The organism is Desulfobaculum sp. SPO524, from assembly GCF_044987625.1.
Classification (GTDB): Bacteria; Desulfobacterota; Desulfovibrionia; order Desulfovibrionales; family Desulfovibrionaceae; genus Desulfobaculum.
In genome coordinates, this window is sequence record NZ_JBJDSB010000005.1 from 114,078 (window position 1) to 229,420 (window position 115,343).

Consider the following 115,343-nt stretch of genomic DNA (forward strand, 5'->3'; position numbering starts at 1 on the left):
CCGGAGTGAAAACGTCAGAACCTTCGTCCTTGGACGGGTTCTGGCGTTTTTCATTTTCCGCCACAGGGCCTACTTGCCGTCACCGTGGTGCAGCCACGTCCCCATGCCGCAGGCATTGCACCGTTCACATTCCACCTTGCCACAGAGCGCCGTTCCTTTCACGGTTTTGTAGCGCTCCCACTCGCGGTACAGGTATTCCCTGTCCACGCCAATGTCCACACACTCCCACGGCAGGGGTTCATCCTTGCCGCGCTCGCGGTCAAGGTAGGCGCTCATGTCGCCGTCCCACTGCCTCAGCGCCTTGCGCCAGTTCATGCCCGGACGGGCGGCAATCTCAATGAGGTCAAAAATTTTCTCGTCCCCGCGCGCCAAAAGCCCCTGTAGCCGCGCCGGTGCGGGCTTGTCCACGCGTACCTGAAAGCCCTTCACAGGCTTCACCACCTTCTTGAGGCGCTTCATCACGTCATTGAGGTGCGCCTCACCCGCCATGGGCGCCCACTGAAACGGGGTCCACGGCTTAGGCACAAGGCTGCTGACACCGAGGGTCACGTGACCAACACCGGTCTTCTTCTTGCCGCGCCCGGCGTCGATGGCCTCGCGAATGCGCTGAAGGAATTCACCAAGCTCGCGGTAGTCCTCTTCCGTCTCATCCGGCCAGCCCGCAATGATGTACAGCTTCAGGTGATTAAACTGCAGCCGGCTGATGCGCGACACCGCCTCGAGGAACTTTTCCTCGTCCAGGCGCTTGTTGATGGCCTCGCGGATGCGGTGACTGGCGCCCTCCAGCGCAAGGGTCACGCTGCGGGTGCCGGTACGGCGCAAAAAGGTCAGGAAGTCGTCGGTCAAACCGTCATAGCGTAGCGAGGCAAGGGAAAATTTCGTCCCGCGCTCATGGAGCCATGTCAGGAAGGGATGCAGGTCCGGCCAGTCCGTGAGCGCCGTGCCCACAAGGCCAACCTTGCCGGGGTTCACGCGTTCGACAATGTCCTTGAGAACTTCAACGCGTGCATGACGGGGCGGCCGGTAGATGTAGCCAGCGGCGCAAAAGCGGCACCCGTAGGGGCAGCCCCGGTTCACTTCCAGCAGGAACATGTCGCGGAATTCGGATTCTTGCGTCACAAAGCAGGAATGCCCCGGATGCGAAAGCTCATTGCCGTGCCCGGCAAGGACGCGCCGGGTAGGCGCTGTGGCGAGGGCCGGAATGTAGACGCCATCGCGCCCGGCAACGGCGCGCAGATAGTCCATGGTGCTTGCGCCGTCAAAGGCGTAGGACGCGCACTCGGCCAGCAGGTCCGCAAAGCCCGCCTCGGCCTCGCCAACCCAAAACAGGTCCACCGCCGGGGCCACGGGCGCAGGATTCATAAAGGATAACGGCCCGCCAGCAGTAATCAGCGGCCACGCCCCGTCACGGTCCTCACTTCGCAGGGGAATGCCCGCCCGGTCCAACATCTGGGCCATGGCGCGGTACTCTTCCTCAAAGTTGAGGCTAAAGGAAATGACAGGAAAGTCCGACAACGGCCGCCCGGAGTCATACGCCCGAGGCTCCTCATCTCCCCCCTCCCAGAAGAACCGCTCCGCAATAATGCCGGGGCACTCCTCCAGCAGCTTCCACACCACCTGCCACCCAAGGGTAGACAATCCAAGGCGCGCGGAACCGGGAAACACCAAAGCCACAGGAAGCCGCCCCCCCCACTCGGGAACAGACGGCCTGTCCAAACCATAAAACACGCCGGACTCCGGCGGATACAACGTCGCTTCGCTCATGCGGCGGTTATATACACATTGCCGCGAAAGGCAAATTCTGGGGAGGAAGTGCGGGAGGGTGCTTGTAAATAAAAATCCCCCTCGCAGCTTTCGCTGCAAAGGGGGATACATCGTCTTCTTCCGCGCGGCACTTCAAGGGCGTTTCAATACTCAGCGACCTTCAAGAACCTCTTCATAAATTTCAAGAAGCCGCCGCGCATGATTCTGGATGCTCAACTCTTCTGCAACAGCCTTTGCCTCACTGCTCATCGCTTCCCAACGCGAACGGTCTGACAAAATGGACATTGCATGCTGCGCAACTTCTTGTGGCTCAAGGCCACACACAACGGCCGCATCGCGCGCTACTTCCTGAAGCGGAACAAAGGGACTAATCAGCGCAGGAATTCCGTAGTGGAAGGCCTCCAGCGGAGCAATGCCAAAGCCCTCATAATCAGAGGGCATAACAAACAGGCTTTGCCGTTTGCCCACGGCTTTCAAAATTCCAGCGACATCAGGCCGGAATCCCGCGAGGTGACAGCTTTCAGCCACTCCAAGTGATTCCGCCAATTCCTCAAGACTCTGCCGGCGTGGTCCTTCACCAAGAATAAGCAGTTCAGCGTCCGGGATGGATGCCTTCACCTCTGCGAAAGCCTTGATAAGCACATCCATATTCTTCTGCTTCACCAAACGGCACACAGAAAGAAGCACTGGTCCGTCCCCGTGGAGTACACCAAAAAGGTCAACTTCCGGAAAGGCATCCAGGCGCTCAAGGCTGATGGCATTGTACAAGGCCCGGCTTGGCCTGCGCGCCATATTAAACGGCGTAATAGCCTGATCAACAACGGCTTGAGCAACACCAATATACATATCCGTCGCAAAGGAAAGCAGTCTGTTGGCAAGGCGGCGAGTAAAATGAGGTTCTATCTTAATATTTCGCAAATGGGTTACCACAGGCTTACCAAGGCCAATGGAGGCCAATCGGCCATGATAGTCCGCAGAAAAATGAGCCGTATGGATAATGTCCGGATCAATTTCCTTCAGCAAGGCTCGTAGCTTTCTGGTGGTATCGAAGCGCGTAGTCTTCAGCACTTTTGTACTGTTCCCAACGTGATGAGGAGTAATACCCGCCTTAAGGTACTCTTCCTCAAAAATGCCCGTTCCGGAAATATTGATTACAACGGGCTCATGCCCACGGCTGGTCAATTCCTTGTGCAGCGTCAAGAGCCATGTCTCAACTCCACCAAAGGGAAGTCCACCAACAATATATGCTATTTTCATTGCTTTCTCATATTCATAGTGCACAGCAGTAAACGCCAAGCGCTCCTGCCACAAGGACTCCCCGCCCCTAATTCACCACCACATCCCCAGCGTCCTCTGCTGCGGCGTGGAGGGTGTCGAGGCTGTCGAGTTTGGCGGCGAGGGGGGTGATGGTTTCTTGGAATTGGGCCATCAGCGCCTCCGAGACCGGGTTTGCCGGTGGGGATTTGACGTGGCGCGGGTTGACGTAGGCGCCGTTTTTCTTGATGCGGAAATCAAGGTGCGGCCCTGTGGCGTAGCCGGTGGCGCCAACGTAGCCGATGACCTGCCCCTGCTTCACGCGGGAGCCACGGCGGGTGCCTTTGGCGTAGCGGCTCATGTGCATATACACGGACTCGTACACGCTGTTGTGACGAATCTTGATGTAATTGCCCGCGCCCTTGCCACGGGCACGCTTGATGATGACGCCATCGCCAATGGCCTTGATGGGCGTGCCGCGCGGGGCGGCGTAGTCGATGCCCTGGTGTGGGCGGCGAATCTTGAGGATGGGGTGCAGGCGGCTCATGGAATAGCCCGACGAGATACGCGTAAAGGACAGTGGCGCCTTGAGAAAGGCCTTGCGCAGGGACTTGCCCGTTTCGTCGTAATAGTGCTCGACACCGTTTTTGTCCGCAAACAGGTACCCACGGAATCTGTCGCCGCGGTTGACGAACTCGGCGGCCTCAATGCGGCCATAGCCCGTAAACTCGCCCTCGCGGTAGCGCTTTTCCACGATGGCGCGGAAGGAGTCGCCCTCGCGGATGTCGCGGATGAAGTCCACGTCCCACGCAAAGATATCGGCAAGGCGCACCGCTAGGGCGGGATGTTCGCCAGCGTTTTGCACCGCGCCGTACAGCGAGGATTCAATGGCGCCGTCCACCACGCAGGTTTTCACATCGTAGGGGATGTCCTCCACGCGGACGTCAAACCCATCGTCGGTGCGGTCGATAACGAGCTTTTCCTCGTTGTCGATTTCGTATTCAAAGCGCCTGAGCGCCTTGTCTTCGGTGGTGATGGCGTACGGACGCCCTACGCGCATGCGGGACAGGGGGAAGGCCTTGTCGCACAGGGCGGAGAGATTGTGGATATCGAGCGGGGAGAGCCAATCCCCGAGGAGCGCCGTCGCGGTCTGGCCGCTTTTGACGGTGGCCTTGATAACCTCGCACACCGGCGCCGGGTCGGGAGCGGGCGCGTCCGCCACGGGCGGGGGAGTGGCGGCATCATGTTTGGCGGAGCATCCACCTGCGGTGGTTTCCGCGGTTTCGGTGCTGCCGTCAGTGTGCGCCGTTTGCGCCGCACGTTCGGGGGAACCGCCGCTTTGCGGGGAAAGGGCTACGGTCACCAGCACAAAGCAGGCGGCCACAGCAAGGAAGGCGGCGGCGAAGATACGCTTTTTCCGAACGCGCGTCGGATCGGCAAAGATGTTCTTGCGAGGTTTCCGTCTCAAATCCGTTCAATCTCCATATGACGCAGAATGCCCCCGTCCCCCGCCGCAGCGGGGGTGTGAAGCCCGGAGGCCGGAAAACACTGCGGGGAATACACACAGCTTCCGGGCCTCACCGGGGAGGATACCCATAGTTGCTTAGTCGGCCTGAGCCCTCAGGAATGCGGGAGTTTCGAAGTCATCTTCGTCAAAGACGAAATCCTCCGTTCCCTGCGATCCCACCTGCGGGTTGGTGCCAGCGCCCTGCCCCCGCTTGCCACGGCGGAGGTACGTCGGCGTCTGGAGGTCCGGGTCGTTCTTGGCAAACTGTTCCGCGCGGCGGAGCCTGTCCTCGCGGGACAGGGTCTTGGGCGTGGTCATGTTCTGCTGCTGGGGCTGGGCCGGCTGGGGCGCGCTCTGCCCGTGGTGGGCGCCTGCCGCGCCGCTCCCACCGCTGCCGGTGCGCATGCTCTTGGCCGAACCGCCCTGCATGCCCTTGAGCATGGACAGCGCGTCGCCGTTGCCGGAAACAGGCACCTGCTGCTTGGTCTCGATGCCCGTGGCAATGACGGTGATGCGCATCTCGTCGCTGGCTTCCTGCTCGAAGACGGTACCGAAGTAAATGCGGGCGTCCTCGTGCGCGGCCTCGGAGATGGTGCTTGCGGCCTCGGCCACTTCGTCAATGGCAAGGTCCGGTCCGCAGGTGATGTTCATCAGCACGCCGCGGGCGCCGTCGATGGAGACGTCCTCAAGCAGCGGGCTGGTGATGGCCTTCATGGCGGCCTCGCGGGCGCGGGACTCGCCGCGCGCAATGCCGGTACCCATCATGGCAAGGCCGGACTCGGCCATGACGGCCTTCACGTCGGCAAAGTCCAGGTTGATGAGGCCGGGCACCATGATGAGATCGGAAATACCCTTCACGGCGTAGTAGAGCACCTCGTCAGCCTTCTTGAGCATGTCGAGGAAGGTGGCCTTCTTGGACGCCAGCGACAGCAGCCTGTCGTTGGGGATGGTGATGAGGCTGTCCACGTTGTCCGAGAGGTTCTTAATCCCCCGTTCGGCGCTTTCCAGACGGCGCTTGCCCTCGAAGTAGAAGGGCTTGGTCACCACGCCCACGGTCAGGGCGCCCATTTCCTTGGCCACCTCGGCAATGACGGGAGCGGCACCAGTACCGGTGCCGCCGCCCATACCGGCGGTGACGAAGACCATGTCCGCGCCCATGAGGCTCTCGCGAATCTGGTCGATGCTCTCTGTGGCGGCTTCGCGGCCCACTTCGGGGTCCGCACCTGCGCCAAGGCCCTTGGTCAGCTTTTCGCCGAGTTGAATCTTGAACTCGGCGCGGGACTTGTTCAGGGCCTGAACGTCCGTGTTTGCGGCAATGAAGGTGACGCCCTTCAAGGCCGAATTGATCATGTTGTTGACAGCGTTACCGCCGCCGCCACCCGCGCCGACGACTTTTATTTTCGCCGCGCTTTCGTTTTCAAGTTCCAAATAATCCATGCGTATCCTCCTTCCTTCCCCAAGGGTGAACCCGCCTTTGGCATGACGGGCGCAAATTCCCCGCTATTTCACATCTATGAACCATTTCCGCATCTTCCCCAAGATGCGGTTGAACATCCCTTCATCCCGCATGCTGAAGTTCTGCCCCGTGCCTTCCTTTTCGGCTCCGTACTGGAGCAGGCCGGCTGCGGTGGCGTACATGGGGCTGTTGACCACATCGCGCAGGCCGCCGATTTCACGGGGGTAGCCGATGCGTGTGGGCATGTTGAATATCTGCTCGCCCAGTTCCTGAACGCCTTCGATGAGGGCTGTGCCGCCCGTAAGGACGACGCCAGCGCCAAGCTTGTCCTTGAAGCCGGAGCGGGCCAGTTCCTGCTCCACGAGGGCGAGGATTTCCTCCACGCGCGGCTCGCAGATGTCGGCCAGCACCTGCCGCGATAGGCGGCGCGGTTCGCGGTCGCCAACGCTTGGCACTTCGATGAACTCATCGCCGGGCACCAGTTCGGCCAGCGCGCAGCCGTAGCGGATTTTAATCTGTTCCGCTGCGGCCATGGGGGTACGCAGGCCAAAGGCAATATCATTGGTCAGGTTCGCCCCGCCAAGGGCAAGAACCGACGTGTGTTTAATGGAATCCTCGGAGATGATGGCCACATCCGTGGTCCCTCCGCCAATATCCACAAGGGCGACGCCAATCTCGCGCTCCTCTTCGGTGAGCACGGACTTGGACGACGCCAAAGCTTCCAGCACGATGTCCGCCACATCCAGCCCCGACCGATGGCAGGAGCGCACGATGTTCTGGGCGGATGTTGCCGCGCCGGTGACGATGTGCACCTTCACTTCCAGCCGCACACCAGCCATACCCAGCGGGTCGTGAATGCCGCGCTGGTCATCCACGATGTATTGTTGCGGCAGGATATGCAGCACTTCGCGGTCAAGGGGGATGGCAACGGCCTTGGCTGCGTCGATGACGCGTTCGACATCGCGCTGGGCGACTTCGCCTCCCTTGACGGCGATGACGCCGTGGCTGTTGAAGCCCTTGATGTGACTTCCCGCGATGCCCGCATACACCGAGCGGATGTCGCATCCAGCCATCAGTTCGGCCTCTTCAAGGGCCTTTTTGATGGACTGGACGGTCTGCTCGATGTTCACGACGACACCCTTGCGCAGTCCATGGGACGGGCTGGTGCCGATACCAACGACATCGACACCATCGGGGGTCAGCTCGCCGACCACCGCGCAAATCTTGGTGGTGCCGACATCCAGACCGACTATGAGTTCTGACTTGGCCATGCCGTTCTCCTTCCGTATGTCTCCCGCACATGGCGGGACAGGCTCTAGGCCCGGACGAAAACCTTGCCGCCGACGACGCGTATGACGTCAACGTTCGGCGCTTCACCGCGCCGCACAAGGTCGTTCCAGACCAGGCCCAACCTGTGCATATTCCTTTTCCAGCCTTCGCGTTCCACAACCAGCGTGAGCGAAGGGTCGTCAAAAATCATTTTCACGGAGCGCGTGCCCACGTGGATGAAGCTGGCTGCCTGCGCAGTCACCGGCACCCCCGTGTGCACCACCGCCTGCAGAAACTCGGGCAGGATGTCCACGTCCTCCTCGGCTCCCTCGGCGATGTCCAAAAGCGGCAGCGGCACCAACCGGTCCGCGCCCACTTTGTCGATGACCTCGCCCTGCGCGTCCACATACGCCAGCCCTTCCACGGTACGAATCCAGTAGGCCGGATGGCGCTCCTCAATGGTGATGCGCAGTTGTCCGGGCAAAATGCGCCGGACCATTACCACCTTGGTCCACGGGTGGGCAAAGACGCGTTCCTCGATGTCCGGCAGCTTCAGTTCAAGGACGTTGTCCCCAAGTTCGGCCCCGGACAGGTCCACCACTTCCTCGGGCGTCAGGCGCGTGCACCCCACCACTTCGATGGACCGCAGGGCAAAGAAGGGACTGGTGGTCACCCACCGAAAGCCCACAAGCAGCCCAAGGCTGATGGTGCCGACAAGCACCGCTCCCATCAGTATGACAAAGAACCAGATAACGGCCTTTCCCGGACGTATCCGGGTTCCCCCTGTCCGCCGGGGACGATTTCTGCCGTTTCTGCCCGCTGCGCGCCTCGTGTGGACAGCGCGCGCAGCGCTCATGGGATGACCTTCACTTCCAGCTCAAGGTCTATCCCGTGTGTGCGGGATACGGCGCTCTGCGCCTCCGCAATGAGGGCAAGGGCGTCGGCGCTGGTCCCGCCACCCGTGTTCACCAAAAAGTTCGCGTGCCGCTCGGAGAAGGCCATGCCGCCAAGTTGCCGTCCGCGGAATCCCGCTTCATCCAGCAGCCGCCCGGCGGAGTTCGCCTGCGGGTTCTTGAACACGCATCCGGCGCTCCATGCCTCCAGCGGCTGGGACGCCCGTTTGGTGTTCATGGTCTCCGCCATGCGGGACTTGATGGCCTCGCGGCTGTCTTCCTTCAGGTCCACCTCCACGCCCATGACGAGGAACCACTCGTCCACGGTACGCGGGGCAAAATGGCGATAGCCGGTAAGCACATCCTCGCGGTCCGCCCAGCGCAGGCCGCAGCAGGGGGAAAACAGCAGAACCCGCCGCATAACGCGGCTCATGTCCGTGCCGTAGGACCCGGCGTTCATGGCCACTGCGCCGCCGATGGTGCCGGGGATGCCCGAAAGCCCTTCCATACCGGCAAGGCCCTTGGACGCCACCCATGACAGGAAGGCGGGCAGACCCATGCCTGCGTCGGCGCGCACGGTGACGCGGTCGCCGGAAAAGCCAACGATTTCCGGCTTTGCCGGCTCGGGCACACGGACAAGAGCAAGGGGGAGCTCGCCGTCGCGGGCAAGCAGGTTGGAGCCTTTGCCCAACATGAGCGGCGGCACACCCAGCTTTTCCAGCGCTCCGGGCAGCTCATCCAGATCGTTGACATGCCCAACAACGATTTCTGCCGTGGCGGTGCCGCCAAGGCGAAGCGTGGTGCGCTGCTGCATGCTCGGTCCCGGAAGAACCTTGAGTCCCATTGTTCCCTCTCGTCTGCTATCCTTTACGGCCGTCAAGCCACTGCGTGCCGATGGTCCAGATATTCCCAGCGCCCAGCGTCAGCAGTACATCGCCGGGACGGAGCGTCTCCGGCAATGCGCCCGACAGGGCGTCGAAATCCTCAAAGAACTGCACATCCGTCTCCGATACCTGCCGGATGCCCTGCGCAAGACTCTGCCCGCTCACGCCGGGAATCGGCTTCTCGCTTGCGGGGTATATCTCGGTGAGCATCAATGTGTCTACCTGACTGAATGCCTTGCAGAATTCTCCAAACAGGGCCTGCGTGCGTGTGAAGCGGTGCGGCTGAAAGGCCACAACCAGCCTGCGGTCCGGGTAGCACTGGCGCGCGGTGTCGAGGGTGGCCATGATTTCCGTGGGATGATGCCCGTAGTCGTCCACCACCAGCACGCCGTCGCGTTCGCCCTTGCGCTCGAACCGGCGGCCAACACCGCCAAAGTTGGCAAGGCCGCGGATGATGGCGTCCTTGGACAGGCCAGCCTCAATAGACACGCCAATGGCGCCAAGGGCGTTCAGCACGTTGTGGTGGCCGGGCTGACCAAGCACCACCTCGCCCCAGTATTCGCCCTCAAAGTAGACGTCGAAGCAGCTTTCGGCCTCGCACTCCTTGATGACGCCGCGCAGCTGGCAGTCCTCGCCAAGGCCATAGACCATCACCGGACGCTTGATGCGGGGCAGAATCTCGCGCACCACCGGATTGTCGCCGCAGACCACGTTCATGCCGTAGAACGGCACCTTGTTCATGAAGCTGACAAAGCTCTCGCGGATGGCGTCCATGTCCTCGTAAAAGTCCATGTGGTCCATGTCGATATTGGTGACCACGGTGACGATGGGGGCAAGGCACAGGAACGAGCCGTCGGACTCGTCGGCCTCGGCCACAAGGTATTCGCCCTCGCCCAGCAGCGCGTTGGAGCCGAAAGTGTTGAGCCTGCCGCCGATGATGACGGTGGGGTCCAGCTTCGCTTCGGTAAAGATGGTGGCCAGCAGCGATGTGGTAGTGGTCTTGCCATGGGTACCAGCCACGGCGATGCCCTGCTTCAGGCGCATCAGTTCCGCCAGCATCTCCGCGCGGGGGATGACGGCAATGCCCTGACGGCGCGCTTCCACAACCTCGGGGTTGTCCTCGCTGACGGCGGTGGACTTCACCAGCACATCGGCGTCGCCGAGGTTCTCTGCGGCGTGGCCCTGATGCACGGTTGCGCCAAGGCTTTTCAGGCGCTGCGTTACGGCGTTGTCCGCAAGGTCAGAGCCTGCGACCTCATAGCCGAGGTTGATGAGCACTTCGGCGATGCCGTTCATGCCGGACCCGCCGATGCCGACCATATGGATTTTCTTAATCTTGTTCTTCATGCGGCCACTTGTATCGTTTCCGGGGTGGTCCCCGTTATGCATGCTTTATGCGTTGATCATTGCCTCGATCTCGTCGACCAGTTTCCCGGCCGCCTGCGGCGCGCCAAGGGCGCGTGCCGCCTCGGACATGCGGGCCAGTCGGCCCGGCTCCTGAAAAATGTCGTCCAGCCGCGCGGCAAGGTCGGTCCCTTCCAGCTCGGCCTGCGGCAGCAGCACCGCCGCGCCGGCCTTATCCAGAAACCCCGCGTTCACGGTCTGGTGGTCGTGCGTGGCGTGCGGGAACGGCACCAGAATGCTGGGCTTGCCCGCCACCGCCAGTTCCGCAACCGTGGTTGCGCCGGAGCGGCACAGGACGATGTCCGCCCAGTCATAGGCCTCACGCATGTCACGGATAAACGGCTCCACGCGAAAAAGGCCCGCGCCGTCGCCCTCAAGGGCGCTTTTTACGCGTTCGTAGTCTGCGTCGCCCGTCTGGTGCCACAGCTCAATGCCTTTCTCACGCAGGTGCGGCAGGCTGGCGATAACGGCGTCGTTCAGCGCCCGCGCGCCAAGGCTGCCGCCCACCACCAAAACGCGGCGCGTTCCGGCTTCCTCCACGGTTTTGTCCGCGAGGCCGCGGATGACTTCGCGCACGGGGTTGCCCGTCTCCACGGTTTTGTCCGAGGCAAAGGCGCCCCGCTCGTCCGGGAAGCTCACAAACACCCGCTTGGTAAAGCGCGAGAGGAACCTGTTGGCCGCACCGGGCACGCTGTTTTGTTCGTGCACGGCGCAGGGCACCCCGCGCAGGCGCGCGGCCAGCACCGGGGCAAAGCAGGCGTACCCGCCAAAGCCGATAACGGCCTGCGGGCCAAAGCGCCCAAGGATGCCAAGGGCGCGCAGCACAGCGCCGCCCATGACGGCCAGCGCGCCCACAGCTTTGATGCCGCGCCCGAGGATGCCCCGGACAGGCAGGCCGATGAAGTCCAGTCCCGCATCCTGCGCAAACTGGGACTCGCGGCCATAGCGCCCGCCGACAAAGAGGATGCGCACGTCCGGATTGCGGCGGCGCAGCTCCTCGGCCACGGCGAGGGCTGGAAATATATGTCCACCGGTTCCTCCGGTGGTCAGGATGACGCGTTCAATCATCAATTCTTTCTCCGCGACAGATTCAGCAGCATGCCGACGCAGATGCAGGTCACAAACAGGCTGGAGCCGCCGTAGCTGATAAAGGGCATGGGCACGCCCTTGGGCGGCGCTGCGCCAAGGACCACGGCCATATTCATCACCGCGCCCATGGCGAGGATGAGCACCATGCCAAGGGCGGTGAACCTATCCTGGGCATCCTCCTGCGCGCAGGCTACGGCAAAGCCGCGCCAAAGCAGCGTCCCCATGATGACGAAGACCAGCGAGACGCCGAGAAAGCCCAGTTCCTCGCCCACCACGGCCATGATGAAGTCGTTGTGCGCCTCGGGCAGGAAGAGGAGCTTCTGCTTGCCCGCGCCAAGGCCAACGCCCGTCCAGCCGCCGGAGCCAAAGGCATAGAGCGACTGCACAAGCTGATACCCTGAATCCTGTGCATTCTCAAAGGGGTGCAAAAAGGCCGTCAATCGCTTGACGCGGTACGGCTCGCGGATGACCAGCATCCACGCACACCCCGCCGCCAGCAGGACGGAGGACCCGAGGTACACGAGGCTTGTCCCGCCCACAAGGCTCATAAGGAAAAGAATTCCGCACAGAAACACGGCCCCGCCGAAATCCGGCTGCAGCAGAAGCAGCAGACACAACGTGCCCGTCACAAAAACCGGGGGCACAAACCCCACGCTGAAGGTTTTGACGAGGTCCTGCTTGTGGCTGAAAAAATAGGCCAGATAGAACACAAGGGCGATTTTGCTGAACTCCAGCGGCTGCAGGGACAGCCCGCCAAAGCGCAGCCAGCGCCGCGCGCCACCCGCCTCCACGCCAAGGGGCGTGAGCGTCAGCAGAATAAGGGCCATGGCGCCAAACAGCCACAGGTAGGTCAGCTTGTAGAACACCTTGCGCGAGGTGAAAAAGCACACCGTCATCACCCCAAGGCCCGCCAACGTAAACAGCGCCTGCTTGCGGAAAAAGATGTAGGGGTCGCCCAACTGCCGCCCGGCCATCACGCCCGAAGCGCTCATGACCATGACCATGCCCGTGCACAGCAGCATAAGCGCGGCGGAAAGCAGCACATAATCAAAGCGCTGTCCCTGCCCCTTCTCCCGCTGGTTGCCGGGTGCGGTCTTTGCGGCGGCTTTCGCCATGTTCTACAGCTCCTCTTCCAACAGGTTGAATATACGGCGGAAGTCGTCGCCGCGTTCACAGTAGTTGTTGTACAGGTCATAGCTGGCCGTGGCCGGAGACAGCAGCATCACGTCGCCGGATTCCGCCCATGTCATCAGGCGGCGCACCGCGCCCTCCATGTCGCGCTCCCATGCCAGCGGCACATTGCCCGCCCATGCCTGCTCAAAAATGTGGCGGCTGTCGCCAAACAGGCACACCGCGCGGACCTTGCGCCGCAACAGCGGAGCCAGCGCCTTAAGGTCGCCGCCCTTGTACTTGCCGCCGGCCAGCAGCAACACAGGCTGTTCAAAGGCCTCCAGCGCGGCCTTGAGGGACGCCACGGTAGTCGCCTTGGAATCATTCACAAAGGTCACGCCCGCATGCTCACCAACCCGCTCAAGGCGGTGGGGATGCGGCTCAAAGGTCGCCAGGGCCTCGCGCATGTCGCGCTCGTTGACGCCAAAGCGTCGCAGCGCCTGATACGCGGCCTCCATGTTCGCCTGATTGTGCGCGCCGGGGAGCCTGTCGCACTCAAAGCGGTCCGTGGACTCGAAGAACCGCACCCGCGCGGCGGTGAAGCTGTATTCCTCCAGCTTTTCGCGCATGTCCGCAGGCACGATGGCGAGGTCCTCGTCGGTCATGAAGGCGAACAGATTCAGCTTGGCGCGCAGGTATTCGTCCATGTCCGCGTGGTAGTCCTGATGGTCCTCGGTAAGGTTCAGGAGCACCGCCACTTCGGGGCGGAAGGACGTACAGTTCTGCGCCTGAAAACTGGAGACTTCCAACACCAGCGCGTCGGCGCTGCGTCCGGAGAGCACATGCTCGGACAGGGGCGTGCCAATGTTGCCGCCCTCGAAGACCGACAGGCCCATATGGCGCAGCACGTGGGCGCACAGGGCGGTGGTTGTGGTCTTGCCGTTGGTGCCCGTAATGGCCAAAACGCGGCCGCTGGCGTAGCGCCCGGCCAGTTCCAGCTCGGACATGATCTCCGGGGCAACATCCATGGGGAACAGCGCGCGGATTTTCCGTGCGGGCACGCCCGGAGACAGCACCACCGTGTCCGCGCCGTCAAAATAGTCCGGCTTGTGGGGGCCAAAGCGCAGGACAATACCCTCGCCTTCCAGCTGCGCACGCAGGGTGTCGTCCAGCGCGTTTTCGTTGGCGTCCAGAAGCGTCACGTCCGCGCCAAGGGCGCGCACAAGGCGCGCCGCACTGCGGCCGGAGGTGCCCGCGCCCACCACCACGGTCCGTTTGCCAGTCATTGTCTGCTCAAGCTGCGTCTGCATGACCGGCTACCTCAGCTTCAGGGTTGAAAGGGCAAAAAGGCCCAGCAGGATGGACAGAATCCAGAACCGGGTGATGATCTTGGACTCCGGGATGCCCTTCAGCTCAAAATGGTGATGCAGCGGCGCCATGCGGAAAATGCGCTTGCCGCCCGTGAACTTGAAGTACCCCACCTGCAGGATGACCGAGAACGTCTCAATGACGAACAGCCCGCCAACGATGACCAGCACCAGCTCGTGCTTGCACAGCACGGCGATGAAACCGAGGGTCGCGCCGATGGACAACGAGCCCACATCGCCCATAAAGACCTGCGCCGGATAGGCGTTGAACCACAAAAAACCAAGCCCCGCGCCAACCAGCGCGCCGCAGAACACCGTCACTTCGCCCATCCCAGCCATGTAGGGAATCTGTAAATATTTGGCGATTTCCGAGTGGCCAGACACGTAGACGAACACCACAAAGCACGCGCCCGCCACAATGCTGGGACCAATGGCAAGGCCATCAAGGCCGTCGGTCAGGTTCACGGCGTTGGACGAGCCAACAATGACCAGCACGGCAAAGGGCAGGTAGAACCACCCAAGGTCAGGCCGCAGGCCCTTAAAGAAGGGAAACGCGAGGTGCGTGTCATAGGCAGGCTGCTGGATGAGAAAGAACATGGCAATGCCCGCAACAAGCAGCTGCAGGGACATTTTACCAAGGGCGGAGAGGCCTTTATTCTGTTTTTTCACCACCTTGAGGTAATCATCAATAAAGCCGATGGCCCCAAAGCCCGTAAACACAAACACCGCCAGCCACACGTACACATTGGTCAGGTCCGCCCACAAAAACACTGCCGTGAGCAGGGAAAAGCCAAGGAGCAGGCCGCCCATGGTGGGCGTTCCTTCCTTGCACATGTGCGCGGACACATCCTCATGGATATGCTGGCCGCACTTGATTCGCTTGAGCAGGCGGATAAAGGCAGGGCCGATGACGATGGTCAGCAGCAGCGCCGTCAGCAGCGCCCAGACGCTCCGGAACGTGATGTACCGGAACACGTTGAACAGGCTTATATCGCTGGAAAGCGGGTAAAGCAGATTATAGATCATGCTGTGCTCTCTTTACTGAGCCAGTCCGACAGGGACTGGACATAACGTTCCATTTGCGTAGAGCGCGAGCCCTTGAACAGGACCACGCCGCCGTCAAGGCCGAGGGCGCCAAAGGCTTCGGGAAAGGCCTCCGGCGAGGACAGGCGGACAAACTGGCCCGGCCACTCGCCATTGCCAAGGCCCGCGGCCACATCTTCGGCGTGTTCGCCTTCGTAGAACACCGCCTGCGCCGGGGTCGCCGCAATGGCGCGCCCAAGCTCGCGGTGCAGGTCCGCCGCGGTGTCGCCCAGCTCGCGCATCGCCCCAAGGACGAGAACGAGGGGGGCACGCCCGGCCATATCCGCCGCACTGTCAACGGCGCGGTGCATGGCCAGCGGATTGGCGTTGTAGGCGTCGTCCACAAGGGTCCACCCGCCAACGGGCAGGCAGGCGCTGCGGTGCTCGGGCAGGGCCGCCTTGCGCAGGCCGCGCGCAATGTGCTCCGGGCCCGCGCCAAGGTCATGGGCAGCGGTTGCCGCCGCAAGCATGTTTTCGGCCTGATACGCACCGCACAGCGGCATGGTGATGTCCACACGCTCGCCGTCCAGCACCAGTTCGTACTGCCCGCCCTCCTCGTTATGGCCGAGGTAGCGCGCGCTGAACCGGTCCGACCGGCCCGTGGTGGAAAACCCAACCGTCAAGGCAAAGCGCGATGTCGCGGCCTGCCACAGCTGGGGATAGTCCATGCTCACATAGGCGCGCCCGCCATCCGCCACAAAGTCGAGGAGGTCGGTCTTGCACCGGGCCACGCCGTCAAGGTCGCCCAGCCCTTCCAAATGCGCGGGACCGATATTGCCGATAACCGCGCGGTCCGGGCGGACAATGGCGCCAAGCTCGTTCATGTCGTGCGGCTGGCTAATGCCAAGCTCCAGCACCCAGAACCGCTCGTCGCCGGTAAAGTCCAGCATGCACATGGGCACGCCGAGTTGATTATTGAAATTCTTGTAGTTGCGCGCCGTCTCGCCCACTTCCGCAAGGATGGATGCCAGCATCTCCTTGACGGTGGTCTTGCCGGCAGAACCGGTCACAGCCACCACGGTAGCGCTGGTCCGGCTGCGCCAGTACGCGCCAAGGCGGCCCAGCGCGGCAAGGGAATCCGTAACCATCAGCACAGGCACCCGGTCCATGATCTCGGGCAGGGGCCGCTCGGCCAGCACGGCAATGGCGCCGCTGGCCACGGCCTGCTCCACAAAGTTATGACCATCGAACTTGGCGCCCGGCAGGCAGACAAACAGGTCTCCGGGCCGAACGGCCCGGCTGTCCGTACGCACCGCCGCAATGTGGCGCTCCTGCAGTGCAGGGTCGATGTCGCCACACGCGTTCATGGCGGCTGCGGCCTGAGCGAGGGTCATGTTCACGACGTGATCTCCCTGACCACCTGCGCGTCGCTAAAGGGCAGACGCGTTCCGCGGATTTCCTGATACGTCTCGTGCCCCTTGCCCGCAATGACCAGCACATCGCCGGAGCGCATCTCGCCAAGGGCGGCGGTGATGGCGCCGCGGCGGTCGGGGTTCTCGATGACGTACTTGCACTTCGACAAACCGGGGCGCACATCATTCATAATGGCGACGGAATTCTCGCTGCGCGGATTGTCCGAGGTCAGCACCGCCACATCGGCGTAGTGGCTGACGGCCTCGCCCATGAGCGGACGCTTGGCGCGGTCGCGGTCGCCGCCGCAGCCAAACACCACAAACAGACGCTTGAAATCGAGTTCCTTCACGCTGGAGAGAACATTCTCCAAAGCGTCCGGCGTGTGCGCATAGTCCACGAACACATTCAGCCCGCGGCGGTTGTCGATGCGCTCAAGGCGTCCGGGAACGCCGCAGAACTTCTCCAGCGCCTTCAGGCGGCGGGGCTTCACGCCAAGGGCAAGGGCCGCGCCCTGCACTGCCAGCAGGTTGGACGCGTTGTGCTTGCCGATAAGCGGGGACTGGAGTTCCCAGCGCTCCTCGCCGAACTTCATGGACAGGTGCACCCCGCGCGAATCGCAGGACACAATGTCGCCCCACAGCCCGCGCGCCTCGCCCGTCGCCGGGTAGTACAGGCCGTAGCCGATGGCGTCGGGACAGCGGTCCAGCAGGATGCGGCCATAGGGGTCGTCCACGTTGATGACCGTGGTCTTGCCCGCCTTCGGCACGTCGGTGAATAGGCGCGCCTTGGCGTTAAAGTAGGCGTCCATGGTCTTGTGGTAGTCCAGATGGTCCTGCGTCACGTTGGTCAGCACGGCCACGTCGTAGCCAAGGCCCGCCACACGGTCCTGATCAAGGGCGTGGGACGAAACTTCCATGATGACGGTGTCCACACCTGCGGCGGCCATATTGGCCATGATTTCATGCAGTTGCCAGCAGTCCGGCGTGGTCATGGCCGCGTCCAGCGCAAAGCCGGGCCAGCGGTAGTTCACAGTGCCAATAACGCCAACCTTGCGGCCAGCGGCGGCAAGGACGTGTTCCAACATGTATGTGACGGTGGTCTTGCCGTTGGTGCCCGTGATGCCGATAACGGTCTGCCCGTGCTCGGCGGTTTTAAAGTAGGCGGCGGCCAGCTCGCCAAGGGCCTTTCGCGGCTCCTCGTGCTCCACCAGTGTGGCGTCTGCGCCGTCTGGCAGCGTGGTGCCCGGGCGGGCCACAATCCACTTGGCCCCGCGCTCAAGGGCGCTGGGGATAAACGCGGCGCCATCAACACTGGCGCCCGGGGCAGCAACAAAGACCTCGCCAGGGTTCACCTGACGGGAGTCCGACCGTACCATCAGCCCGTCCGAGACAGCCTGGACAAGCGTATTCCATATATTCTTCATGCTCGCATCAACTCCGCCCCTGCGCGTCGGACAGCCACAGGACTGCCCGCCGTGCGTCTTTCCACGGCGTTCCCGGCGCGGGGCTCTGCTTGCCGATGATGTATCCTTTACCGCGGAGGTCCGGCATAACCCCTGCGTTTGCGAAAACTGCGATGCCCTGCCTGAGGGGCATTCCGACAACGTCGGGCACGGCGTGTGCGCCCGCGGCGTCTGTGATGGGAACAGCCTTGCGATGCACTCTACGAGGAAGCGTCCGACCATATGCTGACCCTCCTTTGCCGGCGGCAAAGGCATTCTTGGCGGCCACGTCGGGCAACTCGCCAAGGTACGCCATGGCGCCGAGCGCAATGTCCCTCACGGCAGGAGCGGCAACCACGCCGCCGTAATGCTGAGGATGCGGTTCGTCAACCATTACCATCACCAGATACCGCGGCGTTTCGGCAGGAAACAGCCCCACGAACGAGGCCAGATACTTGTTGCCGTAGCCGCCGGAGGCCGAAGCCTTCTGCGCGGTGCCGGTCTTGCCGCCCACATCCATGCCGTCGATGCGTGCGCGGCGTCCCGTGCCGTCTGCCTCCACGACGTCGCGGAGCATACGCAGCACCTGCGACGTCACAGTCGAATCAAAAACTTTTTGGCTTGGGGCCTGCGGCGCGGCGTTTTCCACGATGCGCAGCGGCCTCAGAACGCCCCCGTCGGCAATGCACAGATAGCCTTGCGCCATTTGCAGCGCCGTGGTGGCAATGCCCTGCCCAAAGGCGATGGACGCGGTGTCCACCCGCTGCCAGCGCCCCGGATCGCGCAGGATGCCCCGGCTCTGCCCGGCAAGAGGCATATCAAGGCGCTCGCCAAAGCCAAGGCGGCGCAGATACGTGTAGAACCGCTCCGCGCCAAGCTCCAAGGCAATCTTGGACATGCCGATGTTGGAGGACTTCTTGAGAATGGTAGAGACGGTCAGGTCGTCATAGTCGTGGGTATCGCGGATGGTGACGCCGTCAAGGCGATAGCGTCCGCCCTCGCAATCCAGCTTGGTGTCCGGCGCCACAACGCCTTCCTGCAGCGCAGCGGCAATGACAAAGGGCTTGAAGGTGGACCCGGGCTCCAGCGCATCAAGGGCGATGCGGTTGCGCCAGATGTCCGGCCCGTACTGACCGTAGATATTGGGATTGAAATACGGGTACTGCGCCCAGGCGAGGATGGAGCCGGAATCGACATCCACCACAAGGCAGGTTCCAGACTTGCCGCTGTAGCGGGTGACGGAGCGCTCAAGGGCGCGTTCGGCCACGGCCTGAATGTCCGCGTCGATGGTAAGGTGCACGTCCTGCCCACGCCCGGAGTCCTCCATGTCGCCATTGAGGTAGAGCATGCGCCCGCGCGCGTCGCGCTGGACGATGGTCTTGGAGCTTTGGCCCGTCAGCGCATCGTTCAGGGACAGTTCAAGGCCCTCCAGCCCGGTGCCGTCCAGGCCGCAAAAGCCCAGAAGCTGACCGGCCAGATGGCCGTTGGGGTAGAGTCTCTTATACTCGGTGACGAGGTGCACGCCGGGAAAGTCCAGCTTGTCCACCTCCGCGGCTTCGCGGTCGCTCACCTGCCGCTCCAGCCACACAAAGGGCCGGTGGGCGGTGAGGTCCTCGTACAACTGCCGCGAGGAGATGCCAAGCACGCGCGAAAGTTCGCGCGCGGCACGCTGCGGGTCCTCTACATCAAGAGGCCGCGCAAAAACGGAACGGCACTGGACGCTCTGCGCCAGTACACGCCCGCGGCTGTCAAAGATCCGCCCCCGTTCCCCACTTGTGAATTCACTGGCCAGATGCTGCCTGTTGGCCCGCTTGGCGAGGCGCTCGCCATCAAGAATCTGCACCGAGAAGGCGCGCCCCCACAGCCCAAGCCAAAAAAGGCCAAACGCCACCCCAACCACGACGAGCCGGATTCGGCACCAGTCGCGCGTTTTGGCATGACGGGGCGAGTAGGCAGCCATCAGGGACGCTCTCCATGTTGCGGTTCATCATGCGCCAGTCCATCGTGCATGCGTCTGATGCGACCGGGCGCGCCCGGCCCAAGGCCAAGTTCGCGCGCCTTACGCCGCAACCTGTGCGGCGAGAGCAGATTATCTCGCTCCACCTCCAGCTTGGAGACCAAGGCCAGCCTCTCGTCCAGCGCATCCTGCTGCTCCTTGAGGCTGTAGGCGAGGTCCATCCGCTCGATGTTGCACCAGACCATCGCAAGGCCAAGAAGCAGGGACGTCAACAGCAGTGTTGCTGCGGCGGCGCTCCGCCAGTCCCTGAATCCCCTCATCTTCCCGGCTCTTGTTCCTGAAGTTTTTCCGCCACGCGCAGTTTGGCGCTGCGCGAGCGCGAATTCACGGCCAGTTCCTCATCCTTGGCCGTCACGGGTTTGCGGGTCAGAATCTTCACCTGCGGCGAGTGGCCGCATATGCACATGACCTGCTCCCTCGGGCACAGGCATCCCTTGGCCTCGCGCTGGAAGAAGCGCTTGACGATCCTGTCCTCAAGGGAATGGAACGAGATGACCTGAAGCCGGGCACCCGGCTTCAGGTACGGCACCACGCGCTCCAAAAAGTCCTCAAGCTCCCGCAGCTCCTGATTGACCTCCATACGCAGGGCCTGAAAGGTCCTGGTGGCGGGATGCAGGCGCGACTTGGCGCGCATCTTGGCCGGGTAGGCCCCTTCCACGATGGCGGCCAGCTCAAGGGTGGTTTCGATGGGTTTCTTGGCCCGCGCTTCCTCAATAGCGCGGGCAATGCGCCCGCCCATGGGCTCCTCGCCGTAGCGGCCGATGATTTGCTTCAATCGGTCCACGTGGGCGCGGTTGACGATGGCGGATGCGGTTTCGCTGTCCCCCAGCGTGCCCATACGCATATCCAGCGGCCCGTCCTCCAGAAAGCTGAATCCCCGTTCGGGGTCGTCAATCTGCAGGGACGAGACGCCAATGTCGACAAGCGCGCCGTCGAGTTCGTTCCAGCCGAACTCATCCAGCGCGCGCTCAAACTGACTAAAGCGGCAGTGCGCAAAGTGGACCTTGTCGCCAAAGCGGTCCAGCCGCTCCTGCGCAAGGGCAAGTGCCTGTGCGTCGCGGTCGCAGCCGACAACTTCGGCTTTGCCGCCCGCCGCGTCGAGTATGGCCTCGGTATGGCCCCCCATTCCGAGGGTGCCGTCCAGATAGCGGCCACCGGGACGCGGCGCAAGGTGCTCTATCACCTCGTCCCTCAGGACGGGGATGTGCACCTTTGCGGGGTCGTGCTGTTGCTGACCCATAATCATTCTCCCCGCGCGCCTCTACAGCCGCAGTTCGAACCCCTTTTCCGCCAGCGCGGACATGTCGTCGTCAAAGCTCGACTCCATCTCGCGGCGCTTGGCCTCAAAGGTGTCCGTGTTCCATATTTCAAACTTTCTCCCGACTCCGGCGATGACCACGTCCTTCTCCAGCCCCGCGTAGTGTCTGAGATGCGGGGGGATGAGGATGCGCCCCTGCTTGTCCAGCTTCACCTCCATAGCGCCGGAGATGAAAAAGCGCTGAAAATTGCGCAGGCGCGAGTCGAGCATATTAATCCGGTTAAAACTCTCTTCGATGCGTTCCCACTCGGGGAGGGGGTAGCCGACGGCGCAGCCGTCAAAATTCGTGAGCATAAGACATTCGCCGGACTCCATATCAGCCGCAGCTGACCGGAATTCCGGTGGAAGCATAAGCCGCCCCTTGGGGTCGAGGCTTCTATAGGAATGTCCTCTAAACATGCTCATGGCATACACCCATACCCACCTTTTACCACAAATTACCACCAAACAAGGTGAGCATGTCAAGGGGAAATGCCAGCCATTCACGCCTTTTCGGGAAATGGCCCCGCCTTGCCACACTCCCCGGAGAATCACCCCCAACTGCAACTCGCAGTGAAAAGACACCAAACGCCGTGCAGAAAATGAGCAAGAACAGGACACTACAGCGATGAAGCGTCACCAGATGCGGCGGCGGCCACGCCACACCGGCCATGAAAGAGACCATTCACACGCAGGGGCGCGCCCACAGCGGCCGCATTCCTACCGCTTCGCAAGGATTGACTTCCCCCGCCCCATGCAGGACACTTTCCTACTGCCCGCAAAGTGCGGCGGCAAAGCGGCCCCACGCCGCGCCCCCGCGCAAAAGGGGCTTTTCGCAGACTTCCTCACACAGGCAAAGTGTGTTATCCACGTGACTTGAGGCCGCTTGAACCTCGACATTCTTGCGGCAAACGTTTCCTACAATCCTGCTTACGAGGTACTGACGCACATGGCTTCACCAAAATCAGGCATTTTGGATAATCTGGACGAGGAATACTACCAGATCACTCCTGAAATCCTGTCCAGCTTTCCCAAGTTTCGTCCGCCGCTCAATATCTACATCCTCAAGGAGGATGTGGCCCAAATCCTCATCTTTAAAAAGACCGGGGAACGCGTGGGCAAAGACGAGCAGGAGAAACTTGCAGAACTTTGCGCGGAGGGCAACATCTTCCTTGCCCGCAGTGACCACCACATCTACTCCAAGCACATCAGTAAACAGCTGGACCTCGTGCTGCAGGACGAGCACCTCAAGGAAGCGGAAATCGCGGAAATTTTCCGCCATGCCCTGACGGACCGCATCAATGAATTCCTTGAGCAGCCGGTGCAGGCCGTGTTCGACAAGCTCTACGGCGACCTGATGGTGCTTACCGAGTACCTGTGGGGCGACCTGAACCGCATCAAGGCCTTTACCCGCCGCCTGCACAAGGAGCACACCCTCGCCCACCACAGCTTCAGCTCCGGCAGTCTGGGACTTTGGCTGTTTGGCAAGGTCTACCCCGGCGGCTTTAACCGCCGAGTGTACGACAAGGTCACCGTTGCCCTGTTCCTGCACGATATGGGCATGTCCAAAATTCCCGCCTTCATCCGCGAGAAGACCAAATCCCTGACGCAGGACGAGCGCAACAAGGTGAACATGCACCCCCTCGTCGGCTCCAAGATGGCCCTCAAGTTGGGGCTGAAATACGACGAGATGCAGCAGTGCATCATGGAACATCACGAGCGCCTTGACGGCTCCGGCTACCCGAACAAAAAATCGGACATTTCGCCCCTTGGCCGCATCTGCGCCATTGCGGACTCCTACTGCGCCATGATTTCCAAGCGTCCCTACGCCGAAGCCATGGAGCCTAAGGACGCCGTGGCCCAGCTCAAGGCCCAAAGCGGCAAGTACGACCAAAAGATCGTCACCTTCCTGCACAGCGCCATCACCATCGGCAAGTGGTAACAGGTGGGAGTGGGAGACGGTGGGAGCGGTCTACGCCCCTCCCTGTGTCCAATTCTGTCGGCGTAGCGTGAACGGACGCCACGGACGCCGGGGCTCCGCTCCGGCCTGCTGACCTCACGCAGAATACGCCAACCGTGGTCAAGGACGCACCGCCTTACTCCGGAGTGACCGGGACTGCGCTTGACAACGCCGCCCATCAGGCGGGGCCTCAGGCCACCGGGAAGCAGCGGGCAAATCCCGCAAACACCCTGCCACAGGCCATGTTTTCAAAGATCGGCAACGCCGCGCCACGATACGGCAATTCCCCAAAACTGCAAGCGCCCTGACAGTCCACCTGTCCGGGCGCTTTTCTTTGTATCCGGCCCGCTCACTGGCGCGCCAGCGCTCCGTTCTTCTCCAGAGGAGCTTGCCGCAGGCCGCATAAGAAAGGCACCCCGGCGGAGACACTCTCCGCCGGGGCGTGGTTGCTGTCACCCTGTGGGGTGATTCACTCTCTGTGTGAAGGCTGTTTTGGGCCGCAGCGCGGCGCAGTCCACGGCGGACGACGCCGCGTAGGGACGAAGCGCCGCCCGTGGCCGAAGAAGGCAAGGTCGGGGTCCCGTGAGGGCTTCCCACAAGCCAAGCCGCGCAGTTGTCGCCTTTGCGGGGCGTACAGACCATACGGACCGGATGCGCTGCCCGTCACCGCGCTAACTGATGCGCAGTCCGCCTTCGGCGGCGTCCACCACCACGTCCTGTCCCTCGCCCACCGTGTTGCCGATGATGGCCTTGGCAAGGGGCGTCTCCACGTGGGCCTGCAGATAACGGCGCAGGGGCCGCGCGCCAAAGGCAGGCTCGTAGGCCGCGTCGGCGATGAGCGCCTTGGCCGCATCGGTGAGCGTCAGCGTCATCTTGCGCTCGGCAAGGCGTTGGCGCAGGCCGGTCAGCATCAGCTCAATGATAGCCTTCAACTGCTCGGCCAGCAGCGGCTTGAAGTTCACCACCTCGTCCACGCGGTTCAGGAATTCCGGACGGAAGTGGCCACGCAGGGTATCCATAACGCGCTCCTCCACGCCGTCGGCCAGCGAACCATCCTTCTGGATGCCCTCCAAGAGGTACTGGGAGCCGAGGTTGGACGTCATAATGATAATGGTGTTCTTGAAGTCCACCGTGCGGCCGTGGCTGTCCGTCAGGCGGCCGTCGTCCAGAATCTGGAGCAGCGTGTTGAACACGTCGGGGTGCGCCTTTTCGATTTCGTCAAAGAGCACCACGGAGTACGGCTTGCGGCGCACGGCTTCGGTCAGCTGGCCGCCCTCGTCGTAGCCGATGTATCCGGGAGGCGCTCCAATAAGGCGCGCCACGGTGTGCTTTTCCATATATTCGGACATATCCAGCCGGACCATGTTTTCCTCGGTGTCAAAGAGCGCCTGCGCAAGGGTTTTGCACAGTTCGGTCTTGCCCACGCCCGTGGGGCCAAGGAAGATGAACGAGCCAATGGGGCGGCTGGGGTCCTTGAGTCCGGCGCGGGCGCGCAGCACGGCATCCGCCACGGCAGTGACGGCTTGGTCCTGCCCCACCACGCGTTCATGAAGCTGGTCCTCCAGCCGCAGGAGCTTTTCGCGCTCGCCTTCCAAGAGGCGCGCCACGGGGATGCCCGTCCAGCGCGAGATAACCTGCGCCACATCATCAGGACCGACTTCCTCGCGCAACAGGCGCGGGGTTTCGTCGCCGTGTTCGCCCTCGTAGGTGGCCAGGCGCTTTTCAAGGTCCGGCAGCGTGGAATATTTCAACTCCGCCGCGCGGTTGTAGTCCAGCGAACGTTCCGCCTCCTCAATGGCAAGGCGGGTTTTCTCGATGTCCTCCTTGATTTTGCGCACGTCCTCAATGGAACCTTTTTCGCTCTCCCACTGCGCGGTGAGCGAAGCCTGTTCCTCGCGCAGGTCGGCCAGTTCCTTTTCCAGCTTGCGCAGGCGCTCGCGGGATTTTTCGTCCGTCTCGCGGTTCAGGGCCTCGCGCTCAATCTCCAACTGCATGACCTTGCGGTTGATATGGTCAAGGTCCGCCGGCAGGGAGTCGATTTCCGTACGAATCATGGCCGCGGCTTCGTCAATGAGGTCAATGGCCTTGTCCGGCAGTTGGCGGTCGGTGATGTAGCGGTTGGACAGGGTCGCCGCCTCCACAATAGCGCCGTCGGCAATGCGCACGCCGTGGTGCACCTCGAAGCGCTCCTTTAGGCCGCGCAGGATGGAGATGGTGTCCTCCATGGTCGGCTCATCGACCACCACGGGCTGGAAGCGGCGCTCCAGCGCGGGGTCCTTTTCGATGTACTTGCGGTACTCATCAAGGGTGGTTGCGCCGATGCAGTGCAGCTCGCCGCGCGCCAGCATGGGCTTAAGCAGGTTGCCCGCATCCATGGAGCCTTCGGTCTTGCCCGCGCCGACGATGGTGTGAATCTCGTCGATGAAGAGCAGAATCTGCCCGGCGGACTTTTCCACCTCGGCCAGTACAGCCTTGAGGCGCTCCTCAAATTCGCCGCGGTACTTGGCACCGGCAATGAGCGCGCCCATATCCAGCGCAAAGACCGTCTTGTCCTTGAGGCCTTCGGGCACGTCCTGCTTCAGGATGCGCTGGGCCAGCCCCTCAACAATGGCGGTTTTGCCAACGCCCGCCTCACCAATGAGCACGGGGTTGTTCTTGGTGCGGCGCGACAGGATGCGGATGCAGCGGCGGATTTCCTCGTCACGGCCGATGACGGGGTCCAGCTTGCCCTGCCTTGCGGCCTCCACAAGGTCTCGGCCGTACTTTTTCAGCGCCTCGTAGGTCTCCTCCGGGTTGGCGGAGGTGACGCGCTGGCTGCCGCGCACGTCGGTAAGCACGGCCAGAATCTTGTCGCGGTTCAGGCCGAAGTCGCGGTTCACGCGGCCCGCGCCGGTAGAGGCGGGTTCGTCCGCCAGCACAAGGAATATGTGCTCCACGCTGACGTACTCGTCCTTCATGCGGCCGGCGAGTTCCTGCGCTTTGACGAGGGTCTCGTTCAGGCGCTGGGTAACGTATATCTGTCCCGGACCGGAGCCGGGGCCGGAGACCTTCGGCAGCTTTTTTAGCTCCGCACGCACGGCCTTGGCATAGGCCGACGGATCGTAGCCCGCCTTTTCGATAAGGCGGCCCACAAGGCCGTCCTTCTGCTCCACGAGGGCCAGCAGAAGATGCTCGGCATCCACCTGCTGGTGGCCAAGGGTAACGGCCTTGTCCTGCGCCTCGTTCAGGGCGGTCTGGGATTTTTGCGTAAACTTGTTCATATCCATAATGGCATTCCCTCCAGAGGTTCCGGATGTGGTCCGGTGGAATGGCCGCGCCCGTCCCACGGACCGGCGCGGCGGATGCGTCACAGCAGACGCTGGAGATTCTGAACCCTGTTTTCAAGTTCCTCAATGCGGGCCAAGAGGTCGACAATGATGCTGCCGCCGACAACGCCGAGTTCAAGGTCCGTGCACAGGCGCACCAGCTTGCGGACCCGGTAGATGTCGTGCGGGCGGAAGAAGGTGCCGCGTTCGGACACCTCCATGGGTTCCACCCAGCCAATGTCGATGAGTTCGCCAAGCCGCGAGGGGTGCACCGCCGTCAGCTCCACAAACACCGCCCACGAAACAAGCTGAGATGGAATCGGCATATTTTCGCCGCGGATATCATCCTTATGCATGCGTCACTCTCCTGCTTTGCCATCACCCGGCCCACATGGAGGAACCGGGCGTCAGAAATCCCGAGGGGTGAAGGTGGACGTCTCGGCCAGCTTCTGCCACAGGGCGCGCTCTTCGTCCGAAAGGTCGCGCGGGGTCTTAATGACCACGCGGACATACTGGTCGCCCTTCTTGGCGCCGCTGCCCAGTCCGCGGCCACGGATGCGCATCTTCTGCCCGCTGGAGATGCCCGCAGGCACGTTCAGCTCCACGGATTTATCCAGCGTGGGCACCTGCACCGTGGTGCCGAGGGCGGCTTCCCATGGGGCAAGGGGCAGGTCCAGCGTCACGTTGGCTTCGTCCAGCTTAAAGCGGGCATGGGGCAGAATCTTCACCCGCAGGTACAAATCGCCTGCGGGGCCGCCCTGCCGACCGGGGGAACCCTGACCGGACAGCCGGATGCGTGCGCCGTTCTTCACACCGGCGGGGATGTTCACCTCAAGGTTCTTGGTGTGCAGCGACGACATGCCCGACGGGTCGGGGGCGCGGTCCTGAAAGGCCACGTTCTTGCGGCCACCGGCGTAGGCTTCCTCAAGGGTCAGCTCCAGCGTGGTTTCAATGTCGCGTCCCTTGGACGGGCCGGGCCTGAACCCCGCGCCGCCAAAGCCGCCAAACGGGTCCTGATGGTATCCACCACCCTGCCCGCCGAAACCGCCGCCTCCGAAGCCACCGCCAAAGATGGTTTCGAAGAAGTCGCTAAATCCGGAGCCGCCAAAGCCGCCCGCAAAATTTTCATAGCCCGGCGGCGGCTCAAAGTTTTGCCCGTTTTGCCAGTTGGGACCAAGCTGGTCGTACATCCGGCGCTTTTCCGGGTCCTTGAGCACCTCGTAGGCTTCGTTAATTTCCTTAAATTTGGCCTCTGCCTCAGCATTATCCGGGTTGAGGTCGGGGTGGTATTTTCGTGCAAGGCGTTTGAATGCCTTGGCGATATCCTCCTTGGAGGACCCGCGGCTCACGCCCAGAATTTCATAGTAGTCCTTGAATTCAACGCTCATCTCGATTAGCACTCCTTGCTACCGCAGAATGTCTCTGTTCGGCATATTTCTCTAGATAAGCCGCTTCAGCCGACAGTCAAGTATCCAAGCTCGTTAGGGGAATCCGACACCAATGCTCAAAAGCCTGCCAGTCATGATGTATCATTACATCAGCTCCTGGCCCAATTCCATCGCCGTGGCGCCCGAACTTTTCGAAAGCCACCTGAAAGCCATGACCAAAGCCGGCTACCGCGGTGTGGGCCTCGACGAAGCCGTCGCCTACCTGCGCGAAGGCCGCGCCCTGCCGAAAAAATCCGTCCTCATCACATTTGATGACGGTTTTTTGGACAACTACGTCTACGCGTGGCCGCTGCTGCGCGAGCACGGCCACAAAGGCGTCGTCTTTGCCGTCACCAATAAAATTGTGGACGAGGAGCGCCCCCGCCCCACGCTGTCGGACGTGTGGGACGGCTACGTGGGCATGGACGACCTGCCGCAGGTGGACAGCCCCATCCGGACCTCGCGCGAGGGATTGCGCATCCGCACGGACCTGTTCTTTTCGTGGAAGGAAGCCCGCCTGATGCAGGACGACGGCACCATGGCCGTTGCCGGGCACACCCACAACCACCGCTCCGTGTTCACCGGGCCCAATTTCCGCATGCTGTGCGAGCCGCAGGGCAAGCGCCGCACCTTTGACCAAATCGAGGGCGACGTCCCCTACGGCCTGCCGCGCTTTGAGGAAGGCCCCGCCATGCAGCACCGGGCCTTCAAGCCCTCGAACGAGGTGTACGACATTGTCACCTCCACCGTGCCGCAGGACTTCCGCACCGCCTACGATTACTTCAAGGACCAGCGCCATAGGCAGGACCTGATGCAGCGCCTGCGCGAGATTCCCACCGAACGCCTTGGCACCTACGAATCACAGGCCGAGTTTGAAGAGCGCGTCTACGAGGAACTGCGCACCAGCCGCGACCAGCTGACCACCGGCCTTGGCCGCGCGCCCGAGGTCATGGCGTGGCCGTGGGGCGCATCCAGCGACACCAGCCGCCGCATTGCCAAGGAGCTGGGCTTCACCGTCCTGTTCACCACCGATGTTGGCCCCAACCCGCCGGGGCTGGTGGCGGACAGCGCCCACCGCTTCAAGGCGCGGGCCAGAAGCTCGGCGTGGCTGCTCTCCCGCCTTGTGCTCTACTCCCACCCGCTTATCGCCAAAACCTACGGCCTGATCCACAAAAAATAAAAGACGCCCCCGGAAGTCACTTCCGGGGGCGTTTTTGTACTCAAATCATTACGGCATCAGCCGCGCTGGAGCAGCATCAGCTTTTCGCGCACGTCCTCCACCAGTTCCTCAAGAGGCTCCTGGGCAGGCAGCACAAAGTGCGAGGTCTCCATGTACAGCGCCTCGCGCTCGGCAAGGGTGGCGCTCAGTTCATCCACCAATCCGCCGCCGGTCAAGGCGGGACGCTGGTCGTGCTTGGGGTCGGCCCCAAGGCGCCCGGCCAGCAGGGCAACGTCGGCCATCAAGTAAAACACCGGGCCGCTGCTGCGCAAAAAGGCGCGGGTGCTCTGGTCCAAAATCACACCGCCACCAGTGGCAACCACCGCGCCGGCCTTGGGGTCAATGCCCTGCACAATATCGCGCTCAATGTCGCGAAAAGCCTGCCAGCCGCCGTCTTCAACAATGGCAGCCACAGCGCGGCCCGCATGGTTCACCACGAGGTCGTCGGTATCGATAAACGGGCGGCGCATGCGCTTTGCCAGCTCACGCCCGAGGGTGGACTTGCCGCAGGCCCGAAGCCCCACAAGGTACACGTTCACGTCCGGACCGAAGCGCGTCGGGCGCTCCGCCTTCTTGAAAGTCATGGTCTGGTCGCTCTCGGCAACGTCCACCTTCTTCTTCATGGCATTTTCGGGCCGTATATTCCGGGGCATGATAATCTCCCATCATCGCATGTGGCTGGACCACGTGAACCCGCGCGCGCCCTCCGCCGGGGCTGTCCAGCTCGGTGAAACGTGGACACAGTGCAATAAAACGCTGGCAGCGTCTACGCCTTTCCCTGCCCCGCCCCGCCCTCACCCGCATGCAGACACAGCTTTTTCCCGGTGTGCCGCATGCAACCGCCTAGTGTCTCTATCAAAAAAACTGTGCATCAATGCTGACATATTGCCCAAAACAGGGTATTGCTCCGGTAAGGTCAGAACTCGGCCCGTTTGTCACCACAGCGGGCGAGCCTCACCCCTGCAAGGGAGACGACATGCAGCACAGACCGTTGCGCGTACTTGTCATGGGGCGGCGGCACGGAACCACGGACGACTTGTCACGCATGCTCTCGCTCGGCGGCTACAACGCCGACTTCCGCTTAGCGACGGACGTAGACGACGCCCGTCCCGCCGTCAGCCGAAACGGCATTGACCTCATCATCGGCGAAGACCAGACAAGCCTGCGTCAGTTCATACGCAATCTGCCTCCCGGGGTGCCCTTCATTGCCGTGGATGCAGACATCAGCCACGAGCGGGGCCGCGCCCTCATCGAGGCCGGTGCGCACGACTATATGGCCCGCCGCGAGATGGAGCGCCTGCCCGCCTCGGTCACGCGAGCCATGCGCGACGTGCGGCCAAAGCGCGTGCCGGCTCCGGTAACGGACGGCAACGCGCCACAGCCTGCGGCGCACACCCTGCCCCACGGGGCTGAGAATCCGGCCCAGCCCTCGGCCCCCAGCGCAGGCGACCACTCCCCCGAGCCCCAGCACTGCGAGCACAGCGCCAACACCTTTGCCGAACTCTACCGGCACTCGCTGGACGCGGTGGTCATCCTGAATCTGGACGAGCACGTCCTCGACATCAACGCCGCCTTTACCAAGACCTTTGGCTACAGCGCGGACGAAGTGCGCGGACGCCACCTCGGGGACTGCATCCTGCCCGAGGGCGCGGACGAGGAGTTTCTGTCCCTCACCAGCCGCGTGCGGGAGGGACACATGGTGCGCAAGCGCACAACACGCCTGCGCAAGGACGGCAGCAGTGTGGACGTTATCGCCGTTGGCATTCCGGTGGAGCTTGAAGACGGCGCGCGCGGCATCTGCGCCATCTACAGCGACATATCACCGCGGGAGAAGGCCATACGCACGCTGCGGCAGGCGGAATCGCGCTACCGCAATTTCTTCATGAAGGCTGTGGAGGGGATGTTTGTGTCCACCCCGTCGGGGCGGTTTATGCTGGCCAACCCCGCGCTGGCCGAGATGCTGGGCTATGAAAGCATCAGCGAGGTGACGGATGAAATTCGCAGCCTGTCGCGCGAGGTCTACGCCGAGCCATCCGAGCGGGACAAGCTGCTTGACGCGCTGCGCGAGCACGGCTCTGTGATGAACCTGCGCACCCGCATGCGCCGCGCGGACGGCTCCACGCTCACCGTACGCCAAAACGTGCGCGAAATCCGCGATGACGACGGCGAGCTACTCTACTTCCAAGGCACCATGACGCCGGAACCAGACCCCGGCGACATCTAACCCCAGAAGCCCCCGTCCCCAAAAGGACCAATCGCCACACACGGCGCAAACGCGAGGCGGCCTTGCGCCGCCCCGCTTCTGCGCCGTGAGGACGACAAGTCCGCCGTTAATACTCGCCGCGGTTCTCGCTGTGGCAGGAGCGGCAGGCCTTTTTGACGCGGTTCAAATGCTGGTCGGCCTTTTTGAGGTCGTTATCCGAGGCGATGCGCAAAAACTTCTGGGCCTGCGCATTCAGGTACTCGGCCGCGGCCTGAAACTTCGCCGGGTCCGCGCCCTTGAAAAACTTGTCCGACCCTTCCACCGGATAGACATTTTCGTAGCGGTGCTCAAACACCAGCGGCAGCATCTGGGCCTTGGCCGCAATGGACAGCGTGGGGCTGACCACACGGATAACGTCGCCCTTTTCCAGCTTCAGCCGAATATCGCGCAGGTCCGCATTCATGGACCGCATGGCGAACTTCCGCGTGAGCACCACTTCCTGCGGGGAGCTTTTGCCCGGCAACAGCGCCGTCTGCGCCCACGCCGCGCTCACCGCAAATATCACGCCCAGACACAGGGCACAGATGACACCCGTTTTCCTCCTCATGCCGTCCCCTCCCGGTCACGAATCCTGCCGTGCGCCGCACGCTCCGGACGGGCCGGCTGCGCGCCACCATTTGACGCCAGCCCCCGCCACAGGCGGATTTTTACCATACTGACAATAGCAGAACCACGCGCGCTGGCGCAACACGATTCCCACCCGCGCCTACTCTCCGTTCAGCAGCCGCGACACCACGTTGGCCACGCCCTGCCTATTGCGCGCGGTTTGGGCCGATTCCCCCTTAAGGCTCGCGGCGTTGGCGTCGATAAGCCCACGGGCAATGTTCTGGACAAACTCGCCATACGACGCATCCCCGGCGGCGCGCGGACCAGCCTGCGCGGCGGGCGCTCCCTGCGGGCGCGGCGGCTGCTGCGCCGTCCCCGGCACCAACGGCGATAGCGGCGGCGCGGCCGGAGCAATCGCGGGGCGCGGCTCCGTGGCGTCAGCCTTTCCAGAATCACTGCCAACAACATCAACGGGACGTTTCTTCATGGCGTCCTCCTTCGCGCCGCCGCAGGCCGCCTGCAAACGCCGTCAATGACGGCCCCTTGCTTGACGCTCCCCCGGCATACGCATACATATGAAGATTGCATAACCTGGTCTCTTTTTCCTGGCGTTGCACGCTGCATCCGCGCCGGCCACCATGAAGGGCTCAGGCTGACGCACCACAACGGCGCAGCAAAAAGCACCCCAAAACACATGGCCAGACCATCAATGATAAAACATACTTATGACGACCAAAAACTCCACGCAGAATAAATTCATCGACCGCATCGGCGCGCTGTATCTCAAGCTGCTTGACGAAAAGCAGGACGAGCGCGAAGCGGCGCAAAGCATCAACGCCTTCGTGAGCAAGGCGCTGAAGAAGTTCGGCTTCAACCTCGCCGCCGACAAAATGGAGGAGCGCACCAAAAAAATCGCTCAGGTCGCCATCGCCCGCGCCAAAAAATCCCAGCGCGAAATGGAGCGCCACATCTGGCTCATGGACGTCAAAGTCGGGGCCGCGGGCAGTGGCTACACCATATCCTTTCTGCCCGACATCCGCATCCGCAACACGCCCGAGGCGCGCGACATGTGGGAGGGCTTTTTGGATACCCTTGCGCCCAAAACGCGCATCGGCCCGGACCCCAAAACCGGCACCATCGCCATCCTGTACCGCGACGGCGAATGGCTGGGAAACCTCATGCTGGCCGACGATGTGCGCTCGCTCTACATCATTCCAGAAATCCACACCGTGCAAGGGGACTTCATCGCCCGTGGCGCGCGCGTCGTCAACTCGCAGTTTTCCCATACCCTGACGATCCAAGGCGCGCTGTGCATCAATTACGAGCTGCTGCGCCAAACGCCGCCCGCCCTTGAGCTGGAAAACGGCATCAGCCTCTACGGCGTCAAATCGCCCCTCGGCACCCCCTTCACCCCGGACCAACTGCGCGCATGGGGCCTGAAAAAAGGCCACCGCGTCAAAATCCGCAGCGATGTGTTCGTCTTCAACGAGCATCAGGGCGCGACCCTATCGTGGGAACTCACGGGCGAAAACGTGCTCACCTCCTACGTGTGGAAAACCGGCAAGTGGCAGCTTGTCCGGCGCGAGCGCATCGACCCCGCCGTGTTCGAGCAGGTGGCCGGCCGCCTGAGCCGCATCAGCCTGATGCTGGGCCTTGGCGCGGACTTTATCGCCAAGAGCGTCTCGCGTACGCAGGAGAATATCGATAAAATCTGCCTTTACCTTGACCTTGCGCGTCTGAACCAGTCCAAGCCCCCGGCCAAGGACGACCCGGAGCTTGCCGCGCTGGAGCGGCTCATCCTTGCCTTTGGCGCCCTGCGCGCGCCCTTTTCCGCCGCGCAGGTCAACTCCGACGCCGTGCTGGACGCCCTTGACGGCATCTCGGACGACGACGTCACCCTTGCCGGGCAGTTCGCCAAACGCCCCCGCTACAAGGTGAGTGAAAAGCTCATCCGCCACGACCTTGACGACATTACCCGCTTTATTGATGAGGACACGGACTCCGACGAACTCTTGGCTGACGGCCTCACCACCGCGCGCTTTCTGCATGTGACGTTTAAATCCGACGACGCGCGGGGCAACCTTGCCAGCGCCGCAGGGGACGTGCCCGGACACTTCAACGACATTGTCCAACAGCTCCCCGAGGAAGCCCGCCTCAGCTTCGATCGTTTTCTTGAGGACCCGGCGCATACCCTCAAGGTCCTGCGCAAGCGCCTCTCAGATGAAGACCACCTGAAGCAGCTTGCCGCCATTGAGGCCGAAATACGCGTGCTGCAACAGATGCGGCCCAAGGAACTTATCCGCAAAATCGTCAGCGTGCCCTTCAATTCCGAGGACGCCGACTTCCAGCAGGACAAGGCCCTGCTGAACCAGCTCTTCGCCATGCAAAAGGCCGAGCTGAAAGACCTGCCCTTTGACGCGGAGCGCCTTGTGGACCTGCTTATCCCCCGCCTCAAGAGCTTTGTCCGCTACCGGTTGGACCTCATCCGCTCCGTGTGGAAAAACGGCCCGGAAGAGCGCCGCCCCATCACGGCGGCCATTGCGGAACAATTGCGCCCCCTCTCCGCCGAGGAGCTTATCAAGGCCCTGCGCCGCATTATCATCATGGTTCTGGACGTGGTGCGCGCCTACAACGCCCTGTCCACCACGCCGGCCGGAGAGGGGCAGGATGCCAAGCGCGAGGTCCGCGCCGCCCTGCCTGCCGACGCCGTAATGGCCATCCGCTCGCGCCTGAGCCGCACGTGCCTGTCCATCGGCGTCGGGCGCGCCTTTATTGACGACTACGCCGACGCGCTGGTGGGGAACCTGCACAAGATTGAATACTATCTGGAGTTGGCCCTCGGTGAGGCGGGCGTTGGGAACCACTCCCTGCTGGAGGGCGACGACCGCGAACTTATCGAAAGCATTTTGGCCAGCTTCCGCGACATCCGCGACGCGGCGGAGCGCGGGCAGGTCACCGAGGAATGCGCCGCCGCCCTCAAATACCTCAAGGACGACAGGCTGGACACCGTGGGCAGCGTCCTGTCCAAGCCCCGCCCCCTCATCGACGTAGCGTCCATCAAAAACGACGTGGCCGCCCTCAAAACCCTTCAGGGCAGCGCGCTGGATGTGGACTCCGTCTTTGGCTCGCCGGGGCGCTTTCTGCTCTTTCTGAACTCGTCGCTGGAATCCAAGCAAATGAAACGCACGGTCTCGACCTTTCTCAAGCCCGTGTACTTTGCCATCACCAAGCTGGCCAAGAGCGATGACAGCCTTGCGGGCCTCTCCCTCAACGACGTGCTCAAAACCCACTGCACCCCGGATGCCGTCAAGACCGCCTTTGACGGCAAGGGCGATCCCGAGGCGCTGGCCGAGCTTGCGGCGGGTATGAAACAGATTTGCGACAAGGGCGCGGCGGACATCATCACCCACATGCGCAAAACGCGTGAGGAAAACCCGCCGCCGGAGCTGGAGCGCGATCAAGAGTTAGTGGCGCGCCTTCTGGCCTTTGAGCGCAAGCCCCTCGGCGCGCTGGAGCTCCAGCCCCGGCAGACCTCGCTACTGCTGCTTCTGCGCCTTGAGTCCTTCATCACCGAGAGCGTCAAAGCCCTTTTCGAGGACGGCGCCATGGAGGATCAGGACGCCAAAACCATCATCAAGCGCCTGCTGACGGACCTCAAGTGGCGCTATGAGGTCATCCGCACCTACAACAAGCTCACCACCCCGGCCAAACCCAAAGCCACGGGCTAACATCGCGGCCCCATGCGGGGCCACATCCCACCACGATTTGCATTCCGTGGGTTTTTCCCTTGTCATTGCCCGGTATGTTCTGCATATTCTTGAATGAATCCTCCCCGTCACATGCAGGATGGAGGCGGCATGACCCTGATTCGCGACATCGCAACGATCATTCAGTCCATGACAGATGCTCTGCGGCGCACCGAGCCTGACGAGCCGCCACGTTCTCCCGATTCCGGGTGGTGGGTTCTGGTGTGCGGCGCGCATCTGGATGCCGAAGACTTCGACCAGCGCGAAGCGGCGCGGGAGGCCCTGCGCCTGACGCTGAGCGACTACGGCATCAGCCTGCGTGAACATATCTGGGTCTGGGACGAGACGGACCGGGCTCAAGTCGTGGTGGGTCAGCACGCCTCCATCCGCAGGGCGAAACGCCATGCTGACGACCTTGTCCGCTTTGGGCTGGAGGTCCGCATCATTTCGCGGTGCCCGGATTCGTAATCACGGGCTGGCACACTCTTTCTCCGCGTCCGAACCTCGAAACCGGAGGTCCGAAATCCCGTGCGGCTCCCCAACTCCTGTCGTGAAATAAGCTCCGGATTCCGGCGCTTTTGCATTGAACAGCGCATCTTCAACCTCTTCATCGCCATTTTCATTGGTGCCCTGTCCGGGTACGGCGCTATACTCTTCCACCACGTTCTTGTTGGGTCGCAGTTCGCCTTTTATCAGGAGACGGGCGACATTCTCGACTTTGTCGGGCGGCTGTCGCCCTGGCAGTTGGTGCTTTTGCCCGCCATTGGCGGGCTTATTGTTGGCCTTATCGTGCGCTTTGGCGCGTCCGAGGCCAAGGGGCACGGCGTGCCCGAGGTCATGTCCGCCCTCGCTCTCAAGGGTGGGCGCATCCGCAAACGCGTTGCCATTGTCAAAATTATCGCCTCCGCCGTATGCATCGGCTCCGGCGGCTCCTCCGGGCGCGAAGGGCCTATGGTGCAGATTGGCTCCAGCATCGGGTCCACCATCGGGCAGTACTTCAAGGTGCCGGTTATGGAGCAGCGCACGCTGGTGGGCTGCGGCGCGGCGGCGGGCATTGCCGCGACCTTCAACGCGCCTGTGGCGGGCGTGCTGTTCGCCCTTGAGGTGCTGGTGGGCGACTTTGGGTTGGCGTCGTTCTCGCCGGTGGTGCTCTCGTCCGTGTCGGCGACGGCGGTGTCGCGCTACTACTGGGGCGACCTGCCGACCTTTGACCTGCCGCTGTACACCATCCGCTCCATGTGGGAATTCGGCATCTACCCGTTTCTTGGCATTCTTGCGGCGCTGGCGGCGGCGGGATTCATCATCGTGCTCTACAAGGCCGAGGACATTTTTGAAAACCTGCCCATCCCGGAGTGGCTCAAGCCCGCCATTGGCGGCCTGATTCTCGGCGTTATTCTGCTGCAATGGCCGCATGCCTTTGGCGTCGGCTACGGGGCCATGAACCGCGCCTTGCACGGGCAACTGGCGGGGATGCTGCTGCTCACCCTTGTTGCCGTAAAAATACTCGCCACTTCGGCCACCCTTGGCTCCGGCGGGTCGGGCGGCATCTTTGCGCCATCGCTCTTCATCGGCGCGATGACCGGGGGCTTTTTCGGCTGGGTGGCGGGGCTGGTGTTTCCCAGCATCACGGCGCCCATCGGCGCGTACGCCCTTGTGGGCATGGGCGCGGTTGTCGCAGGCACCACGCAGGCGCCCATCACCGCCATTCTCATCCTCTTTGAAATGACGGGCGACTACAAAATCATTCTGCCCATGATGATTACCTGCATCATTTCCACGCTCATCACCTCCGCCATCTGCAAAGGCTCCATCTACACCATCAAGCTCCAGCGGCGCGGCATCGACATCGCGGGCGGGCTGGAGCAGAACATTCTGCGCTCGCTCAAGGTGGGGCGCTTCATGCAAGGTTCGCCCTACACCATCCCGGAATCCCTGCCGCTGCTGGATATTATCAAGACCTTCAAACACGCCGACGTCTCCTACCTGCACACAGTGGACGACAACGGCGCGCTGCGGGGCATCATCTCCTTCCGCGACATCCGCCCCCTGATGCACGAGGACAGCCTGCACTATCTCGTCATCGCCCGTGATGTGGCGACCTCACACGTCGTCACCGTCACCCCGGACGACACCATCAAGACCGCCCTGCGCCTTATGAGTTCGCAGGGCGTCTCCCAACTGCCGGTGGTCCAGCCCGGCAACGGCAACACCCTTCTCGGCACCCTGCGGCAAAAGGACGTCCTCCACGCCTACAATAAGGCCATTATCCGCCGCGAAATCGACGTGCTGTAGCGCTGTAATGCCGTAGCGTTCCCGCCCTGCGCATCGCCATGAGCTGGCCGGCCTCTCCTGGCCCCCAGCATTCTGCCATGCGCCGGTGTCCCCACAGTGTCCCGTCCCGTCTTTCCCCTGCAACACTTGGCACCACCCGCTGCCGCACCATGCGTCGCCCTCTTGCGGCTGCTCCGAAGAAGCGGGGCCAAGTCGGGGCGAAACGTCAACCACGCGCCGCGCACCCGCGCCTTTGCCCCATCCCCAGCCCAACCAGCCGTCCTCACCGCATCCTCTCGGCCCCCAAGCCCCACCCTGCGCCTCGCGCCCTGCCCCTTGCATCAACCAACGCCTTCCCGCCCTGTTCCTGCCATACCCAAAGCCCTTTGCGCCGCCTTGTGACATTTATGTAAAACACACTTCAACAAGCAACTTTTAAACCCCTCAATTCCGAAGCCTCTTGACAAAAGAGTCAAATTAGACAAGTACAGAACTGCCTTGAGGGATAACGGTAATTTTTCAGTGGCGTCAAAATTCCCACGCACAAGGGCAATCCGGCCGCCTTCGCAACATGGGCACAGGCCGCACAGCACACCACCGACGACGCCAAGGGGAGGGACCATGCCCATCATCGAATTCAATAATGTTCACAAATGGTATGACGATTTTCACGTGCTGAAGGGCATCAGCGAGACTGTAGACCAAGGCGAAGTGCTTGTGGTGTGCGGTCCCAGCGGGTCCGGCAAGAGTACGCTTATCCGCTGTGTGAACCGCCTTGAGGACTATCAGGACGGCACCATCCTCTTCGAGGGCCGCGACCTGCACGCCAAGGGCGTGGATACCAACGCCCTGCGCACCGAAATCGGCATCGTGTTTCAGCAGTTCAATCTGTACCCGCATCTGACGGTACTGAAAAACATCATGCTGGCCCCCACCAAGGTCCGCAAACTCCCGCAGGCCGAAGCGCAGGACACCGCCATGGAACTGCTGGAGCGCGTGGGCCTTGCCGATCAGGCCTACAAATACCCCGCAGAGCTTTCCGGCGGCCAGCAGCAGCGCGTGGCCATCGCCCGCGCCCTTGCCATGCGCCCCAAGGTGATGCTCTTTGACGAGCCAACCTCCGCGCTGGACCCCGAAATGATCGGCGAGGTGCTCGCCGTTATGAAGGACCTCGCCCGCGAGGGCATGACCATGGTCTGCGTCACCCACGAAATGGGCTTTGCCCGTGAAGTGGCGGACCGCGTGGTCTTTATGGACGGCGGCGAAGTTATCGAGCAGGGCCGCCCGGACGATTTCTTCGCCAACCCCGTCCACGAACGCAGCAAAGCGTTCCTGCGCGAGATTCTGTAGCCCGCACGGCGCGCGGCGGCTCACATGCCCCGCACAAGACGCCGCACGCGTCAGCGCCCCACGCCAGCACGGCGCGGCAGGTCCGCAACACACCCCGCGCCCGATGGATATCCCGGCGGCCACCCCGCCCCGCAACACTTTCGCATGGAGGAAAAAGCCCAATGAAAAAGACCACCCTCATTTCCCTTGTCGCGCTGTGCCTCGTTCTGATGGCTACAGCGGCCTTTGCCGGAAAGCTCGACCAGATTAAAGAGCGCGGCACCCTCATCTGCGGCGTTAAGGACGCCGTGGTGCCCTTTGGCTATGTGGACGAGGATTCCAAGCAGCTTGTGGGCATGGACATCGACATCTGCCGCTACATTGCAAACAAGCTGGGTGTTGACCTGGAGCTGAAGCCCGTCACCTCCGCCACGCGCATCCCCATGCTGACGCAAGGCTCCATTGACATCGCCGCCGCCACCATGACGCACAAATATTCCCGCGACGACGTCATCGACTTCTCCATCACCTATTTCATGGACGGCCAGAAAATCCTCGTGAAGCGCGGCTCCGGCATCAAGTCCGTGGCCGACCTCGCCGGCAAGAAGGTGGGCACCGCCAAAGGCTCCACCTCCGAAAAGAATATCAAGGCCGCCCAGCCCGACTGCCGCGTGGTGTCCTTTGAGGGCTACCCGCAGGCCTTCCTTGCCCTGAAGCAGGGCAAGGTTTCCGCGGTCACCACGGACTCCACCATCCTTCTCGGCCTCAAGGGCTCCGACCCCAACCCCGAGCTGTGGGACATCGTGGGTGACTACATTGCCGACGAACCCTACGGCCTCGGCCTGCCCGAGAACGATTCCGACTTCCGCGACTTTGTGAACAAGACCCTGGCCCAGATGTGGCTCTCCGGTGAGTACATGAAGGTCTACAACACGTGGTTCGGCCCGGACACCAACTACTATCTGCCCACCACGTGGAAGATGGAAGTCTGGCCCGGCGCCAACGACTAGACGCCTCCCCGCACGTCTTTGACAGCCGGGGGCCACGGCCCCCGGCATGTTCCACCTCACACCACGCGGAAGGAAGCCCGTGAACTACGATTTCAAATGGCAGCTCGTCCTGTCCGGCAAGTATGCGGACTGGCTTATTGACGGTCTGATCATGACCCTCAAAATCTCTGCCGTCTCCCTTGTCCTCTCGCTTCTGCTCGGCACCGTCATCGCGGTGATGCGGATGTCCAGAGTGCGTCCCCTCGTCTGGCTGAGCGCGGCGTACACGGAATTTTTCCGCAACACCCCGCTGCTTGTGCAGATCTACTTTTGGTATTTCGGCTCGGACCCGCTGTTTCCCGAGGCCATCAAAGGATGGCTGTACAACACGGATTTCGAGTTCGCCTCCGGCGTGATTGCGCTGACGGTGTACACCTCCGCCTTCATTGCGGAGGAAATCCGCTCCGGCGTGTTCTCCATCCCCAAGACGCAGCTTGAAGCCTCGCGCGCGACGGGCCTGTCCTTCATTCAGGCGCAGCGCTACGTCATTTTGCCGCAGGCCTTCCGCATCATTATTCCGCCGCTCATCTCCCAAGCGTTGAATCTCATTAAGAATTCATCGCTGTGCATGACCATCGGCGTCATGGAGCTGACCTACATGGCGCGGCAGATCGAGTCGTACACCTTCCGTGGCTTCGAGGCCTTTACGGTGTCCACGCTTATGTATCTGTGTCTGTCGCTTGTGGTCTCGCTGTGCATTACACAGTACAACCGCCGGTTCCTGAGAACCGTCAAGCATTAGGGAGAGCCTTCGGCAATGCGTTGGGACATCGTCTGGAACAATTTCGACTACTTCCTCATCGGCGCCTACCCGGAAGGTCCTCTGGGTGGGCTGGCCATGAGCATACTGCTGGCCCTTGGCGGCATATTCGGCGCGTTTTGGCTGGGGCTTGGCGCCGGCCTGATGCGCATGTCGCGCAAGCGCTGGGTGCGCATCCCCGCCATGATCTATATTGAAGTCATGCGCGGCACGCCGCTGCTTATGCTCATCTTCTGGTTCTATTTTCTGGCGCCGGTGGTGCTGGGGCACCCCATCCCCTCCACCCAAAGCTCCCTTGTGGCGTTTATCGTCTTCACCGGCGCCTATGTGGCGGAAATCGTCCGCGCCGGAGTTGAAGCCCTGCCCACGGGACAAATGGAAGCCGCGCGCGGCACCGGCCTGTCGCACTTTCAGGCCATGACCTACGTCATCCTGCCGCAGGCGCTGCGCAATATGATTCCCTCCTTCGTCAACCAGTTTGTCAGCCTGACTAAGGACACCTCGCTGGCGTCCATCATCGGTGTGCCGGAGCTGATGCTCGCCGCCGACCAGGTGAACAACCGCGTTCTGGTGGCGCCTATGGAAATCTTTGTCACCATCTTGGTGCTGTACTTCATCATCTGCTACATCCTCACCTCGATAAGCCGCCGGCTGGAACGCCAGCTATCGCGATATCAGGCGCGCGGGTAAGCTAGCACCCACCCGCATGTGCGCCGCCCCGCCGGAGAAAGGGACTCCGGCGGGGCTTTTTTTTACGCTGCTGCACCACCACGCCACCGCCACGGCGCGATGTACAAACGCCACCCACAACGCAAAACGCTATCCATCAGCCTTTTCAGGAAAATGCTATTGCAGGCGCACGCCACATGCGGTACATCTTGAAGGCATCGGCTGTTACGGTAGTGCCACAACTTCAGATTCATGGCGGAAGTTCTCGCGTGCAACAGGTCAGCCCCAGCTTGCCGAAGTTTTAGGGTAATCCTCCCCGGAGGATTGCCCTTTTTTGTTTGCGCGCCTTCCAGCCAGAGGTAAGTAAGCCATGGCAAAAACAAAAGGACAGACCACCATCACCGTGTACCCGGACTGGTGCAAGGTGTGTGGTCTTTGTGTCGCCTTCTGCCCCGCAAACGTTCTGGAGCTGGACCCGGTTGCCGGGTGCGCAGTTCCCGTGCGCGAGGAGGAATGCATCAACTGCGGCTTCTGCGAACTCCACTGTCCGGACTTCGCCATCGTCGTCACGCCAAAGCGCACAAAGGGCGCCCAGCCCGCCGAGGACGAAGGAGATAAGTCATGACCACATCCTACAGCGAAAGCCGGGAAATCTTCGCCCTCGGGGCCGAGGCCGTCGTGGAGGGCGCGCTTCTGGCCGGGTGCAGCTATTACGGGGGCTACCCCATCACCCCATCCTCCGAGATTATGGAAGGCATGGCCGCCCGCCTGCCGCACACGGATGACGGCGTCTTCATGCAGATGGAGGACGAAATTGCCAGCATAGGCTCCGTCATTGGCGCATCCCTTGCCGGACGCAAGGCCATGACCGCCACCTCTGGCCCCGGATTCTCGCTGATGCAGGAGCTTATCGGCTTTGGCTGCATGGCGGAGGTCCCCTTTGTGCTCGTCAACGTCATGCGCGGCGGCCCCAGTACGGGCCTGCCCACCAGCCCCGCACAGGGCGACGTGCAGCAGGCGCGCTGGGGCACCCACGGCGACCACTCCATCATCGTCCTCTCCGCCTCGGACGTGCAGGAATGCCTGCACATGACGCTGAAGGCCTTCAACTTTGCCGAACGCTACCGCATCCCCGTCATCCTGCTCATAGACGAAGTCACCGCCCACACGCGGGAGAAAATCACCGTCCCCGCCACCACGGATGTGGAAGTCATCTCGCGCCTGCAACCGTCCATGCCGCCGGAGTGGTACAAACCCTTTGAGGAAACCGTGCGCGGCGTGCCGCCCATGCCCCCGGTGGGTAGCGGCTACCGCTTCCACGTCACCGGCCTCATGCACGACGACAAGGGCTTCCCCACCTCCAAGCCCGACGAGGTTGTGCAGGCCCTTGAACGCCAATTCCGCAAAGTGGACCAGTTCTTCTTTGATATTCAGGTCACGGAGGAGGTGCTGTGCGAGGACGCGGACACCGTCGTTGTCGCCTACGGCAGCGTGGCGCGCTCGGCGCACCTTGCCGTCACACAGGCGCGCGAGGAAGGCATCCGGGCAGGCCTCCTCAAGCTGGGAACCCTCTTCCCCTTCCCGCGCTCCGCAACCGAACACCAAATGCGCACCTGCAAACGCATTATCGTCCCGGAGATGAACATGGGGCAGATTTCGCGCGAGGTGAAACGCGTGAACAACGGGCGCGTGGACGTCGCCACCATCAACCGCATCGACGGCAGCATCATCACCCCCGCCCAGATACTCGACAAGCTGAGGAAGGGATAACGCCATGGCCGAAGTAACCCAACTCATCCATCACTACCTGCGCCACGACAAGAAATTCCCCCACGTCTTCTGTGCGGGATGCGGCCACGGCATCGTGCTTGGCTCGCTCATCCGCAGCGTGCACGGCCTTGGCATCGGCAAGGACGACGTCACCCTCGTGGCTGGCATTGGCTGTTCCGGCCGTATGGCCGTGTATGTGGACTTCAACACCGTCCACGCCGTGCACGGGCGCGCCATTCCCCTCGCCACCGGCATCAAGATGTGCAAGCCGGACATGAACGTCATCGTCATCACGGGCGACGGCGACGCCATGTCCATCGGCGGCAACCACTTCATCCACGCCGCGCGGCGCAACATCGGCCTGACCGTGCTGGTGCTCAACAACTTCATCTACGGCATGACCGGCGGGCAGTGCTCGCCCACCACGCCCATGGAAAGCTGGACCACCACCTCGCCGTACGGCGCGCTGGAAAAGTCCTTCGACGTTGTGGACATGGCCGCCGCGGCCGGGGCAAGCTATGTGGCGCGCGGGACGGTGTTTCATGTGAACATGCTGGACCGCCTCATCAAAACCGCCATCACCCGCAAGGGCTTCAACGTGGTGGAAGTCATGACGCCCTGCCATACCCAGTTTGGCCGCAAAAACGCGTACAAGACCCCGGTGGACATGTACAAATGGCTCAAAAAGAACGCCGTGAAGCGCGAGTCCTACGACAAGCTGAAGCCCGAAGAGGCCGCAAAGCGTATCCCCATCGGCGTCTTTGCCGAGCGCGACGAAACACCCCTTGAAGACCGCTACGCCGACATGCGCGCAAGCCTCAGGAGGACAAAGGCATGACCACCCAAAGCCTCGACAGATTCGAGATATGCCTCTCCGGCCTTGGCGGTCAGGGCGTGTTGACCCTTGGCAAAGTGATGGGGCAGGCCCTCGCCCTTGGGCACGACTACTTCGTCACCCAAACCCAAAGCTACGGACCCGAAGCGCGCGGCGGGGCCAGCCGCACGGACCTTGTTATCAGCTCCAGCCCCATCAGCTACCCAAAGACGGACAAAATTGACCTGCTGGTCGCCCTGTCGCAGGAGGCGTGCAACAAGTACTACCACCTGCTCAAGCCCAGCAGCGTCCTTTTGGTGAACACCACGCTGGTGAAGCAGATTCCCACCAATCAGTACATCGGCCTGCCCTTCACCACCATGGCGCAGGATGACCTTGGGCTGGTGCAGGCCATGAACACCATCGTCCTTGGCACCTGCTCATTCCTCCTGCCCTTCGCCGACCCCGAACGCATGAAGGACAGCCTGCGCCAAGCCCTGCCCGCCAAAATCATCGACATCAACATCAAAGCCTTCGACATGGGGTACGACACGGCGAAAAAAACCTTCAAAACGCCCCCGGATTTGTGGGCGCCACCTGCTGAAGAACCACCCGCAAAGCCCAAAAAGAAAACCACTCGCAAAAAGAAATCCTGACGGCAGGGCGCGGAAAGCGCCGCCACGCCCCTGCCCCAACTCCCCGTTTTGCATGGAAAAAGCCGCCCCAAAACCGAAAGATTTTGGGGCGGCTTGCGTTTCGCGTTCAAAGGAGTACAACATTCGGGCCATGTTGTACGATGTTCATACCCACGCATTCCATCCGAAAATAGTTCACAAGGTCCTCGACCAACTGTCCGACCACTACGGCCTCCCCGCCACCGGCACCGGCGTTGCGGGGGACCTCATCGACCGCATCCACCGGGCGGGTATAGACCGCGCCGTGGTCCACACCGCCGCCACCTCGCCGGATCAGGTCATCCCGGCCAACAACTGGGCTATCGACCTGAACCAGCGCTATGACGAGCTTATCGGCTTCGGCAGCATCCATCCCGGTTTCGACCGGTGGGAATGGTCCCTCGACAGACTGGAGCAGGCTGGCATCTGCGGCATTAAGCTGCACCCGGACTTTCAGGGCTACGCCATGGACGACCCGGCAATGATGCCCATTTACGAAGCCATGTCCGGCCGCTTTGTCGTCATGATTCACATCGGCGACAGGGAGCCGCCCGGCTCCAACCCCACCGACCCCTACAAGGTGAAGCGCCTGCACGAGCAGTTCCCGGACCTGCAGATTATCGCCGCCCACATGGGCGGCTTCATGCACTGGAAATGGGTGCTGGACGGGCTGGCAGGGACGGATATCTATATTGATACCTCCAGCACGCTCAGCCTCATCGACGACGCCACGCTGCATGAAATCGTCCGCCGCCACCCGCGCGAGCGCATCCTGTTCGGCAGCGACTACCCACTGTTTGATCCGGGAGCCGAAATGGCCGAGCTGCAGCGGCGTTTGCGCTTTACTGACGCCGAGTTAGAGCAGGTTATGAGCAACGCCCATACCCTCTTTTGCACACGCAATCGGGTAGGAAACGGGCAACGCCTTGAGAATATTGTCCAAAAGATGTAAGACGACTCTACCGCTTCCATCTTTTCGGCACGGGCCAGTGTTGCAACGCACCCCCCCATCGCGTTTTCGCCAACACCCCGCTGCCTTTCATTCATCTCTTACACGTGGAGCCTCCTATCGTAATATCCAAGGCCCGCATAACAACACGTTAGGAAACGATGTCAAAGAAACGCTTACATACCATATCCATAATTCTGCTGACCATGGAGCATGCCGCAGACCGGGTCAACGAGGCGTGGTCGAGGCGAATGAGCGCACGAGACATCGAGCTTTCCCCCGAGGAATTGAACGACGTCGGTGACAGGCTACGCGTCTGCCTTTCGGACTGCGTTGTCGCTTTCAGTGCCCGCCGCGACCGCGCGGCTGATGACAAAAACTTCCGCCGCTGTGCAGATAACATGTGGCCCGTGCTGGACAGCCTGCCGCCCCTTGGCGACGGCTCCGCCGCCCCGCTTTTGGGGTTGAAGGAATACGTCCGCACCCTTGGCCACGAAATCGTCTCCGCCGAGGAATCGGCAGAACGCGCCCTGGACGCCGTCATGGACCTGCGCTGGGTGGCCGATGCCGTGGAGGAAGTTCTTTACGGTAAAGCCGACACCGAAGCCACAGACGACTCCTTCCTTGCCCAGCCGGAACTGCTGGCCGCCGCGCCGGAACGGCTGAACGACCCGTCCCTTGACGACGGGGAAAAATTCTTTCTGAGCCTGTTCCAAACCTCGCTCCAGGCGATTCTCATCGCCAACGACAACCTGCGCATTGTGGCGGCCAACAACACCGCCCTTGAAATGTGGGGCACCGAGCTGGACGAACTGCTGGAGCACCCCGTACCCGACATTGTGGCAGGCGGCGACCGCGGCGCACTGGTCAGCAAGCTGGACAGCTTGCAGGACGGCGTTTTCTCGGAGCTGAGTGCAACGGGAAAGCGCATCGACGGCGAAATGTTCCCCCTTGTGCTGACCATCGGCCGGGTGGACCTCGACGACGGCAACTACTTTCCCATCACCGCCCACGACGTGAGCGAAACACAGGAGCTGGAGCGCGAACTCAATCAGGAACGCGCCCACGTGCAGGAGATGGCCGTCACCCTCAAGCACGTGCTCCGCGCCTCCGCCGACGAGAAGAAAAAGTTCCAGCAGCAATGGGCGCAAGAGGTGGAAACCCGCGTCATTCCCGCACTCGGGCACATCGCCAACGAGTCGAGCCGCTCCGTACGCAAGGGCTATCAGACCGTCCTTGAGGACCGGCTGGAAGACATGACCAAAGGCACGGAGAACGGCCTGAGCGGCCAGTTCCTCAAGCTGACCCCCACGGAGCTGGAGGTCTGCCGCATGATCCGCGCCGGGCACACCACCAAGGAAATCTCCGAGCTTTTGCACTCCGCGCACGACACGGTCCAAACCCACCGCAAAAACATCCGCCGCAAACTGGACCTGCGCGGCAAGAAGGTGTCGCTCTACACCTTCCTCAATAGCAAAGACGTGCAAATGTAGTTGGGTATGCAATAATACCCGCTTTATCCCTCACACATCCCCTTTCTTCTTTTCCTCGTCTGCATGAAGGTAAGCGCCGAACATGAGGCAGGGGCATCCGGGAATCTTCTCCCGGTTTTCCCTGCCATTCATGCGGCCTAACAAAGCGCCCCGTATGGGCGCGCCAGACTCCGCCGCAGTCATGGTTTAACCATAGAGAAGGAGAATGCATGTCCGAGGAGAGTGTGTACGCTTTTTTGGAATGGCTGAAGGATAGGGACGACCTCCTGAACCAAATGCGCACCATGCGCGCCCAAGAAATCGTCGACATAGCCAAGGACCACCATTTTCACTTCACCGCGGCAGAGCTCGTCTCTATCATCCGAGAACGGCTGGACGCCATGGAAAACAGGTAGACACACTGAGGCCGGGTATACCCACATACCCAATACTTCCCCTTTTCTACCCCTTTTCACTTCCAGGCAGTTCAGTAGTCTTTAGTGCGGCCACATAGAGGGCTTCATCCTCATAACATCAGGGCCGTTACAGTACTTATTCACCGGGGTCTACATACATTACAGGTTAGACCCTTGCGTGGTTCGTTAATGCAAACCAATGGAGATTGCATGGCAAAAATTGCCGTAAAGAACCTGTACAAGATCTTTGGTCCCAATCCCAAAAAGGTTGTCCCCATGCTTGAAGATGGCGCAACCAAAGCGGACGTCAAGGAGAAGACCGGCCACGGCGTAGGCGTGAACAACGCTTCGTTCGAGGTTGAAGAAGGCGAAATCGTCGTCATCATGGGTCTCTCCGGCAGCGGCAAGTCTACCCTTGTCCGTTGCATCAACCGGCTTATCGAGCCGACCAGCGGCAGCGTCTTCATCGACGACGTTGACGTGACGAAGCTTTCCAGCGACGAGCTGCGCCAGCTGCGGCTGCAGAAGCTCGGCATGGTTTTCCAGAACTTCGCCCTCTTCCCCCACCGCACCGTGGCCGAAAACACCGAGTACGGCCTGGAGATTGCCGGCATCGAGCACGATGAACGCCGCAGCCGCGCCATGGTCGCGCTGGAGCAGGTGGGTCTGAAGGGTTGGGAAGACAGCTACCCCACACAGCTTTCCGGCGGCATGCAGCAGCGCGTTGGCCTTGCCCGCGCCCTTGCACTCAACGCCGACATCCTGCTCATGGACGAGGCCTTTAGCGCCCTCGACCCGCTCATCCGTAGCGACATGCAGGACGAGCTGCTTTCCCTGCAGGACGAAATGCAGAAGACCATCGTCTTCATCAGCCATGACCTTGACGAGGCCCTCAAGCTCGGCGACCGCATCGTCCTCATGAAGGACGGCGAAATCGTCCAGATCGGCACCGCAGAGGACATTCTCACCGATCCTGCAGACGAATACGTCCGCCGCTTCGTTGAGGATGTGGACATCACCAAGATCCTCACCGCCGAAAGCGTGATGAAGAAGACCGAGACCGTTGCATGGCTCGGCACGGACGGCCCCCGCGCGGCCCTCCGCAAGATGAAGAAGAACAAGATTTCCAGCATCTTTGTGCTGCGCAAGGACCGAAGCCTCGCTGGCGTTATCTCCGCCGAAGAGGCCGTCAAGCTCGTTCAGGACGGCGCACGGACGCTGGATGGCGCCCTGCAGGAAGACATTGTCACCGTCCAGCCCGACACCCCCGCAGCGGATTTGTTCCAGGTTATGCACAACCTGCCCTACCCGCTGGCCGTTGTGGATGAGAAAAAGAGGCTTAAGGGCGTTATCGTCCGCGGGCTTCTGCTGGGTGCAGTCGCAGAACGAGGAGCAGCATAATGAGTTTTACAGTCCCCCGAATACCGCTTGGCGATGGAATCGAAACCGGCATCAACTTTCTTGTTGATCACTTCTCCTTTGCAACCAAGGCCTTCGCGGCCAGCATGGAGCATGTGCTGAACTGGCTGGAGAGCGGCCTGATGTTCCTGCCCCCGTGGCTGTTCATCCTGCTCTTTGCCGGACTGGCCCTGTGGTTCACCCGCAAACGCGGCGTCGCCATCTTCGTTCTGGTGGGGATGTCCTTTATCTGGAACCTCGGCCTGTGGGCTGCCACCATCAGCACCTTTGCGCTGGTTATCGTGGCAACCATGGTCGCCATTATGCTGGGCGTGCCCCTTGGCATCGGCTCCGCCATGAGCAACAAGATTTACCGTATCGTCATGCCCATTTTGGACGTGATGCAGACCATGCCCGCCTTTGTGTACCTGATTCCGGCCATTCCGTTCTTTGGCCTGGGTAAGGTCGCGGCCATTTTCTCCACGGTTATCTTCTCCATGCCCCCGGCAATCCGCCTGACCTGCCTCGGCATCCGTCAGGTCCCCCGCGAGCTGGTCGAGTGTGCGGACGCCTTTGGCTCCACCCGCTGGCAGAAGCTCGTGAAGCTGGAACTGCCCACAGCCCTGCCCACCATTATGGCAGGCGTCAACCAGACCGTTATGCTGGCCCTGTCCATGGTCGTTATCGCCGCCATGATTGGTGCCCGCGGCCTTGGCGGCGAAGTGTGGCGCGCCATCCAGCGTATGGAAGTTGGCGGCGGTTTCGAGGCCGGTATCGGCATCGTTATCGTGGCTATCTCTCTGGACAGAATTCTCCAGAAGGTCGGCTCTCGCAAGAAGAAGGCCGCCTAGTTTTACCCCGCGTTTTCTTGGCCTCATGCGGCCTGCCGGATCAGCCCGGGGCCACAGGCTCCCGCTCCGCGCGGGCCGCATGCGCCAAATACCGTGGCCGCCCAACTTCGCGGCGGCCCATGTATAACCATAACCCAGGAGGAAGGATGCGTTTTCGCTTCGTTACATTGCTTGCCACTCTCGCGCTCATTGGCACGCTCTTCTGCGGCGCTGCTCAGGCCGCCAAAGGTACCGTAAACCTCGTCTACGTCGAATGGTCCACAGAAGTCGCCAGTACCAACGTTGTCCGCGCTGTTCTGCAGGAACGCATGGGATACGATTGTGAAATCACACCTGTTTCTGCTGCCGCTATGTGGCAGGCGGTTGCAACGGACGAAGACGTTGACGGCATGGTCTCCGCATGGCTGCCCATTACCCAGCGCCACTACCTTGAGAAGCTGGAAGACAAGGTGGACAACCTTGGCCCCAACCTCGAAGGCGCCCGCATTGGCCTCGTTGTTCCCTCTTACGTGGAGATTGATTCCCTCGAAGAGATGAACAAAGTCAGCGACAAGTTCCGCGGCCGCATCGTGGGCATCGACCCCGGTTCCGGTGTTGTGGACAAGACCGAGAAGGCCATCAAGGCCTACAACCTGAGCGACATCGACCTCGTCACCAGCTCCGGCGCCATGATGACCGCCACCCTCGCGGACTCCATCAAGCACAACGAGTGGGTTGCCGTGACTGGTTGGACCCCGCACTGGATGTTCGCCAAGTGGGACCTCAAGTACCTGAAGGACCCCAAGGGCGTGTACGGCGATGAAGAGTTCATCGGCACCTTCGCCCGCAAGGGTCTGGACAAGGATATGCCCGAGGTCTACTCCTTCCTCGACAACTTCTACTGGTCCCCCGACGACATGGCCGAGGTCATGGTCTGGATCCAGGACGGCATGAAGCCTTACGAGGCCGCCAAGAAGTGGATCAACGAGAATAAGGAGACCGTGGACGGCTGGATCAACGGCTAGTTCACACACGCTCCAACTGTACGCAAGGGAGGCCGAGAAATCGGCCTCCCTTTTTGTTTGCCGCGCCCGAGGAGCTGGACCGCCAAGGCGGCAACACACCGCAACGCGGCGCAACCGTGCGGCATTCTGCTTCCGCCTGAGGCGCGAAGAAGATGACAGATCAATTCAAAAATAACGACGGCGAGCAGAAGCAACGGCATGGGCACAGGCGCCCATGCGGCAAAGCCGATGGAAACGCCGCAAGACTGCGAACAGCCGCCTTTGCAGAGGAAGGGAGAGCGGGCCAATGCTGGCCGGTGAATGAGAGGCGCAGAAGGGACGGGACAGTCAGGGTACTGAGGGAGCAGATTCGTCCGGAAACATGGGGAACATGTCAGGCAGAGTTTGCGTGGCGGTACGCCCTTGCCCTCTTCCCGCCTTCGGGTAGCGAGACCTACCGGACAGTACAAAAAAGAGGGGACGCTTGGCTCAGCATACCTCATACGCTGCGCATCAAACGCAGAAAAGGGAGGCCGAGGTTTCGGTCTCCCTTTTCTTCATGACACGGATAACAAACAGGGTCAGGCGCAGCGCGCACTCTTCGTTGGCGCCCCGTTAAGGGAACGGGTCAGCCTGTTGAGCAGAAATTCATTGCCAGCTGCGGGCATAAAGCCTTTACAGGCTCCGCGCCCCGTCACGACGAGCACTTTCATCCATGGCTGCATGCGGGAAAGACCCCGCTGGATGTCTCCACACGGTGCGGGACCATTGCGTACGTCAACAACCGCTGCGTCATACCGCATCATTCGCGCGAATTTGATGGCGGTGTTCACATCGGAAGCATAATCCACTGCAATGTTCTTGGCCGTAAGGCGCTCGACAAACGACGTCTGCAGTCTGCCTTCATCTTCTACTACAAGAATGCGCATGGCTTCTCCTGCAAAGGGGGGTTCGGTTATGCCTGATTGTGTGGTCAATCAGCACATATGCCAATGCGGCCCACTTAGCACCAGCATTGTAGAGAGTCCAGCAAAAAATGAATTTTCTGTGACACGCCCGAAATCAGGCCGAAATCCACCCGCCAACGCCCCCGCATGCCCCAAAGCGTAAAGCGCCCCCATAAGGCACCAGCAGCGCCAAACGCTCCCAAGCCGCCCCATTTCCGCCACCCTCCGCGGCCGAAACTCTGGACCATGGTTTTGCCGCGCATCCTGTGCCCCAAAAAGGGCGCGCTCCGGCTGCGGGGCGGGAGAATGGTGTGACCGGACGATAGGACAGGGGCGGGGCCGCCCACGCCTGAGTAAGCCGTGTCATGCCCGACGACGTCCACTTCGCCCCTCTGGCCCACTCCCACCTGAAAAAGCACACACCCGACATTTCGCCACACACTCAACGAGCACACTGCAGCGGCGCAGCGGCTTATGCCCACTGTCCCCAAAGAAAGCGCTTGTGCCCCGGCATGCGTGGGGAGAGAGGACAAGACGAGCGCTCGTCCCCTGAGAGGCGTCACGCAGCGTCATGCGCGGCTCCGATATTCGTACAAGGCGTCAACGTACCCACACCCTGCACGCCATATCGACGCTCCACGCGCCGCCACTCCTGCCCTCCCCTCTGCACAGAAAAACGCCGGGAAGGACGTGTGTCCTTCCCGGCGTTGGAGAATCGTATGCTTGCGCCTTACGCCCGGCGGGCCGTGCGCGGGCTAGAAGCGGCGCGCCAGAATGTCCTGAATTTTCTCTTCGTTATGCTTTTCCTGCAGCACGGCGCGCTTGGCCTGCGCCTTGCGAATGCGCTCCAGCAGGGCGTCCATGTCCACAGGCTTTTCCATGAAGTCCAGCGCGCCCAGCTTCATGGCTTCCACGCTGATCTGCACAGTGGCGTGGCCGGACAGGATGATGATCTGCACCTCGTCGTTTTTGGCCTTGATGCGCTTTAGCGTTTCAATGCCGTCCAGACCGGGCATCTGCATGTCGAGCACAACGGCGTCGAAGCACTCACAGTCAACCATTTCCAAAGCGTCACGGCCATTGGTCGCGGTGGAGACTTTAAGCTCCCGCATACGCAGACGTTCGGCCATGGTGTTCACGAAGTCGATATTGTCGTCCACGAGTAGGACATGGGCGTTGACCATTGCTGGCTCCTCTTTAGATGATCACAAGACGTAGCGCGCGTCCGCGTGCGGTGCGTGCACCATCCCCCGTTCTTGCACTGCCAAAAGATGCGGCAGGAGTGAAGCCATGATAACCGGCTTTGTCACAAAGGTGCAAGCCTCTGTTTTTGCGTCAGATTCCTGATACTGGGGCGTGGTGTCATCGCACATGCACAGCGCCGCAACGTCATGTTGCAGTCCGCGAAGCCCGCGGAGCATTGCGTCCCAGCGCACGCCGCGCACCATCTCGTCCACAAGGGCGATGTCGTAGCGTATCATCCGTGCCAGCCGCAGTGCGCCCACAGCGTCCTGCGCCCATTCGGCGGCGTAGCCATGACCACTCAGGCCCGCCACAAGCCGTTTTCCATCCTCCGCGTCTGCGGTTACGACCAAAACGCGCATGCGCTTTCTTCCTTGTGTCGAGGCATCCGTCTGCTTCCTTTGCGGCCCCGCAAACCTGGGCGGGGGCTCCCTATGCTGTCTGTGCGCGCTTGCCTCTGACTCCCCCCGGTGCATCGCCATGGCGCGCATCACCATGCACCGGCGCGTCGCTTTGCGCTGTTGGCGGAGTTTTCGTGTTGCGAGTGACTCCGGTAGCATGTGTTTTTAAGCATCGTCCACACGTTTTCCGCCACGTGAAACAGTGCACAATACACCAGTGTACCATAACGCCACGCCGCAGCAGCATCACACAAGCTCGCGCCATGCGCCCACACGGAGAGATGCAGCTCGAAAAGGAGCCACCAGTGAAACCACGGCGCACGCCGCCGCCATAAATCACAAGAAAAGGGAGTATATAAAAGAGGGAGGAATAAAAAAGACTTCCGGAAGGCCGAAACCGCCAAGTTTTCGGCCTTCCGGAAGACGAAGGCTCTCCGGTCACGGCGTCTGGCGGGAGGAGGTGTGGTGATGCTTCCCGTACATAACGCCATCCACTGACCCGAAGAGAAATCCCGGCCTCAAACGTGCCTCACAAGGCCGGGAAATACCGGCAGGCAAGGGCCACCGCCTGGCCCAAGCCGCCTACGCAGGTTGTCTTCTCCCACTACCAACCGGCGTGGGAAAGTATGGACTGAATCTTTTCGTTGTTGTGCTCTTCTTCCAGCACAAGGCGCTTTGCCTGCGCCACGGTAATCTTTTTCACCAGCGTGTCGAAGTCCGCGGGCTTTTCCATAAAATCAAGGGCGCCAAGCTTCATGGCCTCTACGGACAGCTCCACCGTGGCATGACCGGACAGCAAGATGATTTGCACCTCGTCGTTATGCTCCTTGATGCGCCGCAGCGTTTCAAGGCCGTCCATGTCCGGCATTTGCAGGTCCAGCACCACCGCGTCGTAGCGGCGGGCGTCGATGGCGTCCACGGCGCTGCGGCCGTTATAAACCGCTGTCGCGTCCATCCCACGCGTGCGCAGGCGCTCGGCCAACGTCTCGACAAAATCCTTGTTGTCATCAACCAACAAAACGTTCACACCCGTCATCTCTCAAAGCCTCCCCGCGCCACCCCCGGCGCACCATGGATTAGACATTCTTCGGCAAACGCAGCACAAGGCCGCTGCCGGCCTCGGCCACGGCCGTCGCGCTCAGTGCGTCCAAAAGCTCCGCCATCTGGGACGCTTGCCCCCCGCCCCCGGCAGAAAAAACAATCTCCGCGCCCTCTTGCGTGGCGCGCGTGGTCACCGTCACCTGCGCGCCGTCCTCCACACTGTCCATCACAGCGTCAAGGCAGGCCAAAAGGAGCTGCATCAGCAGGAAAGGCCGCGTGGACACCACCACCCCGGCGTCACCCTGCGGGTCAAAACTCACGCCGCGCATGGCGGCCAACCGGGCGTAGAGATTCAGCGTCAGCTCCACGGACTCGTCCACCGGCACCTCGGCAAGGGGATGGTCCGTGCTGTGGGCGAAGGCATTAAGGCGCTTCACCACCGCGTCGGCATCCGCCGTGCGCTGCTGGATGTCCGCGGCAATACCCGCAAGGCGCTCAAAGTCGACCTCGCGGCCACGCGCGGCAAGGGTCAACAAGTCCGTGAGCAGGCCCGCCTTTTCACGGATGGTGGCCAAATGGTTCTTGAACTCATGTGACACGCTGGCCGTCATACGGCCAAAGCAGACCAACCCGGCATCGGACCCGTTGTCAGCACTCATTGTTCTCTTCCCCTCCGGGATTCAAAGCCGCCTGAATGCGCTCCAGCAGCACCTGCAGCCGCACGGGCTTCATGAGGTAGTCGCTGGCACCGGCCTTGCGCCCTTCCTGACAGTCCTGCGTGGAGCCGTGACCCGTCAAAAAGATAAAGCGCATCTCGGGGCGCATGTCGCGCATGGACTTCATGACGTCCAGCCCGCTGGTGCCGGGCATCTTCATATCCACCACGGCAAGGTCGTAGGCCTTGCTCTGTGTCATATCAATGGCGGCATCGCCGGACAGCGCGCAATCCGCATCAATTCCTCTGAGCCGCAGGCGCTCCACCAGTGTTTCCACCAGTTCGGCCTCATCGTCGACCAACAAAATCCGCACAATATCTCTCCGTCCGTTACCGTTTTACAGGAAAGACCAGAGTGAACGCCGTTCCTTCGCCTTCCGTACTGTCCACATGCATCTCCGCGCCCAGCTTCTGCACCAGGCCGTAGGTAATGGACAGGCCAAGGCCTGTGCCCTTGTCTCCCTTGGTGGAGAAGAACGGCTCAAAAATCTGGCGTAAATGCTCGCGCCGGATGCCGCATCCGTTGTCCTGAATGACCACGGATACGTGGTCTTCGGTCATGGGCGCGATGCCGATGTTCACCCTGCCGCCATCTTCGACGGCGGCAAAGGCGTTGTTGATAATGTTCAAAAACACCTGCTGCAACTGCCCTCTGTCGCTCTCAATGGGCATCACGTCGCCCGCTACGTCCACGTTCACCTCAATGCCGCGGTACTCCGCCTCCTTTTCCAAAAAGCCGAGCACGTCGCGGATGACAGGCTCAAGGTCCAGCTTCTCCAGGCGCACGTCGATGTGCCGGGCAAAGCCCAGCAGCCTGTGGGTAATGGTCCCGCAGCGCTCCACTGACGCAAGCACCGCATCGGTCAGGCCAATGAGCTTTTCCTTGTTCGCCCCCTCCACGGAGCCGAAGGTCAGCAGATCCTTCATCAGTCCGGCCTTCTGGCTGATGACGGCGAGGGGATTGTTGATTTCGTGGGCCACGCCTGCGGCAAGACGGCCAATGGAAGCCATCTTGTTGGCGTGTTCGGCGCGGTGCATGGCGACGGTGCGCCGCTGGTCGGCAAAGTGCACCCGGCTCACCAGCGAGGTCGCCACACCCAGCACCACAATGCCGATGACCGTCATGCTCAGGGCGGTGAAGCCGAACATCTCAAGGCGCACGGTCCACCACGGGTCCATGACGGCCTTTTTATCCGTGACAAGGGTCAGGATGAAGGGCGCGCCCTTCACGTAGGTGTAGCCCATAAAGACGGGGGTGCCGTCCTTGGAGCGCGTCTCCATAATGCGCGTGCGCTCGGAGTACGGCGGCACGGGATAGCCCGAGGCCGCCAGCACGTCCCCGGCGTGGCGGGTGGGCGTTTGCAGAACGCCCGTGGTGTCGGTGATGAAGACGTCGCTGTCGCTGCCAATGTCGATGGACAGCAAAAGATCATTGAAGCGGCTGGTGTCGAGGGTGGCGCGCAGAATGTAAAAACTGCCGTCCGCGTCGTCGTGCTTGACGGCGACGACCATGTGCGGAATCTCGCGGAAGCCTTTGAACACGGGGCTGATGTACACGCCACGGGCCACCACGTGCTTGAACCAATCCTGCCGGGAGTAGTCGCGTCCCACCAGTTCATGCGGTCCGGCGTAGGCCTGCTGGATGCCGTCGGCATCGATGAAGCCAAGGTCATACACACCGCCAAAGGAATTCTTAAGGTCGCGAAGCAGGCCGCGGATGCGCAACGGGTCGGCCAATTCCCGGCGGGAAAGATGGCGCACGGCAAAGTCCAGCGCGGACTGCCGCTCTTCGAGAAAGGCGGTGACGGAGCGCTTGCTGTTGGAGACAAGGCGCGTCATGCGGTAGCGGTTTTCGGCCTCGGCCAGCTTTTGGCTGAGGCTGAAATCCGTAAAGGACATCACGCCAAGCGGCACAATGGAGACGAGCAGCATGACGCCGACAACCAGCCCCCACAGCCGCCTGTAGTTGAGGATGTTGTGCCCATCCTCTTCATCCGTCGTCCAAAAATTCGGCCGGAGCCGTTTCAGCCACGAAGCCATACGCGCATCCTTTGCGGGGTAAAAAAAGGGCCGACAGGCACGCCAAGCGTCGCGTCCCTGTCGGCCAAACGTCTTACGACGAGACGCGAACCTTCTCGTAGGCGCTCTTTACCGTGGACGACAAGACGTCAATGTCCACCGGCTTTTGCAAGTATGCAAACGCGCCAAGGTCCATACAGGTCTCACGGTCCTTATCGGAACCGTGACCGGTGAGGATAATCACCGCGACGCCCGGGTGGTCACGCCGCACGCGGCGCAGCACCTCAAGGCCGTCCATACCCGGCATCTTCAGGTCCAGAATCATGACCTCCGGCTCCTCATCCTGCAGCAGGTTCAGAGCTTGCGGGCCATCATACACCACAGCGGACCCCACGTCGCGCATGGTGAGACGTTCGGACAGGGTTTCGACGAACTCGCGCTCGTCGTCCACCAGCAGCACCTTGCTCGGCAGGCTGAAATCATGCCTGCGGTAGATGTCCGCCTGATAGAAATCCTTTCCAACCCGAGTGGTCACTTCGCGGACCCCCTCCACGCCGGAGGCAATACGCTGCAGCTCTTCCTCAAGGCGGGAGAGCATAATGACATTCTTATTGATGGTCAGTTGCACGCGGCCGTTTTTGGCCTCCACGTCCACGCTGTGGCCTTCCTTGACGAGGGCCATGTCCACACGCGCGGCAAGGGCGAAGTCGTCCACCGCCTGCTGGGACTGGGCCGTGGGCACCAGCACGCCGCGGCGCGCGTTGTCCACTGTAAAGGCCACCGCATGCTCCACGGACTTGGCGTCCATGGGGATGACCACGTCGTAAAGCTCGTTGTCCCACGCCTTGGCGCCGGTGACGTACTCGCTCCAGCCAAACAGGGCCTCGTCGGCCTTGTGGACCAGCTTGGCGCCCTCTTCGGCGCTGACACCCTCGCGCTCGGCGGCGAGACCGGCGCGGTAGTGCACCTCCGCCCCCAGCAGCACGCGCAGCACATGCGACACGCGCTGCGGCACCAGCAACCCAGCCCAGCCGAACAGGAGCAGGTCGTCCCTGTGCAGCAGTTCGGCCAGCGTGGCGCGCAGGCAGGTGACGGCGCGCTCGCGCTCGTGGGTGAAGCTGTTGAACACGCTCGGCTTGCCGTACACCGTCTTGGCCAAACGCGACTCGGACATACCGAAACGTTCCGCGGCCATCGCGAAGACTTCGGCGTCGCGCATGGTGGTCAGGCCAAGCTCGGAAGCGACGCCAGCCGCCACTTCCTCGGCCCGAACATACGCGGCATTGAAGATGTTGATCACTGCCATGAGGATTCTCCTTGTCCTATTGGGCCGGGCAGGCCTCAGTCAGGGGGCATGCCTTTTCTTCGGAACCTTCGTGGGCCTTGGCGTGGATGATGGGCAGCGCCTCTGCCTGCGTGGCGTAGATGTTCTCCTCGCCAATGGACTCAAACAGGTGCGTACGCTTCATCACCGCGAGAACATTCTCATTCACGCCGGAGAAGGACATACCGTACCCGGCACTGCGCACGCGGTCCACAATAAGTGCCAGCGCTTCCTCGCCGGAGGCGTCCATGTCATTGATGCCGTTGGCCACCAGCAGGATGTGCCGCAGATGCGGCTTGGCCTGCAGAATGTCCGTGATGCGGTCCTCAAGGTAGCTGGCGTTGGCGAAGAACAGCGGGCCGTCAAAGCGGACGACAGCCACGTGGTCACACTCGCGCAGGCCGTAGACGGAGCAGTCGCGCAGGGCGCGGTCCGCCGACAGGGACAGGCTGGCTACCGTGGGGCGCATGCTCTTGTACAGGAACACGCCAAGGGACAGCACCACACCAACCATGATGCCCTTGTCCAGATGCGGGGCAAAGCCCAGCGTGCAGACAAAGGACAGGATGGAGATGGCGCCGTCGTACCACTGGGCCTTCCACGCGTGGACAAAGCCCTTCACGTTGATGAGGCCGATAACCGCCATCATGATGACCGCCGCCAGAACGGACTGGGGCAGGTGATACAGCAGCGGGGTGAAGAACATCAGCACGATAACAACCACCAGCGAGGTAAACACGCTGGACAGTCCGGTCACCGCGCCGGAGGCAAGGTTCACCGCCGAACGGGAGAACGACCCCGATGCCGGGTAGCTCTTGCCAATGGCGCCCACCATGTTGGACAGGCCCTGGCCGATAAGCTCCTGGTTGGGGTCAAGGCGCTGGCCGGTCTTGGCGGCCATGGCCTTGGCGATGGAGATGGCTTCCATGAAGCCCAGCAGCGAGATGATGGCCGCATACGGCAGCAACTGGAGCATCACGCCCATGTCGAGCTTGGGCACGGACAGGGTCGGCAGGCCGCTTGGGACCACGCCCACAACCGCGCCGCCGCCCATCATGAGCAGAGAGTCCTTGTTAATGGCCTTGTTGCCGACCTTGATGCGCCAGATGCGGCCGTCGGTGTTCAGGCCCTCGGGCGTGGTGCCCGCAAGGTAGAAGTTCGTGGTGCCGTCAGGCGCGCTGACGCCGTCGAACTTCATATGGCGAATCTTGGAGCGCCAGGTGTGGGCCCTGCGCTTCAGGTTTTCAATCTTGATGTTGGCGACTTCCACATCGTGCTTAATGTCGAGGGCGGGGATGGAGTGCATGCCCGAATTCTCAACAGCGGCGGCGTACTGGGAGTTCAGCTCGGTGCGCCGTTCGCCAATCTTGGGCAGCTCCGTGGTGACGGCGTTGAACTTGGCAATGGCTTCCACAGCGTCCGGAGACTTGATGTGGTTCAGGTCCACGGTGGTGTTGTGCTCAAAGCCAATGGCCCACGACAACAGCGTGGTAATCACAACCGCCACCAGCACGTTCGGCGCCTTGGGCGCAAAGCGCTTGAGGCCAATCATCACCGCAAAGGCCAGCACACCCATGCCGAGTGTTGGCCAGTGTGTGTAGTCCACGGCGGACTCCACCACGCGGTAGATGGTCTCATAGTGGTGCGCGGCTTTGTCCACGTACACGCCGAACATCTTGGATAGCTGGCTGGACGCAATGATGATGGCCGCGGCGTTGGTGAAGCCGTTGACCACCGGATGCGACAAAAAGTTCACCACCAATCCAAGACGCAGCGCGCCCAGCAGGAACTGGAACAGGCCAACCGTAAACGCCAACAGGATGGCGTAGGCGATGAAAGCCTCACTGCCTGCTGTGGCCAACGGTTCCAGTGATGCGGCTGTCATGAGCGAGACAACAGCCACAGGGCCGGTGGCGAGCTGACGGCTGGAGCCGAACAGCGCGGCAATCATGGGGGGCAAAAACGAAGCGTACAGCCCGTAATACGCGGGCATACCCGCAAGCTGTGCATACGCCATGGACTGCGGAATCAGCACAAGGGCCACCGTCAGTCCGGACGTGAAGTCAGCCCTCAAATGCTTTGTTCCATAGCCCTTCATCCAGGACAGGAACGGAAAAATTCGGGTCAGCATGAGCACCCTTCCATCGGTTGTGGTTTCAGCATGTTTTCGCATGAGGCGAGCACGTCAGCGTACAACGAACGAACGGGAAACAGACTCAGCATCTTAAAGCGCAAAAGGCCCGATACCATGGAAAACAGTATCAGGGCCTGACCATTGGGGGACACGTCCCTGCGGATGGAACCATCGGCCACACCCTTCTGGATGGCCTCCACCAGCATGTCCACAAAACAGTTGTAAATGGCTTCCACATCTTCCCGGAGGGCGGGATTGGTCCCGGCAAGATGATACAGATGCGAGCGGAAAAGGAGCCTGAACTCCACGTGCATCTCCTCGGAGAGACGGAAGAAGAGGGCGACAAGATCCTTCACCGTTTCCAGCCCAGACCCGGACCCCTTTGCAAAAACCGCATCCTCCACGCGGCTGACAATGCCGTTTTTCGTCGCTTCAAGAACACCGATGTAGATTTCCTCTTTGTTCTTGAAGTGATGGAAAATCGTGCCTTCAGCCGCGCCGGTGAGGCGCGAAAGCTCTGCAATGGACGTGTCCTTGTAGCCTTTGGCTGCAAAAAGCGCCGCTGCTGTTTCAAGTATCTTTTCTTTGTACGACATTGCATCTCCTAGCCCGAGTGCGCGCTCGGGTTTACCGAGTAAGCACTCGGCTTCACTCCCCCTTATGTGCTCGATTTCACATTGTCAAGCGGGCTATTAATACACGATTCTCCCTTCTCATTAAGCGCAAGCGACTGAAATTCAACACTCTTTTTAAAAAATCCAGATGATATATGATTCTCACGTCTCATAAAGAAAATTTTTTCTCCAGAGTCCGCCAAGGCGGTATCGTCGTGCCTATGACGAAAACGCCGTACATTGTGCAATTTTGCTCAAGCAACGAATCCTGCTTGCAAAACGCCGCAAACCTTGCAGTGGCGCGTCTTTTTGGACGGTCGCCCTCTTTTTTGGTGAGAAACGTGTATCATTTTGCCCCACACATGTCCCACAGCCGACACAACAGTTGCTGTGCAGTGTAGTGCATCCGCACTTTTCTGTACATTTCTCTACGCCACACCCGCAGGCCGGCGCGCCAGCGAGTGCCGGCCGCGGGCCTGCGGGGCGTGCCCGGCCCAGTCCCTGCGCGCGCACTACCAAGCGCCGCGCGTCTGTGCTATGCAAAGACCTCTATAAATGAAGGAGGTCGACCAATGAAGCATTCCCTCTCCAGACGGGATTTTCTCTATATGTCAGGCATCTGCGCCCTTGGCGCGGCAACGGGATGTGCCAAGAACCCCGTCACGGGCGAGCAGCAGTTCATGCTGCTGTCCAAATCCAGCGAAATTAAGCTGGACAAGGAGCGCTCGCCGCTCCAATTCTCCAACGACTACGGCCCCACGGACGACGCGGCCCTGAACGCCTATCTGGGCGAAACGGGCAAGAGCATGGCCCAGTACACCCACCGCCCGGACATGCCCTACTCCTTCCGGTGTGTGGATGCGGTGTACGTTAACGCCTACGCCTTTCCCGGCGGGTCCATCGCGTGCACGCGCGGTATTCTGCTGACGCTGGAAAATGAAGCCGAACTCGCCGCCCTGCTGGGGCACGAGATGGGGCACGTCAACGCGCGGCATTCGGCCTCGCGCATGTCCAAGGGCATGGCCGTGTCACTGCTCTCCTCCGGACTTGCGGCCTATGCCGCGTCCTTTGGCAAGGGCTATGGCGAAATCGCCGCGGGTATGGGCGGCATCGCCTCGGGGGCACTGCTGGCCTTCTACAGCCGCGAGGACGAACGCCAAGCCGATGCGCTGGGCATGGAATACATGACGCGCAGCGGTTATTCACCCAAGGGCATGGTGGGCCTGCAGCAGCACCTTGTGGACCTGCACAACGCAAAGCCCTCCGCAACAGAACTCCTCTTTGCCTCGCACCCCATGAGCGAGGAGCGCCTTGAAACCGCCAAGGAGGAGATGCGCTACAACTACGCCAAAGCCACATCCAATCCCGTGTACCGCGACCGCTACATGGACAACACAGCCACGCTGCGCGCCAAAAAGGACGGCATTGAAAAGCTCCAGACCGGTGCCAAGTACATGGTCAAAAAGGACTTCACCGAGGCCGAGTCCCATTTTTCCGCCGCCCTGAAGCAGATTCCGGACGACTACGCGGGCAACCTGATGATGGCCAAATGCCAGTTGGCGCAGGGGCGCGAGGCCGAGGCCAAGCGCTACGCCGACGCAGCCCACTCCATCAAACCCACAGAACCGCAGGCAGATCAGGTCATCGGCCTTGCCAGCCTGACCCAGAACGACTACCCGGCCGCCCTGCGCGCCTTCCATTCCTATGAAAAGGCGCTCCCCGGCAATCCCAGCACCGCCTTTTACAAGGGCCTCGCCCTTGAGGGCATGGGTGACCGCTCCGCCGCCGCGTGGGAATACAACCGCTACATCACCGCCACCGGCGGCCAAGGCCAGCGCGCCAACTGGGCCGCCAGCAAGCTGGACGACTGGGGCTACGCCCCGGGCCGCTAGCCGCCGCTCACACGCACAAAAAAACGGGACGAAACCGCAAGGCTTCGTCCCGTTTTTGTATGACACGTTTCCGCGCCGCTGCCGTCAGCACACGCGCTGGCGGCGGCGGGGCAACCGGATGGTGCCGGAAAGGATAAGGGTGCTCAGGATGATGAATCCTGCACCAAAAAAGGCCAATCCATCGGGGAATTCCCCAAAGAACAGCATGCCCCAGATGGCGGTGAACACCACCTGCAGACTGCCCGTTGCGGTGGCCGTTCCCGTGGATTCCATAGCCAATCCGCGCGTCAGGCACATCTGGGCCACCTGCGTCAGCACGCCAATGCCCGCCATCATGGTCATTTCCAGCAGGTTGGGCGTCACCCACACCGGCAGGCTACCAAGCAGCGCGCACGGCACGGACACAATGTACAGATACACCACAATGGTCAGCGGGTGTTCGCGCCCGCCAAGGTGATGCATGCTCACATACGCGCCCGCCACGGACACGGCGGCAAGCAGGGCCACGGCGTAGGCCAGCCCGGAGATTTCCACCGCCCCCGCACCAAAAAGGAACGGCGGCTTGGTCACCAGCACCACGCCCATGAGGCACAGCGGGATGCACAGCATGGCGCGCCTGTCCATGCGCTCGCCAAGAAAGACGAAGGACAGCAGCACCGCGATGACCGGGTTGCAGTAAAAGAGCACAATAGCGTCCGCAAGAGGCATATGCGTGATGGCGTAAAACGACCCGGCAAGGCCGCCAAAGCCCAAAATACCGCGCAGAAGCAGCGGCACATGGTGCGTGCCAATCCACGGCGCGCCGCTGCGGCGCATAAGCCACCAGCACAGCATAATGCCGAACACGCTGCGCCCGAGAACAATCTCAATAAAGGGCAGGCGCTGTCCGGTCGTTTTCACGAGGACGCTGGCCAAACTGAAAAAGACGGTGCCCACGGCGACATACAACACGCCCTTGGACAATCCGCCTTCACGCTGCCCCCCATCCTGATGGAGGGCGTCGGTTGTTTCCATATCCATGTCTATCACTCCACGCGCCCATTTTTGGGCGCAAGAGTGCATATGTAACCACTCCCCCACCCTGTGGCAACAGCCGCAATGGCGCTTTTTTCCCGGTTTGGGGGAGCGGCGGGCAAAAGGACGGCCGCCCCTTGGCAGGGTTGACCGCGCCTTCGTTGTCCGCAATGATGAGTGCGTACTTGCAGAACCATCACCCGGCCGCTCCGGCGCGCCCTGCCCATACCAGCAGGCCGCCACACGGCGACCAGCGCGCCACAACAGCCCGGCACGCACAACGCGGAGGATGTATGACCAAGACGTATACCCTTGAGGCCCACTGTCCCCTGTGCGGCAAGGATGCCACCCTGCAGCTCACCGCCCGCGAGCTCAAAAAGCTGGAAGCCTCCCCCGAAGACGTCAACAAAGAACTCACAGGCCGCACGCAGGACAAGCTGGAAGGACGCCCCGCGCGCAAGGAACTGGAGGGCCGCGCACCACAGGTACAGCTCACCTGCGACTCCTGCGGAAAACAGCACGTCGAGGATCTGTCAAAGACCTGCGCGGAGTGGGACGACTACTGCAACGAAGTCCACCCCATTCAGGACGTTTAGCCCTTCAAATACACAGCGCCGCACATGGCAGCCCTCTGCTGCGCCATGTGCGGCCTCTTTCATTATGGCCCACGCCCTCAGCCCCAGCGCCCTTCCGCTGTAACGCGTCCCCGCCGCCAGCCCGCTCCCGCGCGCATGGCCCCTCGGCGCGGGTACGCCACCGGCGCGCCAGCCTCCACTCATTAGCCGTCTTCGGGCGGCGCCTGCACGTCCTCCGTGCTTTCGCCGCCTTCTCCGCCTTCGCTCTCCCACGGGATCAGCACCTTGACGATATTGCTGATGCCAAAATTCTGGTGGTACTTCTTCAGGTACGCAATGCTCACCCGCGTCATCTCCTGCCCGCGTGCCAGCACGCGGATAAACTTGCCGTTGCGTTCCAGGGTGACGTCCTCGGCCAGCACCATATTTTCCTGCAAATTATCAATAGCCACCTGCCGGACACAGAAGCGCCCCTCATCACCCAGCAGCTTTTTGAACGCTTCCAAAATCTTGGGGTCGTACCAGCCGCCACGCTTGGTCAGCGATGAATAGGCCTCCTGCTTGTCCTGTCCCGCCTGCTGGAGCCTGTCGAAATCAAGCACGATTTTAATAATCCGCGAGCCAAGGGGGATAAGCTCCCCGGCCACGGAGTCCTGCGGCAGACCTTTGCCGTCAAAGAGCTTGTCCTGATAGGCGATGATGCGACCGACCTCCTCCATACGCGGAATGCGCGTAACAATGCGGGCGCAGATGTCCGTATGCTCCGAAAACATGGCGTACTCGCCGGGGTTGAGCTGGCGGCCAAGGTTCACGCGGCGCACCAGCTTTTCCGGCAGGGTGATGTAGCCCAGCAGCGAGAGCATGGCCGCCGTCTCCGTCCGCCACGGATTGGGGTCGTCCACCATGATGGCCAGCTTGCGCACGTAGGGCGTCATACGCGACACCTGCCCGAACACATCAGGCCGAATGACGGACATCACATCGCTCAGCATGGCGACACTGCCCTTGAGGGTTTCCTCCAGCAGTTCGCGCTCAGAGATAATAAGCTCGTAGTGCCGCGCGCCATCGGCCAGCGCCCGCACCAGAATTTCCGGCGGGCAGGGCTTGGTGAGCAGGCGAAAAATATTCCCCTCATTCACCGCCTTGATGGCCACGTCCAACTCCGCATACCCCGTTAAAAGAATGCGCGAGGCATCGGGAAGCATGTCTTTGACCTCGGCAAGAAACTGCAGTCCGTCCATGCCGGGCATACGAAAGTCCGACACCACCACGCTGAACGAGCCTTTTTCCGCGATGGTCCGAAGCGCCAACACGCCACTGTTTGCCGTCTCCACGTCGTAGCGTTTGCGCAACTGGCGCGAGTAGGCGGCGAGCAGATTTGTGTCGTCATCCACAAAGAGGATTCTATGTTTCTTCGTCGCCATGCTCCTCCCTCTCTTCCGGTGACACCACCAGCTCCTTCCATGCCTCTATCCTGTCGCCAACACCCGCAATGCGCAGGTACTCCTCGTCCAGCTCCGGGATGGCGTAGTTGCTGTGCAGGACATAATACGCATGGTCCAGCCAATTGGCGGCGTGCACCACGCCAACGGTGCTCAGACCGCGCTCCGGATACATGGGCGCGTGGTGGAAGGCGATGGACTCCACCACCGCATCCGGCAATCCCCACAGCCCCATCAGGTAGGCGCCCACCTCGGCATGCGTGGTCCCGAAGGTCTCAAATTCCATCCACCGCACCACGCGGTTTTGCTCGCGCACTTGCGTGAGCATGGTGTTGTACCTGTCCGTAAAGGTGGACGCGAGAATGAGCTTGCCCACGTCGTGCAGCAGGCCCGCAATAAAGCACTCGTCCTGCATTTTGGCGTCCATTTTTTCCATTTCCGCGATGTCGCGGCACAGGGTGGACACCCGCATGCTATGGTCCCACAGGCCGGACAGCGAATACTGCCGCAGCTCCTCGCTGTGAAATTCCGAAAAGATATTCACGGACAGCACAAGGGCCTTGATGACCTTAAGCCCGAGGAGCGCCACGGCTTGCTCCGGGCTGGAGATATGCCGCGCAAAGCCAAAGAACGACGAGTTCACCAGCTTGAGGATTTTGGCGCTCATGGAAATATCGTGCGAGATAATTTCCCCTACCTTGGCGATGGACGGCTCGGGCTTGTTCATCTCCTCGGTAAGCTGGTGGTATGCCTCGGACAGCGACGGGAGCGACTCAATACGCGACACCATCTCACGCAGGGTATCCACGGACACGATGTCCTGCACTTCCAGCGCCTTGGAGATGACATCCTGCAACTTTTCCGGTGAGCAAGGTTTGGACACATACTGATGTGCGGGCAGGACAGAGCGCACCACAAGGTCAAGGTCCGAGTGGCCGGACAAAACAATGCGCGCTACTCCGGGATGATGCTCCATCACCTCGTGCAGTAGCGCCGCGCCATCCATCATGGGCATGCGCATGTCCGTAACCACCACGTCAAAGTGCTTCTCGTCCAACAGACGAAGCGCCTCCTCGCCGCTGGCGGCAAAGGCCATGTCCCATTCCTGCCGCTTGGGCCGCAGCATGCGCCGCAGCCCCTGCAAGACATTGGACTCGTCATCCACAAAGAGAATCCGTCTGCTCATACGACTGGGTCTCCTTCCGGTCTACGCATCCAAAGGAAGCCAGATGATGAATTCCGCACCTTGGCCCTCCTCGCTTTCCACGGAGAGCCGGCCCCCGTGCTTCTCCACAATAATGCCGTGTGCCATGGCCAGCCCTTGCCCCGTGCCCTTGCCCACCTCCTTGGTGGTAAAGAAGGGATCAAACACCCGCTTGCGCACATCTTCAGGCATGCCGGTGCCCGTATCACGGAAACGCAGTTCCACGCCGCCATCCGCCTGCGCCGAGGACACATATATCGTCCCCCGCTCTCCGGTGGCGCCCACCTTGGCCTCTATGGCCTGAGCGGCGTTCACCACAAAATTTAAAAACGCTTGATTCAACTCCGCCGCGTAACAGGTCACCGGCGGCAAGGCGTCATCAAGGTTGTATTCCACATCCGCCACCTGCTTCCACTCGTTGCTGGCAACGGTGATGGTATTGCGCAGGGCGTCGTTTAAATCCGTGCCCACCTTGCCGCTTTCGCCGGGGTGGGCGAACTTCTTCATGGACTGCACAATAACGGCGATGCGGTCCACACCGTCCAGCGTCTGTTCAATGGCGGCGGGCACTTCCTCCAGCAGGTAGTCCACGTCCGCCTCTTCCATGGTTTCAATCATCTTGCCCGCGGCCTGCGCCCGTTCCTGTTCCGTGCCGCTGGTGCATGTGTTGGACGCCGCGCGGCACGCCGACAGCACGCCTATGACGTCGTCAAACGCGTCCTTAATAAACCGCAGATTGTCGCTCACATACTGCGCCGGAGTGTTGATTTCATGCGCGATCCCCGCGGCCAACTGACCGATGGACTCCAGCTTCTGCGCCTGCAGGAGTTGGCTCTCCAGCTTTTTGCGCTCCGTCACGTCCATAACCACGGCAAACGCGCCCTCAAATTCCGCCTCCTCCGTAAACAGCGGCGTTGGCGACACAAGGGAGAACACCTCGCGTCCCTCTGGCCCAACCCAGGTCAGCTCAAAGCTCTCGGAGCTGCCCATCTGGCGTTTTTCGTGCTCCTCCAGCATCTTTTCACGATTCACCTCATCCAAAAATTCCAAAACCGTTTCGCCCAGCACCTCGGGGCGCGCTTTGCCCAGCATCTCGCACACGCGGCGGTTCACATAGGTAATGCGCAGCTCCGCATCCGTAATAATCAGCCCCTCCTGCATGTTCTCCACAAGAGTGCGGTTGCGCTCCTCGCTGCGCGCCAACTGCTCGGCCACCCGGCGGCTCTCCTGCGCGCTACTGATGACGTCCGCCAAGGCCTCGTACAGCCGCAAATCGCCCTCCGACCACAACGCGCCGCCCGTCAGGCGCTCAAAAGTCATGCAGCCAACCCATTTGCCACCGGTAAACATCGGCACGGCGGCAAGGGCGCTCACCTGCCGCTTTTCCAGCCATTTGCGTTCGCCCCGCGCCTGCTGCGGCACATCATCCAGCGAGGCCAGCACCACCCGCGTTCCCGCCTTTAAGGTTTCAACCCACCAGGGAATTACGGACAGCGCCACATCCCGCGCGGATGCCGGGCACTTCGTGGCCTGCTTTTCGCGCCACGTGTACGACTGCACCATGTGCCGCTCATCCTGCGTCAGCCTGAACACGCAGCACCGGTCCACCTGCGCAAACTCGCCAATCTGTTGCAACGCATCGCGGATGACGGCGTTGATATCGCTGCCCCTGTCGCTGACAAAGCGCCGCGTCAACTGCGAGACCAGCGCCTCCAGCTTCATGCGGTACTCAAGCCCCCGCACGGCGGCGTCCATCTCCGTAATGTCACGCAGGAATCCCTCCGCGCAGAAGAACCGCCCCTCGGAGTCCTCAAGCCCGCGCGCGTCCATAGACACCAGAATGCGCGTCCCGTCCGCGCGCTGCATCTGGCACTGATAATCGCTCACCACCCCATCCAGCGCCAAGGCGGCGATGAACTTGTCAAACTCCTCCGGCCGGACGAACATCGCCGACAGCCCGGAAAGCTCCATAACTTTATGGGGAGATGGCAAACCAAGAATCCGCGCCAGGGCTGGATTGGCCCGCAGCACCCGACCATGCGGGGCGAGGCGGAAGACGCCTTCCTGCGCGTTGTCAATAATGGCGCGGCAGCGGCGCTCACTTTCAATTAGTGTCGCCTCCACCTGCTTGCGGACGGAAATATCATGCACCAAGCACAGCATGGCCTTTTTCTCCCCCCACTTGGAAGGAGAGACGGCAAGCTCCACGTTGTAGACCCGCGAATCCACCGTGTGCTGGGCCTCCACGGCAAAGGCTCCGCTCTTCCATACATGGCTCAGTGCTTCGGCAGGATACGGAACAATGGCATCGCCAAACCCAGCAAGGCCATCCGGGTCGTCCTCGCGCAGGCCATACTGCTCCCGCGCGACGGCATTTGCCCACAGGACAATGCCCTCGCCACTCACAATCATGGCAGGAATAGCGGCGTGTTCCAGAATCGATTCGTCGCGGGGCCTCAACGGGTATGCCTCCCAGTACGCTTCACGCAAATACAGGACCGGTCAGTGCGGACACACTTCCTAGCATACCTCAAACACCACGCCGGGAGTAGAGGGGAAAGACAAAAATCGGGGGAAGAAAGAAAAGGCGGGCTACAGCAAAGCCGAGAAGACTCCGTGCTCGCGCAGGATGTTCACGCCAATGCCCATCAGGGTGACGCCGCCGACCATACCGGCGTAGCGCCCAAGGCAGCACGACTGCCCAAGCAGGCGGCCGCCCCATACGCCAGCGGCAGTAAACACAAACGCCACCACACCAATAATCACCGCAGGTAGAAGGATAGGACGCCCCATCAACGAATAACTGGCGCCCACCGCCAACGCATCAATACTGGTGGCGACAGAGAGCATCACCAGCGACAGCCCGCGCGTGGGATCGTTGTCCGTGCATTCACACTCGTCCTTCAGAGCCTCCACAAACATATGCGCGCCAATAAGGAACAACAACCCAAAGGCGCACCAATGCGCCCAATTCTCAACAAACACGCGCACGGAAAGGCCCATCCACCACCCGGCAACAGGCATCATGGCCTGAAACAGGCCAAAGTGCCACGCAAGGCGCGCCACAGGCCGCCACGACCGGGTGCTCATCCCCGCCCCCGCCGCAACGGACACCGCAAAAGCGTCCATGGCCAGCGCCACAGCAACTGCAAAAATCTCAAACATGTCTCAGTTCTTCCTTATTCCGGATTCCTCACACAGTGTGCTTGCCCTAGCTTGCACAGCTTCCCCCCATTTGCAAGGCCCCCGTCACACAGCCGTAACACGGCCTCTGTACGCTGCTGCCCATGAACGTTCCACCATTTCCCATACGCATTTTATTCCTCTGCACCGGCAACTCCTGCCGCAGCCAGATGGCCGAGGGCTTTGCACGGCACCTCAAGGCCCCGGTCATCCACGCCCAAAGCGCAGGCATCGTCAAGCACGGCCTCAATCCCCTTGCCGTCCGCGCCATGGCCGACGCCGGAGTGGATATCTCCGGGCAGTCCTCCAAAACCCTTGAGGAACTCCCGGACCTCAATTTTGACTACGTCATCACCCTCTGCGGCAACGCCAAGGAGACCTGCCCCCGCTTTCCCGGACGGGCCACCGTACTGCACCGCGGGTTTGACGACCCGCCCCAGCTCGCCCAAAACGCTGCGACAGAAGCCGAAGCCCTCGCCCATTACGCCCGCGTCCGGGACGAAATTCGCGCCTTCATCATATCGCTTCCGCAAGCGCTGGACGACATGAAGCAGGCCCTCACCGCCACGCATCTCGTCCCGCCCATTTTCTCCAAATAGCCCCCGCCCGCCACCACGGTGGGCGGCCCTCTTTTGCGCACCAAAAATTCCCCGCAACGCCCACCACATAAGACCTTTTGCATTCATATCCGATATAGGATAACCTACATGGCAAACCTGCCTTCCGGGCGGTTTTTGCAGGCCAGAAGCCGCGGCGTTTTCATGAGCGCCGCCATCGTTCATCCCTCTGTCCGAACTGGAAGAATCATGCCCCAGACCACTGACACGCACACCACTCCGGCCCTGAGTAACAGCACCATTGCACCGGATACCGCCACCATTCTGCGTGAAGTCAAGCGCCTGTACGCCGACTGCGGCCTCGGCCATCTCCCCAGCATTATCACGGACACCCACGCCAGTATTCTGCGCCTGTTCCGCGGCGATATGCCCGGCTACCGCCAAAGCACCGCGCCCTACCACGACTTGGAGCACACCCTCTCCGTCGTGCTCGCCTCCGCGCGCCTTGTGCACGGCATCAGCACCACGCGCGCCGTCTCCGACGATCTGTTCACGGTCGCCGTCGTCGCCGCCTATTTCCACGACACCGGCATGCTGCAGGACGAAACCGATACAACCGGTACCGGCGCAAAGCACACCGTCGGGCACGAGGACCGCTCCATCGCCATCATGCGCAGCCTTCTCGCCACACACGCCGTCCCCGCCCACACCTGCGACGCCATCGCCAGCGCCATCGACTGCACACGCCTCGCCCTTACACCAGCAGACATCGCCTTCCCAACACCAGACGCCAAAGACGCCGGACTCATCGTCGGATCAGCCGACCTCATCGCCCAACTCGCCGACCGCAAATATCTGGAAAAACTGCCGCTCCTCTTCAAAGAATTTCAGGAAGCCCGCATCCCCGGCTACGTCACCCAGCGCGACCTGTTCCAAAAAACTGCGCCCTTCTACAACAACGTCGTGCGCCCACGCCTCGACCACGACCTGGGCGCCGTCACCCGGTTCATGCGACTGCACTTCCTCCACCGCTTCGGCCTCGACCATGACCCGTATCAACACGCCATCGATGCCAACCTCGGACACCTGCGCTACCTCCTCAAAACCACCGGACCAAACGACATCACCACCAAACTCCGCCGTAAAAACGACGTGCTGCATGTGAGTGAGACTGTTTAGAAGAAAGAAAGAAAGAAAGGCAATGCCTCCGGCGGGTTAAGGGAATGATTCCCTTAACAATCCCCAGGATTTTTCGGGCGGAAGCCGCCCGAAAAATAGGGGTGGGTGGGCGGGGTCTTCTGCCTTCTCTTTGTTCTTCACACACACGAGCAGGGATTCTCACCGCCCTTCACGCACCACCGACGCCCCCAAAAAAATCTCTCCCCATAAGCACGGACGAGAGCCGTCAGGGGTGACGACCGCCCCATCCAAGAGCACCCGGCCTGTGCGCACACGGGATCTTTAAGGGCCCACGGCCCTTAAACCTGCGGAGCACAAAAAGCCCGGCCTTCTCTCCACCACAGCGCCCCCTCACCGCCAACGCCCGGTCTCCTCCTGCCGTCCATAAAAAAACGCCCCGCGTTGGCGGGGCGTTGTGATGTTGGTGCAGTGTTTGGCTTAGTTGCGAATCTTGGCGTCGGTCTTTTCGGGGTGTTTGTCGATGCGCATGATGCGCTTGTGCGCGGAGTCGGCGATGTTTTTCATAACGCGCTTGAGGTCTGAGCCTTCCCAAAGGACGGCGACGGTCTCGTTGTTGCGCACCTTTTCGCTTATTTCGTAGCCCTTTTCGTTTTCCGCTTCGAGGATGATGTCGTCTTCGTCCACGAGTTCCTCACCGTTCAGGGCTTTGGCGAACAGCTCGCGGACGGTGTATCCGAAGCAGGTCCGCACGTCCTCAGCGGTTTCCGCGAGGCTAAGCTTGTTTCTGTACTCCGGCAGCACCTCGTTTTCGTACTTCACGAAGGAAAACTGTTTTGTCATTGGCTTCTCCTTGTTGGGTTCCTCAAGGACAGGGCCTTTACGCCTTGCGCTTGTCGCCTGTGGTCCGGCTTGCCGCAGTGCGGGGCAGCTGGCACCGCCGAGGCGGCGGCAAATATCTTCGTACTTAAGCTCCGGGTGGCTGACGTACAGGTAATGAACGACATGCTCACCGACTTTGCTGGCGTACACCTCGGCGCGCAGCCCGGGCAGGGCCTGACGAACCACAACGGCCGTGGCGCGGGCGACACTGCCGCCTGTGACGAAGGCGGCGAAGGCCTGCGGCGTGCCAGCATGCGCTGGTGCGATGGTCATGCTGACGAGTGCCGTTACCAATACGGTGAGACATAGCAGACGCATAGTCAACTCCCCGGATTCATTTCCTCCTTGGACTGGGGGCCGCCGTCGGCGTGCTCGGGGAGGAACTGCATGACGAGTGCGCGCAGCACGTCTCCGGGCACATACCCTACGTGGTCGACGCGCAGGGTCCCTTGTGCATCCCATACCATGAGTTTCGGAACGCCTTCCACCTCAAAATGTTTGGCAAGGCCCGGCGTAGAACGATAAATGGGAAAATTGACCTTATTCTCATCCACATACGTCTTGAGGGAATCTTCGTCGAAATCGAGAGAAATGCCGATGAGGCGCATCTCGTCATCCGGCACGCTGCGCCGCAGGGCCATAAAGTCCGGCATCTCGCGCACACAGGGCGGGCACCACGTGGCCCAAAAGGACAACACCACAACGCGGCCTGTGGAATCATCTACGATATCCTGAAGCGCCTTCGCATCCACGCCGCCCAGATAGCCTGCATTGACGCAGACGGGCGAAAAAAGGGTGAAAAGAACTGCCAAGGCAATCAAACGGTTCCGGAAAAAGTCGACCAGACGGCGCTTTTTTCTTGCGCTGCAAATCACTGCAAACACACGGCAACTCCTTGATCGAAAGCGTGCACACGCTTTGTCGAGAAAAACGGACCCTTGGTGCGATAATCGCGAATATCCGCCTCTACCAAGGGTTCTAGGGTCTTTATTCTCACGGGTGGTTCCATCAATATGTTGAGGAAAGCATACCACGTCCACCGCCTCTTCGACCACGGCGACGACACATAAACAAAGCGCATTGCCCATGACAGAACCACTTGCCACGGATGCCTCTTTTAAAACCCTCCCCTCCCCGTTCGCGGGCATTTTTTCGGAGAGGAAGTCGAGCACTGTTGGCTTTGGTGCGACCAAAAAACGCAAGATCAGCAAAACACTGTGGTTTGTTGAGCGCGACGCCGACGGCAAGACGACCATCCGGCCGGTCAACAAGAACCTTATCCCAACGGGCAGCACCAGGCCCATCTCCCCGGAGACCGTGCTGGAGAAGTATTCTCCGGAGCCGGACCTGTACATGACGCACACGGCCCCGCGCATGCGCCAGCTTGAGCAAACCGTGGACGAAGGGGACGAGCATCGGGAAAAGGGCGAGTTGTATAGCGCGGAATTTCAGTACACCAATGCGCTGGAGATTGACGAGGACCACATCCGCGCCAACTTCGGCATTGGGCTGACGTACCTTGAACGCGGCGAAAACAAAAAGGCGCAGGCAGTGCTGGACAAGCTGGTCACGCTGGATGCGGCCTTTACGGAGCAGCACAAGCACCTGTTCAACGAGTTTGGCATCCGGCTCCGGCGCAACGGCATGTTCAAGGAGTGCATCCGCTACTACAAGCGCGCGCAGGAGCTGACGGGCGAGGACGACCACCTGCTCTTCAATATTGCCCGCGCGCACTTTGAGGCGGAAGAGTTTGACCAGGCGATGAAGCTCCTCAAGGAAAGCCTGTCCATCAATCCTGAATTGTACGAAGCGCGCATGCTCCGCAAGGCGCTGCACAAGGCCAAGCCGTCGCTCCGGGACGGAGGAGCCATTAAAATTACTGGCATCTAAAGCGCATCACAACAACGAAACGCCACCACGGAAGAACCGGGTGGCGTTTTTTTCATGAACGCTGGTGGGGGCTTAGGACTGGGCAACCATGATGCGCCCGGTGTTCACCTCGGGCAGCACCTCGCCTCCAGAAAAGCGGTTGTTTGCGGCGGGGTCGAGGGTCATGGTGGGATGCATGCCCATGCGGTCGGAGGGGGCCACGCCCATCTGCGTCCGCTGGGCAAAGCCAGCGGCGCGGGCGGCTTCGCGCTGGGCCATCTCGGCAGCGCGCGACTCCTTCAAATTATACAGCGTATAGGGCGGCAACCGGCGAAACATCCGCCGGAAGGCTTGTGCGTGCTGGGAATCGTACAAAATAAGCATATGGGCCTCACGGTGCTGGGGGTGGCCGCGCGCCGGTCTTGACGACGGAAGCGGCCAGACGCCCCTATGATGCCCCCGGCGCGGCGCAAAGTCCACCCCAAGGGCTGACGGTGACCGCATTCTGGCGTAGGATGGGCCGCGGCCAGACGCTGGTCTGTGTCGGCATAATCTTATGACGCTTGCCCCGTGCCGCGGGAGCGGCGCAACTGAGGAGAAAGAAGTATGGCTCCCGGCTCCACCCGTTTTTCACCCCGCCCACCTTTCGACCCCGCCCGCTTCTGTGAGCTTGCCGAGGCCCCTGCGCTGGGCGAGGCGGAAACCCAGCGCCTTGCGGCCACGTGGGACCGCTGGACCGAGCGCCTCACGGCGTGCGCGGTGCGCACCGGCGGCGGCACGCGCCTGCTGGCGTGGCTGGACAAAGCGGTAGAAGACGAAATTGATGGCTGCTGGACTGCGGAGCCGCGCACGTCCTTTCTGCTGCATGTGCTGGCGCTGAACCTGCTTATGGCGGCCACGGCGCAACTGGTGCCGCAAATTGCGCAGCACGGCTGCGCCCCGGTCCCTGCGCCGGACCCGGAGCTGGCCGCGGTTTCAGACCGCTTTGGCCTTGTCTGGACATCGGAAACGACTCTTGAGCGGCGCTACGCGCTGGTCACTCCCATGCCGTGGCAGGGCGGATGCGCCATATGTCTTTTGCAAAACAGTTGCCCCAAGCTGCGCACACCATCCGAGAGTGCCTGATATTTCCCACAATCCATACGCCACGGTCTTTGCTAAAGTTTTTTGCACACCCAGCCGATAGAGACTGTAACAGCAACCGGACGGCATGGTCGCGAATGCCATACCCGAAACATGGAGGTTTCGACATGGCCATATCAAGCATCTCAAACGCATCGACCAATGGTTGGGAAGTCCTTTCGGCGGACCGTCAGAAGTCCCTTGCCAATTCCATGAAGGACATCCAAAAGGCAAAGCTGCAGCGCGAAGTGTACGCGGACCCGGGCATGGCCGCACGGCTTATCGCCATTGAGGCGTCGCCCGTGTACAACTCCAAGGGAGAGCTGATCCCCTCGGTTGGGGGCTGATTCCCCGCACCGCCGCGCTGTCCCTTGCCACGCACCGGAGCTGACATCTGTTCAGGCATGAAAACTGCATTCCATCTACAGCAGGATTCAACACAGAATTCACCGCAGCCACCAGACACCGCCAGAGCCATTTGACACTCCGGTCTCCGGTGCATATTTTAGAGATGGAGCCACAGGGCACCAGCCCAGGCTCAAGGGAGGGAACATCGTGGATATCAAGGGTATCGGTCCGGGAAGGACTCCCTACGATCAGCTCAAGATCCAGCAGGACCGCGAGCGTGAAGAGCTTTCGCCCGATGTCAAAAATTCGTCGGGTGAAGCGCGGGACGCCGTCTCCGTCAGCGGAGATGCCCGCCTGCTCTCCACAGCGCGCGAGGTCGCGGCGGAAGCCCCGGACACGCGCGAGGACAAGGTCGCCCGCTTGAAGGAGCAGGTCCAAAACGGAACCTACTCGCCAAACGGCCGCCTTATCGCGGACAAGCTCATTTCCGAGGAACTGGACCTCTGGCAGTAGGCCAGAGCCGACATACTCGCACGCACGGCGGGCCGGATACCCATGGGTATCCGGCCCGCCGCCGTTTCATCCTACCACTCAACCTTCACGCCGTAGAGGTCGTCCAGTGCATCCACAAGGGCCTCCATGGACCGCACGGGCTTGCTGAACACATGGCGCGACGTCAGGCCCATGTCGCGTAGCGCCTGCGGCAGCACGTAATCTGCCGACCCGGTAAAAATAAGCACCATCAGGTCCGGCACTTCGGCTTTGGCCTGCAGGATAAAATCGTTCCCGTCCATCCCCGGCAGGCGCATGTCCACGGTGACAAGGTCCGGGCCGATGCGGCGCAGCACCTCCAGCCCTTCCTCACCGCTTCCGGCGGCATGGACCTCAAATCCACAGTCCTCGAAGAAGTCCACCAGTGTGCCTCTGATGAACTCTTCATCGTCGATCACAAGTATGACGGGTTCTTCTCGGCTCATGCGGCGGCCTCCCTCACTGGCAGCCGGATGGTGAACTTGGCGCCCTTGCCGGGTGCCGACTCCACATCAAACTGACCGCCATGATTGGTGCATATGATAAAATACGACACGGACAGCCCAAGGCCCGTCCCGGTGCCCACGGACTTTGTGGTGAAGAACGGTTCAAACACACGCTTGCGCACATTCTCGGGCATACCGGGACCATTGTCCGTCAATTCTATGAGTATCTCCGCGCGCTGCAGCGCCGTGCGGATGATAATGCGCGGCGTCTCGGGCGGCGGGTCCGCCTCGGCCATGGCCTGCGCGGCGTTTTTGAGTAGATTTAAAAACACCTGCTCAATCTCCGTGGAACTGCACAGCGTATGCGGCAAATTCGTGGCATAGCGCCGCTCTATCTCAATCTGCCGGAAGTCGAACTTCTTTTTGAGGTCGTAGTCGTTGGCCGCCAGTTCAATGGTTGAATCGAGCAGGGAGTTCAGGTCGCAGGCTTGAATGCGCGACTCGCTGCTGCGGCTAAAGTTCAGCATGTTCTGCACAATCTTGGCGGCGCGGCTTCCGGCATCCCGGATGCCATCAATATACCCGGAAATGCCGCGCTCATCCATGTATTGCCGCATTTGCCCAAGGTCGATGCCAATCTCGCCTGCGGCCTTGGTGTTGGCGGCAAGCTCGGGCGAAACACGCCGGGAGATGCTCTCCGCGCACTGCATAATGATGCCCAGCGGATTGTTGATTTCGTGCGCCATGCCAGCGGCCAGCCCTCCAACGGAAAGCATCTTCTCCGCCTGAATCATCATTTCCTCAATGCGCGCGCGTTCCGTGACGTCGTCAATGCGCACAACCGCCCCTTCGAAGCCCTCGAACACCAGCGGGTACACGGTCAGGTCCTCGTAGCGCATGGCGCCCTCTCCCATCATATGCGCCCGCCGGGGCGACACCTGCGGCTTACGCTCCGCCAGCGCCGCGTCAATGAGGGTGGTCTCTCCGGCAAGTTCGGGCATTACGTCACTGAGGGAGCGGCCTTCGGCATCGGCAAAGCTAATCCCCGTCATATGCTCGGCCTCGGTGTTCCACTGTGTCACGCGGCCCTCGCCGTCGAGAGCCACCAGCACCGACGGCATGGAGTCAATGATGGACTGAAGCATATTGCGTAGCTGCCTGCGCTCCTCCTCGGCGCGCTTGCGGTCGGTAATATCCAAAAAGATGGCAATGCCCGCGACCACCTCGCCCTGCTCGTCATGCACGGGTACGGCGTTGACCAGCACGGTGTATTCCTCGCCCGAGGTGTGCACCACCACCATCTCCATCCCGCTCAGCACTTTTTCCTGCGTCATCGCCAGAGCCAGCGGCAATTTATGGCGCGGCAACTCCCAGCCGTCCAAGTCGTAGGCGCGGAAGCGGATGGTCTCCGCATTGACGAATTCGCCGTCCACCATGCCCGTGGTGCCCACGGCCTCCTCGTTGATGCCCAGCAGGCGTTCGGCCTCCTTGTTGGACGCGGTGATAATCCACGACTTGGCGTTGCCTTGCGCAATGACGATGGCAAACGGTGCTTGATGCAGCACCGCCCGCAGCAGCCGGTTGGACCTCGCCAGCTCGTTGGTGGCGCGCTTGCGGCCCGTGATGTCCGAGTGGGTCCCGGCCATGCGGTAGGCACGGCCCGAGTCATCACGCACGCCCGTGCCCCGGCCCAAAATCCAGCGGTAGCTGCCGTCCCTGTGCCGCAGACGGTATTCAATCTCAAACTGGTCGCGTACGCCGTCGCGGCACTCGCGATTGACGCGCAGAACCCTGTCCTTGTCATCTGGGTGGATGCGGTCCATCCACTCGCTCACATCGTTGTCTATCTCGTGTTCGGCGTAGCCGATGATGCTTTTCCAGCGCGGGGAAAAATAGATGGAGTCCGACGCCACGTCCCAGTCCCAGATGCCGTCGTTGGCCCCCTGGACAACCAGCGCGTACCGCTCCTGACTCAGGCGCAATTCCTCGGCAATGCGCTCCTTTTCCTCCAGCTCAAATTCAAGGGCTTCGGTCCGCTCGCGCACCCGCTTCTTCAGCGTCCTGTTCACGGCGTAGAAGACGACAATAATCGCCAGCGCGGCCAGCAGGGTCAAACCGCCAATACGCAAAAGGAACAAGGTGTGCTTGCGGTCCCCATCCATGTTGTACCACTTGTCGCGCAGGGCCTGTGATTCCTCGTCTGTGATGCTGTCCAGCCCCTTTTGCAGAATGTCGCGCAGGATGGGCAGGTCCTTGCGCACGGCAAAGCTGAAACGGTAGGTATACACGGCGTCCCCGGCCACCCGGATGTTCGCGAGGCCGTCCTTTTCGATGTAGTAGGCCGCAAGGCCAAGGTTCACCACAAAGGCGTCCACCACCTCAAAGGCGAGGTCGCGTAGCCCGGCCTGCGCCGTGGGAACGGGGACGATTTCAAAGCGCGAGGCGTAGTTGTCTTTAAGGAAGGAATGGGTCGCGTAGCCATTGACCACGGCCACGCGCCTGCCATCAAGGTCCTCCATCGTTGATGTGGCTTTATCATCACTGCGCACCAGCAGTACACACGGCACCTCCACATAGGAGTTGGTGTATATAAGATAATCCTCGCGGTCCTTGATAATGGTCAGCGCGGTAATGGCGTCGCCCTCGCCCGTACGGAGCATGTTGAGGACGGTGTTCCAATCCGGGTGGGTCTTGTACGAAAACTTGACGCCCAGCTTCTCCTCCACAAGGTGCAGGTAGTCCGCGCCAAGCCCGGTAAAGCGGCCCTCCTCGTCGGAGAATTCAAACGGCGGAAATTGCTGGTCGTAGACAAAGACGACATCCGCGGCGTTTTTCCACAGCCAGTCGCGCTCCTCCTCGGTGAGGGGCGTCACAAGGCCGTTGGCTCTGGCCCCATGCCCCACAAGGCATAGCAGCACAACCAGAATCATCTGGAAAAATCGCCTACTCTGCATGAACAGACCCCAGCTTGATGGTGGGACGCATACCGCAACTCAGGAAAAGACGAATCAGACCCGCCCGTCGCGCTTTATGCCAGACGCCCCAGCGGTCCCGCCAAAATGACGGAACTTCCTTCCTATTGAATCCCACAAAACGCGCGGGATTGTCCACTCTGCGCGCAGAAAACTCCGCCGCGCGCCCGCCCTGCCCCAACATTCTACGCCGCGCCGGGGCCGCGCCTACGCGCCGGCGCAACCTACCGTTACTCTGGCACTCCTGCGCTTTAGCGCGCGCGGCGGGGCCTGCGCCCACGCACAAGCTGGGGCCAACACCTGCGCGAGTCTGCATTTCGCCGCTTGACAACGTTGAAGGGAGCTTCGTATAGCTTTAAATCATTGAAATTTCTTATCCGCGGACCTGTTTCCGGGTTCTGCGGTGCGCTCTAGCGCTGCGGTCACCCGGAATTAATACACAGCCAAGGGAGAGACCAATGTCGGATGCGCTCAAGACCCAACGGACCTACGCACTTGTAGGACACGGCGGCTGCGGAAAGACCTCGGTCGCCGAAATGCTGCTGCTCCAGACCGGCGTCATCAACCGACTCGGCAGGATTGAGGAAGGCACCACCGTCCTCGATACCGAACCCGAGGAAATCAAACGCCGTGGGTCCATTCAGCCGGGCTTTGCCTCGTACGAGTGGAACAAGAACACCCACTTTCTCATCGACACTCCCGGCGACAACAACTTCGTCGGCGACATCGCCTACCTCCTCACCGCTGCGGACGGCGTCATCTTCACCATCGATGCCGTGGACGGCGCCAAGCCCCTGACCAAACGCCTGTGGGGCGAAGTCCGCAAGGCAGACCTCCCCGCCATCATCTTCATCAATAAGATGGACCGCGACCGCGCCGACTTTGACATGGCCTTCGACAGCATCTCCTCCATGCTCGATACCAAGCCCGTTCTGCTCTACATGCCCATCGGCCAGCAGGAAGACTTCCGCGGTGTAGCGGACATTCTGGCGAACACGGCCTATATCTACAACGAAGACGGCTCCTTTACCGAAACAGCCGTCCCCGGCGACATAGCCTCCGACGTTGAAACCCTGCGCGAAACCATGATCGAAAACATCGCCGAGAGCGATGAAGAGCTCATGGAAAAATACCTTGAGGAAGGCGAGCTCTCCGACGACGACATCGCCATCGGCCTGCGCAAGGGCGTCCGCTCCGGCGAGCTGACCCCCGTGGCCTGCGGCTCCGCCCTGCAAAACCGCGGCAGCAACATGCTGCTCAACCTCACGCAGAACCTGTTCCCCTCTCCCCTGGAACGCTCCCCTTGGCCCGGTGAAGACGGCGAGCAGCGTAAGTCCAGCCCGGACGCCCCCTTCTCCGCCTTTGTCTTCAAGACCATTGCCGATCCCTTTGCCGGACAACTGTCCGTCATGCGCATCCTCTCCGGCACTCTTGCCGGCGACACACAGGTGCTCAACACCAGCACAGGCGACAAGGAACGCATCGGCCATCTGCTGCAGATTGAGGGCAAAACCCAAAAACCCCTCAAAGGCGAGGCCGGTCCCGGCGCCATTGTGGCCGTGGCCAAGCTCAAAAACGTACACACCGGCAACACCCTGTGCGACGAGAAGGCCCAGTTCACCTTTGCCGCCCCGGCGCTGCCCCCGGCGCTTATCTCCTACGCCCTCGCCCCCGAGGAAAAGGGCGAGGAAGACAAAGTCTACTCCGCCGTGCACAAGCTGCTGGAGGAGGACTTCTGCCTCAAGCTCACGCGTGATGCGGAAACCGGAGACATTCTGCTCTCCGGCATGGGCCAACTGCACATTGAAATCGCCGTGGAGCGCGCCAAGCGCCGCTTCAAGACCAATATCCTGCTCAAAACGCCCAAGGTGCCCTACCGCGAAACCTTCAAGGGCAAGGCCGACGTACAGGGCCGCCACAAAAAGCAGTCCGGCGGCCGTGGCCAGTTCGGCGACTGCCTCATCAGGCTGGAGCCCATGCAGCGCGGCGAGGGCTATGAATTCGTTGACGAAATCGTCGGCGGCGCCATTCCGCGCCAGTACATCCCCGCCGTGGACAAGGGCATTCAGGAGGCCGCCGCGCGCGGCGTTCTGGCTGGATACCCGGTGGTGGACTTTAAGGTGCACCTCTACGACGGCTCGTACCACTCCGTGGACTCCTCGGAGATGGCGTTTAAGATTGCCGGCTCCCTCGCCTTCAAAAAGGCGGCAGAGCAGGCCAAGCCCATCCTGCTGGAGCCTGTGGTCCTCGTCTCCGTCTTTGTGCCCGACGACTTTATGGGCGACGTTATTGGCGACCTGTCCAGCCGCCGCGGCAAGGTCCTTGGGTCCGATTCGCAGGGCGGCGTGACGGAAATCCGCGCCCATGTGCCCATGGAGGAAGTGCTCCAGTACGCGCCGGACCTGCGCTCCATGACGGGCGGTCAGGGCACATTTACCATGGAGTTTGACCACTACGAGGAAGCGCCGCCGCAGGTGGTGGACAAAGTTGTGGCCAAGGCCGCAGAACCCGCCCATGCCTAGGGCGCATCCCTCTTCCGGCGAGGCATGGCCCCGCCACCACTGCGCTGGCGGCCCGTGCGCCCCGCGCCACACATTCCTGTCACCACAGCCGCCCCTGCATGCGCAGGGGCGGCGTTTTTCGTCCTTTGGTCGGCATTGCGCCGATTTTTCCGCGCCCGAGTGTCGGCTCGGGGACAGCGAAGGCAGGCAATCTGCGCCTTGTTTGTCGTCCGTATTTCCAGTACATTGCCCCCGCCGGGGTCATATTTGCAGACGCCCGGACACGATAACAAGGACATCGCACCACAACATGCTTAGAACCATATTCTTTTATTCCACGTACCTGCCGCTGACGGCAGTGCTTACCATTTTGGCCATTACCATCCCCAAGACCGCCCGCTGGTGCGCCCAATTCTGGAGCGCCTGCGCCGTACGCTTTGCTGGCATCCGCGTGGAGGCGGACCTGGGGAATCTGGACCCAAGCCAGAACTATATCTTTATGGCCAACCACCAAAGTCAGTTGGACATTCCGCTTTTGTACACATCGCTTCGCCACTGGTGCATCGGCTTTGTGGCCAAGCAGTCGCTTTTTGACATTCCCCTGTTCGGCAACGCCATGCGCAACGCCGGGACCATTCCCATCGACCGCACCAACCGCCGCCGCGCCATGAAAAGCGTGGAGAAAGCGGTGGAGGAAGTCCGCGCCGGGCAGAACATTGTCATCTTTCCCGAAGGCACACGCGCCTCGGATTTTTCCTCGCTGCAACCCTTCAAGGTCGGCGGCATGATTATCGCGCTCAAAACGGGACTTCCGGTGGTCCCGCTCGTTATCACCGGTTCCGGCGAGACCCTGCCCAAAAACCGCATCCGCTTCGGCGAGAACCGCACCATACGGGTCAAGGCTCTGCCCCCAATTACCACACAGGGGCGCTACACGCTCAAAGAGCGCGAACTCTTCAAGGACGACCTGTACCGCGCCATGAACGCGGCCTACATGGAGCAGCATAATGGCTGAACACAACGTCACCCTGACCCCGCTTGGCGGTCTGGGCGAGATTGGCATGAACTGTATGGTCATGGAGACGGACGACTCCATGATCCTCATCGACTGCGGCCTGATGTTTCCGGAGGACTACCTCTTCGGCATTGACGTGGTCATCCCCCGGTTCGACTACCTCATTCAAAACAAGGACCGCCTCAAAGGCATCATCCTGACCCACGGACACGAGGACCACATCGGCGCGTTGCCGTGGCTGCTCCAGAATGTCCATGCCCCGGTGTTCGGTTCGGAATTCACCATCGCCCTTGTGCAGAGCAAACTGCGCGAACATGACCTGCTGGACGACGCGGACCTGCGCACCGTCAACGGGCACGACCGCATTGAGCTTGGCGACTTTGGCGTCACGTTCTTCCCCGTGTGCCACTCCATCGTGGGCGGCTTCGGCATGGGCATCGAGTCCCCGGCCGGACGCATCGTCCACACCGGCGACTTTAAGATTGACCGCAATCCCCTTGGCGGCGTGGCCACGGACCTTGACGGCTTTAAGCACTTTGCCGACGAGGGGCAGGTCCAACTCATGCTGTCCGACTCCACCAACGTGGAACGCGACGGATTCGCCCTCACCGAGCGCGAAATCAAAAGCTCCCTGCACGACATTTTTGACGGGCACGACGGACGCATCATCGTCACGCTCTTCTCCAGCCACATCCAGCGCATGCAGGAAGTCTTTGACCTTGCCGCCCAGTTCGGACGCAAGGTGGCCGTCAACGGCCGCAGCCTGCTGCGCAACATCGACCTTGCGCGCGAGCTGGACTACCTGCGCGTGAAAAGCGACACCATCATCGACATGGAGGACATCCCCTCCTATCCGGATTCGGAAATCGTTCTGCTGGTGACGGGTTCGCAGGGCGAGCCGCTGGCGTCGCTCTCACGCATCGCCTCGGGCGAGCACCGGCAGCTCTCCATCCGCGAGGGCGACCTTGTGCTCATGTCCTCGCGCTTCATTCCCGGCAACGTGCGCGCCATCACCAAGGTCATCAACAACCTCTACCGCCTCGGGGCGGAGGTGCTGTACGAGCGCGTGCAGGGCATCCACGCATCGGGCCACGCCCACCGCGAGGAACTGAAAATCATGCTGGAGACCGTGCGGCCCAAGTTCTTTGTGCCCGTGCACGGCGAGTACCGCCATCTGGTCAAGCACTCCCGCCTTGCGCGCGAATGCGGCGTTGCGCCGGAGCGCGCCCTTGTGCTGGAGAACGGCGACCCGCTCACCCTGCTGGCTGACGGCGGCATCCGTCTGGAAGACAGCGTGCCCGTGGACCAGATTCTGGTGGACGGCAAAGGCGTTGGCGACGTGGGCCAAACCGTGCTGAAGGAGCGCCAGCTCCTCGGCGGCGAGGGCATGGTCATCGTCACTCTGGTGGTGGACGATGAAACCGGCGAAATTCTCGTCGGCCCGGACATTTCGTCCAAGGGTTTTGTGTTCGAGCAGCAATACAGCCACCTGCTGGAAGACGCCAAATGCATCGTGCTGGATATTTTCGAGAACATCCCCCCCGGCGAGACGGGCAAGCTCAAGGAGCGCATCCGCTCCTCCCTGCGCCGCTTCTTCCGCCGCGTCATCGACCGCGACCCCGTGGTCATGCCGCTGGTGATGCAGATTTAGCGCCGCGCCAGAGCGCACACATTCAAGCGGGCCGCCTTCCTCTCGGAAAGCGGCCCGCTTTTTGTTCCACCGACAGGGCACCACTCAACCCGTCAGCAGAAACATCCGAATCACCCAAATGCCGGTGAAAATCTGCCAAATGGCCAGCGCCAGCAAGAGGGCGTTGTTCGCGCCGTGAACAAGGGGGAGCACCGTGCGGCGTTTGCGCTTTCTGTCCAGCACCTCGCCCGTGAAATAGCCGGTCACAAGCAGCGGCAGCATGATGAGCCCCACCACAAAGTGCGTACCCGTCAGGTCAGACGTCCCCCACTTGTAGCGCGTGATGCCCGCGCCCCACACAAAGGCGACAAACCAAACGATGATGACAACCCGCCCCCAGAACACATGCCGCTTCCAGTCGAACCGCGTGCGCTTTTTGAGGTGCGACATCATAAAGCGCTTGATGCCCAGCACCAGCACATACACGGCCAGAAGCGTGCACAGGAATTGCACGATGGGATGGACCCAAAGCATACGTTCCCCCTTTGCGTTCAGCGTGGTCTACAGGCCGAGCAGCAACGCTGCGAAAAGAAGCGGCATGGACGCATTCAGCCACGCCATGGCGCGGCGGGAGCGTCCCCACACGCCGCAAAGCCCAACTCCTGCCCCGGTCACGGCGCAGATGCCCAGCATCCACGGCGCAGCCTCCGGAGCGCCCACAAAAACCGGCAGTGTCAACGCGGTGGTAAAGTACGCCACCACCCACAAATACATCAGCGGCCGGTACACGGCCACAGGCAGGCGCACAGGCGGCAAAGGCAGCCGCGCCGCTGCGTAGTCCGCGTGGTGCAGTTCCGCCAGCATCCAAAAATGCGGCACCTGCCACAAGTACACCACCACACACACGGCAAGGATTCCCGGCGCATCAGGCGCGCCACCAGCCGCCAGCCAGCCCACGTAGGGCGGCATGGCTCCGGGAACGCCGCCCACCAGCACGGCTAGGCCCGTGAGGCGCTTCAGCGGGGTATACAGCCCGTTGTACAGGGCCACCACCCCCACGCCAGCAAGGACCAGCGCCCCGGCCCCGCGCGGCCCCGCTCCCAAGAAGCCTGCCGCGGCGTACAGCGCCAGGCCAACCGCCATAAGCGCCACCGCCCACAGCGTGGCAAGGCTGGGCGACATGCGGCCAGCGGGTACAGGTCGCGACGCCGTGCGCCGCATGCGCGCGTCCAGTACGCGCTCCTGCACCTGATTCAGCGCCGAGCATCCCCCGCACAGGGCAAAGGACCCGGCGCACACGGCAAGACCAGCCCCAAGGGGCGCGCCGCCCTCCCAGCCAAGCAAAAAGCCAAACAGCGCGGCGCCAGCAACCATGGCACTGATGCGCGGGCGCGCCAGCGCCACACACGCCGAGGCCCAGCCGCCGGTGCTCATCCGCCCGCCTTGCTCAGGCTTTTCAACCAGTCCACCAGCGCGCTGAGGTCATCCTCGCTCAGGTGCCCATAGGGGGGCATGATGGGCTGGTAGCCCTTGGAAATCACCGCCTCCGGCTCAAGGATGGCCTCGCGCAGATAGGCTTCGTCCGCCGTGGCCTGCTCCTCCACACCATCGCGCAGGACCGCAACGGTGCTGCCGTACAGATTCTTAAAGGTCGGCCCGGCAATTTCGGAACCGTCCGTGGAGTGGCAACTCAGGCACCCTTCGCCCTCGGCCACACTGCGGCCCATGGGCATGGTCATGGCTCCCTGGTTCGCCATCCAGTTGACCATCTCCAGCAGGTCCTCCTCAGGGATCACGCCGTCATAGCCGGGCATCATGGCCTGATAGCCCTTCACCACCTCGGCATTGGGGTCCAGCAGGGCGCGGCGCAGATAGGGCTTGTCCGCCACCACTTCGGCCTCCGTGCCGTCGGCCTTCACCACCTGCCGCGTGGTGCCGTAGATATTCTTCAGCGTTGGGCCAACGCCGTCGCTGCCATCCAGCGAGTGGCAACTGACGCACCCGTATTCCTCAAGAAGCGCCTTCCCCTTGTCCGCGGCCTTGGTATCGGTTTCACCCGTGTACCACGCCCCGAACTCTTCATCCGACACCACGCGCACCACGCTCAGCATATTGGCGTGCTTCAGCCCGCAGTACTCCGCGCACAGGATGTCATAGTCCCCGGCCTCCTCGGGCCGAAACCACGCGTAGGTGTTCATGCCGGGAACCGTGTCGCGCTTGATGCGAAACGCCGGAACGTAAAAGCTGTGCAGCACGTCCGTGGATGTCATGGTCAACTTCACCGGGGTGTCTACGGGCACGTACAGCACGTTGCTGCGGCGGCCGTTGTCGTAAATGAACGCCCACGACCACATGCGCCCCTCCACCCGCACCTCCAGGGCGCCCTCGGGCGCGGACTGCAAGGCCTTGAAGCTGTCCCACCCGAACCAAAACATGCCAAGGGCAAGGATGGTGGGGATGAGCGTCCACATCACCTCCAGCCACACGCTTTCGCGCACGTTTTCGGCCTCGGGATGGCGGGTATGATGATACCGCCACAAGAACCAAAGCATCAGCCCCGTCACCAGCGCCAGTACGGCCACGGAAATGACGAAGATGATGAGAAAGGCAAAATCAACCTTTGCCGCTGCGTCCACAATCGGATTCATGGCAGCCTACCTGTATGCTGTGTCGAAGAACGTCAACCCGATGAATATCGCCAAAATAACAAACGTCGTAATGACCATGATGTGAAAGGTCCTGTTCTCGTAGCGCAGATGCATGAAGATGAGCACCACAAGAAGCGCCTTGCTGGTGGCAATGGTCAGCGCGATGACGACATTCAAAAACCCAAAATTGATTTCCGCGGCTCCCACAGTGACGACGGTCAGCACCAGAAGCGCCGCCCATATGCCCACAAGCAGCCGGTACGACAGGATATGATGATCGCCATTTTCCGAGTGCATAGCGCGTCTCCCGTCCTTAAGTGACAAGATAGAAAAGCGGGAACAGATAAATCCACACAAGGTCCACCAGATGCCAATACAGCCCGGCATTCTCCAGGGTGACGAAGTCGTCCCCGGTGACCTTGCCCACATGCACCAGCCACATCACCCAGCCAATGACGCACATGCCGATGATCACATGCAGGCCGTGCAGCCCCGTCATGGTATAGTACATGGCGTAAAAAACGGCCTTGCCGTGCTCCATGTCCGTCATCAGGTCCGAGCCGGGATAGATGCCGTGGTGGATCTTGGCGCTCCACTCAAAGTACTTGTTGACGAGGAACACCCCGGCAAAGCCCACGGTCAGCCCAAGGAAGAGCATGGTCCGCTTCATGTCATGGTACTGAATGGCGGACACGGCCAGCGCCATGGTCAGGCTGCTGGTGATAAGCACCACGGTATTCGCCGCGCCAAAGGGCACGCTCAGCGTCAGGCTTCCGGCATGAAACCCCACGGGATAGCGCGCCAAATACACGGCAAACAGCACAAACAGCCCGCCAAAGAGCAATATCTCCGTGAACAGGAACAGCCACATTCCCATCTTCGCGCCGGTGTAGTCCTTCAAGGCCTCATGCGTCATCAGCCTTCACCCCCGAGAAGTCGTACGGTCCGCGGTCCACGGCGGGAACCGACGGGAAGTTGTGGTGCGGCGGCGGAGACGGCAACGTCCACTCCAGCGTGGCGCCGCCCCATGGATTTTTGCCGACCTTCGGCCCGTGACGCATACCCTGCCACAGATTCCAAAACATCAACGCCAAGGCCACGGCAGTAATCCACGAGCCAATGGTGGAGACAAAGTGCATGTCCGTATACTGGGGCAGATAGTCGTAGTAGCGCCGCGGCATGCCCTCCATCCCCAACACCAGCATGGGCATGTACAGCACGTTCATCCCCAGCAGCAGGAGCAGCGCGCTGATATTGGCCCGCCGCATGTTGTAGGAGCGGCCAAAAACCTTGGGCAGCCAAAAATGCATGGCCCCAAACAGCCCAAACCCTGTGCCGCCAAAGATCACATAATGGAAGTGCCCCACCACAAAGTAGGTGTCGTGCACATGCACGTCCGTCCCGGCGCTGCCCAGCACCAGCCCGGTCAGCCCGCCGATGGAAAACAGGAAAATGAAACACATGGCAAAGGTCATGGGCGGGTCCAGCCGTATGGCTCCCTTATACAGGGTGGCCACCCAGTTGAAGACCTTCACCGCCGAGGGGATAGCCACCACAAAGGTGAGCAGGGAGAAGATGAGCACCGCCGTGTCGCTCATGCCGCTGGTAAACATGTGGTGCGCCCACACCAGCGACCCGGCAAAGGCAATGGCAAGGCTGGAGACCGCAATGGTCTTGTAGCCAAAGATGTTCTTGCGCGCGAACACCGGGATAATCTCGGACACCACGCCCATGGCGGGCAGCACCATGATGTACACCGCCGGGTGGGAATAAATCCAAAACAGGTGCTGATACAAAATGGGGTCGCCGCCGCGCGCGGGGTCAAAAATGCCCATGCCCAGCACGCGCTCCGCCGCGATGAGCAGCAGCGTGATGCCAAGAATGGGCGTTGCCAGCACCTGAATCCACGCCGTGGAGTACAGCGTCCACACAAACAGCGGCAGGCGCGAAAACGTCATGCCCGGTGCGCGCAGGCGATGGATGGTGACAATAAAATTCAGCCCCGTCAGGATGGACGAGAACCCGAGGATGAACACCCCGGTTACGGCAAGCCCCACATTGGTCGTGGTCTGCGTGGAGAACGGTACATAGAAGGTCCACCCCGTATCGGGCGGTCCGTCGCCGCTAAACAGCGCGGTAATGGCAAACGCCGCGCCAATGATATACAGCCACCACGAAAAATTGTTCAGCCGCGGAAAGGCCACATCCTCCGCCCCAAGGTGCAGGGGCAGAATAATATTGCCGAAAGCCGCGGGCACGCTGGGGATGACCACCAAAAAAATCATCACCACGCCATGCAGGGTAAACACGGCGTTGTACGTCTGCGGGCCCATGATGGTCTCGCCCGGAGCAATAAGCTCCAGCCGGATGGCAAGGCCCAGCACAACGCCCACGATAAACATGGCGAGGATGCATCCCAGATAGAGCAGTCCAATCCGCTTGTGGTCCGTGGAGAATATCCACGACCGGATGAGGCCGCTGCCTTCAACCGGATTCAGAAATCCCGGACCATAGACCTCGGTCGCGCACATGCCTCTTCTCCTCGCACGGTTGGCGGATGCCCGCGAAGGGGCGCATCCATGCATTCAACACGAACGGAAACAGCTGGCAGGCCGTGGCCCACAGGCGGCGCTAGTCGCGCTTTTTGCGCCCGGATACCAGCAGTATGACAAAAAGAATCACGGCAAACCCAAGGATGGAGAACCCAGCAACGCGCATGGTGTCGAACACATAGCGCCGCCCCTCGGGGTCGTAGTCGAAGCAGAAGGACAACAGGCGCTTGACGGATACGCCAACCTTGCCCTGCGCCGCCTCCGTGGCGGCCATGGTGACATCAAAGGGGAGAAAATCCGTGCCGTAGAGATACCGGACGATCTTGCCGTCCGGGGCCACGGCCACCACCACCGCCGCATGCACAAAGGCATTCTCCACCCGGTGAAAGCGGAAGCCAATGGCCTGCATGGCGCGGTCGATGTTTTCCTTATCGCCGGTCAGGTACAGCCAGTGCTCCGGCGGAAACTCGCCCTGCATGGACGCCATATAGTTGCGCTTTTTGCTGGCGGCCACCTTGGGCGTGTCGTACTCGTCAAAGCTGATGGCCACCACGCGCAGTTCCTGTCCCGGCGTCAAGGCCACATCCGGCAGAATGCGCGCAAAGGACGACAGCATCAGGTTACACACGCTGGGGCAGGTGTAGTACACGGGCATAATGATGGACGGCGCGGTCAGCACGTCGCGCAGGTCCACCTCGTGGCCGTTGGAATCCTTGAGCGTAATGCCGCGCGGGATGTACTCGCCCAGCTTTTCGTCCACGCCGACGTCCATGTCCGGAACGGCTTCGCCCTCGGCCATAACCTCCTGCATCATGGCCTCATGGTCATGCCCCGGCATGTCGGCCATATCTCCGGTCATATTGGCGTGCATGTCCGACGCATTCCCTGCGGGCATCGTATGCCCGTCGTGCTCACCGGCAGGCATGCTCTGGTGGTCTGGAGCGTGGCCGCCCATGGGCTGGCCGGACGCCCCATCCATCATGTGTTCCCCGCCGTCATGGGCGGGCGCGCCGGTCATGCCGTCATGGCTCCCGGACATATCCTCAGCCGCGTGCCCATCCGCGCCGTGGTCCATGCCGCCATGGTCCGTGGCAACGGCAGGCGCGGCGGCGAGGCACACGCACACCGCCGCCGCAGCGCAAATCCGCATGAAGACGTGCATCAGAACTCCGCCATGTATTCCGCAACCTCGCGGATTTCTTCCGGAGAGAGCTTCTTGAGCATATTGACCATGATGACCTTCTTGGAGCCACCATAGGAGCCATCCACATACCCGTGCATCTTCTTTTCCAGCTCATCGGCGGACTGGCCCTTCACGGGCGGGCTGGCGCCAAGGGCGGCCTTGGAGCCGTCCACGCCGTGGCACCCGATGCACTTGGCATACACGCTGCGGCCATCAGCCTGCGCCGTGGCAAAAGCGCCCATCACCAACACAAGGAAAAGAACCCCAACACACGTCAGATACCGCATTATTTCCTCCAAACGTTGTTCCAAAAAACTTGAGTGCATAGCAAAAGTCACCATAGCATAGGCAATATCACGTTTCAGCAAAAAATCCCTTTTCCGGCGTCCGGCGCCCCCCCCCGCCGCCATTCAGCGGATGACAGAAACGGCCCCAACCGCGACGCAGGAGCCGCCCAACATCCCGTCATGCTTTGACAAAGCCTTCCACCCGTGCCTAGGGTTTCAAGAACACCTCTACCACCCACCATGACGGGAGGCCCGCATGAAAATAGCGATTGCTGGCAAAGGCGGCGTAGGCAAATCCACTGCGACGGTGTGGCTTGGAGACTGGCTTGCCAGACAGGGCAAAGAGGTCCTGCTGGTGGACGCCAACCGTCCGCTCCTGTTGCGGCGCCTCAGCCGCCCCCTTCCCCGTGTGCATGGCGCAGAGCCGCAGCGGCCTCGCCTTGTCGTTGAGCCAGTCACTCCCGAATGGGATGCCCTCCGCGCCCCTTCCCAAGAACGCGTTGTGCTGCTGGACCTTCCCGGCGGCGTCAGCGGCCTGAGCGCCGAGCGCTGCGCCCTGCTGGACGCCCTGCTCATCCTCACCGAACCATCACGCGTCAGCCTCTGCATTGCCGAACACATCGCCCGCTTTGCGGCGCAATACGGCCTTAGCGACGCTGTCCTCGCCGTGAACCGCGCCGCGCCCGGCACCGTGCTGCCCGCGCAGCCGGATTTGCCGGAACTCCCCCCGTGCGTCGGCACATTTCCGGTTCTGGATTCCCTCACGAGCCGCCAGTTCGACACCATGTCCGTCCTTTGCCTGCCCGAGCAACGCCTGCTGGACAGCATCTGCTCGCGCATTATGGCCGCGCTGCGCCACAGCCGCGAACCCATCGCGGAGAACGCGCCACTGCCCGGCACCTAACAGCCGCACAACGCAAAACAGCCCCCATGACCTTGGCCATGGGGGCTGCTGCGTACTGCTTACGCGGGGCTATCAGCCCTGCGTGCTGTCGTTTTTCAAGTCCTGAATAAGGGACGCGAGCTGTGAGGACTGCTGCGCCATCTCGCGCAGGGCGATCACCGTTTCCTCAATGCTTTGAGCGGTGTCCTGCGCAATCTGGTGCACCTCTTCGATGGAGCGGTTGATTTCCTCGCTGGCCGAGGACTGCTGCTCCGCCGCTGTGGCGATGCTCTGAATCTGCTCCGCGGAGCGCTCCGCACCGTCCACAATGGTGCCCAGCACCTCGCCGGATTCATTGGCGAAGGTGACGGCTGTGTTGATGTCCTTTTCCGCATTGTCCATGGACGTGACATTGCTGTCCGCCACCTTCTGGATGGACGAAATGGTCGCGCCCACTTCCTTGGTGGCGTTCATGGTCTTTTCGGCCAGCTTGCGGACCTCGTCGGCAACTACGGCAAAGCCGCGCCCCGCATCGCCCGCGCGCGCCGCCTCAATGGCCGCGTTAAGCGCCAGCAGGTTGGTCTGGTCCGCAATGTCCTCAATAACGTTCATGATGCTGCCAATGGAACGCGCCTGCTGGTCAAGGTCGTTCATGGCCACGCGCAGGGCCTCGGTCTGCCGTTTGCTGGTCGCCATGGCGTCAATGGCACTGGTCACCACGGCCTGTCCCTTTCTGGCCTGCTCACGGGCCTGCTTGCCTTGATCCGCCGCGAAGCCCGCATTCTGGGCGACTTCCAGCACCGTGGCGTTCATCTCCTCCATAGCCGTGGCCGTGGCCTGAATGCGGCTTTTCTGCACGTCGGTGCCCTTGCGGACTTCCTCGGACTGCGCGGAGATTTCCTCCATGGCGGTGGAGATGCGCTCCACAACCTGCTCCAACTGGCTTGCGGCCTGCATCATGCCTTCGGACTTGGCGCTTTCAGCCTTTTTGCGGGCTTCTTCGGCCTCCAGCATGGCCTTTTCCGCCTGCGCCGACTTCTCGCGCGCCACATTCATCTGGCGCTCAATGTCCGCAATGTTCTGCTGCATCTTTGTCGCCATGGCGTTCACGGCGCTCTGCATCTGGCCCACCTCGCAATCCGTTGCGGCGTCAAGGCGGGTGGACAGGTCGCCCTCGGCAATGCGGTTGACGGCGGTTGCCGTATCATGCAGCGGACGCGCAAGGCGTCCGGCCAGCAGCCACAGCACCACCAGCGCAAGGGCAAGGCATCCGCCGCCAATGAGCGTGGTCTTGAGGGCCATGGCATTGGCCTCGGCGTAGACGCTGGCTTCATCAATGGCGACGCCAACGGTCCAGTACGAGCCGGTTTTGCCCATCTCCACGGGGACATAGATGTGCAGCTTGCCGCCCCGGAAGAAATGCACCGTCTCGCCCGCGTGGGTCTGCTTGAGAATGGCGCTTCCACGCTCCTCAACATCGGCAAAATTTCTGCCGATGACGCCGGTCTGCCCCGTCCGCCCGGACACAAGGCCCGTATGCGTCACAAAGGTCACATCGGCCTTCTGCCCAAAGATGGCAATGGAGTTGGCCAGCTCCTGCAGAAAGTTGGCCGTCACATCCACACCCGCTACGCCAATGGTCCGGCCATTGACGCTGATGGGCGCGGCGATGGTCACAATGGTTGTGGTTTGCCCGTTCACCGTGGCGCGCACAGGATTGACAATGGTCTCCGCCGCGCGCCTGCGCGTGACGGTGTACCATCTGGCGCGCTCCAAATCGCCCTTAATGGGCGCAAGGTGCACGCCGCCGGAGCGCGTCCAATACGGGGCAAATCGCCCGCCGGGCTGCGTTCCGGGCGCATCCGCCGTGGCGTCCATGCCGTCGAAGGCATCTGGCTCCCACGCCGAGCGTACGCCCATGAGTTCATCGTTTCGAACAAGCAGCTCACGCTGCATGCTCACCACCTGCCCGCGCAGGGGGTGGCCTTCCGGAGAGCTGGTGTAGCCTTGCAGCATCTGGGCGAGCCCGCGCGCAAGGTCCAGTCCCGTATCAATGCGTCCCTTGATGCCAAGCGCCTCAATATACGCCTCTTTGGACGCCGTGTGGATGGCGTTTTCAAGCGCCATGCCCCGCGACATAGACGTCGCGTAGGCAATGACCGCAATGAGGGAAGCAATCATGCAAAGGCCGGAGAAGAAGAGGATCTTAGCCTTGATAGAATGAAACGAAAACACGCTGTCCTCCTAGGGAACTGCGGATTTCACCGCGCAGTGAGTCCACCGCCCGTGGCGGGGACGCGCGCAAGTACAAGCGCCGCGCAGACGCGACGCTTTGGCTGGTGTGGGCTGCCCCACAATCACAGAGACCTCATGACAAACGGCAGGCATGCCCTCTGGTGGTGTACGGCTCCACCAGCATGCCCGCCATCCTCCTCCGCATTCCCTTGACTGCGCCAGCATCATCCGCCGCCGCTTCCCCTTCCCAAGTGCTGTTGGCCGTGACACCGGCCGCGTAACGGGTACGGCCCGCCACACCCCACTGCCACGTGGAACAGAAAAGCACCGCCACCACGTTTCCCTCACTGGCGACGCTCTCCCGCATACTGCATATGCCTTGGCACTATTGTGGAAGACGAAGCGCGCCGTGGCGCACCGTCAAAAGAATGGCGCAAAATCCATACGCTTTTTGCAACTGGCAAGGCCCCTCTGCCCTTCACCAGCCGCACTGCATACGGCTAACGCGTCGCGCAACATATAAAATCCTATTTCAAACCGCAAATAAAAAGCCCCGCACCTTTTGCGCGGGGCTTTTCTGTTCTGCGCCAAGCTGGGGGCGCTACTTTGTCGCGTCGTCCTTGAGTTCCTGAATCAACCCCAGCAGGTCCGAGGTCTGCTGCGCAAGCTCGCGCAGGGCCTGGCTGGATTCCTGAATATTTTCGGATGTCTCTGTCGTGATGCGGTTAATCTCCTCCATGGACTGACTAATCTCATCACTGGCAGCGGACTGCTCCTCCGCCGCCGTGGCAATGCTTTGAATCTGCCCGGCCGAGGCTTCCGTCACTTCCACAATAGCCTTGAGCGCCTTACCGGACTGGTTAGCCAAATCCACGGCCTGCTCCAAGTCCTCCGCGGCCTTTTCCATGGAGGTCACGTTGGCTCCCGCCACTTCCTGAATGGCGCGGATGGAGTCGCCAACTTCCTTGGTGGCGGTCATGGTCTTTTCCGCCAGCTTGCGGACTTCATCCGCCACCACGGCAAAGCCGCGCCCCGCCTCGCCGGCGCGGGCGGCCTCGATGGCGGCGTTCAGGGCCAACAGGTTCGTCTGGTCCGCAATGTCGTCAATCACCACCATAATCTTGCCGATGTCCTGCGCGCGTTCGTCAAGGTGCCCCATGCTCTCGCGCAGTTCCTCGGTTTGCTTTTGCGTTACGGACATGGCCTCGATGGACCGGTCCACCACCTGCGCGCCCTCAAGGGCCTGATTCTTGGCGTCCATGCCCTGCTCGGCCGCACTGCTGGCGTTTTGGGCCACTTCCAGCACGGTGGCGTTCATCTCTTCCATGGCCGTGGCCGTGGTGGCGATACGCTCGCGCTGGGTATCCGTGCCCTGCCGGATGGCGTCGGACTGGGCGGATATCTGCTCCGTGGCTGTGGAGATGCGCTCCACCACGTGCTCCAGCTTGTCCGCCGCCTGCAACATGCCCTCGGCCTTGGCGCGTTCGGCCTGCGCCTTGGCCGCGTTGGCCTCTTCCGTCGCCTTTTCCGCCTGCACGGTCTTTTCCTGCGCCAGCTTCATCTGGCTTTCAATCTCTGCGATATTCTCGCGCAGCTTGGCGGCCATCAGGTTCACCGCCCCCTGCATCACCGCGACTTCATCCGTACCGCGCGGATGCAGCTCCACATCAAGGTTGCCTTCGGCAATGCCGTTGACCACGTTCGACGTTTCAACGATGGGCCGGGCAAGGTACCCGGCGATGACCCACAACACCGCCAAGGCGGCGATCAAACACACAAAGCCGATAAGCGACGAGCTGCGCGCCATGGCATTGGCCTTGGCATAGATGAGCGACTTGGGCACCGCCACGTTGACGGCCCAGTAGCTGTCGCTGTGACCAAAGGCCATGGGCACCACAAGGTTTAGGTCGCCATCGTCAAACATATGGTACGGCTTGCCTTCGCGAACCTTCTGCATGAGCGCGTCGGCGTCCTCGGTGATACTGCTGAGCTTTTTGCCCGCCAAATCGGGCTTGCGGCTCTTAGCGGTAATCATGCCGTTGTTCGCGATAAGCGTCACGTCGGCAGGCTCGCCCAAAATATTCAGGGAGTCCGCAATATCCTGCAAAAAGTCCACACTCAGGTCCGAGCCGACAACAGCCACGGACCGGCCATTCAGCTTCACCGGAACGGCAAGGCTAACCACCATCACCTGCTTGCCGCCAATCTCATACATGGATGGCGGGAGCACGGTCTCCTCTCCGGAATTCAGCGGACCAGCGTACCATGAATTCTGCGAAGGATCTTCGTACGTGTTGCAGGGTTCCAGATGCAGGCCACCGACCTTATTCCAGTACGGAACAAAACGGCCCGTGCTGTCGTGCCCTTCATCAGCATTGACGAACTGGTCGTCCATGCCATCCAGGGCGTTTGGTTCCCACACGGTCCATACGCCGAGGACGTCGTCATACGCCCCGGCAACGTTGCGGATCATGCCATTAAGCACATCGCGCGAGGGAACAGGCCATGTTTGTTTCACGCCTTGAAACGACACCGCAAGGTCCCGCGCCGCGCCAATGGCGGCGTCGAACCGCCCCTTGATGCGCAAGGACTCAGTTGTCGCTTGATTGCGCGCCACGGTCACCGCTGTCTGCAGCGCCCTGTCCCGCGCCGTGTAGGTCATGTAGCCGATGACCACCAGAAACGACGCAACAAGGCAGGTGCCTGCCGCCATTACGATCTTGCCTTTGATTGACCCAAAACCGATCACGTTCGCCTCCTCGTTCCGATCCGCGCATGGCGGGCAGGCTGTCCACTCGTTCCGGCCCCATCCCAGCAGGTGCCTTTCACCCGTGCCGGAGCACGCGGGTGTCAAAGGCCCTCATCTTTTCCGTACATTTTGCCACCTTAATGGCAACGGGCCGACGTTTCCGGCACACCGGAAAATCCACCCAGCCCCGATATTAGCACAAAAAAAAGGACACCCCTAGGGTGTCCTTCGTTCTCTGCTGCACTTTGGCGCACTATTTTTCGCGCATGCGCCGTTCCCACTGATAGTCCGACGAGGTCACATAGTCCTCCGCACGCCTAAGGCGGCGCTCCAACCTGTCGAACTGCTCCTTCAGCCTATGCAGGGCAAGGGAGCGCGAACGGGAGTAGGAGTCGTAAAACTCGCGCTCCGTCGGTGAATTCACAGGGACCACAGGCTCCATACGCATCACCAGCGCCGCAAGGAAGTACAGAAAAACTCCGGGCCACAAGCCCGTAAACAGCACCGTCAGCACCGTGAAGAACCGCAGCCAAAAGACCGAAATATCAAAGTAATTCGCCACGCCCTGGCACACGCCAAGAAAGATGCCCCGCCGCGAGCGGTACAGTCCCCGGACCTCACGCCGTGGGCGCTCGCGCCAGCCATCCCATCCGCGCCCGGCGGAGCGGGCACCAGGGCCGCCGCCGCGGCCGCGACCTTGGCCGTTCTTATGCATTCTTGCGCGCATCGCGGTTCCCCTTACTTTGCCCCTCCTGCTCGTAGAGGAGGGTTTCCAGTACGTCCATGCGTTCCTCCAGCCGGTTGAGGCTGGCGAACATTTCCTGAATCATCCGCGTTTCGTCCACCTGCTCCTGCGGCTCACTGCGCGAAAACGCCCCGTGGAACAATTTGCCAAGGATGAAGATGATGACCAGCACCACCACAAGGGGCAAGAGGATGATCCAGAATCCGATATGATGCATTGGCGTCTATTCCTTTTCTCCCGCACCGCTCGGGCCGGGCTGTTCGTCAGTGTCCGTGCCGGACGGATGTGCGGCCTGTTTCAGCCGGGCCAATTCCGCCTCGATGCTATCGTCTTTTTCCCAAACTGCAAACTCGTCCTCAAGGGATACCTGAGCCTTGGGAATGGACAGCTCGGCTTCGGCTTCCAGCCTGTCAATGCGGCTCTCGAACTTGTCAAAGCGGACCATGGTGTCCTGCTTATTGGCGCGGTCCAGCGTATGCCCCGTGCGCTTGCGCTCCGTGGCGCGCTGGTGGCGCTGCACCAGCAGGCGCTGCTTTTCGCGCGCGGCGGTCAGCTTGTCCTCCAAGCGGGAAATATCCTCGCGCGACTGGGCAACCATGGTCTCAAGGTGCGCGGCCTCATCCTCCAGCGAATCAAGGCGGCCCTGCCACAGGTTCTTTTCCTTCAAGGCCTCGCGGGCGAGGTCGTCGCGTCCCTTTTCCACGGCCATGGTGGCGCGCTGGGTCCACTTCTCCACAACGGCGCGCACTTCATCAAGCTCGCGCTGCAGCGTTGTGCGGTCCGCCATGGTCTTGGCGCACGACGACTTCAGCTCCACCAGCGTCTCCTCCATCTCCTGCACCATCAGGCGGATGAGCTTTTCCGGGTCCTCGGCGCGGTCCAGAAGCGAATTGAGATTGGAACTGACGATATCTTTAAATCTGCTGAATACACCCATGGTGTCCTCCTGTTGTGGCTTACAGTCTTGTTGCCCACCATAAAGCATTGGTCGTGCCAATCACCACACAATCCTGCAAACACCTGCAAAAACTCACTTTTCACCCTCTTGCATCCCCGCGCAATGTGCGGCACAATTGTGCAGATTTTATCTAATCGCACCATAATCTGCACAAAAGGACCACATATGGCGGCCACAGCGTCCCTTGAAATCATCGGGCAGTCCGACAGCTTTCTCGCCTTCATGGAGCAGCTTTCCCGCGCCGCGGCCGTGGACCGTCCTGTGCTCGTCGTGGGTGAGCGCGGCACAGGCAAAGAACTCGCCGCGCGGCGGCTGCATTACCTCTCCCAGCGCTGGGAGGGGCCTTTTGCCACACTCAACTGCGCCGCCCTTGCGCCGTCGCTTTTGGAGTCCGAACTGTTCGGGCACGAGGCCGGAGCCTTTACCGGCGCCGCCGGACGGCGCATGGGACGCTTCGAGGCCGCAGACTCCGGCACCCTCTTCCTTGACGAAATCGGCAACATGCCCCTCACCGTGCAGGAAAAGATTCTCCGCGTCGTCGAGTACGGGCAATTCGACCGCGTCGGCGGTACCGCGCCCGTGTCCGTGGACGTGCGCATCATCGGCGCAACCAACGTGGACCTGCCCACGCACGCCGCAGACGGCAAGTTCAAGCACGACCTCCTCGACCGACTCAGCTTCGAGGTGCTCACCATCCCGCCCCTGCGCGCGCGAAAGGACGATATTCCCGTCCTTGCCCAGCACTTCGCCCGGCGTATGGCTATTGAACTGCACACCGCACAGCCCGCCTTCACCACCGAAGCCATGGACGCCCTGCTCGCCCACCACTGGCCCGGAAACGTCCGCGAACTCAAAAACGCCGTGGAACGCGCCGTCTACCGCGCCGACAACGGCGTCATCCCCGGCATCACCCTCGACCCCTTCGCCTCGCCCTACAGGCCAAAGCCCCGCGCCGACGCCGCACCGCCACAAGCCCCAGTTCCCGACAACGTGCCAACACCCGGCCCCGCCACAACGCCAGACACCCTCCCCCTCAAAGAGGCCGTCCGGCACCTCGAACGCACACGCCTGCAAACAGCCCTCGCCCAATCCGCCCACAACCAACGCCGCGCCGCCGCAGCCCTTGGCCTGACCTATAACCAGTTCCGAAACCTCTACAGGAAATATAAGGACGAAATGTGAAGGGTGGGCCGAAGACAAAGCATGCCTCCGGCGACTTTAGCGCTTTGCCCGTTCGGCCTGAAAGGACGAAGGGCTTAGGGATAAAGATAGCAGAGCTGGTTAAGGAAATAATTTCCTTAACAATCCTTAGAATTTTCTGGGCGGAAGCCGCCCAGAAAATAAGAGTTGATGGTGGAACAAAGACAGTGCCGATCTTCTTTGACGTACAGGTTTGACGATGCACGAATTCAGCGTCCTCGTTTCACCGTGTCAGCCGTCAAGGCCCCCCAACCCTCTCATATGCCAACATCCAATCTCTGCGTAGCCCCCAATTTACGCCAAACGACCTCTCACCCCATCCCCCCACAGCGCCCAAACACTACCCCCCTCTTTTCAGGGCGGCTTCCGCCCTGAAAAGCCTGAGGATTCTCAAGGAAATCATTTCCTTGAGCCGCCGGAGGCCCCAAAACGACAAACAAAAAACGCAAAAAGCCCCCGCCATAACGACGGGGGCTTGCTGTCCTGTACCACCACAACCACGCGGCGCATGGGGACGCGGTTGGCTGCGCGATGCGCTAAATCCAATCGTCGTCGTCTTCGATGGGCGCGAAGCCTCGGCGCATGGTGTTTTCTGTGACGGTGTAGGGGTCCATGAACTGCACGAGGTAGTCGGGGCCACCGGCTTTGGAGCCGATGCCGGACATGTTGAAACCGCCGAAGGGCTGGCGCTCGACGAGGGAGCCGGTGCAGTTGCGGTTGAGATAGAGGTTCCCGACGGCGAATTCGCGCCGAGCTTTTTCGAGATGCTCGGGGCTGCGGCTAAAGAGTGCGCCAGTGAGGGCGAACTTGGTGGAGTTGGCCCACTCGATGGCTTGGTCGAAGTCCTTGGCCTTCATGACGGCGAGCACAGGGCCGAAGACCTCTTCCTGCGCAATGCGATGTTCTGGTGTGATGCCGTCCACGATAGTGAGGGGCACGTAGCAGCCCTCGTCCACGCTGGTGCCGGATTCGCCTTTTTCGGAGGGCATGCGGGAGAGCAAAACGTTGCCTTCCTGCCGCGCGAGTTCGATGTACTCCAGAATGGACTGCTGGGCGGCCTTGTCCACGACGGGCCCCATACTGCACGCGGGGTCTTCGGCGGAACCGAGCTTGAGGGAGCGCGCGGCCTCGACGAGACGCTGCACGAAACGGTCGTAGATGGGTTCCAACACGATGACGCGGGAACAAGCCGAGCACTTCTGCCCCTGAAAGCCAAAGGCGGAGTAGATGACGTGGGAGACGGCCTCGTCCAGTTCGGCGTCGTCGTCGATGATGCAGGCATTCTTGCCGCCCATCTCGGCGATGACCTTCTTGCACTGAATCTGGCCGGGGGCGGGCTTGGCGGCGTGCTGCATGATATGCAGACCAACCTCCATGGAACCGGTAAAGGCAATCATGCCGATGTCGGGATGCCCGACGAGATGGTCGCCCATGACGGAACTGCGGCCCGGCACGTAGTTGAAAACACCGGCGGGGATGCCTGCTTCCTTGTAAATGTCCACAAGGCCGTGCCCGATGACGGACGACAGGCCCGAGGGCTTGTAGAGCACGCAGTTGCCGGTGACGATGGCGGCGGAGGTCATGCCGACGGAAATGGCGAGGGGGAAGTTCCACGGCGCGATGACGGCGGCAATGCCCTTGGGCCGGTACTGATAATGGTTCACCTCGCCGGGGGCGCGTCCTACGCGGCGGGGCTGGCCAAGGCGCAGCATCTCGCGGGCGTAGTATTCGAGGAAATCGATGGCCTCGGTGACGTCGCCGTAGGCTTGATCCCACTGTTTGCCCACCTCAAGGACCTGGAGTGCGGAGAGGTCGAAAATGCGCTGGCGGGCGATTTGCGCGGCCTTGAAAAGATACTCCGCGCGCTCCTCGGGGGCCTTGGCGCGCCATGCGGGCAGGGCGTCCTTGGCGGCGGCGATGGCGCGGTCCACTTCGGCTGTCCCAGCCTGACAGACGTGACCGATGATTTCCGAGGTCTTGGCGGGGTTGTAGGAGTCGAGGGTTTCGCTTGTCTCGACGTCCTCGCCGCCAATGTAGAGCGGATAGGTCTGCCCGAGGTTCTCGCGGATGCGGGCCGTAGCGGCGGGGAACGCCTCGCGCGAGCCGGGGATGGTGAAATCGACGTTGGCTTCGTTGGCGAAGCGGTCGCCGTCGTCACAGGCGGGTCGCGCGGCGCAGGTTTCACGCTCGCGCTTGGCCGTGACTTCGGGGTCTTCCAGCAGCCGCTCCATCTGCGCGCCATTGGCAAAGCTCTGGCGCAGGAAGGAGTCGTTGGAGGTATTTTCCAGCAGACGGCGGACAAGATAGGCCATGCCGGGGATAAGTTCGCCGTAGGGGCAATAGAGGCGCACACGCCCGGCCACGGCAAGCAGGCCCTTTCGCACGGGTTCGGCCATGCCGTAGAGCACCTGAAATTCGTACCTGTCGTCGGCTACGCCGAGTTCCTTGGCGGTTTCCATAACGGCGGCGATGGTGCGCACGTTGTGCGAGGCACAGGCAAGGCGGCAGATGTCGCTGTTTTCAAGCACGGTGCGGGCGTTGCGCTCGTAGGCGGCGTCGGAGTCGGCCTTGATGGTGTAGACCGGCACCTCCCAGCCCTGCTGCTTGGCGCGGACGGTCTCGTAGTCCCAGTACGCGCCCTTGACCAGCCGCAGCGTGATGGGCAGCTTTTCGGTGCGCGCCCAGGCGACCATACCCGTCACATCGTCGTCGGTGCACTTGAGGTAGGTCTGCAGTACGAGGGCGAGGTGCGGATAATCGCGGAATTCCTCGCTGCTGCGCAGGCGTTTGTACACCTCGATGGTGATGTCCTTGTAGTCGAGGGATTCCATGTCGATGCACATGGCCCCGCCCATCTCTACCACGCGGCGGTAGACGGGGATAAGACGGCGCAGAATGCCGTTGACCGTACCCTCAAAATCGCGCGGCTTGGACTGGGAATAAAATGCGGTGAGTTTCACGGAGAGGTTGATGATAGGCTCGCCGCCCCAGTCCAGATCGCCGGACGCGTCACCAAGGGGGGTGAACTTCTTGCGCACCTCGGCAAGGCTCTCCAGCAGGTCCAGATGCTCCTGCATGCGGGCTTCGGATTCGGCCTCGCTGACGGTGGCTTCACCAAGGATGTCGATGGTGAAGGCGAAGCCGTCCTTGCGCAGTTTGTGCAGGTTTTTGACGGCTTCTTTGGCGTCCTGCCCGATGATGAACTGCCGCCCCATTCTCTCAATGTTCTTGGAGATGGCCTTGGCCATGAAGTTGCCGCCCAGCTTGCCCACGACGCCGGCGCCCTTGAGCCCCAGCTTCATGACCGGAGGCATGTCGCCGGACTCGGTGGCGAAGTACTCATGGATGTGCCGGTTCAGCGACTCGCTGGTGTGCAGGCAGGGCAATACGTCTACGAACCGGAACAGACTGACCTTGAAGTCCTCGTCCTTCATGCTCCAGTCCATGACCTTGCCGGTCCACCATCCCTTATTGAAGATGGACGGCGCCTCGCCGCTGATGGCCTCGAAGAACTCCTTGCCTCGTTCGATGATTTTCCGTTCCAGTTCAGGCGTACTCATCCGTGGCGCTCCTTGAGAGAAAGGTTGTGCGAGCTCCTATATGTCTTCGGGGGAACCGCCAAGGGGCAGTTCCAGAGTCTCCTTGACTGTGGTCAGTACGATGGTGGAGCGCGTATCGCGCACGGTGTCCACCTGGCCGATGCGGCGCAGCAACTGCCCAAGGGCGGCGGTATCCGCGACGCGCACCTTCAAGAGATAGCAATCGTGCCCGGCGGTATGGTGCACCTCCAGCACTTCAGGAATCTTTGCCAGCTCCTCACCCGCGCGGGTGGAGCCGACGCCCTCCTCGGAGCGGACAAAGGTGAACGCGGTAAGCCCCTGCCCGATGGCCTTGGGGTCCACGCGGGCCTCATAGCCCTGCACCACGCCGCTGGTCTCCAGCTTGCGGATGCGCTCCAGCACGGCGGAGGGTGCCATACCGATTTGCCGCGCTATTTCTGCGTTGCGAACGCGGGCGTTCTGTTGCAACGCGTTGATTATCTTAATGTCTACATCGTCGAGTTTCTTTTTTGCCATGATGTGCAGAATGAAATTCGATTCACAGCTATGTGTCAAGAATAAAATTCTTTGTGAAAAGCAGAACCCAAACAAAACGTCAGTATATGGACACCAAAACGGTCATTTATTCATGGGCCGCTCACATACATAGCGCGCCACACCATCTACCAAAAGCGCCGCGTGCGGACCATAAAGACGCAAGGCACTGCTCTGCTGCGAGAAGTTCCTTCACCCATCGCGCACAGTCCGACCCTCAAAACACACACCACCTGCAAAAGCCTGGCACTACACAAAAAAGCGGCGCCTCCCCGAAGGAAGACGCCGCATTGGCAACTGCATAAGGCCCGTGGTTAGGACACGGAACCGGGCTCGATGATGGAGCGAATGTATTGCTTCATGAGCACGCTGATGCGCTCCTCGCGCGAAAGCTCGGCGGCGAAGCGGTCGTTCTTGAACAGCCGGGCAAAAATGTCGCGCTCCATAAGGGGGTGGTCCTGCCAGCGGCGGGCAAGGCGCTGGGCATAGCCGGACACGAGGGCTTGCAGCTCCTCATTGGTCATGGCCATGTACTCCCGCACCTTGGCGGCAATGGTCGTGGGCGCGGGCAGTGCGTCGGACTCGATAATTTCGCGGAAGGCGTCGGAGAAACGGTGACAGCCCGCAATGATGTGCTTGGCGCGCACCACGTTCATCCCGGCCCAGCCCGCGCGCAGCCATTTGAAGACCATGCTGGAGGTGCCGGTGCCCGGCTCGGGATTCTCCACGTACACGGAGACGGCGGCGGAGTCGTACATATAGGTATCCATCCAGCCGATGCCGCCCTTGGTCAGGCCTTCCTCACCGGAGTAGACATAGTCCCACGTGGCGTCGTCGAGGATGCCGCCCTTTTTGCCCACGGAGGACGGACCGTCCTGCAGGGATACGGAAATAAGGGCCGCACGGCCGTCAATACTGGTCACGATAAGCAGGCGCGACAGGTCATAGCTGTAATACGCGCCGCTGAACGAATCCGGGGTGATTTGCTCAAACTCGCGCCCACGCAGCACCACGGGGGATTCCGTTTCGTCCACGGCCTCCCACAGCTTGGGGCGGTGGCGGAGCATGTCGCTGTCCGGATACCAGCTACTGACGCGCACCACAGAGGGCAGGACGACATAGGGCGGAATGTCCGGATTGTAGCCGTATTGCAAAATACGGGACAGGGGCGCGTCTATGGAACTGCGGACACAAACGCCCTGCGCGCCGTCGCGCTCGGGCAGTTCGGTTTCGTCGAAGCTTTTTTCCGTGCCGACAAAATCCAGAAGCGCCGCGGCATCCTGCTGCCGGAAGGTGGCGCTGGGATTCTTGGTCATGGCGATAAGGCGCTCCACCGTGGACACGATGGACGCAGGAACCGCTTGGCCCTTGGTCTTCATCTTAGGAGCAATCATGGACGAATTGTCGCCCGCCTGCGCACGGGAGTGCAGGCCGCTGAGCGTCAGACACGCCAGCATAACGACACTGACAACAAAAAGGCGCACAAGGGCCGCGCCCCGGTGCGAGAGGATACGTATGTTCATTCTTCTCTTAACTCGATACGCCGTGTGGCGTGTGGGTTTTGCGTCCGCGCACAGTCCGCGCGAACTGATCTCCGACATTACCTTCTCGCCTCTGTAAAGGCAAGCAGAGCGCATCTTCCCGCCCATTTTCGACTTTCCTTCCTGTGGATGTGGAATCACCAATGATGCCGCGCGCAGCACCGGCGCTACAGGCTCCCCCCTTTTCTGCGCATCGCCTTGCCATACCCCGCGTTCTCTGCGATTCTTGCAATGATCGGAGAACCTCTTCTCCGCCAGCGGTGTCCATACGCCCCGCACCGCGGCACAGCCCACACCAACACACAAACACTTCGGGTATTCCTCCATATGCAGGAGCTGGCAACACTCATCGCCGCCGACCGGGACTGGCTGTACACCCACCTCATCTCCATAGCAGATGAGCGCGGCCACCTTGCGCCGTCGCCGTCCATTGCCTCAGCCATCGGCTCCTTGCTGGACGGGTTTATCGACGTTCTTGCCCTAACGGCGGAGCGCTACGGCGACGCCCTGCCCCCGCTGGTGCGCCCCCCCGGCGAAACGAACAACGACCCCATCTCCGCTCTGGCCCGGCAGGAAGTCCGGCGCTGTCACCATTCCCAAAGCTCGCCGCGCAGCTACTTCACCCTGTGCAAATGGTTCCGGCAGTCGCTGGTGGACCTTGTGCGCCACAAATTCCCCACCCACTGCGAACCCCGCGTCCGCTACGTGCTGCGCTGTTTCGACGCCTTTGAAATCGCCCTGTGCGGCACATGGTTCGACACCGTCTACGACCCGGACAACGTCGAGGCGCAGCGCCATTACCAGCAGTTGCAGCACGAAAACGAGGAGTACATCAACCTCTTCGAGAATCTGCCCTCGCCCATTTTTCTGCTGGATGAAGCCCACCACGTCCTCAATATGAACCATGCCGCCACCCTGCTGGTGCATGAGCAGTACAACACGGAGCACGACGCCCAGCCCGATGAGGAAGACGACAGCGCCGACGCCTCCCCCCGGCTGGAAGACATCCTGCCGTGGCTGCGCGGCGCTCTGCCCGCGCCGGTCGCATCCGGTGTGTGCCGCCCATCAGCGGGCTTTTCCATCAAGCAGGGCGAGCGGTGTTTTGACATCACTTGCCTGCCCCTCGCGGACTGCCACGCCACGGAGCAAGGAAGCCGCGCCTCCTCCATCGTGGTCATTCTGGACGATGTGACGCGCTTTCGCGATGCGGAGCAATCCCTGCGGCGGTCCGAGGAGCGCTTTCGCCGCATTTTCGACAGCGCCCACGACGCCATCATCATCCATGACCTGAAGGGCCGCATTCTGGACGTGAACGAATCCATGCTCCACATGTTCAACGTCACCCACCGCGAAGCGCGGCGAATGTCCATCATTCATGACCTGTCGTCGTACGACATCCCCAAGAACCTTCTGCCGCTCATTTGGGAGAAGGCGCTGGACGGCGAGCCGCAGCTCTTTGAATGGAAAGGCCGCCGCCCCAAGGACGACAGCACCCTGGACATAGAAATCTTCCTGCGCCGCCTCAACTTCGGGGATGGAGACGTGGTGATGTCCACCATACGGGACACCACGGCCCGCAAGCGCTCCGAGCACCTGCTGCGCCAAAGCGAGGAATACCACCGCACGTTCTTCCAGAACAACCACTCCATCATGCTCATTATTTCGCCCGACACAGGCGAAATCTACGACGCCAACCCCGCCGCCTGCGACTACTACGGCTATTCCAAGGATGAACTGCTGGCCAAAAACATCACGGACATCAACATTCTGACGCGGGATGAAATCAACGCCGAAATGCAGCGCGCCAGAGACGAAGCGCGCGAGCGCTTCCACTTTCGCCACCGCCTTGCCTCGGGCGAAATCCGCGATGTGGATGTCTACTCCGGTCCCATCATGTATCAGGGCCGCGAGCTGCTCTTTTCCGTGGTGCACGACACCACGGAAAAAAACCGCATCCAGCAGGCGCTGGCCCTCAGCGAGGAAAAATTCCGGCGCATCTTTGAAAACATGCAGGACGCCTACTACCTTGGCGACCTTGAAGGCTGGCCCATCCTTATCAACAAGGCCCTGCCCACACTGCTGGGCTACACGGCCGAGGAAATCCTCGCCCTGAATGTGCAGGACATCTACGTGGACCCGGACTGCCGCAACACCCTGCACGACGAACTGCGCGAAAAGCGCGAAATCCGCCTGCGGGAACTGCCCCTGCGCCGCAAGGACGGGCAGATCATCACCGTGGAGTGCAATATGCAGATGATCTACGACCGCGGCGAGGCCGTCGCCGTGGAATCCATCTGCCGCGACATCACGGACAGAAAGCGCGCCAACGCCATCCTCAGCCAAAGCGAGGCCCGCTACCGAGGCCTCTTCGAAAACTCGCCCATTTCCCTGTGGGAGGCGGACTTCTCCCTTGTGCGCCACTATATCGACGACCTCGCCGCCAACGGCGTGGAGGACTTCGAGCGCTACTTTATGGGCAATGACGAGGCCGTGCAGCAGTGCGCCGCCCTTGTGCAACTGCTGCAGGTTAACGAGGCCACCCTGCGCCTTTTCGACGCGGACACCAAATACGACATTCTGCCGGGCCTGCAGAACATTTTTACCTCCAACAATATCGTCTCGTTCCGCCAGCAACTCATCGCGCTGGCCAAGGGCAAACTGCGCGAGACCTTTGAGGCCCCGCAGGTAACGCTGATGAGCGACACCAAATACGTCACCATCCACCTGAGCGTTGCGCCGGGCTACGAGGAATCGTGGGGCAAGGTTATTGTCTCCGTCATCGACATCACCGAGCGCCGCCGTCTGGAGGAAGAGCTCAAACGCCTTGCCACCACGGACCCGCTGACCGGAGCGGCCAACCGCCGCGCATTTTTGGACAAGGCGGAAAAGGAACTCCAGCGCTCCCGGCGCTACTCCCTGCCGCTAACCATCATGATGCTGGATATCGACCACTTTAAACGCGTCAACGATACCTACGGCCACGCGGCCGGGGACGACGTGCTGCGCTCTATGGTCGGCACCTGCAACACCATCCTGCGCGAGAACGATGTCTTTGGCCGCCTTGGCGGCGAGGAATTCGGCGCCCTGCTCATCCAGACGGACCGCGACGACGCCATGCATGTGGCCGAACGCATGCGCTCCCAGCTTGAGGCAACCACCGTGGAGACCGACGAAGGGCCTATTTCCTTCACCGTATCCATTGGCCTGCACACCGAAATCGCCGGAGCGCGGCCCCTTGAGGACATCATGGTCAAGGCCGACCGCGCCCTGTACCACGCCAAGCGCACAGGCCGGAACAAGGTGGTGGACTACACCGCCGCCATAGACGAAATCGACCCGTAGCGCGGCGCATTCTGCGCGCCATCGCCGCCCGCCCTTCGCCCATTCAAAGCTTCCCCAGTGACAAAAAAAGCCGCTCCACACACCGCTCCGGCCAGCGCGGCGTCACACCGCGCCCCGGAAGCACCCTTTTCCGCCACGCACCACTCTGCCGCGCCTTTCCTCACCAACACGCAGCCACGCAGGGCCCACGACGTGGAGCCACAGCCTTCACCCCAACGACACCCAGCACACCTCTCCGCCACCACCTGCCGCTTCTCCCCCGTCCTTCATGCCGCCCGTCGTGACGTGTTGACACCGCCGCAAAGGTGAGTATATTGCCATATAGCAATATAGCTACATGGAGATATACCTATGCAGGAATTCCTCGACGTCATGAAGGCGCTGGCCGACCCAAGCCGCGTCAAAATCATCAAGATGCTCCAGCACCGCAGCGATATGTGCGTGTGCGAACTGCGCAGCGCCCTTGGCCTTGCCCAGCCCACGGTGTCCAAGCACCTCAAGGTGCTGGAGGGCGCAGGACTGCTGACGCGCAAAAAGGACGGCCAATGGGTGAACTACGCCCTGCGCCGCGAGGCGGGCTCCTACGCGGCGGCCATGCTCGACAATCTGGACGGCTGGCTGAACGACACGCCGGACATCCGCGACGTGCTGGATAAGCTACCGCACCTCGACAGGCTGACCATCTGCGGGGCGCCCACCGGGCCAGACCCCGCAGACCCCGCCACGGCGGACACCACCAAGTAAGTGACGCGCCACCGCGTTGACCAAAGGAGCCCCCTATGAATTCCTTTGACCTCAAACCCCTTTCCAAGCAGGAGACGGTGGACGTCAGCGAACTGGGCGCCGCGCCCTGCGCGTGCCAAAGCGAGTCCGCTCCCCAGCACTTCCGCCTCTCGCATCCCCTGCTTCTGTCCCTGCTTTTGGCGGGCTGGATAGCGCTCTACATGAATCTGCCCCGGCTGGCGGATGTCATCACTTTTCAGTTCATGGGCCTTGCCGAGACCTCGCACTTTGGGCAAGCCGTCCGCTTTTTCATCTACGACGGACCAAAGGTGCTCATGCTGCTGGCTCTTGTGGTCTTTGCCGTGGGCATTGTCCGGTCCTTCGTCACCCCGGCGCTGACGCGGAAAATCCTCTCCGGGCGCGGCGAGTTTGTGGGCAACGGCCTTGCGGCCTGCCTCGGCATTGTCACGCCCTTTTGCTCCTGCTCCGCCGTACCGCTGTTTATCGGCTTCATCACCACAGGCATCCCCCTTGGTGTGACGCTGTCGTTCCTTATCGCCGCGCCCATGGTCAACGAGATTGCCCTCGTCATGCTCTACGGGCTGTTCGGCTTCAAGGTGGCCGCGCTCTACCTTGGCACCGGGCTGCTGGTGGCCATTGTGGCCGGGTGGATTATTGGCCGCCTGCGGCTGGAACACCACATTGAGGACTGGGTCAGCCTCGCCACCGCCGAAGCCGAAAAGAACCACAACCTGACGTGGCGTCAGCGCCTCGACATGGGCGCGGAGTCCGTGCGGGACATCGTGGGCAAGGTGTGGCTGTACGTCGTGATTGGCATCGCCATTGGCGCGGGCATCCACGGCTATGTGCCCGAAGGCTTCATGGCCTCGGTCATGGGCAGCGGCGCATGGTGGTCCGTCCCGGCGGCCGTCATCATGGGCGTGCCCCTCTACACCAACGCGGCGGGTATTATCCCCATCGTGTCGGCCCTGTTTGCCAAAGGCGCGGCGCTGGGCACCACGCTGGCCTTTATGATGAGCGTCATCGCCCTGTCCCTGCCGGAGATGATCATCCTGCGCAAGGTGCTAAAGCCCCGGCTTATTGCCGTGTTCGTCGGCGTTGTGGCCTCGGGCATTTTGCTGGTGGGCTTTGTGTTCAACGCCGTCATCTAACTCTTTTTCCCTCATCAACACACCAGCGCCCCGGCGGAGCATGGCTCCACCGGGGCGCTGGTGCATGCGGGCTGACCGCTACACGTCCTTGATGGTTTGGGGCACCGTTTCCGGCGGGCGGGTGCGCTTTGGTCCCTGCCACGGCGTCCCGTACAGTTCGTCGTAAAATTTCAGGGCCTCGGGGAACTCGCTGTTGCAGTTGAGCGCCTCCGCAATTTCCCGCTTGGCTTCGTCCATTTCGCCCATGTAGTGGAACGCCTTGGACAGATTATAATGGACGTTTTCGTCCTCCGGCGTCAACTCCAGAGCGCGCTGATAGGCATGCACCGCGCCGGGGTAATCCCCATTACGGCGCAGGCGGACGCCCAGCGTATTGTACGGATTGGGGGCGCGCACATCGTGCTTGAGGATGGTAATGAAGACGCTCTTGGCCTCCTCCATCCTGTCAAACTGGGCGTGCACCTCTGCCGCGCGTTGCAGGTACTTCTGGAAGCGCCGGTCATCGCCCTTGCCCCTGTAGGCCTCGGCCAACCCCTGATAGGCCTCGGCATACAGGTCATTAATCTTGATGGCCTTGTTGAAGGCGATGATGGCCTTGCCGTACTTCTGACGCAGCAAATAGTCGCAGCCCATATCATAATACTTCTGCGCCTCATCCTGCAGGGACAGAATTTCCTCAAACTCCTCAATGGCGTCGTCAAAGTCGCCTTGGTTGACCATCTCCTTGGCGGCGTTGAGCTGTTCTTCCTCAATTTCGCTAAAGCGCTGGAGCTGCTGGGCCATGACAATATGGCGCTGGAAGGTCTCGAAGGAATAGGGCCGCAGCACGTAGCCCGTGCACCCGGCGGAAATGGCGTCCAGCACCTCGTTTTTGGAATTGACGAGGGTGACCATAATGACGGGGACCTTGCGAAACTGGGCGTACTGTCGCAGGGTGCGCACAAAGCGCACGCCGTCCATGTCGCCAAGGTCCATGTCGCTGATGACAAGGTCCACCTCCGCTTCACTAAGACGGGTCAACCCCTCGCCCCCCTTGGCAAAGGCATAGATGCGCCTCGGGCGGAAGCGCTGCATGGTTTGCTTATCCCGCCGCAGGTGGTCGTCCACTGCGGACAGGATGGCAACATGACCAAGCGATGACCCCACAGGTTCTCCTCGGCTAGCCGTTCATGGTCCATGCGGTCCCAACCTGAACCTGCCTCAGCCGTAGCGGCGCTGGGGACGCGCCAGCCGCATGCCGCACAGGGGGACACTCTTTCTTTTGTAGATGGCTGGCCCGCATTTGGCAACATTTCGGGTGAGAAGATGCGGCCCCCTGCACGCTGTGGCCGGGCGCACTGCCACTGTCCACGCGCCGCGCGCCGCGTGCGCCACACGTGCAACATGTCAAAATCATGTCACTCTTTATGCCGGGCCATGGGCAGGCGACCTACCGCCCCCGCTCCGGGCGCGGCACAGGCAGATGCAAAAAAAGTGGTTCGGCATTTGCATACTTAGGGGAAACCCCGCGCCGGCGCTGGATATGGCACATCCGGCAGCGGCGGGCACGGCCCCAAAATGCGCCGTGCATCGGCTTCACCACAGGCCCGGGGCCTTGCGCCATAACGCGGCGCGGCGTATTGTACTTAGACACCGAATCTCAGCAGGCGGCGTTTTTTGCCGCCGCAAGAACCCTACAGGCGATATTATGAGCAAGATTCTCGATCAGGACGAAGTCGACGCGTTACTCCGAGGCCTTTCAGGAGGCGAAATCGAAGCGGAGGCGGAAATCCCCGAGGACGATACCGGGGTCGTCTCGTTCGACCTGGCCAATCAGGACCGAATCATCCGTGGCCGGATGCCGGTTCTGGAGATCGTGAACGACCGCTTTGCGCGGCTGTGCACCAATGCACTGGCCAACGCCATGCGCAAACGCGTGGACCTGAACCCGATCTCCATCGACATGTCGAAGTTCGGCGACTTTATGCGCTCCCTGCCGGTGCCCACGTCCATTAACATCTTCAAGATGGACCCGCTGCGCGGTAACGCGCTGCTGGTCGTGGACTCCCGGCTCGTTTTCGCCCTCGTGGAAAATTTCTTTGGCGGCGCTGGCAGCCAGCCCAAGGTGGAGGGCCGCGACTTTACGGCCATTGAACAGGCCATCGTCGACCGCGTGGTCAAAATTGCCCTCTCCAATCTGGAGGACGCATGGCGCCCGGTGCACGACGTGCACATTGAGCAGACGCGCTCCGAGATTAACCCGCAGTTTGCGGCCATTGTGCCGCCTTCGGACGTGGTTATCGTGGTCACCTTCGAGGTGGAGCTGGAGAATGCCATCGGCTCGCTTATCGTATGCCTGCCCTACGCCACGCTGGAGCCTATCCGCTCCAAGCTGCATGCCTCCTTCCAGTCCGAACGACTGGAAGTGGACCACGCGTGGATTGCCCGCTTTAAGGAGCGTCTGCTTGAAACGCCGGTGGAAATGGTCATAGAGCTGGGGCAAACCAAGATTACAGGCCGCCAGCTCCTCAACCTTGACGTGGGGGACATCCTGCTCCTGAATACGGACACGGAGGAACTCCTTACCGCCGAGGTGGAGGGCGTGAAGAAATTCTACGGCCTGCCCGGCCGGGTGAAAGGCAGCAAGGGCTTTCAGGTGGTGCGGGAAGAAGAACCCCGCTACGCCTAGCCACAGACAAAACGCATTCAGGGCGCGCGGCATATGCCGCGCGCCCTTTTTTTGCGTCGTCTGGCCGGTGCGTCACCGGGCCGGCGCGTCATCTGGACAGCACATTATCTGGCCGGCGCGTTCCGCTCCCCCGCCGCCGGGGCAACAAGGATGACAATGCGCCGGTTGCGCATTTGGTTCGCCTCAATGGCGCGGCCCTGCGCGTCGCGGTTGGGCGCCACGGGGCGCGTATCGGCAAGCCCCTTTACCTGCAACTTGTCCTTAGGAAAACCCTTGTCGATAAGGTAGCGCGCCACGGCGGACGCCCGCGCGGCGGACAGCTCCCAGTTGGACGGAAATTCCTGTGAGCGGATGGGGTTGTCGTCGGTGTGCCCCTCCACGGTCACCCGGTAAGGGATGCCCACCAGCACCGGGGCCACATTCTCCAGCGCCCGCAAGGCAAGGGGCGTGAGTTCCGCGCTGCCGGAATCAAACAGCACCGCGCCGTGCAGGTTCACGGCCACAGCGTCATCACGGCGGCTGAGTTCCACTACAGCGTTGGCCGGAC

Annotated in this window: 99 protein-coding genes (1 of these 99 only partly in view); 37 read left to right on the forward strand and 62 right to left on the reverse strand. The window is 61.5% G+C overall.

What is annotated here, in order from left to right:
• Positions 1 to 69: 69 nt before the first annotated feature.
• The 18 genes from ACI3L3_RS14830 to mraZ form a co-directional block, all read right to left on the reverse strand.
• Positions 70 to 1,764, reverse strand: coding sequence for a radical SAM protein (locus ACI3L3_RS14830; RefSeq protein WP_404845928.1), 1,695 nt, complete (start codon positions 1,762 to 1,764; stop codon positions 70 to 72).
• Between the two features lie 150 nt (positions 1,765 to 1,914).
• Positions 1,915 to 3,021 carry a glycosyltransferase gene (locus ACI3L3_RS14835; protein ID WP_404845929.1) on the reverse strand — a complete coding sequence of 369 codons (1,107 nt, stop codon included), beginning with the start codon at positions 3,019 to 3,021 and terminating at the stop codon, positions 1,915 to 1,917.
• 67 nt (positions 3,022 to 3,088) lie between these two features.
• Positions 3,089 to 4,486: a peptidoglycan DD-metalloendopeptidase family protein gene (locus tag ACI3L3_RS14840; RefSeq protein ID WP_404845930.1), complete on the reverse strand. Its 1,398-nt coding sequence runs from the start codon at positions 4,484 to 4,486 to the stop codon at positions 3,089 to 3,091.
• A gap of 135 nt (positions 4,487 to 4,621) precedes the next feature.
• Positions 4,622 to 5,962, reverse strand: coding sequence for a cell division protein FtsZ (ftsZ, locus tag ACI3L3_RS14845; RefSeq protein WP_404845931.1), 1,341 nt, complete (start codon positions 5,960 to 5,962; stop codon positions 4,622 to 4,624).
• 63 nt (positions 5,963 to 6,025) lie between these two features.
• Positions 6,026 to 7,252 carry a cell division protein FtsA gene (ftsA, locus tag ACI3L3_RS14850; protein ID WP_404845932.1) on the reverse strand — a complete coding sequence of 409 codons (1,227 nt, stop codon included), beginning with the start codon at positions 7,250 to 7,252 and terminating at the stop codon, positions 6,026 to 6,028.
• 44 nt (positions 7,253 to 7,296) lie between these two features.
• Entirely contained in the window at positions 7,297 to 7,980 is a 684-nt protein-coding gene (locus tag ACI3L3_RS14855; protein ID WP_404845933.1) for a cell division protein FtsQ/DivIB, read from the reverse strand.
• 122 nt (positions 7,981 to 8,102) lie between these two features.
• The gene (gene murB / locus ACI3L3_RS14860) at positions 8,103 to 8,987 is read right to left on the reverse strand and encodes a UDP-N-acetylmuramate dehydrogenase (protein WP_404845934.1); all 885 of its coding nucleotides are present in this window, start codon (positions 8,985 to 8,987) and stop codon (positions 8,103 to 8,105) included.
• Positions 8,988 to 9,003: 16 nt separating this feature from the next.
• The gene (gene murC / locus ACI3L3_RS14865) at positions 9,004 to 10,374 is read right to left on the reverse strand and encodes a UDP-N-acetylmuramate--L-alanine ligase (protein WP_404845935.1); all 1,371 of its coding nucleotides are present in this window, start codon (positions 10,372 to 10,374) and stop codon (positions 9,004 to 9,006) included.
• Positions 10,375 to 10,419: 45 nt separating this feature from the next.
• Entirely contained in the window at positions 10,420 to 11,496 is a 1,077-nt protein-coding gene (murG, locus tag ACI3L3_RS14870) for an undecaprenyldiphospho-muramoylpentapeptide beta-N-acetylglucosaminyltransferase (protein WP_404846051.1), read from the reverse strand.
• A 2-nt stretch (positions 11,497 to 11,498) separates the two neighbouring features.
• Positions 11,499 to 12,635: a putative lipid II flippase FtsW gene (ftsW, locus tag ACI3L3_RS14875; protein WP_404845936.1), complete on the reverse strand. Its 1,137-nt coding sequence runs from the start codon at positions 12,633 to 12,635 to the stop codon at positions 11,499 to 11,501.
• Between the two features lie 3 nt (positions 12,636 to 12,638).
• Complete coding sequence (murD, locus tag ACI3L3_RS14880; protein ID WP_404845937.1) at positions 12,639 to 13,940, reverse strand: UDP-N-acetylmuramoyl-L-alanine--D-glutamate ligase; 1,302 nt, start codon at positions 13,938 to 13,940, stop codon at positions 12,639 to 12,641.
• Positions 13,941 to 13,946: 6 nt separating this feature from the next.
• Positions 13,947 to 15,023 carry a phospho-N-acetylmuramoyl-pentapeptide-transferase gene (gene mraY, locus ACI3L3_RS14885; RefSeq protein WP_404845938.1) on the reverse strand — a complete coding sequence of 359 codons (1,077 nt, stop codon included), beginning with the start codon at positions 15,021 to 15,023 and terminating at the stop codon, positions 13,947 to 13,949.
• Positions 15,020 to 16,414: a UDP-N-acetylmuramoyl-tripeptide--D-alanyl-D-alanine ligase gene (gene murF / locus ACI3L3_RS14890; protein ID WP_404846052.1), complete on the reverse strand. Its 1,395-nt coding sequence runs from the start codon at positions 16,412 to 16,414 to the stop codon at positions 15,020 to 15,022. Before murF ends, mraY begins: the two co-directional genes overlap by 4 nt.
• Positions 16,415 to 16,416: 2 nt before the next feature.
• Positions 16,417 to 17,856 (reverse strand): UDP-N-acetylmuramoyl-L-alanyl-D-glutamate--2,6-diaminopimelate ligase, encoded by a 1,440-nt coding sequence (locus ACI3L3_RS14895; RefSeq protein ID WP_404845939.1) that lies wholly within the window; start codon positions 17,854 to 17,856, stop codon positions 16,417 to 16,419.
• A 7-nt stretch (positions 17,857 to 17,863) separates the two neighbouring features.
• Positions 17,864 to 19,834 carry a penicillin-binding transpeptidase domain-containing protein gene (locus tag ACI3L3_RS14900; RefSeq protein ID WP_404845940.1) on the reverse strand — a complete coding sequence of 657 codons (1,971 nt, stop codon included), beginning with the start codon at positions 19,832 to 19,834 and terminating at the stop codon, positions 17,864 to 17,866.
• Positions 19,834 to 20,151, reverse strand: a complete 318-nt coding sequence (locus ACI3L3_RS14905) for a hypothetical protein (RefSeq protein ID WP_404845941.1) — start codon at positions 20,149 to 20,151, stop codon at positions 19,834 to 19,836. Before ACI3L3_RS14905 ends, ACI3L3_RS14900 begins: the two co-directional genes overlap by 1 nt.
• Positions 20,148 to 21,131, reverse strand: coding sequence for a 16S rRNA (cytosine(1402)-N(4))-methyltransferase RsmH (rsmH, locus tag ACI3L3_RS14910; protein ID WP_404845942.1), 984 nt, complete (start codon positions 21,129 to 21,131; stop codon positions 20,148 to 20,150). The genes ACI3L3_RS14905 and rsmH overlap by 4 nt, the downstream gene beginning before the upstream one ends.
• A gap of 21 nt (positions 21,132 to 21,152) precedes the next feature.
• On the reverse strand, positions 21,153 to 21,608 hold the full coding sequence (gene mraZ, locus ACI3L3_RS14915; RefSeq protein ID WP_404846053.1) for a division/cell wall cluster transcriptional repressor MraZ: 456 nt from the start codon (positions 21,606 to 21,608) through the stop codon (positions 21,153 to 21,155).
• A 466-nt stretch (positions 21,609 to 22,074) separates the two neighbouring features.
• Here mraZ and ACI3L3_RS14920 point away from each other — a divergent pair, with 466 nt between their 5' ends.
• Positions 22,075 to 23,130, forward strand: a complete 1,056-nt coding sequence (locus ACI3L3_RS14920) for an HD-GYP domain-containing protein (RefSeq protein ID WP_404845943.1) — start codon at positions 22,075 to 22,077, stop codon at positions 23,128 to 23,130.
• A gap of 689 nt (positions 23,131 to 23,819) precedes the next feature.
• Here ACI3L3_RS14920 and clpB read toward each other — a convergent pair.
• From clpB to ACI3L3_RS14935, 3 genes are all read right to left on the reverse strand, one after another.
• Positions 23,820 to 26,414, reverse strand: a complete 2,595-nt coding sequence (gene clpB, locus ACI3L3_RS14925; protein WP_404845944.1) for an ATP-dependent chaperone ClpB — start codon at positions 26,412 to 26,414, stop codon at positions 23,820 to 23,822.
• A gap of 80 nt (positions 26,415 to 26,494) precedes the next feature.
• On the reverse strand, positions 26,495 to 26,809 hold the full coding sequence (locus ACI3L3_RS14930) for a chaperone modulator CbpM (RefSeq protein ID WP_404845945.1): 315 nt from the start codon (positions 26,807 to 26,809) through the stop codon (positions 26,495 to 26,497).
• 51 nt (positions 26,810 to 26,860) lie between these two features.
• The gene (locus ACI3L3_RS14935; protein WP_404845946.1) at positions 26,861 to 27,841 is read right to left on the reverse strand and encodes a DnaJ C-terminal domain-containing protein; all 981 of its coding nucleotides are present in this window, start codon (positions 27,839 to 27,841) and stop codon (positions 26,861 to 26,863) included.
• 112 nt (positions 27,842 to 27,953) lie between these two features.
• On the opposite strand from ACI3L3_RS14935, the gene ACI3L3_RS14940 reads away from it, so the two are divergent.
• A complete protein-coding gene (locus ACI3L3_RS14940) occupies positions 27,954 to 29,060 on the forward strand; it encodes a polysaccharide deacetylase family protein (RefSeq protein ID WP_404845947.1) in 1,107 nt (368 codons plus the stop codon).
• Between the two features lie 56 nt (positions 29,061 to 29,116).
• Here ACI3L3_RS14940 and aroL read toward each other — a convergent pair whose 3' ends face one another.
• A complete protein-coding gene (aroL, locus tag ACI3L3_RS14945; RefSeq protein ID WP_404845948.1) occupies positions 29,117 to 29,752 on the reverse strand; it encodes a shikimate kinase AroL in 636 nt (211 codons plus the stop codon).
• Between the two features lie 323 nt (positions 29,753 to 30,075).
• Here aroL and ACI3L3_RS14950 point away from each other — a divergent pair, with 323 nt between their 5' ends.
• Positions 30,076 to 31,323, forward strand: a complete 1,248-nt coding sequence (locus tag ACI3L3_RS14950) for a PAS domain S-box protein (RefSeq protein ID WP_404845949.1) — start codon at positions 30,076 to 30,078, stop codon at positions 31,321 to 31,323.
• Between the two features lie 106 nt (positions 31,324 to 31,429).
• Here ACI3L3_RS14950 and ACI3L3_RS14955 read toward each other — a convergent pair whose 3' ends face one another.
• Both ACI3L3_RS14955 and ACI3L3_RS14960 read right to left on the reverse strand, forming a co-directional pair.
• The gene (locus tag ACI3L3_RS14955; RefSeq protein ID WP_404845950.1) at positions 31,430 to 31,909 is read right to left on the reverse strand and encodes a cytochrome c; all 480 of its coding nucleotides are present in this window, start codon (positions 31,907 to 31,909) and stop codon (positions 31,430 to 31,432) included.
• A 159-nt stretch (positions 31,910 to 32,068) separates the two neighbouring features.
• Positions 32,069 to 32,395 (reverse strand): hypothetical protein, encoded by a 327-nt coding sequence (locus ACI3L3_RS14960; RefSeq protein WP_404845951.1) that lies wholly within the window; start codon positions 32,393 to 32,395, stop codon positions 32,069 to 32,071.
• A gap of 238 nt (positions 32,396 to 32,633) precedes the next feature.
• Here ACI3L3_RS14960 and ACI3L3_RS14965 point away from each other — a divergent pair, with 238 nt between their 5' ends.
• The 17 genes from ACI3L3_RS14965 to ACI3L3_RS15045 all read left to right on the forward strand — a co-directional run bounded on the left by ACI3L3_RS14965 (position 32,634) and on the right by ACI3L3_RS15045 (position 51,080).
• Positions 32,634 to 35,636 carry a hypothetical protein gene (locus tag ACI3L3_RS14965; RefSeq protein WP_404845952.1) on the forward strand — a complete coding sequence of 1,001 codons (3,003 nt, stop codon included), beginning with the start codon at positions 32,634 to 32,636 and terminating at the stop codon, positions 35,634 to 35,636.
• 129 nt (positions 35,637 to 35,765) lie between these two features.
• The gene (locus ACI3L3_RS14970; RefSeq protein ID WP_404845953.1) at positions 35,766 to 36,122 is read left to right on the forward strand and encodes a hypothetical protein; all 357 of its coding nucleotides are present in this window, start codon (positions 35,766 to 35,768) and stop codon (positions 36,120 to 36,122) included.
• Positions 36,123 to 36,182: 60 nt separating this feature from the next.
• Positions 36,183 to 37,946, forward strand: coding sequence for a chloride channel protein (locus ACI3L3_RS14975; protein ID WP_404845954.1), 1,764 nt, complete (start codon positions 36,183 to 36,185; stop codon positions 37,944 to 37,946).
• A 600-nt stretch (positions 37,947 to 38,546) separates the two neighbouring features.
• Positions 38,547 to 39,275: an amino acid ABC transporter ATP-binding protein gene (locus ACI3L3_RS14980; RefSeq protein ID WP_404845955.1), complete on the forward strand. Its 729-nt coding sequence runs from the start codon at positions 38,547 to 38,549 to the stop codon at positions 39,273 to 39,275.
• 161 nt (positions 39,276 to 39,436) lie between these two features.
• Positions 39,437 to 40,264 carry an ABC transporter substrate-binding protein gene (locus ACI3L3_RS14985; RefSeq protein WP_404845956.1) on the forward strand — a complete coding sequence of 276 codons (828 nt, stop codon included), beginning with the start codon at positions 39,437 to 39,439 and terminating at the stop codon, positions 40,262 to 40,264.
• A 79-nt stretch (positions 40,265 to 40,343) separates the two neighbouring features.
• Positions 40,344 to 41,045 (forward strand): amino acid ABC transporter permease, encoded by a 702-nt coding sequence (locus ACI3L3_RS14990; protein WP_404845957.1) that lies wholly within the window; start codon positions 40,344 to 40,346, stop codon positions 41,043 to 41,045.
• A gap of 15 nt (positions 41,046 to 41,060) precedes the next feature.
• A complete protein-coding gene (locus ACI3L3_RS14995; protein ID WP_404845958.1) occupies positions 41,061 to 41,753 on the forward strand; it encodes an amino acid ABC transporter permease in 693 nt (230 codons plus the stop codon).
• Between the two features lie 349 nt (positions 41,754 to 42,102).
• Positions 42,103 to 42,357 carry a ferredoxin family protein gene (locus tag ACI3L3_RS15000; RefSeq protein WP_404845959.1) on the forward strand — a complete coding sequence of 85 codons (255 nt, stop codon included), beginning with the start codon at positions 42,103 to 42,105 and terminating at the stop codon, positions 42,355 to 42,357.
• On the forward strand, positions 42,354 to 43,502 hold the full coding sequence (locus ACI3L3_RS15005) for a 2-oxoacid:acceptor oxidoreductase subunit alpha (RefSeq protein ID WP_404845960.1): 1,149 nt from the start codon (positions 42,354 to 42,356) through the stop codon (positions 43,500 to 43,502). The genes ACI3L3_RS15000 and ACI3L3_RS15005 overlap by 4 nt, the downstream gene beginning before the upstream one ends.
• Before the next feature lie 4 nt (positions 43,503 to 43,506).
• Positions 43,507 to 44,340 (forward strand): 2-oxoacid:ferredoxin oxidoreductase subunit beta, encoded by an 834-nt coding sequence (locus ACI3L3_RS15010; RefSeq protein ID WP_404845961.1) that lies wholly within the window; start codon positions 43,507 to 43,509, stop codon positions 44,338 to 44,340.
• The gene (locus ACI3L3_RS15015; protein WP_404845962.1) at positions 44,337 to 44,972 is read left to right on the forward strand and encodes a 2-oxoacid:acceptor oxidoreductase family protein; all 636 of its coding nucleotides are present in this window, start codon (positions 44,337 to 44,339) and stop codon (positions 44,970 to 44,972) included. Before ACI3L3_RS15010 ends, ACI3L3_RS15015 begins: the two co-directional genes overlap by 4 nt.
• Before the next feature lie 130 nt (positions 44,973 to 45,102).
• Positions 45,103 to 45,942, forward strand: a complete 840-nt coding sequence (locus ACI3L3_RS15020; RefSeq protein WP_404845963.1) for an amidohydrolase family protein — start codon at positions 45,103 to 45,105, stop codon at positions 45,940 to 45,942.
• A gap of 248 nt (positions 45,943 to 46,190) precedes the next feature.
• Positions 46,191 to 47,432, forward strand: a complete 1,242-nt coding sequence (locus ACI3L3_RS15025; RefSeq protein ID WP_404845964.1) for a PAS domain S-box protein — start codon at positions 46,191 to 46,193, stop codon at positions 47,430 to 47,432.
• A 209-nt stretch (positions 47,433 to 47,641) separates the two neighbouring features.
• Positions 47,642 to 47,827 (forward strand): Nif11-like leader peptide family natural product precursor, encoded by a 186-nt coding sequence (locus tag ACI3L3_RS15030; RefSeq protein ID WP_404845965.1) that lies wholly within the window; start codon positions 47,642 to 47,644, stop codon positions 47,825 to 47,827.
• A gap of 210 nt (positions 47,828 to 48,037) precedes the next feature.
• Positions 48,038 to 49,228, forward strand: a complete 1,191-nt coding sequence (locus ACI3L3_RS15035) for a glycine betaine/L-proline ABC transporter ATP-binding protein (RefSeq protein WP_404845966.1) — start codon at positions 48,038 to 48,040, stop codon at positions 49,226 to 49,228.
• Entirely contained in the window at positions 49,228 to 50,076 is an 849-nt protein-coding gene (locus ACI3L3_RS15040) for an ABC transporter permease (RefSeq protein ID WP_404845967.1), read from the forward strand. Before ACI3L3_RS15035 ends, ACI3L3_RS15040 begins: the two co-directional genes overlap by 1 nt.
• A gap of 146 nt (positions 50,077 to 50,222) precedes the next feature.
• Positions 50,223 to 51,080 carry a glycine betaine ABC transporter substrate-binding protein gene (locus ACI3L3_RS15045; protein WP_404845968.1) on the forward strand — a complete coding sequence of 286 codons (858 nt, stop codon included), beginning with the start codon at positions 50,223 to 50,225 and terminating at the stop codon, positions 51,078 to 51,080.
• A gap of 560 nt (positions 51,081 to 51,640) precedes the next feature.
• Here ACI3L3_RS15045 and ACI3L3_RS15050 read toward each other — a convergent pair.
• From ACI3L3_RS15050 to ACI3L3_RS15095, 10 genes are all read right to left on the reverse strand, one after another.
• Complete coding sequence (locus ACI3L3_RS15050) at positions 51,641 to 51,988, reverse strand: hypothetical protein (protein ID WP_404845969.1); 348 nt, start codon at positions 51,986 to 51,988, stop codon at positions 51,641 to 51,643.
• A 773-nt stretch (positions 51,989 to 52,761) separates the two neighbouring features.
• Positions 52,762 to 53,190 (reverse strand): response regulator, encoded by a 429-nt coding sequence (locus ACI3L3_RS15055; RefSeq protein WP_404845970.1) that lies wholly within the window; start codon positions 53,188 to 53,190, stop codon positions 52,762 to 52,764.
• 21 nt (positions 53,191 to 53,211) lie between these two features.
• Complete coding sequence (locus ACI3L3_RS15060; protein WP_404845971.1) at positions 53,212 to 53,610, reverse strand: hypothetical protein; 399 nt, start codon at positions 53,608 to 53,610, stop codon at positions 53,212 to 53,214.
• A 643-nt stretch (positions 53,611 to 54,253) separates the two neighbouring features.
• Entirely contained in the window at positions 54,254 to 54,685 is a 432-nt protein-coding gene (locus ACI3L3_RS15065) for a response regulator (protein ID WP_404845972.1), read from the reverse strand.
• 40 nt (positions 54,686 to 54,725) lie between these two features.
• Entirely contained in the window at positions 54,726 to 55,349 is a 624-nt protein-coding gene (locus ACI3L3_RS15070) for a sensor histidine kinase (protein ID WP_404845973.1), read from the reverse strand.
• Positions 55,339 to 55,719: a response regulator gene (locus ACI3L3_RS15075; protein ID WP_404845974.1), complete on the reverse strand. Its 381-nt coding sequence runs from the start codon at positions 55,717 to 55,719 to the stop codon at positions 55,339 to 55,341. Before ACI3L3_RS15075 ends, ACI3L3_RS15070 begins: the two co-directional genes overlap by 11 nt.
• Before the next feature lie 16 nt (positions 55,720 to 55,735).
• Positions 55,736 to 57,445, reverse strand: coding sequence for an ATP-binding protein (locus tag ACI3L3_RS15080; protein WP_404845975.1), 1,710 nt, complete (start codon positions 57,443 to 57,445; stop codon positions 55,736 to 55,738).
• 73 nt (positions 57,446 to 57,518) lie between these two features.
• Positions 57,519 to 58,730 carry a response regulator gene (locus ACI3L3_RS15085; RefSeq protein ID WP_404845976.1) on the reverse strand — a complete coding sequence of 404 codons (1,212 nt, stop codon included), beginning with the start codon at positions 58,728 to 58,730 and terminating at the stop codon, positions 57,519 to 57,521.
• A 16-nt stretch (positions 58,731 to 58,746) separates the two neighbouring features.
• Entirely contained in the window at positions 58,747 to 60,879 is a 2,133-nt protein-coding gene (locus ACI3L3_RS15090; protein ID WP_404845977.1) for a SulP family inorganic anion transporter, read from the reverse strand.
• Entirely contained in the window at positions 60,873 to 61,478 is a 606-nt protein-coding gene (locus tag ACI3L3_RS15095) for a TetR/AcrR family transcriptional regulator (protein WP_404845978.1), read from the reverse strand. The genes ACI3L3_RS15090 and ACI3L3_RS15095 overlap by 7 nt, the downstream gene beginning before the upstream one ends.
• Positions 61,479 to 62,068: 590 nt before the next feature.
• On the opposite strand from ACI3L3_RS15095, the gene ACI3L3_RS15100 reads away from it, so the two are divergent.
• A complete protein-coding gene (locus ACI3L3_RS15100) occupies positions 62,069 to 63,388 on the forward strand; it encodes a M48 family metalloprotease (RefSeq protein ID WP_404845979.1) in 1,320 nt (439 codons plus the stop codon).
• Positions 63,389 to 63,472: 84 nt separating this feature from the next.
• Here the strand turns inward: ACI3L3_RS15100 and ACI3L3_RS15105 are convergent, their stop codons facing one another.
• The gene (locus ACI3L3_RS15105) at positions 63,473 to 64,408 is read right to left on the reverse strand and encodes a DMT family transporter (protein WP_404845980.1); all 936 of its coding nucleotides are present in this window, start codon (positions 64,406 to 64,408) and stop codon (positions 63,473 to 63,475) included.
• Positions 64,409 to 64,695: 287 nt separating this feature from the next.
• Here ACI3L3_RS15105 and ACI3L3_RS15110 point away from each other — a divergent pair, with 287 nt between their 5' ends.
• The gene (locus tag ACI3L3_RS15110) at positions 64,696 to 64,998 is read left to right on the forward strand and encodes a hypothetical protein (RefSeq protein ID WP_404845981.1); all 303 of its coding nucleotides are present in this window, start codon (positions 64,696 to 64,698) and stop codon (positions 64,996 to 64,998) included.
• Positions 64,999 to 65,180: 182 nt separating this feature from the next.
• On the opposite strand, the gene ACI3L3_RS15115 is transcribed toward ACI3L3_RS15110, so the two are convergent.
• From ACI3L3_RS15115 to ACI3L3_RS15130, 4 genes are all read right to left on the reverse strand, one after another.
• Positions 65,181 to 66,401 carry an HD domain-containing phosphohydrolase gene (locus ACI3L3_RS15115; protein WP_404845982.1) on the reverse strand — a complete coding sequence of 407 codons (1,221 nt, stop codon included), beginning with the start codon at positions 66,399 to 66,401 and terminating at the stop codon, positions 65,181 to 65,183.
• Positions 66,382 to 67,605, reverse strand: a complete 1,224-nt coding sequence (locus tag ACI3L3_RS15120) for an HDOD domain-containing protein (RefSeq protein WP_404845983.1) — start codon at positions 67,603 to 67,605, stop codon at positions 66,382 to 66,384. Before ACI3L3_RS15120 ends, ACI3L3_RS15115 begins: the two co-directional genes overlap by 20 nt.
• Before the next feature lie 21 nt (positions 67,606 to 67,626).
• Positions 67,627 to 70,083, reverse strand: coding sequence for a PAS domain S-box protein (locus ACI3L3_RS15125; protein WP_404845984.1), 2,457 nt, complete (start codon positions 70,081 to 70,083; stop codon positions 67,627 to 67,629).
• 132 nt (positions 70,084 to 70,215) lie between these two features.
• Positions 70,216 to 70,788, reverse strand: coding sequence for a manganese efflux pump MntP family protein (locus ACI3L3_RS15130; protein WP_404845985.1), 573 nt, complete (start codon positions 70,786 to 70,788; stop codon positions 70,216 to 70,218).
• A 122-nt stretch (positions 70,789 to 70,910) separates the two neighbouring features.
• On the opposite strand from ACI3L3_RS15130, the gene ACI3L3_RS15135 reads away from it, so the two are divergent.
• Both ACI3L3_RS15135 and ACI3L3_RS15140 read left to right on the forward strand, forming a co-directional pair.
• Entirely contained in the window at positions 70,911 to 71,405 is a 495-nt protein-coding gene (locus ACI3L3_RS15135; RefSeq protein WP_404845986.1) for an arsenate reductase ArsC, read from the forward strand.
• A 207-nt stretch (positions 71,406 to 71,612) separates the two neighbouring features.
• Entirely contained in the window at positions 71,613 to 72,542 is a 930-nt protein-coding gene (locus tag ACI3L3_RS15140; protein ID WP_404845987.1) for a hypothetical protein, read from the forward strand.
• A gap of 438 nt (positions 72,543 to 72,980) precedes the next feature.
• Here the strand turns inward: ACI3L3_RS15140 and ACI3L3_RS15145 are convergent, their stop codons facing one another.
• Both ACI3L3_RS15145 and ACI3L3_RS15150 read right to left on the reverse strand, forming a co-directional pair.
• Positions 72,981 to 73,700 carry a hypothetical protein gene (locus tag ACI3L3_RS15145; protein ID WP_404845988.1) on the reverse strand — a complete coding sequence of 240 codons (720 nt, stop codon included), beginning with the start codon at positions 73,698 to 73,700 and terminating at the stop codon, positions 72,981 to 72,983.
• A gap of 2 nt (positions 73,701 to 73,702) precedes the next feature.
• The gene (locus tag ACI3L3_RS15150) at positions 73,703 to 74,194 is read right to left on the reverse strand and encodes a TlpA family protein disulfide reductase (RefSeq protein WP_404845989.1); all 492 of its coding nucleotides are present in this window, start codon (positions 74,192 to 74,194) and stop codon (positions 73,703 to 73,705) included.
• A gap of 274 nt (positions 74,195 to 74,468) precedes the next feature.
• On the opposite strand from ACI3L3_RS15150, the gene ACI3L3_RS15155 reads away from it, so the two are divergent.
• Positions 74,469 to 75,272: a tetratricopeptide repeat protein gene (locus ACI3L3_RS15155; RefSeq protein WP_404845990.1), complete on the forward strand. Its 804-nt coding sequence runs from the start codon at positions 74,469 to 74,471 to the stop codon at positions 75,270 to 75,272.
• Positions 75,273 to 75,344: 72 nt separating this feature from the next.
• On the opposite strand, the gene ACI3L3_RS15160 is transcribed toward ACI3L3_RS15155, so the two are convergent.
• On the reverse strand, positions 75,345 to 75,635 hold the full coding sequence (locus ACI3L3_RS15160) for a hypothetical protein (protein ID WP_404845991.1): 291 nt from the start codon (positions 75,633 to 75,635) through the stop codon (positions 75,345 to 75,347).
• A gap of 222 nt (positions 75,636 to 75,857) precedes the next feature.
• Here ACI3L3_RS15160 and ACI3L3_RS15165 point away from each other — a divergent pair, with 222 nt between their 5' ends.
• From ACI3L3_RS15165 to flgM, 3 genes are all read left to right on the forward strand, one after another.
• On the forward strand, positions 75,858 to 76,376 hold the full coding sequence (locus ACI3L3_RS15165; protein ID WP_404845992.1) for a hypothetical protein: 519 nt from the start codon (positions 75,858 to 75,860) through the stop codon (positions 76,374 to 76,376).
• A gap of 125 nt (positions 76,377 to 76,501) precedes the next feature.
• A complete protein-coding gene (locus ACI3L3_RS15170) occupies positions 76,502 to 76,720 on the forward strand; it encodes a hypothetical protein (RefSeq protein WP_404845993.1) in 219 nt (72 codons plus the stop codon).
• A gap of 208 nt (positions 76,721 to 76,928) precedes the next feature.
• Positions 76,929 to 77,234 (forward strand): flagellar biosynthesis anti-sigma factor FlgM, encoded by a 306-nt coding sequence (gene flgM / locus ACI3L3_RS15175; RefSeq protein ID WP_404845994.1) that lies wholly within the window; start codon positions 76,929 to 76,931, stop codon positions 77,232 to 77,234.
• Positions 77,235 to 77,305: 71 nt separating this feature from the next.
• On the opposite strand, the gene ACI3L3_RS15180 is transcribed toward flgM, so the two are convergent.
• Positions 77,306 to 77,698, reverse strand: coding sequence for a response regulator (locus ACI3L3_RS15180; RefSeq protein ID WP_404845995.1), 393 nt, complete (start codon positions 77,696 to 77,698; stop codon positions 77,306 to 77,308).
• Entirely contained in the window at positions 77,695 to 80,652 is a 2,958-nt protein-coding gene (locus ACI3L3_RS15185) for a PAS domain S-box protein (protein WP_404845996.1), read from the reverse strand. The genes ACI3L3_RS15180 and ACI3L3_RS15185 overlap by 4 nt, the downstream gene beginning before the upstream one ends.
• 476 nt (positions 80,653 to 81,128) lie before the next feature.
• Here ACI3L3_RS15185 and fusA point away from each other — a divergent pair, with 476 nt between their 5' ends.
• The 3 genes from fusA to ACI3L3_RS15200 all read left to right on the forward strand — a co-directional run bounded on the left by fusA (position 81,129) and on the right by ACI3L3_RS15200 (position 85,837).
• Complete coding sequence (gene fusA, locus ACI3L3_RS15190; protein ID WP_404845997.1) at positions 81,129 to 83,192, forward strand: elongation factor G; 2,064 nt, start codon at positions 81,129 to 81,131, stop codon at positions 83,190 to 83,192.
• 289 nt (positions 83,193 to 83,481) lie between these two features.
• Complete coding sequence (locus ACI3L3_RS15195) at positions 83,482 to 84,186, forward strand: lysophospholipid acyltransferase family protein (protein ID WP_404845998.1); 705 nt, start codon at positions 83,482 to 83,484, stop codon at positions 84,184 to 84,186.
• Positions 84,179 to 85,837, forward strand: coding sequence for a ribonuclease J (locus ACI3L3_RS15200; RefSeq protein ID WP_404845999.1), 1,659 nt, complete (start codon positions 84,179 to 84,181; stop codon positions 85,835 to 85,837). The genes ACI3L3_RS15195 and ACI3L3_RS15200 overlap by 8 nt, the downstream gene beginning before the upstream one ends.
• Positions 85,838 to 85,921: 84 nt before the next feature.
• On the opposite strand, the gene ACI3L3_RS15205 is transcribed toward ACI3L3_RS15200, so the two are convergent.
• The 8 genes from ACI3L3_RS15205 to ACI3L3_RS15240 all read right to left on the reverse strand — a co-directional run bounded on the left by ACI3L3_RS15205 (position 85,922) and on the right by ACI3L3_RS15240 (position 92,486).
• Positions 85,922 to 86,350: a DUF4079 family protein gene (locus ACI3L3_RS15205; RefSeq protein WP_404846000.1), complete on the reverse strand. Its 429-nt coding sequence runs from the start codon at positions 86,348 to 86,350 to the stop codon at positions 85,922 to 85,924.
• A gap of 27 nt (positions 86,351 to 86,377) precedes the next feature.
• Positions 86,378 to 87,250 carry a protoheme IX farnesyltransferase gene (locus ACI3L3_RS15210; RefSeq protein WP_404846001.1) on the reverse strand — a complete coding sequence of 291 codons (873 nt, stop codon included), beginning with the start codon at positions 87,248 to 87,250 and terminating at the stop codon, positions 86,378 to 86,380.
• The gene (gene coxB, locus ACI3L3_RS15215; protein ID WP_404846002.1) at positions 87,247 to 88,464 is read right to left on the reverse strand and encodes a cytochrome c oxidase subunit II; all 1,218 of its coding nucleotides are present in this window, start codon (positions 88,462 to 88,464) and stop codon (positions 87,247 to 87,249) included. The genes ACI3L3_RS15210 and coxB overlap by 4 nt, the downstream gene beginning before the upstream one ends.
• A 6-nt stretch (positions 88,465 to 88,470) precedes the next feature.
• On the reverse strand, positions 88,471 to 88,761 hold the full coding sequence (locus ACI3L3_RS15220; RefSeq protein ID WP_404846003.1) for a cytochrome C oxidase subunit IV family protein: 291 nt from the start codon (positions 88,759 to 88,761) through the stop codon (positions 88,471 to 88,473).
• Between the two features lie 16 nt (positions 88,762 to 88,777).
• Entirely contained in the window at positions 88,778 to 89,380 is a 603-nt protein-coding gene (locus ACI3L3_RS15225) for a cytochrome c oxidase subunit 3 family protein (protein ID WP_404846004.1), read from the reverse strand.
• Positions 89,370 to 90,995, reverse strand: a complete 1,626-nt coding sequence (ctaD, locus tag ACI3L3_RS15230) for a cytochrome c oxidase subunit I (RefSeq protein WP_404846005.1) — start codon at positions 90,993 to 90,995, stop codon at positions 89,370 to 89,372. The genes ACI3L3_RS15225 and ctaD overlap by 11 nt, the downstream gene beginning before the upstream one ends.
• Before the next feature lie 100 nt (positions 90,996 to 91,095).
• The gene (locus ACI3L3_RS15235) at positions 91,096 to 92,178 is read right to left on the reverse strand and encodes an SCO family protein (RefSeq protein ID WP_404846006.1); all 1,083 of its coding nucleotides are present in this window, start codon (positions 92,176 to 92,178) and stop codon (positions 91,096 to 91,098) included.
• A complete protein-coding gene (locus tag ACI3L3_RS15240; protein ID WP_404846007.1) occupies positions 92,178 to 92,486 on the reverse strand; it encodes a c-type cytochrome in 309 nt (102 codons plus the stop codon). The genes ACI3L3_RS15235 and ACI3L3_RS15240 overlap by 1 nt, the downstream gene beginning before the upstream one ends.
• A 256-nt stretch (positions 92,487 to 92,742) precedes the next feature.
• Between ACI3L3_RS15240 and ACI3L3_RS15245 the strand changes: the two genes are divergently transcribed.
• Complete coding sequence (locus ACI3L3_RS15245; protein ID WP_404846008.1) at positions 92,743 to 93,390, forward strand: AAA family ATPase; 648 nt, start codon at positions 92,743 to 92,745, stop codon at positions 93,388 to 93,390.
• 72 nt (positions 93,391 to 93,462) lie between these two features.
• Here ACI3L3_RS15245 and ACI3L3_RS15250 read toward each other — a convergent pair whose 3' ends face one another.
• The 5 genes from ACI3L3_RS15250 to pspA form a co-directional block, all read right to left on the reverse strand.
• Positions 93,463 to 95,604, reverse strand: a complete 2,142-nt coding sequence (locus ACI3L3_RS15250; protein ID WP_404846009.1) for a methyl-accepting chemotaxis protein — start codon at positions 95,602 to 95,604, stop codon at positions 93,463 to 93,465.
• 601 nt (positions 95,605 to 96,205) lie between these two features.
• Positions 96,206 to 98,353 (reverse strand): methyl-accepting chemotaxis protein, encoded by a 2,148-nt coding sequence (locus tag ACI3L3_RS15255; RefSeq protein ID WP_404846010.1) that lies wholly within the window; start codon positions 98,351 to 98,353, stop codon positions 96,206 to 96,208.
• A 253-nt stretch (positions 98,354 to 98,606) separates the two neighbouring features.
• Positions 98,607 to 99,080 carry an envelope stress response membrane protein PspC gene (gene pspC / locus ACI3L3_RS15260; protein ID WP_404846011.1) on the reverse strand — a complete coding sequence of 158 codons (474 nt, stop codon included), beginning with the start codon at positions 99,078 to 99,080 and terminating at the stop codon, positions 98,607 to 98,609.
• Entirely contained in the window at positions 99,061 to 99,315 is a 255-nt protein-coding gene (locus ACI3L3_RS15265; RefSeq protein WP_404846012.1) for a hypothetical protein, read from the reverse strand. Before ACI3L3_RS15265 ends, pspC begins: the two co-directional genes overlap by 20 nt.
• A 6-nt stretch (positions 99,316 to 99,321) precedes the next feature.
• Positions 99,322 to 100,035: a phage shock protein PspA gene (gene pspA, locus ACI3L3_RS15270; protein ID WP_404846013.1), complete on the reverse strand. Its 714-nt coding sequence runs from the start codon at positions 100,033 to 100,035 to the stop codon at positions 99,322 to 99,324.
• Between the two features lie 186 nt (positions 100,036 to 100,221).
• Between pspA and pspF the strand changes: the two genes are divergently transcribed.
• Positions 100,222 to 101,238, forward strand: a complete 1,017-nt coding sequence (pspF, locus tag ACI3L3_RS15275) for a phage shock protein operon transcriptional activator (RefSeq protein ID WP_404846014.1) — start codon at positions 100,222 to 100,224, stop codon at positions 101,236 to 101,238.
• 554 nt (positions 101,239 to 101,792) lie between these two features.
• Here the strand turns inward: pspF and pruA are convergent.
• From pruA to ACI3L3_RS15290, 3 genes are all read right to left on the reverse strand, one after another.
• Entirely contained in the window at positions 101,793 to 104,816 is a 3,024-nt protein-coding gene (gene pruA / locus ACI3L3_RS15280) for an L-glutamate gamma-semialdehyde dehydrogenase (protein ID WP_404846015.1), read from the reverse strand.
• 36 nt (positions 104,817 to 104,852) lie between these two features.
• Positions 104,853 to 105,332: an Lrp/AsnC family transcriptional regulator gene (locus ACI3L3_RS15285; RefSeq protein ID WP_404846016.1), complete on the reverse strand. Its 480-nt coding sequence runs from the start codon at positions 105,330 to 105,332 to the stop codon at positions 104,853 to 104,855.
• A gap of 332 nt (positions 105,333 to 105,664) precedes the next feature.
• Positions 105,665 to 106,873, reverse strand: coding sequence for a hypothetical protein (locus ACI3L3_RS15290; RefSeq protein WP_404846017.1), 1,209 nt, complete (start codon positions 106,871 to 106,873; stop codon positions 105,665 to 105,667).
• Positions 106,874 to 107,218: 345 nt separating this feature from the next.
• On the opposite strand from ACI3L3_RS15290, the gene ACI3L3_RS15295 reads away from it, so the two are divergent.
• From ACI3L3_RS15295 to ACI3L3_RS15305, 3 genes are all read left to right on the forward strand, one after another.
• Positions 107,219 to 110,233 (forward strand): PAS domain S-box protein, encoded by a 3,015-nt coding sequence (locus ACI3L3_RS15295; RefSeq protein WP_404846018.1) that lies wholly within the window; start codon positions 107,219 to 107,221, stop codon positions 110,231 to 110,233.
• Positions 110,234 to 110,584: 351 nt separating this feature from the next.
• Positions 110,585 to 110,977 (forward strand): ArsR/SmtB family transcription factor, encoded by a 393-nt coding sequence (locus ACI3L3_RS15300; RefSeq protein ID WP_404846019.1) that lies wholly within the window; start codon positions 110,585 to 110,587, stop codon positions 110,975 to 110,977.
• A 35-nt stretch (positions 110,978 to 111,012) separates the two neighbouring features.
• Positions 111,013 to 112,128 carry a permease gene (locus ACI3L3_RS15305; protein ID WP_404846020.1) on the forward strand — a complete coding sequence of 372 codons (1,116 nt, stop codon included), beginning with the start codon at positions 111,013 to 111,015 and terminating at the stop codon, positions 112,126 to 112,128.
• Between the two features lie 78 nt (positions 112,129 to 112,206).
• Here ACI3L3_RS15305 and ACI3L3_RS15310 read toward each other — a convergent pair whose 3' ends face one another.
• On the reverse strand, positions 112,207 to 113,274 hold the full coding sequence (locus ACI3L3_RS15310) for a tetratricopeptide repeat protein (protein ID WP_404846021.1): 1,068 nt from the start codon (positions 113,272 to 113,274) through the stop codon (positions 112,207 to 112,209).
• Positions 113,275 to 113,815: 541 nt separating this feature from the next.
• Between ACI3L3_RS15310 and fliM the strand changes: the two genes are divergently transcribed.
• Positions 113,816 to 114,796 carry a flagellar motor switch protein FliM gene (gene fliM, locus ACI3L3_RS15315; RefSeq protein ID WP_404846022.1) on the forward strand — a complete coding sequence of 327 codons (981 nt, stop codon included), beginning with the start codon at positions 113,816 to 113,818 and terminating at the stop codon, positions 114,794 to 114,796.
• 104 nt (positions 114,797 to 114,900) lie between these two features.
• Here the strand turns inward: fliM and ACI3L3_RS15320 are convergent, their stop codons facing one another.
• Positions 114,901 to 115,343 carry the 3' portion of a flagellar motor protein MotB gene (locus tag ACI3L3_RS15320; protein ID WP_404846023.1) on the reverse strand. 274 nt of this gene lie beyond the right edge of the window, so only the last 443 of its 717 coding nucleotides appear in the window; its start codon lies off the right edge, out of view — the gene reads right to left on this strand; it ends in the stop codon at positions 114,901 to 114,903.

Coding starts and splice junctions, on each gene's coding strand:
- ACI3L3_RS14830 (WP_404845928.1), bottom strand. CDS start 1,764: ATGAGCGAAGCGACGTTGTATCCGCCGGAGTCCGGCGTGTTTTATGGT.
- ACI3L3_RS14835 (WP_404845929.1), bottom strand. CDS start 3,021: ATGAAAATAGCATATATTGTTGGTGGACTTCCCTTTGGTGGAGTTGAG.
- ftsZ (WP_404845931.1), bottom strand. CDS start 5,962: ATGGATTATTTGGAACTTGAAAACGAAAGCGCGGCGAAAATAAAAGTC.
- ftsA (WP_404845932.1), bottom strand. CDS start 7,252: ATGGCCAAGTCAGAACTCATAGTCGGTCTGGATGTCGGCACCACCAAG.
- ACI3L3_RS14855 (WP_404845933.1), bottom strand. CDS start 7,980: ATGGGAGCGGTGCTTGTCGGCACCATCAGCCTTGGGCTGCTTGTGGGC.
- murB (WP_404845934.1), bottom strand. CDS start 8,987: ATGGGACTCAAGGTTCTTCCGGGACCGAGCATGCAGCAGCGCACCACG.
- murC (WP_404845935.1), bottom strand. CDS start 10,374: ATGAAGAACAAGATTAAGAAAATCCATATGGTCGGCATCGGCGGGTCC.
- ftsW (WP_404845936.1), bottom strand. CDS start 12,635: ATGGCGAAAGCCGCCGCAAAGACCGCACCCGGCAACCAGCGGGAGAAG.
- murD (WP_404845937.1), bottom strand. CDS start 13,940: ATGCAGACGCAGCTTGAGCAGACAATGACTGGCAAACGGACCGTGGTG.
- mraY (WP_404845938.1), bottom strand. CDS start 15,023: ATGATCTATAATCTGCTTTACCCGCTTTCCAGCGATATAAGCCTGTTC.
- murF (WP_404846052.1), bottom strand. CDS start 16,414: ATGACCCTCGCTCAGGCCGCAGCCGCCATGAACGCGTGTGGCGACATC.
- ACI3L3_RS14895 (WP_404845939.1), bottom strand. CDS start 17,856: ATGAAGAATATATGGAATACGCTTGTCCAGGCTGTCTCGGACGGGCTG.
- ACI3L3_RS14900 (WP_404845940.1), bottom strand. CDS start 19,834: ATGGCTGCCTACTCGCCCCGTCATGCCAAAACGCGCGACTGGTGCCGA.
- ACI3L3_RS14905 (WP_404845941.1), bottom strand. CDS start 20,151: ATGAGGGGATTCAGGGACTGGCGGAGCGCCGCCGCAGCAACACTGCTG.
- rsmH (WP_404845942.1), bottom strand. CDS start 21,131: ATGGGTCAGCAACAGCACGACCCCGCAAAGGTGCACATCCCCGTCCTG.
- mraZ (WP_404846053.1), bottom strand. CDS start 21,608: ATGTTTAGAGGACATTCCTATAGAAGCCTCGACCCCAAGGGGCGGCTT.
- clpB (WP_404845944.1), bottom strand. CDS start 26,414: ATGGATATGAACAAGTTTACGCAAAAATCCCAGACCGCCCTGAACGAG.
- ACI3L3_RS14930 (WP_404845945.1), bottom strand. CDS start 26,809: ATGCATAAGGATGATATCCGCGGCGAAAATATGCCGATTCCATCTCAG.
- ACI3L3_RS14935 (WP_404845946.1), bottom strand. CDS start 27,841: ATGAGCGTTGAATTCAAGGACTACTATGAAATTCTGGGCGTGAGCCGC.
- ACI3L3_RS14940 (WP_404845947.1), top strand. CDS start 27,954: ATGCTCAAAAGCCTGCCAGTCATGATGTATCATTACATCAGCTCCTGG.
- aroL (WP_404845948.1), bottom strand. CDS start 29,752: ATGCCCCGGAATATACGGCCCGAAAATGCCATGAAGAAGAAGGTGGAC.
- ACI3L3_RS14950 (WP_404845949.1), top strand. CDS start 30,076: ATGCAGCACAGACCGTTGCGCGTACTTGTCATGGGGCGGCGGCACGGA.
- ACI3L3_RS14955 (WP_404845950.1), bottom strand. CDS start 31,909: ATGAGGAGGAAAACGGGTGTCATCTGTGCCCTGTGTCTGGGCGTGATA.
- ACI3L3_RS14960 (WP_404845951.1), bottom strand. CDS start 32,395: ATGAAGAAACGTCCCGTTGATGTTGTTGGCAGTGATTCTGGAAAGGCT.
- ACI3L3_RS14965 (WP_404845952.1), top strand. CDS start 32,634: ATGACGACCAAAAACTCCACGCAGAATAAATTCATCGACCGCATCGGC.
- ACI3L3_RS14970 (WP_404845953.1), top strand. CDS start 35,766: ATGACCCTGATTCGCGACATCGCAACGATCATTCAGTCCATGACAGAT.
- ACI3L3_RS14980 (WP_404845955.1), top strand. CDS start 38,547: ATGCCCATCATCGAATTCAATAATGTTCACAAATGGTATGACGATTTT.
- ACI3L3_RS14985 (WP_404845956.1), top strand. CDS start 39,437: ATGAAAAAGACCACCCTCATTTCCCTTGTCGCGCTGTGCCTCGTTCTG.
- ACI3L3_RS14995 (WP_404845958.1), top strand. CDS start 41,061: ATGCGTTGGGACATCGTCTGGAACAATTTCGACTACTTCCTCATCGGC.
- ACI3L3_RS15000 (WP_404845959.1), top strand. CDS start 42,103: ATGGCAAAAACAAAAGGACAGACCACCATCACCGTGTACCCGGACTGG.
- ACI3L3_RS15005 (WP_404845960.1), top strand. CDS start 42,354: ATGACCACATCCTACAGCGAAAGCCGGGAAATCTTCGCCCTCGGGGCC.
- ACI3L3_RS15010 (WP_404845961.1), top strand. CDS start 43,507: ATGGCCGAAGTAACCCAACTCATCCATCACTACCTGCGCCACGACAAG.
- ACI3L3_RS15015 (WP_404845962.1), top strand. CDS start 44,337: ATGACCACCCAAAGCCTCGACAGATTCGAGATATGCCTCTCCGGCCTT.
- ACI3L3_RS15020 (WP_404845963.1), top strand. CDS start 45,103: ATGTTGTACGATGTTCATACCCACGCATTCCATCCGAAAATAGTTCAC.
- ACI3L3_RS15025 (WP_404845964.1), top strand. CDS start 46,191: ATGAGCGCACGAGACATCGAGCTTTCCCCCGAGGAATTGAACGACGTC.
- ACI3L3_RS15030 (WP_404845965.1), top strand. CDS start 47,642: ATGTCCGAGGAGAGTGTGTACGCTTTTTTGGAATGGCTGAAGGATAGG.
- ACI3L3_RS15035 (WP_404845966.1), top strand. CDS start 48,038: ATGGCAAAAATTGCCGTAAAGAACCTGTACAAGATCTTTGGTCCCAAT.
- ACI3L3_RS15040 (WP_404845967.1), top strand. CDS start 49,228: ATGAGTTTTACAGTCCCCCGAATACCGCTTGGCGATGGAATCGAAACC.
- ACI3L3_RS15045 (WP_404845968.1), top strand. CDS start 50,223: ATGCGTTTTCGCTTCGTTACATTGCTTGCCACTCTCGCGCTCATTGGC.
- ACI3L3_RS15050 (WP_404845969.1), bottom strand. CDS start 51,988: ATGCGCATTCTTGTAGTAGAAGATGAAGGCAGACTGCAGACGTCGTTT.
- ACI3L3_RS15055 (WP_404845970.1), bottom strand. CDS start 53,190: ATGGTCAACGCCCATGTCCTACTCGTGGACGACAATATCGACTTCGTG.
- ACI3L3_RS15060 (WP_404845971.1), bottom strand. CDS start 53,610: ATGCGCGTTTTGGTCGTAACCGCAGACGCGGAGGATGGAAAACGGCTT.
- ACI3L3_RS15065 (WP_404845972.1), bottom strand. CDS start 54,685: ATGACGGGTGTGAACGTTTTGTTGGTTGATGACAACAAGGATTTTGTC.
- ACI3L3_RS15070 (WP_404845973.1), bottom strand. CDS start 55,349: ATGAGTGCTGACAACGGGTCCGATGCCGGGTTGGTCTGCTTTGGCCGT.
- ACI3L3_RS15080 (WP_404845975.1), bottom strand. CDS start 57,445: ATGGCTTCGTGGCTGAAACGGCTCCGGCCGAATTTTTGGACGACGGAT.
- ACI3L3_RS15085 (WP_404845976.1), bottom strand. CDS start 58,730: ATGGCAGTGATCAACATCTTCAATGCCGCGTATGTTCGGGCCGAGGAA.
- ACI3L3_RS15090 (WP_404845977.1), bottom strand. CDS start 60,879: ATGCTGACCCGAATTTTTCCGTTCCTGTCCTGGATGAAGGGCTATGGA.
- ACI3L3_RS15095 (WP_404845978.1), bottom strand. CDS start 61,478: ATGTCGTACAAAGAAAAGATACTTGAAACAGCAGCGGCGCTTTTTGCA.
- ACI3L3_RS15100 (WP_404845979.1), top strand. CDS start 62,069: ATGAAGCATTCCCTCTCCAGACGGGATTTTCTCTATATGTCAGGCATC.
- ACI3L3_RS15105 (WP_404845980.1), bottom strand. CDS start 64,408: ATGGATATGGAAACAACCGACGCCCTCCATCAGGATGGGGGGCAGCGT.
- ACI3L3_RS15110 (WP_404845981.1), top strand. CDS start 64,696: ATGACCAAGACGTATACCCTTGAGGCCCACTGTCCCCTGTGCGGCAAG.
- ACI3L3_RS15115 (WP_404845982.1), bottom strand. CDS start 66,401: ATGGCGACGAAGAAACATAGAATCCTCTTTGTGGATGACGACACAAAT.
- ACI3L3_RS15120 (WP_404845983.1), bottom strand. CDS start 67,605: ATGAGCAGACGGATTCTCTTTGTGGATGACGAGTCCAATGTCTTGCAG.
- ACI3L3_RS15130 (WP_404845985.1), bottom strand. CDS start 70,788: ATGTTTGAGATTTTTGCAGTTGCTGTGGCGCTGGCCATGGACGCTTTT.
- ACI3L3_RS15135 (WP_404845986.1), top strand. CDS start 70,911: ATGAACGTTCCACCATTTCCCATACGCATTTTATTCCTCTGCACCGGC.
- ACI3L3_RS15140 (WP_404845987.1), top strand. CDS start 71,613: ATGCCCCAGACCACTGACACGCACACCACTCCGGCCCTGAGTAACAGC.
- ACI3L3_RS15145 (WP_404845988.1), bottom strand. CDS start 73,700: ATGCGTCTGCTATGTCTCACCGTATTGGTAACGGCACTCGTCAGCATG.
- ACI3L3_RS15155 (WP_404845990.1), top strand. CDS start 74,469: ATGACAGAACCACTTGCCACGGATGCCTCTTTTAAAACCCTCCCCTCC.
- ACI3L3_RS15160 (WP_404845991.1), bottom strand. CDS start 75,635: ATGCTTATTTTGTACGATTCCCAGCACGCACAAGCCTTCCGGCGGATG.
- ACI3L3_RS15165 (WP_404845992.1), top strand. CDS start 75,858: ATGGCTCCCGGCTCCACCCGTTTTTCACCCCGCCCACCTTTCGACCCC.
- ACI3L3_RS15170 (WP_404845993.1), top strand. CDS start 76,502: ATGGCCATATCAAGCATCTCAAACGCATCGACCAATGGTTGGGAAGTC.
- ACI3L3_RS15180 (WP_404845995.1), bottom strand. CDS start 77,698: ATGAGCCGAGAAGAACCCGTCATACTTGTGATCGACGATGAAGAGTTC.
- ACI3L3_RS15185 (WP_404845996.1), bottom strand. CDS start 80,652: ATGCAGAGTAGGCGATTTTTCCAGATGATTCTGGTTGTGCTGCTATGC.
- fusA (WP_404845997.1), top strand. CDS start 81,129: ATGTCGGATGCGCTCAAGACCCAACGGACCTACGCACTTGTAGGACAC.
- ACI3L3_RS15195 (WP_404845998.1), top strand. CDS start 83,482: ATGCTTAGAACCATATTCTTTTATTCCACGTACCTGCCGCTGACGGCA.
- ACI3L3_RS15200 (WP_404845999.1), top strand. CDS start 84,179: ATGGCTGAACACAACGTCACCCTGACCCCGCTTGGCGGTCTGGGCGAG.
- ACI3L3_RS15205 (WP_404846000.1), bottom strand. CDS start 86,350: ATGCTTTGGGTCCATCCCATCGTGCAATTCCTGTGCACGCTTCTGGCC.
- ACI3L3_RS15210 (WP_404846001.1), bottom strand. CDS start 87,250: ATGAGCACCGGCGGCTGGGCCTCGGCGTGTGTGGCGCTGGCGCGCCCG.
- coxB (WP_404846002.1), bottom strand. CDS start 88,464: ATGAATCCGATTGTGGACGCAGCGGCAAAGGTTGATTTTGCCTTTCTC.
- ACI3L3_RS15220 (WP_404846003.1), bottom strand. CDS start 88,761: ATGCACTCGGAAAATGGCGATCATCATATCCTGTCGTACCGGCTGCTT.
- ACI3L3_RS15225 (WP_404846004.1), bottom strand. CDS start 89,380: ATGACGCATGAGGCCTTGAAGGACTACACCGGCGCGAAGATGGGAATG.
- ctaD (WP_404846005.1), bottom strand. CDS start 90,995: ATGTGCGCGACCGAGGTCTATGGTCCGGGATTTCTGAATCCGGTTGAA.
- ACI3L3_RS15235 (WP_404846006.1), bottom strand. CDS start 92,178: ATGCACGTCTTCATGCGGATTTGCGCTGCGGCGGCGGTGTGCGTGTGC.
- ACI3L3_RS15240 (WP_404846007.1), bottom strand. CDS start 92,486: ATGCGGTATCTGACGTGTGTTGGGGTTCTTTTCCTTGTGTTGGTGATG.
- ACI3L3_RS15245 (WP_404846008.1), top strand. CDS start 92,743: ATGAAAATAGCGATTGCTGGCAAAGGCGGCGTAGGCAAATCCACTGCG.
- pspC (WP_404846011.1), bottom strand. CDS start 99,080: ATGCGCGCAAGAATGCATAAGAACGGCCAAGGTCGCGGCCGCGGCGGC.
- ACI3L3_RS15265 (WP_404846012.1), bottom strand. CDS start 99,315: ATGCATCATATCGGATTCTGGATCATCCTCTTGCCCCTTGTGGTGGTG.
- pspA (WP_404846013.1), bottom strand. CDS start 100,035: ATGGGTGTATTCAGCAGATTTAAAGATATCGTCAGTTCCAATCTCAAT.
- pspF (WP_404846014.1), top strand. CDS start 100,222: ATGGCGGCCACAGCGTCCCTTGAAATCATCGGGCAGTCCGACAGCTTT.
- pruA (WP_404846015.1), bottom strand. CDS start 104,816: ATGAGTACGCCTGAACTGGAACGGAAAATCATCGAACGAGGCAAGGAG.
- ACI3L3_RS15285 (WP_404846016.1), bottom strand. CDS start 105,332: ATGGCAAAAAAGAAACTCGACGATGTAGACATTAAGATAATCAACGCG.
- ACI3L3_RS15290 (WP_404846017.1), bottom strand. CDS start 106,873: ATGAACATACGTATCCTCTCGCACCGGGGCGCGGCCCTTGTGCGCCTT.
- ACI3L3_RS15295 (WP_404846018.1), top strand. CDS start 107,219: ATGCAGGAGCTGGCAACACTCATCGCCGCCGACCGGGACTGGCTGTAC.
- ACI3L3_RS15300 (WP_404846019.1), top strand. CDS start 110,585: ATGCAGGAATTCCTCGACGTCATGAAGGCGCTGGCCGACCCAAGCCGC.
- ACI3L3_RS15305 (WP_404846020.1), top strand. CDS start 111,013: ATGAATTCCTTTGACCTCAAACCCCTTTCCAAGCAGGAGACGGTGGAC.
- fliM (WP_404846022.1), top strand. CDS start 113,816: ATGAGCAAGATTCTCGATCAGGACGAAGTCGACGCGTTACTCCGAGGC.